The 112,682-nt window shown below is 61.0% G+C and carries 116 protein-coding genes (2 of these 116 only partly in view); 36 read left to right on the forward strand and 80 right to left on the reverse strand.

Annotation, left to right across the window (positions count from 1 at the left end):
• On the reverse strand, positions 1-1,324 hold the 5' portion of the coding sequence (locus tag I6E52_RS03320; RefSeq protein ID WP_197156921.1) for a glucose-6-phosphate dehydrogenase. Its footprint begins 41 nt before the window's first position; the window shows 1,324 of its 1,365 coding nt (coding positions 1-1,324); it begins with the start codon at positions 1,322-1,324; its stop codon lies off the left edge, out of view.
• A 35-nt stretch (positions 1,325-1,359) separates the two neighbouring features.
• Positions 1,360-1,986, reverse strand: coding sequence for a hypothetical protein (locus I6E52_RS03325; RefSeq protein ID WP_197154862.1), 627 nt, complete (start codon positions 1,984-1,986; stop codon positions 1,360-1,362).
• Positions 1,987-2,132: 146 nt separating this feature from the next.
• Here I6E52_RS03325 and I6E52_RS03330 point away from each other — a divergent pair, with 146 nt between their 5' ends.
• The 4 genes from I6E52_RS03330 to I6E52_RS03345 are packed head-to-tail and all read left to right on the forward strand — an operon-like array spanning position 2,133 to position 4,355.
• A complete protein-coding gene (locus I6E52_RS03330; RefSeq protein ID WP_197124131.1) occupies positions 2,133-2,573 on the forward strand; it encodes a hypothetical protein in 441 nt (146 codons plus the stop codon).
• Positions 2,574-2,631: 58 nt separating this feature from the next.
• Positions 2,632-3,132, forward strand: a complete 501-nt coding sequence (locus I6E52_RS03335; RefSeq protein WP_197154863.1) for a thioredoxin family protein — start codon at positions 2,632-2,634, stop codon at positions 3,130-3,132.
• Between the two features lie 6 nt (positions 3,133-3,138).
• Positions 3,139-3,888: a cytochrome c biogenesis CcdA family protein gene (locus I6E52_RS03340; RefSeq protein ID WP_197154865.1), complete on the forward strand. Its 750-nt coding sequence runs from the start codon at positions 3,139-3,141 to the stop codon at positions 3,886-3,888.
• A gap of 47 nt (positions 3,889-3,935) precedes the next feature.
• Positions 3,936-4,355 (forward strand): DUF1761 domain-containing protein, encoded by a 420-nt coding sequence (locus I6E52_RS03345; RefSeq protein WP_197124127.1) that lies wholly within the window; start codon positions 3,936-3,938, stop codon positions 4,353-4,355.
• Positions 4,356-4,420: 65 nt separating this feature from the next.
• Here I6E52_RS03345 and I6E52_RS03350 read toward each other — a convergent pair whose 3' ends face one another.
• The 6 genes from I6E52_RS03350 to I6E52_RS03375 all read right to left on the reverse strand — a co-directional run bounded on the left by I6E52_RS03350 (position 4,421) and on the right by I6E52_RS03375 (position 9,963).
• Positions 4,421-4,717 (reverse strand): DUF1905 domain-containing protein, encoded by a 297-nt coding sequence (locus I6E52_RS03350; RefSeq protein ID WP_197154867.1) that lies wholly within the window; start codon positions 4,715-4,717, stop codon positions 4,421-4,423.
• Positions 4,718-4,837: 120 nt separating this feature from the next.
• On the reverse strand, positions 4,838-5,389 hold the full coding sequence (locus tag I6E52_RS03355) for an OsmC family protein (RefSeq protein WP_197106011.1): 552 nt from the start codon (positions 5,387-5,389) through the stop codon (positions 4,838-4,840).
• A gap of 80 nt (positions 5,390-5,469) precedes the next feature.
• Positions 5,470-6,855 (reverse strand): MFS transporter, encoded by a 1,386-nt coding sequence (locus I6E52_RS03360; protein ID WP_197154869.1) that lies wholly within the window; start codon positions 6,853-6,855, stop codon positions 5,470-5,472.
• Positions 6,856-7,034: 179 nt separating this feature from the next.
• Positions 7,035-7,367, reverse strand: coding sequence for a glutamyl-tRNA amidotransferase (locus I6E52_RS03365; RefSeq protein WP_231599668.1), 333 nt, complete (start codon positions 7,365-7,367; stop codon positions 7,035-7,037).
• A gap of 42 nt (positions 7,368-7,409) precedes the next feature.
• A complete protein-coding gene (gatB, locus tag I6E52_RS03370; RefSeq protein ID WP_197154871.1) occupies positions 7,410-8,927 on the reverse strand; it encodes an Asp-tRNA(Asn)/Glu-tRNA(Gln) amidotransferase subunit GatB in 1,518 nt (505 codons plus the stop codon).
• On the reverse strand, positions 8,920-9,963 hold the full coding sequence (locus tag I6E52_RS03375) for a DMT family transporter (RefSeq protein ID WP_197154873.1): 1,044 nt from the start codon (positions 9,961-9,963) through the stop codon (positions 8,920-8,922). The genes gatB and I6E52_RS03375 overlap by 8 nt, the downstream gene beginning before the upstream one ends.
• A 71-nt stretch (positions 9,964-10,034) precedes the next feature.
• Here I6E52_RS03375 and I6E52_RS03380 point away from each other — a divergent pair, with 71 nt between their 5' ends.
• Positions 10,035-10,589, forward strand: a complete 555-nt coding sequence (locus tag I6E52_RS03380) for a CGNR zinc finger domain-containing protein (RefSeq protein WP_197154875.1) — start codon at positions 10,035-10,037, stop codon at positions 10,587-10,589.
• On the opposite strand, the gene gatA is transcribed toward I6E52_RS03380, so the two are convergent.
• From gatA to I6E52_RS03425, 9 genes are all read right to left on the reverse strand, one after another.
• Positions 10,586-12,091, reverse strand: a complete 1,506-nt coding sequence (gene gatA, locus I6E52_RS03385; protein WP_197156923.1) for an Asp-tRNA(Asn)/Glu-tRNA(Gln) amidotransferase subunit GatA — start codon at positions 12,089-12,091, stop codon at positions 10,586-10,588. The two genes, I6E52_RS03380 and gatA, sit on opposite strands and share 4 nt — an antisense overlap.
• Before the next feature lie 8 nt (positions 12,092-12,099).
• Entirely contained in the window at positions 12,100-12,414 is a 315-nt protein-coding gene (gene gatC, locus I6E52_RS03390; protein WP_197124114.1) for an Asp-tRNA(Asn)/Glu-tRNA(Gln) amidotransferase subunit GatC, read from the reverse strand.
• Between the two features lie 50 nt (positions 12,415-12,464).
• Positions 12,465-13,460, reverse strand: a complete 996-nt coding sequence (locus I6E52_RS03395) for a serine hydrolase (protein WP_197154876.1) — start codon at positions 13,458-13,460, stop codon at positions 12,465-12,467.
• A complete protein-coding gene (locus I6E52_RS03400; RefSeq protein WP_197154877.1) occupies positions 13,460-14,827 on the reverse strand; it encodes an alpha/beta hydrolase in 1,368 nt (455 codons plus the stop codon). The genes I6E52_RS03395 and I6E52_RS03400 overlap by 1 nt, the downstream gene beginning before the upstream one ends.
• Before the next feature lie 128 nt (positions 14,828-14,955).
• Entirely contained in the window at positions 14,956-17,277 is a 2,322-nt protein-coding gene (ligA, locus tag I6E52_RS03405; protein ID WP_197154878.1) for an NAD-dependent DNA ligase LigA, read from the reverse strand.
• Positions 17,278-17,353: 76 nt separating this feature from the next.
• Positions 17,354-18,517, reverse strand: coding sequence for a tRNA 2-thiouridine(34) synthase MnmA (gene mnmA, locus I6E52_RS03410; protein ID WP_197124106.1), 1,164 nt, complete (start codon positions 18,515-18,517; stop codon positions 17,354-17,356).
• A 36-nt stretch (positions 18,518-18,553) separates the two neighbouring features.
• Entirely contained in the window at positions 18,554-18,808 is a 255-nt protein-coding gene (locus I6E52_RS03415; RefSeq protein ID WP_197124104.1) for a hypothetical protein, read from the reverse strand.
• Positions 18,808-19,176: a winged helix-turn-helix domain-containing protein gene (locus I6E52_RS03420; protein WP_307842354.1), complete on the reverse strand. Its 369-nt coding sequence runs from the start codon at positions 19,174-19,176 to the stop codon at positions 18,808-18,810. Before I6E52_RS03420 ends, I6E52_RS03415 begins: the two co-directional genes overlap by 1 nt.
• 93 nt (positions 19,177-19,269) lie before the next feature.
• Positions 19,270-20,448, reverse strand: a complete 1,179-nt coding sequence (locus I6E52_RS03425; protein ID WP_197154879.1) for a cysteine desulfurase family protein — start codon at positions 20,446-20,448, stop codon at positions 19,270-19,272.
• A gap of 116 nt (positions 20,449-20,564) precedes the next feature.
• On the opposite strand from I6E52_RS03425, the gene ybaK reads away from it, so the two are divergent.
• The gene (ybaK, locus tag I6E52_RS03430; protein ID WP_197154886.1) at positions 20,565-21,041 is read left to right on the forward strand and encodes a Cys-tRNA(Pro) deacylase; all 477 of its coding nucleotides are present in this window, start codon (positions 20,565-20,567) and stop codon (positions 21,039-21,041) included.
• Here the strand turns inward: ybaK and I6E52_RS03435 are convergent.
• The gene (locus I6E52_RS03435) at positions 21,038-21,982 is read right to left on the reverse strand and encodes a tetratricopeptide repeat protein (RefSeq protein WP_197154888.1); all 945 of its coding nucleotides are present in this window, start codon (positions 21,980-21,982) and stop codon (positions 21,038-21,040) included. The genes ybaK and I6E52_RS03435 overlap by 4 nt on opposite strands.
• Positions 21,979-23,727 carry a hypothetical protein gene (locus tag I6E52_RS03440; RefSeq protein ID WP_307842356.1) on the reverse strand — a complete coding sequence of 583 codons (1,749 nt, stop codon included), beginning with the start codon at positions 23,725-23,727 and terminating at the stop codon, positions 21,979-21,981. Before I6E52_RS03440 ends, I6E52_RS03435 begins: the two co-directional genes overlap by 4 nt.
• Before the next feature lie 282 nt (positions 23,728-24,009).
• Between I6E52_RS03440 and I6E52_RS03445 the strand changes: the two genes are divergently transcribed.
• On the forward strand, positions 24,010-26,349 hold the full coding sequence (locus I6E52_RS03445; protein ID WP_197154890.1) for a hypothetical protein: 2,340 nt from the start codon (positions 24,010-24,012) through the stop codon (positions 26,347-26,349).
• Positions 26,350-26,420: 71 nt separating this feature from the next.
• The gene (locus I6E52_RS03450) at positions 26,421-27,482 is read left to right on the forward strand and encodes an AI-2E family transporter (RefSeq protein ID WP_197124092.1); all 1,062 of its coding nucleotides are present in this window, start codon (positions 26,421-26,423) and stop codon (positions 27,480-27,482) included.
• A 10-nt stretch (positions 27,483-27,492) separates the two neighbouring features.
• Here the strand turns inward: I6E52_RS03450 and I6E52_RS03455 are convergent, their stop codons facing one another.
• The 9 genes from I6E52_RS03455 to rpsB all read right to left on the reverse strand — a co-directional run bounded on the left by I6E52_RS03455 (position 27,493) and on the right by rpsB (position 34,062).
• The gene (locus tag I6E52_RS03455) at positions 27,493-28,242 is read right to left on the reverse strand and encodes an alpha/beta hydrolase (protein ID WP_197154891.1); all 750 of its coding nucleotides are present in this window, start codon (positions 28,240-28,242) and stop codon (positions 27,493-27,495) included.
• Between the two features lie 11 nt (positions 28,243-28,253).
• Positions 28,254-28,553 carry a hypothetical protein gene (locus I6E52_RS03460; RefSeq protein WP_197154892.1) on the reverse strand — a complete coding sequence of 100 codons (300 nt, stop codon included), beginning with the start codon at positions 28,551-28,553 and terminating at the stop codon, positions 28,254-28,256.
• Between the two features lie 31 nt (positions 28,554-28,584).
• A complete protein-coding gene (locus I6E52_RS03465; protein ID WP_231601755.1) occupies positions 28,585-29,232 on the reverse strand; it encodes a lytic transglycosylase domain-containing protein in 648 nt (215 codons plus the stop codon).
• Positions 29,233-29,275: 43 nt separating this feature from the next.
• Positions 29,276-29,827 carry a DivIVA domain-containing protein gene (locus tag I6E52_RS03470; RefSeq protein ID WP_197124086.1) on the reverse strand — a complete coding sequence of 184 codons (552 nt, stop codon included), beginning with the start codon at positions 29,825-29,827 and terminating at the stop codon, positions 29,276-29,278.
• 14 nt (positions 29,828-29,841) lie between these two features.
• Positions 29,842-30,720, reverse strand: coding sequence for a phosphatidate cytidylyltransferase (locus I6E52_RS03475; RefSeq protein ID WP_197109713.1), 879 nt, complete (start codon positions 30,718-30,720; stop codon positions 29,842-29,844).
• The gene (gene frr / locus I6E52_RS03480) at positions 30,720-31,271 is read right to left on the reverse strand and encodes a ribosome recycling factor (protein WP_197124082.1); all 552 of its coding nucleotides are present in this window, start codon (positions 31,269-31,271) and stop codon (positions 30,720-30,722) included. The genes I6E52_RS03475 and frr overlap by 1 nt, the downstream gene beginning before the upstream one ends.
• Before the next feature lie 108 nt (positions 31,272-31,379).
• Positions 31,380-32,093 (reverse strand): UMP kinase, encoded by a 714-nt coding sequence (gene pyrH / locus I6E52_RS03485; protein WP_197124080.1) that lies wholly within the window; start codon positions 32,091-32,093, stop codon positions 31,380-31,382.
• Positions 32,094-32,260: 167 nt separating this feature from the next.
• The gene (gene tsf / locus I6E52_RS03490; RefSeq protein ID WP_197124078.1) at positions 32,261-33,088 is read right to left on the reverse strand and encodes a translation elongation factor Ts; all 828 of its coding nucleotides are present in this window, start codon (positions 33,086-33,088) and stop codon (positions 32,261-32,263) included.
• An 11-nt stretch (positions 33,089-33,099) separates the two neighbouring features.
• The gene (gene rpsB, locus I6E52_RS03495; protein ID WP_197154893.1) at positions 33,100-34,062 is read right to left on the reverse strand and encodes a 30S ribosomal protein S2; all 963 of its coding nucleotides are present in this window, start codon (positions 34,060-34,062) and stop codon (positions 33,100-33,102) included.
• A gap of 321 nt (positions 34,063-34,383) precedes the next feature.
• On the opposite strand from rpsB, the gene I6E52_RS03500 reads away from it, so the two are divergent.
• Positions 34,384-34,875 (forward strand): M23 family metallopeptidase, encoded by a 492-nt coding sequence (locus I6E52_RS03500; RefSeq protein ID WP_197154895.1) that lies wholly within the window; start codon positions 34,384-34,386, stop codon positions 34,873-34,875.
• Here I6E52_RS03500 and I6E52_RS03505 read toward each other — a convergent pair.
• The 6 genes from I6E52_RS03505 to I6E52_RS03530 form a co-directional block, all read right to left on the reverse strand.
• A complete protein-coding gene (locus I6E52_RS03505; protein WP_197154897.1) occupies positions 34,872-35,633 on the reverse strand; it encodes an IclR family transcriptional regulator in 762 nt (253 codons plus the stop codon). The genes I6E52_RS03500 and I6E52_RS03505 overlap by 4 nt on opposite strands.
• A gap of 105 nt (positions 35,634-35,738) precedes the next feature.
• Positions 35,739-36,899: an alanine--glyoxylate aminotransferase family protein gene (locus tag I6E52_RS03510; RefSeq protein WP_197154898.1), complete on the reverse strand. Its 1,161-nt coding sequence runs from the start codon at positions 36,897-36,899 to the stop codon at positions 35,739-35,741.
• A gap of 30 nt (positions 36,900-36,929) precedes the next feature.
• Entirely contained in the window at positions 36,930-37,865 is a 936-nt protein-coding gene (locus I6E52_RS03515; protein ID WP_197154899.1) for an ABC transporter permease, read from the reverse strand.
• A complete protein-coding gene (locus tag I6E52_RS03520; protein ID WP_197154900.1) occupies positions 37,862-38,980 on the reverse strand; it encodes an ABC transporter permease in 1,119 nt (372 codons plus the stop codon). Before I6E52_RS03520 ends, I6E52_RS03515 begins: the two co-directional genes overlap by 4 nt.
• The gene (locus I6E52_RS03525; protein ID WP_197154901.1) at positions 38,977-40,572 is read right to left on the reverse strand and encodes an ABC transporter ATP-binding protein; all 1,596 of its coding nucleotides are present in this window, start codon (positions 40,570-40,572) and stop codon (positions 38,977-38,979) included. Before I6E52_RS03525 ends, I6E52_RS03520 begins: the two co-directional genes overlap by 4 nt.
• A 103-nt stretch (positions 40,573-40,675) precedes the next feature.
• A complete protein-coding gene (locus I6E52_RS03530; RefSeq protein WP_197154908.1) occupies positions 40,676-41,767 on the reverse strand; it encodes a BMP family protein in 1,092 nt (363 codons plus the stop codon).
• A gap of 213 nt (positions 41,768-41,980) precedes the next feature.
• Between I6E52_RS03530 and I6E52_RS03535 the strand changes: the two genes are divergently transcribed.
• The 4 genes from I6E52_RS03535 (at position 41,981) to I6E52_RS03550 (ending at position 45,658) form a co-directional block, all read left to right on the forward strand.
• Positions 41,981-42,349 carry a hypothetical protein gene (locus I6E52_RS03535; RefSeq protein WP_197154911.1) on the forward strand — a complete coding sequence of 123 codons (369 nt, stop codon included), beginning with the start codon at positions 41,981-41,983 and terminating at the stop codon, positions 42,347-42,349.
• Between the two features lie 211 nt (positions 42,350-42,560).
• Positions 42,561-43,319, forward strand: a complete 759-nt coding sequence (locus tag I6E52_RS03540) for an N-acyl homoserine lactonase family protein (protein ID WP_197154913.1) — start codon at positions 42,561-42,563, stop codon at positions 43,317-43,319.
• A gap of 58 nt (positions 43,320-43,377) precedes the next feature.
• On the forward strand, positions 43,378-44,112 hold the full coding sequence (locus tag I6E52_RS03545) for an SDR family NAD(P)-dependent oxidoreductase (protein WP_197154914.1): 735 nt from the start codon (positions 43,378-43,380) through the stop codon (positions 44,110-44,112).
• Between the two features lie 7 nt (positions 44,113-44,119).
• A complete protein-coding gene (locus I6E52_RS03550) occupies positions 44,120-45,658 on the forward strand; it encodes a GMC family oxidoreductase (protein ID WP_197154915.1) in 1,539 nt (512 codons plus the stop codon).
• Between the two features lie 42 nt (positions 45,659-45,700).
• Here the strand turns inward: I6E52_RS03550 and I6E52_RS03555 are convergent, their stop codons facing one another.
• The 7 genes from I6E52_RS03555 to I6E52_RS03585 form a co-directional block, all read right to left on the reverse strand.
• A complete protein-coding gene (locus tag I6E52_RS03555) occupies positions 45,701-46,420 on the reverse strand; it encodes an amidohydrolase family protein (protein WP_197154916.1) in 720 nt (239 codons plus the stop codon).
• 11 nt (positions 46,421-46,431) lie between these two features.
• A complete protein-coding gene (locus tag I6E52_RS03560) occupies positions 46,432-46,890 on the reverse strand; it encodes a YbhB/YbcL family Raf kinase inhibitor-like protein (protein ID WP_197154917.1) in 459 nt (152 codons plus the stop codon).
• Positions 46,891-46,901: 11 nt separating this feature from the next.
• The gene (locus I6E52_RS03565; protein ID WP_197154918.1) at positions 46,902-47,747 is read right to left on the reverse strand and encodes an alpha/beta fold hydrolase; all 846 of its coding nucleotides are present in this window, start codon (positions 47,745-47,747) and stop codon (positions 46,902-46,904) included.
• The gene (locus I6E52_RS03570; protein ID WP_197154919.1) at positions 47,747-48,682 is read right to left on the reverse strand and encodes a 3-hydroxyacyl-CoA dehydrogenase NAD-binding domain-containing protein; all 936 of its coding nucleotides are present in this window, start codon (positions 48,680-48,682) and stop codon (positions 47,747-47,749) included. Before I6E52_RS03570 ends, I6E52_RS03565 begins: the two co-directional genes overlap by 1 nt.
• A 71-nt stretch (positions 48,683-48,753) precedes the next feature.
• Entirely contained in the window at positions 48,754-49,533 is a 780-nt protein-coding gene (locus I6E52_RS03575) for a class II aldolase/adducin family protein (RefSeq protein ID WP_197154920.1), read from the reverse strand.
• A gap of 29 nt (positions 49,534-49,562) precedes the next feature.
• Positions 49,563-50,144 (reverse strand): amino acid synthesis family protein, encoded by a 582-nt coding sequence (locus I6E52_RS03580; RefSeq protein WP_197154921.1) that lies wholly within the window; start codon positions 50,142-50,144, stop codon positions 49,563-49,565.
• Positions 50,145-50,146: 2 nt separating this feature from the next.
• Positions 50,147-51,286 (reverse strand): NAD(P)/FAD-dependent oxidoreductase, encoded by a 1,140-nt coding sequence (locus tag I6E52_RS03585; protein ID WP_197154923.1) that lies wholly within the window; start codon positions 51,284-51,286, stop codon positions 50,147-50,149.
• 272 nt (positions 51,287-51,558) lie between these two features.
• On the opposite strand from I6E52_RS03585, the gene I6E52_RS03590 reads away from it, so the two are divergent.
• On the forward strand, positions 51,559-51,951 hold the full coding sequence (locus I6E52_RS03590; RefSeq protein WP_197154925.1) for a carboxymuconolactone decarboxylase family protein: 393 nt from the start codon (positions 51,559-51,561) through the stop codon (positions 51,949-51,951).
• 125 nt (positions 51,952-52,076) lie between these two features.
• Here I6E52_RS03590 and I6E52_RS03595 read toward each other — a convergent pair whose 3' ends face one another.
• Entirely contained in the window at positions 52,077-54,248 is a 2,172-nt protein-coding gene (locus tag I6E52_RS03595; RefSeq protein ID WP_231601757.1) for an MMPL family transporter, read from the reverse strand.
• A gap of 77 nt (positions 54,249-54,325) precedes the next feature.
• On the opposite strand from I6E52_RS03595, the gene I6E52_RS03600 reads away from it, so the two are divergent.
• Positions 54,326-54,904 (forward strand): MarR family winged helix-turn-helix transcriptional regulator, encoded by a 579-nt coding sequence (locus I6E52_RS03600; RefSeq protein ID WP_197154926.1) that lies wholly within the window; start codon positions 54,326-54,328, stop codon positions 54,902-54,904.
• A 42-nt stretch (positions 54,905-54,946) separates the two neighbouring features.
• Here the strand turns inward: I6E52_RS03600 and I6E52_RS03605 are convergent, their stop codons facing one another.
• Entirely contained in the window at positions 54,947-55,873 is a 927-nt protein-coding gene (locus tag I6E52_RS03605; protein ID WP_197154927.1) for a tyrosine recombinase XerC, read from the reverse strand.
• A 38-nt stretch (positions 55,874-55,911) separates the two neighbouring features.
• Here I6E52_RS03605 and I6E52_RS03610 point away from each other — a divergent pair, with 38 nt between their 5' ends.
• Positions 55,912-56,730: an SDR family oxidoreductase gene (locus tag I6E52_RS03610; RefSeq protein ID WP_197154928.1), complete on the forward strand. Its 819-nt coding sequence runs from the start codon at positions 55,912-55,914 to the stop codon at positions 56,728-56,730.
• Here I6E52_RS03610 and I6E52_RS03615 read toward each other — a convergent pair.
• From I6E52_RS03615 to I6E52_RS03630, 4 genes are all read right to left on the reverse strand, one after another.
• Complete coding sequence (locus I6E52_RS03615; RefSeq protein WP_197154929.1) at positions 56,717-57,589, reverse strand: NADPH-dependent oxidoreductase; 873 nt, start codon at positions 57,587-57,589, stop codon at positions 56,717-56,719. The genes I6E52_RS03610 and I6E52_RS03615 overlap by 14 nt on opposite strands.
• 75 nt (positions 57,590-57,664) lie before the next feature.
• Entirely contained in the window at positions 57,665-58,594 is a 930-nt protein-coding gene (locus I6E52_RS03620; protein WP_197136101.1) for a phosphodiesterase, read from the reverse strand.
• A 252-nt stretch (positions 58,595-58,846) separates the two neighbouring features.
• A complete protein-coding gene (putP, locus tag I6E52_RS03625; RefSeq protein ID WP_197154930.1) occupies positions 58,847-60,367 on the reverse strand; it encodes a sodium/proline symporter PutP in 1,521 nt (506 codons plus the stop codon).
• Positions 60,368-60,682: 315 nt separating this feature from the next.
• Positions 60,683-62,257, reverse strand: coding sequence for a helix-turn-helix domain-containing protein (locus I6E52_RS03630; protein WP_197154931.1), 1,575 nt, complete (start codon positions 62,255-62,257; stop codon positions 60,683-60,685).
• A gap of 95 nt (positions 62,258-62,352) precedes the next feature.
• Between I6E52_RS03630 and I6E52_RS03635 the strand changes: the two genes are divergently transcribed.
• From I6E52_RS03635 to I6E52_RS03645, 3 genes are all read left to right on the forward strand, one after another.
• Positions 62,353-63,471 (forward strand): alcohol dehydrogenase catalytic domain-containing protein, encoded by a 1,119-nt coding sequence (locus I6E52_RS03635; protein ID WP_197154933.1) that lies wholly within the window; start codon positions 62,353-62,355, stop codon positions 63,469-63,471.
• Between the two features lie 83 nt (positions 63,472-63,554).
• Complete coding sequence (locus I6E52_RS03640) at positions 63,555-64,286, forward strand: alpha/beta fold hydrolase (RefSeq protein ID WP_197154935.1); 732 nt, start codon at positions 63,555-63,557, stop codon at positions 64,284-64,286.
• 14 nt (positions 64,287-64,300) lie between these two features.
• Positions 64,301-65,137, forward strand: a complete 837-nt coding sequence (locus I6E52_RS03645) for an alpha/beta fold hydrolase (RefSeq protein WP_197154937.1) — start codon at positions 64,301-64,303, stop codon at positions 65,135-65,137.
• A 50-nt stretch (positions 65,138-65,187) separates the two neighbouring features.
• Here the strand turns inward: I6E52_RS03645 and dprA are convergent, their stop codons facing one another.
• From dprA to I6E52_RS03665, 4 genes are all read right to left on the reverse strand, one after another.
• On the reverse strand, positions 65,188-66,465 hold the full coding sequence (gene dprA, locus I6E52_RS03650) for a DNA-processing protein DprA (RefSeq protein WP_197156927.1): 1,278 nt from the start codon (positions 66,463-66,465) through the stop codon (positions 65,188-65,190).
• A 2-nt stretch (positions 66,466-66,467) separates the two neighbouring features.
• Positions 66,468-68,000 carry a YifB family Mg chelatase-like AAA ATPase gene (locus I6E52_RS03655; protein ID WP_197154939.1) on the reverse strand — a complete coding sequence of 511 codons (1,533 nt, stop codon included), beginning with the start codon at positions 67,998-68,000 and terminating at the stop codon, positions 66,468-66,470.
• Positions 67,997-68,353, reverse strand: coding sequence for a YraN family protein (locus tag I6E52_RS03660; protein ID WP_197154941.1), 357 nt, complete (start codon positions 68,351-68,353; stop codon positions 67,997-67,999). Before I6E52_RS03660 ends, I6E52_RS03655 begins: the two co-directional genes overlap by 4 nt.
• Positions 68,354-68,447: 94 nt before the next feature.
• A complete protein-coding gene (locus I6E52_RS03665; protein ID WP_197154944.1) occupies positions 68,448-68,954 on the reverse strand; it encodes a hypothetical protein in 507 nt (168 codons plus the stop codon).
• Between the two features lie 102 nt (positions 68,955-69,056).
• Between I6E52_RS03665 and I6E52_RS03670 the strand changes: the two genes are divergently transcribed.
• Positions 69,057-69,605 carry a GNAT family N-acetyltransferase gene (locus I6E52_RS03670; RefSeq protein WP_197154946.1) on the forward strand — a complete coding sequence of 183 codons (549 nt, stop codon included), beginning with the start codon at positions 69,057-69,059 and terminating at the stop codon, positions 69,603-69,605.
• Here I6E52_RS03670 and I6E52_RS03675 read toward each other — a convergent pair.
• A complete protein-coding gene (locus I6E52_RS03675; RefSeq protein WP_197154948.1) occupies positions 69,565-70,179 on the reverse strand; it encodes a LysE/ArgO family amino acid transporter in 615 nt (204 codons plus the stop codon). The two genes, I6E52_RS03670 and I6E52_RS03675, sit on opposite strands and share 41 nt — an antisense overlap.
• Before the next feature lie 28 nt (positions 70,180-70,207).
• On the opposite strand from I6E52_RS03675, the gene I6E52_RS03680 reads away from it, so the two are divergent.
• Positions 70,208-73,126, forward strand: coding sequence for an FAD-binding and (Fe-S)-binding domain-containing protein (locus I6E52_RS03680; protein ID WP_197154950.1), 2,919 nt, complete (start codon positions 70,208-70,210; stop codon positions 73,124-73,126).
• Between the two features lie 63 nt (positions 73,127-73,189).
• Here the strand turns inward: I6E52_RS03680 and I6E52_RS03685 are convergent, their stop codons facing one another.
• The 5 genes from I6E52_RS03685 to I6E52_RS03705 form a co-directional block, all read right to left on the reverse strand.
• A complete protein-coding gene (locus I6E52_RS03685) occupies positions 73,190-73,513 on the reverse strand; it encodes a DUF2469 domain-containing protein (RefSeq protein ID WP_009772690.1) in 324 nt (107 codons plus the stop codon).
• Between the two features lie 22 nt (positions 73,514-73,535).
• Positions 73,536-74,171 (reverse strand): ribonuclease HII, encoded by a 636-nt coding sequence (locus tag I6E52_RS03690; protein WP_197154952.1) that lies wholly within the window; start codon positions 74,169-74,171, stop codon positions 73,536-73,538.
• 3 nt (positions 74,172-74,174) lie between these two features.
• Positions 74,175-74,930, reverse strand: coding sequence for a signal peptidase I (gene lepB, locus I6E52_RS03695; RefSeq protein ID WP_197154955.1), 756 nt, complete (start codon positions 74,928-74,930; stop codon positions 74,175-74,177).
• A 66-nt stretch (positions 74,931-74,996) separates the two neighbouring features.
• Positions 74,997-75,344, reverse strand: coding sequence for a 50S ribosomal protein L19 (gene rplS / locus I6E52_RS03700; RefSeq protein WP_197124008.1), 348 nt, complete (start codon positions 75,342-75,344; stop codon positions 74,997-74,999).
• Between the two features lie 130 nt (positions 75,345-75,474).
• Positions 75,475-75,960, reverse strand: coding sequence for an MFS transporter (locus I6E52_RS03705; protein WP_197124006.1), 486 nt, complete (start codon positions 75,958-75,960; stop codon positions 75,475-75,477).
• A 31-nt stretch (positions 75,961-75,991) separates the two neighbouring features.
• Here I6E52_RS03705 and I6E52_RS03710 point away from each other — a divergent pair, with 31 nt between their 5' ends.
• Positions 75,992-76,657 carry a TetR/AcrR family transcriptional regulator gene (locus I6E52_RS03710; protein ID WP_231601758.1) on the forward strand — a complete coding sequence of 222 codons (666 nt, stop codon included), beginning with the start codon at positions 75,992-75,994 and terminating at the stop codon, positions 76,655-76,657.
• Complete coding sequence (map, locus tag I6E52_RS03715) at positions 76,654-77,421, forward strand: type I methionyl aminopeptidase (RefSeq protein WP_197154957.1); 768 nt, start codon at positions 76,654-76,656, stop codon at positions 77,419-77,421. Before I6E52_RS03710 ends, map begins: the two co-directional genes overlap by 4 nt.
• A gap of 69 nt (positions 77,422-77,490) precedes the next feature.
• Here the strand turns inward: map and I6E52_RS03720 are convergent, their stop codons facing one another.
• The 7 genes from I6E52_RS03720 to ffh form a co-directional block, all read right to left on the reverse strand.
• Positions 77,491-78,102, reverse strand: coding sequence for a hypothetical protein (locus I6E52_RS03720; RefSeq protein ID WP_197154959.1), 612 nt, complete (start codon positions 78,100-78,102; stop codon positions 77,491-77,493).
• Positions 78,103-78,146: 44 nt separating this feature from the next.
• Positions 78,147-78,833: a tRNA (guanosine(37)-N1)-methyltransferase TrmD gene (gene trmD / locus I6E52_RS03725; protein ID WP_197124000.1), complete on the reverse strand. Its 687-nt coding sequence runs from the start codon at positions 78,831-78,833 to the stop codon at positions 78,147-78,149.
• Positions 78,834-78,849: 16 nt separating this feature from the next.
• Complete coding sequence (gene rimM / locus I6E52_RS03730; RefSeq protein WP_197154961.1) at positions 78,850-79,458, reverse strand: ribosome maturation factor RimM; 609 nt, start codon at positions 79,456-79,458, stop codon at positions 78,850-78,852.
• A gap of 48 nt (positions 79,459-79,506) precedes the next feature.
• Positions 79,507-79,743 (reverse strand): RNA-binding protein, encoded by a 237-nt coding sequence (locus I6E52_RS03735; RefSeq protein ID WP_010203243.1) that lies wholly within the window; start codon positions 79,741-79,743, stop codon positions 79,507-79,509.
• Between the two features lie 3 nt (positions 79,744-79,746).
• Positions 79,747-80,196, reverse strand: a complete 450-nt coding sequence (rpsP, locus tag I6E52_RS03740) for a 30S ribosomal protein S16 (protein ID WP_197154964.1) — start codon at positions 80,194-80,196, stop codon at positions 79,747-79,749.
• A 194-nt stretch (positions 80,197-80,390) separates the two neighbouring features.
• Complete coding sequence (locus I6E52_RS03745; protein ID WP_197154966.1) at positions 80,391-81,173, reverse strand: LLM class F420-dependent oxidoreductase; 783 nt, start codon at positions 81,171-81,173, stop codon at positions 80,391-80,393.
• 79 nt (positions 81,174-81,252) lie between these two features.
• The gene (gene ffh / locus I6E52_RS03750; protein ID WP_197154969.1) at positions 81,253-82,821 is read right to left on the reverse strand and encodes a signal recognition particle protein; all 1,569 of its coding nucleotides are present in this window, start codon (positions 82,819-82,821) and stop codon (positions 81,253-81,255) included.
• 286 nt (positions 82,822-83,107) lie between these two features.
• Here ffh and I6E52_RS03755 point away from each other — a divergent pair, with 286 nt between their 5' ends.
• From I6E52_RS03755 to I6E52_RS03765, 3 genes are all read left to right on the forward strand, one after another.
• On the forward strand, positions 83,108-83,914 hold the full coding sequence (locus I6E52_RS03755) for a hypothetical protein (protein WP_197154970.1): 807 nt from the start codon (positions 83,108-83,110) through the stop codon (positions 83,912-83,914).
• A 127-nt stretch (positions 83,915-84,041) separates the two neighbouring features.
• Positions 84,042-84,923 (forward strand): LLM class flavin-dependent oxidoreductase, encoded by an 882-nt coding sequence (locus I6E52_RS03760; protein ID WP_197154971.1) that lies wholly within the window; start codon positions 84,042-84,044, stop codon positions 84,921-84,923.
• Positions 84,924-84,973: 50 nt separating this feature from the next.
• Positions 84,974-85,495: a gamma carbonic anhydrase family protein gene (locus I6E52_RS03765; RefSeq protein ID WP_197154972.1), complete on the forward strand. Its 522-nt coding sequence runs from the start codon at positions 84,974-84,976 to the stop codon at positions 85,493-85,495.
• A gap of 52 nt (positions 85,496-85,547) precedes the next feature.
• On the opposite strand, the gene ftsY is transcribed toward I6E52_RS03765, so the two are convergent.
• Positions 85,548-86,417 (reverse strand): signal recognition particle-docking protein FtsY, encoded by an 870-nt coding sequence (gene ftsY, locus I6E52_RS03770; protein ID WP_197106064.1) that lies wholly within the window; start codon positions 86,415-86,417, stop codon positions 85,548-85,550.
• Between the two features lie 55 nt (positions 86,418-86,472).
• Here ftsY and I6E52_RS03775 point away from each other — a divergent pair, with 55 nt between their 5' ends.
• A complete protein-coding gene (locus I6E52_RS03775) occupies positions 86,473-87,036 on the forward strand; it encodes a histidine phosphatase family protein (RefSeq protein WP_197154973.1) in 564 nt (187 codons plus the stop codon).
• A gap of 41 nt (positions 87,037-87,077) precedes the next feature.
• Here I6E52_RS03775 and smc read toward each other — a convergent pair whose 3' ends face one another.
• Positions 87,078-90,710, reverse strand: a complete 3,633-nt coding sequence (gene smc / locus I6E52_RS03780; protein ID WP_197154974.1) for a chromosome segregation protein SMC — start codon at positions 90,708-90,710, stop codon at positions 87,078-87,080.
• 207 nt (positions 90,711-90,917) lie between these two features.
• Here smc and I6E52_RS03785 point away from each other — a divergent pair, with 207 nt between their 5' ends.
• Complete coding sequence (locus I6E52_RS03785; protein WP_197154975.1) at positions 90,918-91,988, forward strand: GNAT family N-acetyltransferase; 1,071 nt, start codon at positions 90,918-90,920, stop codon at positions 91,986-91,988.
• Here the strand turns inward: I6E52_RS03785 and mutM are convergent.
• From mutM to I6E52_RS03805, 4 genes are read right to left on the reverse strand one after another with little or no spacing between them, the layout of a single operon-like run.
• Positions 91,985-92,884, reverse strand: coding sequence for a bifunctional DNA-formamidopyrimidine glycosylase/DNA-(apurinic or apyrimidinic site) lyase (mutM, locus tag I6E52_RS03790; protein WP_197154978.1), 900 nt, complete (start codon positions 92,882-92,884; stop codon positions 91,985-91,987). The genes I6E52_RS03785 and mutM overlap by 4 nt on opposite strands.
• Before the next feature lie 5 nt (positions 92,885-92,889).
• The gene (gene rnc, locus I6E52_RS03795) at positions 92,890-93,591 is read right to left on the reverse strand and encodes a ribonuclease III (protein ID WP_197154982.1); all 702 of its coding nucleotides are present in this window, start codon (positions 93,589-93,591) and stop codon (positions 92,890-92,892) included.
• Between the two features lie 25 nt (positions 93,592-93,616).
• A complete protein-coding gene (rpmF, locus tag I6E52_RS03800; protein WP_009772721.1) occupies positions 93,617-93,820 on the reverse strand; it encodes a 50S ribosomal protein L32 in 204 nt (67 codons plus the stop codon).
• Positions 93,821-93,822: 2 nt separating this feature from the next.
• Positions 93,823-94,410 (reverse strand): YceD family protein, encoded by a 588-nt coding sequence (locus tag I6E52_RS03805; RefSeq protein ID WP_307783833.1) that lies wholly within the window; start codon positions 94,408-94,410, stop codon positions 93,823-93,825.
• Positions 94,411-94,674: 264 nt separating this feature from the next.
• On the opposite strand from I6E52_RS03805, the gene I6E52_RS03810 reads away from it, so the two are divergent.
• Genes I6E52_RS03810 through I6E52_RS03820 form a run of 3 tightly spaced genes read left to right on the forward strand, consistent with a single transcriptional unit; the run spans position 94,675 to position 97,464 of the window.
• Positions 94,675-95,679, forward strand: coding sequence for a putative F420-0 ABC transporter substrate-binding protein (locus tag I6E52_RS03810; RefSeq protein WP_197154984.1), 1,005 nt, complete (start codon positions 94,675-94,677; stop codon positions 95,677-95,679).
• The gene (locus I6E52_RS03815) at positions 95,672-96,682 is read left to right on the forward strand and encodes a putative F420-0 ABC transporter permease subunit (protein ID WP_197123833.1); all 1,011 of its coding nucleotides are present in this window, start codon (positions 95,672-95,674) and stop codon (positions 96,680-96,682) included. The genes I6E52_RS03810 and I6E52_RS03815 overlap by 8 nt, the downstream gene beginning before the upstream one ends.
• Complete coding sequence (locus I6E52_RS03820; RefSeq protein ID WP_197154987.1) at positions 96,679-97,464, forward strand: ABC transporter ATP-binding protein; 786 nt, start codon at positions 96,679-96,681, stop codon at positions 97,462-97,464. Before I6E52_RS03815 ends, I6E52_RS03820 begins: the two co-directional genes overlap by 4 nt.
• Positions 97,465-97,514: 50 nt before the next feature.
• On the opposite strand, the gene I6E52_RS03825 is transcribed toward I6E52_RS03820, so the two are convergent.
• The 6 genes from I6E52_RS03825 to I6E52_RS03850 are packed head-to-tail and all read right to left on the reverse strand — an operon-like array spanning position 97,515 to position 104,375.
• Positions 97,515-99,746, reverse strand: coding sequence for a DUF3488 and transglutaminase-like domain-containing protein (locus I6E52_RS03825; protein ID WP_197154989.1), 2,232 nt, complete (start codon positions 99,744-99,746; stop codon positions 97,515-97,517).
• Positions 99,733-101,103, reverse strand: coding sequence for a DUF58 domain-containing protein (locus I6E52_RS03830; RefSeq protein WP_197154992.1), 1,371 nt, complete (start codon positions 101,101-101,103; stop codon positions 99,733-99,735). Before I6E52_RS03830 ends, I6E52_RS03825 begins: the two co-directional genes overlap by 14 nt.
• Positions 101,104-101,114: 11 nt before the next feature.
• On the reverse strand, positions 101,115-102,110 hold the full coding sequence (locus I6E52_RS03835) for a MoxR family ATPase (protein ID WP_197154994.1): 996 nt from the start codon (positions 102,108-102,110) through the stop codon (positions 101,115-101,117).
• 26 nt (positions 102,111-102,136) lie between these two features.
• The gene (locus tag I6E52_RS03840) at positions 102,137-102,496 is read right to left on the reverse strand and encodes a PLD nuclease N-terminal domain-containing protein (protein ID WP_197154996.1); all 360 of its coding nucleotides are present in this window, start codon (positions 102,494-102,496) and stop codon (positions 102,137-102,139) included.
• A 38-nt stretch (positions 102,497-102,534) separates the two neighbouring features.
• On the reverse strand, positions 102,535-103,323 hold the full coding sequence (gene cofE / locus I6E52_RS03845; protein WP_197154998.1) for a coenzyme F420-0:L-glutamate ligase: 789 nt from the start codon (positions 103,321-103,323) through the stop codon (positions 102,535-102,537).
• 38 nt (positions 103,324-103,361) lie between these two features.
• Positions 103,362-104,375 (reverse strand): TIGR03557 family F420-dependent LLM class oxidoreductase, encoded by a 1,014-nt coding sequence (locus I6E52_RS03850; RefSeq protein ID WP_197123959.1) that lies wholly within the window; start codon positions 104,373-104,375, stop codon positions 103,362-103,364.
• A gap of 110 nt (positions 104,376-104,485) precedes the next feature.
• On the opposite strand from I6E52_RS03850, the gene I6E52_RS03855 reads away from it, so the two are divergent.
• From I6E52_RS03855 to I6E52_RS03865, 3 genes are all read left to right on the forward strand, one after another.
• The gene (locus tag I6E52_RS03855; protein WP_307842366.1) at positions 104,486-105,274 is read left to right on the forward strand and encodes an alpha/beta hydrolase; all 789 of its coding nucleotides are present in this window, start codon (positions 104,486-104,488) and stop codon (positions 105,272-105,274) included.
• Between the two features lie 388 nt (positions 105,275-105,662).
• Entirely contained in the window at positions 105,663-105,941 is a 279-nt protein-coding gene (locus I6E52_RS03860) for a hypothetical protein (RefSeq protein WP_197155000.1), read from the forward strand.
• Positions 105,942-106,093: 152 nt separating this feature from the next.
• Entirely contained in the window at positions 106,094-106,534 is a 441-nt protein-coding gene (locus I6E52_RS03865) for an Hsp20/alpha crystallin family protein (RefSeq protein ID WP_197123956.1), read from the forward strand.
• Positions 106,535-106,672: 138 nt separating this feature from the next.
• On the opposite strand, the gene fgd is transcribed toward I6E52_RS03865, so the two are convergent.
• The 3 genes from fgd to I6E52_RS03880 form a co-directional block, all read right to left on the reverse strand.
• On the reverse strand, positions 106,673-107,689 hold the full coding sequence (fgd, locus tag I6E52_RS03870) for a glucose-6-phosphate dehydrogenase (coenzyme-F420) (RefSeq protein ID WP_197155002.1): 1,017 nt from the start codon (positions 107,687-107,689) through the stop codon (positions 106,673-106,675).
• Between the two features lie 18 nt (positions 107,690-107,707).
• The gene (coaD, locus tag I6E52_RS03875; protein WP_197123952.1) at positions 107,708-108,196 is read right to left on the reverse strand and encodes a pantetheine-phosphate adenylyltransferase; all 489 of its coding nucleotides are present in this window, start codon (positions 108,194-108,196) and stop codon (positions 107,708-107,710) included.
• 98 nt (positions 108,197-108,294) lie between these two features.
• Positions 108,295-110,409: an ATP-dependent DNA helicase RecG gene (locus tag I6E52_RS03880; RefSeq protein ID WP_231601910.1), complete on the reverse strand. Its 2,115-nt coding sequence runs from the start codon at positions 110,407-110,409 to the stop codon at positions 108,295-108,297.
• A 116-nt stretch (positions 110,410-110,525) separates the two neighbouring features.
• Between I6E52_RS03880 and rsmD the strand changes: the two genes are divergently transcribed.
• Positions 110,526-111,098, forward strand: a complete 573-nt coding sequence (rsmD, locus tag I6E52_RS03885; protein ID WP_197155007.1) for a 16S rRNA (guanine(966)-N(2))-methyltransferase RsmD — start codon at positions 110,526-110,528, stop codon at positions 111,096-111,098.
• 19 nt (positions 111,099-111,117) lie between these two features.
• On the opposite strand, the gene thiL is transcribed toward rsmD, so the two are convergent.
• Positions 111,118-112,107 carry a thiamine-phosphate kinase gene (gene thiL / locus I6E52_RS03890; RefSeq protein ID WP_374059098.1) on the reverse strand — a complete coding sequence of 330 codons (990 nt, stop codon included), beginning with the start codon at positions 112,105-112,107 and terminating at the stop codon, positions 111,118-111,120.
• Between the two features lie 26 nt (positions 112,108-112,133).
• Between thiL and I6E52_RS03895 the strand changes: the two genes are divergently transcribed.
• Positions 112,134-112,682 carry the 5' portion of a DUF3515 family protein gene (locus I6E52_RS03895; protein ID WP_197155011.1) on the forward strand. Its footprint extends 3 nt past the window's final position, so only the first 549 of its 552 coding nucleotides appear in the window; its start codon is at positions 112,134-112,136; the stop codon falls past the right edge of the window.

The following is a 112,682-nucleotide window of genomic DNA, read 5'->3' on the forward strand; positions in this document are numbered from 1 at the left end:
GATACTCCTCAAGCGGAACCTGATTGGTGCGAAAAGCGTCGAGCACGGGAGCGACTATTCGCCAGCACTGTTCGGCAATATCACCGCGCACCGACAGCACCGGATCCCCATCAACGAGAGAGGCAATCACCTCGCCATAGGCGCTCATGGCTGGATCGCCAAGAGTTGTCGTTAGTTGAGTGCGGTCGAGCGAGAAGGGGTCGCCGGCACCATTCACGATGAGGTCGAGTTCGAGGGTCGCTGGCTTGATCGAAATAGTGAGTTTCGCCGGATCTTCGCTGCCCGTGAGGCCATAAGGAAGGTGCGGCACCGGCGCAAACGTGATCACGATGTCTTGGCGAGCTTTGACCAGAGCCTTGCCTGAACGCAACACAAACGGCACACCAGCCCAACGCCAGTTATCGATCTCGAACGTCACTTCAGCCAAAGTCTCTGTGCCGAAATCAGGATTCACACCATCTTCGTCAACGTAGGCCGGAAGCTCGCGGTCACCGATGGTGCCCGCCGTGTAGCGCGCACGCCGAGCGCACGTGCCGTCGAGAGTTTGCACCCGCGTTGCACGAAGCACCTGGGCCATCGACCCCCGCAAATCTTCTGAACTCACACTCGCCGGGGGTTCCATTGCCGTCAGCGCCAAGACCAGCAGCAAATGGCTTTGGATCATGTCGACAACAGCGCCAGCGCGATCGTAATAACCGGCGCGACCTTCGAGAGCGAGGGCCTCATCGAAAATTAGCTCAACCTTCGCCACGTTCGGAGCACCCAACAGTGGCTCAAAAATGCGGTTCGCAAATCGCAAACCGATAAGGTTCAGCACCGTCGACTTGCCCAAGAAATGGTCAACCCGAAAAACCTGTTCCTCGGGCACGATCGCCTGCAACACCCGGTTCAAATCGCGGGCACTAGCCTCATCGCTTCCGAATGGCTTCTCGAGAGCAAGCACGATCCCGGCGGGCAAATCGAATGTCGCCAACACCGAAACAACCTGTTGGGCGATCGCGGGAGGCAACGCAAAATACAACGCGACGCGGCCGGTAGCCGATTCGATCACCTGGCGCACTTGCTGCGCGTTGGTGACGTCGGCCTGCACGTAGTGCGCTGCACCAGCAACGGCATCAGACGTGGGCGAAGCGTGTGCAGCGAAGGAGGCCGAGACGCGCTTCTGCCAGGCTGCGTCATCCATTTCTTGACGATCCACGCCAATAACAGTGAGCTCTTCAGCTTCGTCACTGGCCAGATACGACGCGAGGCCAGGTAGTAGCAGGCGGGAGGTGAGGTCTCCGCCTGCACCCAAGATGATCAGTGTTTCAATCCGTGCCGTCATCATGCACTCTCTGCTCGATACTGCTGAAGGTCGTGCTACTTCGTTTCGCTACTGCCAGTATCACTATCGACGCTCGGCGGTTGCTGAGTCGGAACAGCAGTTGCGGATGCCGTGGCCGTGACGCCAGCGAATGTGGACGCTGATCCGCGACGCGACCATGCCATCCACCACCAGACGATGGCGCCGACGACGGCGGAGCCAAGGATGCCGACGACGGGGCCGAGAAGAACAGTGCCACCGACAGCAGAGTCTGTGACGTTCGCGGCGAACGTGAGGTAGGCCACAAAGAGCGGAACATCAAGCAGAGCGACAATGCCGAGGGATTGGAAGGTGACCTGCCACGGCTTGCGCACAGATCCACGCTTGAGCAAGAACACGCTCGCGAAAGCGGCGAGCGCCACCAGGAGCAACGCGACGATGCCGACGACGATGATCACGGTGCCGATCACGCTGCCTGCGCCGCTCACAAAATCGCGCACGGCCGGAACGTCGCCAAAGAGACCGCTGACACCGGAGGCGGTGCCGCCCACGAGCAAGGTGAGCCCGCCACCGAGGGCGACGAAGCCCAACATGAGCCAGCCGATAGAGAAGAAGGCGTGCGATACCGCTCCCGCAACAAGAGAATGGCCCCGCTGTGCACTGGTTAGCTGCGCTTTTTGCATGGTTCGACGTTAGCGCAGCGGTACGACGTACGTGGAGAATCCGCGTAATCGACGACACAACGTGAGAATCAGTCTTGACACCAAAACGCGGGTGATTTGGGCGCTTTGCACGACAATCGGGGGTGAGAGTCGCTACGGTTTGGAATATGAAATCGTGGAGGGACGCGCTCAACGCCGAGCAGCAGGCTGACGTTGATCGAATTCTCGACTCTGCGCTCAATGTGGCACGAAGCCATTTGGGGCATGCGAGTGAGTTCATGACGTTCGCGCTGATGACGGATGGCAGCGGCCGGGTGCTTGAAATGACCGCTGACGAAGCGCTGAAGAAGAAGCACTTGGATGCCGAAAAACTTATTGCGCAAACCGTGACTCAGTTGCGCCAAATGGCCGCAATTTCTCGCTGCAGTGCCATCGTCTCGAACACGAGAGTGGCGTCGCTCAAGTCCGACGCGATCGAAGTGCGAATCGAGCATAAAGCGGGCGCAGCACTCATGGTTTTGCTCCCATATACGCGAGCCAGATTCACAGGTGCCCTAACTTTCGGCGATCTCAAGCTGTATTCGCACACCGCTGAAGTCTGGGTATAGCCAGAGAAATTTCACCGAGCGCGGAAGTTTTGAGACGCTCCGTGCGTTACTAGATGGCATGAACAAGCGAATTCTCGCGGTCATTGTCGCTCTTGCCGTCGTGGTTATTGCAGCAGTTTCGATCGTCGCAGCCCAGAACCCGAACAGCTCTGACGAGTCGACGGCCACCGACAGCACGTCTCAGAGCGCTGAGAGCTCAAGCGACTCCGGCGCCGAAGCCGAGGACGTTGTTGCTGTCGAGAACGACGGTGGCGGCTCCTACGTCGACTACAGCCCCTCGGCTGTTGCGGATGCCGATGGTCGCGTCATCCTGTTCTTCCACGCCACGTGGTGCCCCCAGTGCGTCTCGGCCGATGGCGACATCAAGGCTTCGGGCGTTCCCTCTGGAATAACGATCGTGAAAGTCGACTACGACACCAACCAGGACCTGCGGGCCGAATACGGTGTTACTCAGCAGACGACGTTCGTTGAGGTCGATTCCAATGGCGAAAAGGTACAAGACAACTTTGTTGCGACCGTCGAACCCACGTTGAACGCGGTTCTCACCGCCCTCGGTTAAGCCCCGATGCTCAGCCTGATTCTGCTCTCGTTTGTGGCGGGAGTTCTGACGGTTGCTGCGCCCTGCGTGCTGCCGCTGTTGCCGGTCATCGTTGGCGGTTCGATCGCGCGCACCAGTAGTGATTCCACGGTGGCTGAACGCCAGTGGTTCCGCCCTGTAGTTATCGCGGTGAGCCTCGCGGGGTCGGTGATCATCTTCACCCTGCTGCTCAAAGCAACGACAGCTCTGCTGGGGATCCCGCAGCTGGTGTGGCAGATCATTGCCGGCGGCATCCTGATCATCTTCGGCCTCACGCTGGTATTCCCCGCGCTCTGGGAGCGCTTTATGCTCGCCACGGGCATCCAAAATCGGGCAAACGCCGTGATGAACCGTTCGTATTCACGCGGCGGCCTTGGCGGCGATGTGATGCTCGGTGCCGCGCTCGGCCCGACCTTCAGCAGCTGCTCCCCCACCTATGCGCTCATCTTGGCCACCGTCTTGCCTGTCTCGTTTGCCGAGGGACTGCTCTACATCGTTGTGTATGCCATCGGTCTCGCCATCGCGCTGCTCATGATCGCGTTTCTCGGTCAGGCATTCGCTCGCAAACTCGGCTGGCTCGCTAACCCCAACGGCGTCTTCAAGCGCGTGATCGGCATCATTTTGTTGGTCGTGGGTCTCGCCGTCATCCTCGGTCTCGATAAGCAGTTCCAGAGCTACGTGCTCGAGCAGGGCTGGTACGACCCGATTCAACGGTTCGAAGAGAGCATTACCGGCTAGTCGCTCTGAGAGTAGGCTTCGGTGACCGTTATCGACCGGAGGTTGTCATGGTTCCCGAAATTAACTACATCGCCGTCATCTTGGCGACGCTATCGAGCATGATCGTCGGCACCATCTGGTATTCCCCGCGCGTATTTGGCAACTACTGGATGAAGGCAGCCAACGTCACCCCCAGCGGCAACACTGCGGATGCCGTTCGACCCATTGTGATCACCGTCATCGTGAGTTTCTTCACGGCCTGGATTCTTGCCGGCGCCGCCTTCATCGCCTCTGACTTTTATGGCGGAAGCTTCTTTCTCAACACCGTCTTGACGAGCATCGTGTTGTGGGGTGGCTTCACCGCCGCCCGCTTCATTACTCACGACCAGTTCGATGGGCGCCCCAACGGCCTCACCGTGTTGAACGTGAGCCACGAGTTCGTGACGATTGTGGTTATGGCGATCATCATCGGGGTGTGGCCGGCGTAACTGCGCTCTGGACCGGCGGCAGCCCCAAGGAGCACTGGAGCAGCCGCCACGCGCGCTGCAGTCCGCTAGATGAGCTGAATCGACACCTGAACCGTGTCACCGAGCTCTAGACCCTCAGCGCGGCGCACAGCGGCCTTCACAGGCAGAAAGAAGCTGTCTTCCACGCTGCTGTTAGGAAAGATCGACGTCGTCCACGTGGTGGAGCCAATCGTGACTTCTACCGCGATGGCACCGAACCCCCGCGGCGGTGACGGGATCTCTTTAACGTCGGCTCCGACATCCGGCGGCACCTGCACAAAATAGACGCTTGGCTTCGACGACCACGGCGTGATCTCAGACGTGAACTCGAACTCGGGTTTCATACGTTGAGCGTAGTCCGGCACTGGCTGCGGCTGCGCCGGCCAAATACTGCGGTTAAAAAACTCGACCGGTAGCCTGAGCTACCGGTCGAGCATGTCAGAGGGCATCATCATGGGGTGCCGTTAGCCTTTGACCACCTGAGTGGTGATTGAGGTGGGGTTCGCGAACAGGTCGAGTACGGGGCAGTGGGCGTCGACTGCGTCGCGAAGTTCGTCGTAGCGTTCCTGCGACTCTGGACCGGTGATGGTCGCGAAGAGGCGGATGGCGCCGAAGCCGTTGCGCACGTTCTCGTCGATTCCGAAGAGGCCGCGAACGTCGAGGTCACCCTCGGCCTTGACCGAGATGTCGTCTACCTGGATGTCGAGCGCCTGAGCGTAGAGACGGAAGACGACTACCTGACAGGCGATCAGCGCGCCAAGAGCAATCTCAACGGGGCTGGCGGCAACATCATCACCGGCGAGTCCTTCGGGCTCGTCGATGTGGAAGACGTGCTTTCCTGCCTTGAGTACGGTGCCGACAGAGCCGACGCCCTTGCCAGTGACGGCGTACGTGAGTTCGGCCGCGGCGGGCTTTGCGGCAATTCGCGAGTTCCAGGCAGCGCCGGCAGCGGTGAGTCGGGCTGCACGGTCGGCAGCGAGATCAATGGTCGTGGTTTCGTTCGTGAGAAGTGTCATGCGGCGACGGTAATCGCATTCCACCGCGGTCGCGAGAGCACCCCGTAACACACCGAAATAGTGCTTAACAAAGAGATTTATTACGTGCGAACTCGCAGCGCGACCGGCACGGACGCGATTGCCACTACCGTCGCCAGACCGAGTGCTGCTACGAAGCCGACCCCATCCGCGAGGCCGCCGACGGCAGCGAAAACAAGACCGCTGAAGGCGATCGCGATGGCGCCACCAGCGGCATCCGAAATCGACAGGGCAGCACTATTGAAACCTTGGTCTCGAGCGCTGGAATGACTGAGCACGAGGGTCGAGAGCCGCGGAAAGGTGATGCCCATGCCGGCGCCAGCGACGAGCCAGCCGATCGCGGCGACCCACAACGAGAGCATGAAATACGCGGTAGCGAGCTGGGTAGCGATTCCCACGCTGAGCAAGAGTGCGCCCGCAACCACCACGCGCCCATGAGAAACAGATTCCGGAAGGCGGCCCTGCAGCGCTGAGCCCACCGCCCACGAGACGGCGCCGACCGTGAGGATGAGACCCGCGGCCCAGGCGGGCAAACCGTAGCGTTCGTTCAGCAAGTACGGCAGATAGACCTCGGTCGAGAAGAAGGCGGCGGCAAAGAAACCGCGCAACACGATCGTGGCGGGCAGCCCGCGTCGGAAGCTCAACGAACCGGTTGGCAGCAACGGCCGCAGCGCAATGATGACGACCACGAACGCTCCCCCTGCGAGCGGCCAGGCCAGCGCACCTTCGCGTTCACCACCGAGGCTGATGCCCATCACTGCCAGCGCGGCAATGATCGCCCAGACCACAGCGCGGCTGCCCGACGACTTCTCGGCAGGCACCACCGGCTGACTCACTAGGATGCGAATAGCAGGCAGGATCGCGAATGCCGCCGCCAGCACCAGAAACACGACGCCGAAGAAAACCCAGTGCCAGCTGATCTGTTCGGCAACGACGCCAGCAAGAGGCGGACCGATCAGCGAGGGCAATACCCACGCCGAGGCGAAGAGCCCAAAGATTTTCGGATGCAACGCCGCCGGATAGAGGCGCGCGACAACCACATACAGCGCGACAATGAGCCCTCCGGAACCAAGCCCCTGCAGAAAGCGGCCCGCGATGAAAATACCCATCGTGCCGGCGAAACCCGCCGCCAGAAGACCGAGCGTGAAGACTGCCATGGCCGCGATCAGCGGCTTGGCCGGCCCGGTGCGGTCTGACCACTGACCGGCAAGAACCATTCCGATCACGCTCGCCGCAAGAGTGCTCGAGAACGCGACCGAATAGAGCGCCTGACCGTCGAGATCACGACTAATCGTCGGCATGATCGTGGTGACTGCGAGCGTCTCAAAAGCGCCCAAAAAGATCAGAGCAAATGCCCCGATCGTTGTCCACAATAGGTGGGCCGAAAAAATGCTCGTCGGAATAGGGATGGGGCCGGTGGTTGCGCCCACGGGGATGTTGCTTGTCATGGTGTTGAGCTCTTCAGTAGTGCGAAGCTACTGCAGACGGAACGGATGGTTCCTCGTCGGTGCGGCGGGTGATCACGCGCTCACACTGGCGGCTGCGGTGCCATTCCAGTGTATGCCGCCCGCTCTCCAAAACAAACAAATTTGACTAAGTTCGGATGCTGGCGCGATTGCGCGTGCGACTACGAAATCTCGACGACTGTGCCCTGCCCCAACTCGTCAGCATCGGCATCCGTGACCACAGCAAAAACGCCGGTTGGGATGCCGGGAAGGTTCGCCACACGATTGGCCACGCCGGTGAGCGTCGACTCGTCGGCACCCGTGATCACGATGACATACGCGTCGTTGAACACGTCGCCTTCTTCGACAACGAAAATCTCGCCGCCCTCTTCGAGCTCGTTCGTGAACTCCACGAGCGATTCGATCCACGGGAACCGCGACTCGCCCTCGGCCGCATTGGCATCGGGGGTAAGCGGTACGTGGATTTCGACAACGAGTTCAGCAGAATCAGACATGACCACAACGGTACTGCCTGCAGCCGACAAGTGCTGCTCGCCCTATTCAGCGGAAGCGCGCTCCAAGACAAGTTCACGCACGCGAGCGGCATCAGCCTGACCCTTCATTGCCTTCATGACCGCACCAATAACCGCACCGGCAGCCTGAACCTTGCCATCGCGAATCTTCGCAAGAACATCAGGCTGAGCAGCAAGCGCCTCATCGATCGCCGCAATGAGCGGGCCGTCATCCGACACCAGCTTGAGTCCACGACTATCGACAACCTCGGCAGGCGAACCCTCGCCAGCAATGACACCCTCGAGAACCTGGCGGGCCAGACTGTCGTTGAGAACACCATCGTTGATGAGCGTGACGAGAGCCGCGACATCCGCGGGGGTAATCAATGAGCTGGGGTCTGCACCCTGGATGTTCGCGAGTCGAGCGATTTCGCCCGTCCACCACTTGCGGGCCTGAGCTGCAGTCGTGCCTGCCTCGATGGTCATCTCGATCTCAGTGAAGAGACCAGCATTGTTGACATCGCGGAACTCAAGATCGGTGAAGCCCCACGCGGCCTGCAGACGCTTGCGACGCTCGGCCGGAGGCTCGGGAAGAGCTGCGCGCAGCTCTTCGATCAGTGCGAGCGACGGCTCAACAGGCAGCAGGTCAGGCTCCGGGAAGTAACGGTAGTCATCAGCGTCGCTCTTGGGGCGACCAGCACTGGTAACACCGGTGTCTTCGTGCCAGTGGCGCGTCTCCTGAGTGATCGTGCCACCCTTCTGAAGAATGGCCGCCTGACGCTGGATTTCGTAACGAACCGCGCGCTCAACGCTGCGCATCGAGTTCACGTTCTTGGTTTCGGTGCGCGTTCCGAGCTTTCCGGAGCCGCGCGGGCTCAACGAAATGTTCGCGTCACAGCGCAGGTTGCCGCGCTCCATGCGAGCCTCGGAGATACCGAGCGAACGAACGATGTCGCGAATAGCCGACACATACGCCTTGCCGACCTCGGGAGCATCCGCTTCGGTGCCCGTGATCATGTGCGTGACGATCTCGACGAGGGGAACGCCCGCGCGGTTGTAATCGACGAGCGAATACTCGGCACCCTGGATGCGACCGGTAGCGCCACCCACATGAGTGAGCTTGCCCGCGTCTTCTTCCATGTGCGCGCGCTCGATCGGAATCGTGATCGTGCGACCGCTCTCGAGCTCAATGTCGACAGAACCCTCGAACGCGATCGGCTCATCGAACTGGCTGATCTGGTAGTTCTTCGCCAGGTCAGGGTAGAAATAATTCTTACGGGCAAAGCGCGAACTCGGCGCAATCTGGCAGCCGAGCGCCAGGCCGAGAGAGATCGAATACTTGATCGCCTCTTCGTTGACGACAGGCAAGCTGCCGGGCAAACCGAGATCTACCGGAGTGATCATGGTGTTCGGTTCGCCGTGCTCAGCACCGGATGCTGCCGGGTTCGGCGCATCCGAGAACATCTTGGTCTGGGTATTCAACTCGACGTGCACCTCGAAACCGAGCGTCGGCTCAAATAGTTCGAGTGCTTTGTCGTAGTCCATCAATTCAGCTTTAGCCACCAGATGATTGTACGTGGCGCAGCGGCACGGTATCGGTACCCGGTTCGAGCGGCGCGGATGCTGGGGCCAAAATTGGTTCATCGTCGTCGCTCGGAATAGCTTCAGCCTCAATCGTGAAGTCGCTGAACTCTTCAGACTTCTCGGAACGAACGAAGGCGATCCCGGCCAAAATCAGGGCTCCCCCGATGAACTGCATGATCGACAGGTTCTCGCCGATCAACAGCCAGGCGTAAATCGCCGCCGTGACGACCTCGAGCAATCCGACGAACGACGCGAGACGAGAACCGAGCATTTCGCTCGCCATGATGCTCGTCGAGTACGCGATGCCGGTCGCGACGATACCCACGATGAGCAGCGGAACCCACCACGGAGCCACGATGCCGAGCACCGTGACATCCACCATCGGCATATCGAACGGCACAATGCCCACGAGACCGACAAGACCGAGAATGAGCCCACCGAGCAGCAGGCCAGCCGATGCAAGCGCGACGGCCGGAAGCCCTTCGCTCGTTCGCGCGGCAACGACGTAATACACGGCGGCACCGATAGCAGCGCAGGCGCCAAACATGATTCCGAGGGGATCGAGAGCGCCCGACCCCTCGGGAGAGACGACCAGGATGAGTCCGCCAAGGGCGACAACGGAGCCGATAAGAACAACAGCCTTGGGCGTGCGCCGTGACGTCACCCACGCGAACGCGACGAGCAACAGCGGCGCCATGTATTCCAAAAGGATCGCGATGCCGACCGGAATGCGCTCGATCGCCGCGAAGTACACCAACTGGGTTCCTGACACGCCAATGATCGCCATGAGAAGGATGCGACTGCGCGCGTACCAGAGTGCGAACCAGCGACCTTTGAGGGCGATAATCGCGAACGGCGCCAGCACCGCACCACCAATAAGCACTCGAAGTGTCACGGCAGCCGCTGGGCTCCAGCCGGCTTCGAGCACGGGCTTCACGAGTGCTCCGGAGAGCCCGAAACTAGCTGCGGCAACTAGCGCAATGAGCATGCCGAGGGTGGTGGATGAACGTTTCATGGGCAACTGCTTCGAACGAGATTGACGAGTATTTCTGCTGACGCTAGTCTCGAAACAAATAAGGAGTCAAATTGCAATTTGCCCCTGACACGGTGGAGAGTCTCGAGTTTGCCGTTTTGCTCGGCAACACGCACAAGCTCGCGAGTAGATCCGGCGACGATGAACTCGAATCGGTCAGCCAAGTTCAGGCCCTCATCACCCAGTTTCGCTTTAGCGGTCGCATCGATCGCGACGACAACGAAGTCGCCGAAGTTCGCACGGTGCGCGACCGCATTCGCGGCGTCTGGAAGCTCACGCGCGACGATGCCGCTACCGAAATCAATGCCATGCTCGCCGAAGCGAAAGCGCTGCCCTTCTTGGCACGACACGGCGACTTCGACTGGCATCTGCACGCCAATGACCCCGAAGCACCGCTCGCCGAACGCATTCAAGCAGAAGTGGGCCTTGCGCTCGTCGACGTCGTGCGCTCCGACGCCATGTGGCGCTTGAGGCGCTGCCAAGCCCCCGATTGCGAAGGCCTGATGGCCGACCTGTCACGCAACGGCTCACGCCGCTTCTGCAGCATCCGTTGCGGAAATCGGATGAATCAAATCGCCTATCGCGAACGGCAAGCAGCAGGCAACTAGCCGAGCGACGGAACCTGACTCGGCAGGGTGTGGCCCCACTGCTGCTCAAGCAAGCGCTCGAGCGTTGCGCCAACCTCGTAGAGACGAGCATCGCCGCGAGCCGGTGCCATGATCTGGAAGCCAGTGGGAAGACCATCCTCGGGAGCGAGCCCCATCGGAAGACCCATGCCGGGGATGCCCGCGAGGTTGGCCGGAATCGTCGTGACGTCGTTGAGGTACATCGCCATCGGGTCTTCGAGCTTTTCACCGAGCTTGAACGCGGTGGTCGGCGCCGAGGGCGAGACGAGAACGTCAGCCTTCTCGAACGCTGCAGCGAAGTCGCGCTGAATGAGCGTGCGCACCTTCTGCGCGCTGCCGTAGTAGGCGTCGTAATAGCCGGCACTGAGCGCATACGTGCCGAGGATGATGCGGCGCTTGACCTCGTCACCGAAACCGGCTTCGCGGGTCGCTGCCATCACGTCCTCGACGGTTCCGCCGCCTTCGGGCGTGACGCGGAGGCCGAAGCGCACCGAGTCGAACTTGGCGAGGTTACTCGACGCCTCGGCGGGGAGGATGAGGTAGTAGGCCTCGACGGCGTACTCAAAGTGCGGAGCATCCACTTCAACGATCTCGGCACCGAAATCGGTGAGCAGCTGCAGTGCTTCGTGGAAGCGTTGCGAGACACCGGCCTGGAAGCCGGGGCTGTCGAGCTGCTTGATGACACCAACGCGAACGCCCTTGAGGCTTTCGGCGGCGGCACCGGCACGAGCGGCAGCAGCAAACGACGGCCACTGCTCGTTGAGCGACGTGGAGTCGCGCGGGTCCCAGCCACCAATGACATCGTGCAGCAACGCCGAGTCGAGAACGGTGCGCGAGACGGGGCCAACCTGGTCGAGCGACGACGCCAACGCGATCGCACCGTAGCGCGATACTCCACCGTAGGTGGGCTTGACACCAACAGAACCCGTGACGGATGCCGGCTGACGGATCGAACCACCGGTGTCAGAACCGAGGGCGAGCGGAGCTTCAAACGCGGACACTGCCGCGGCCGAGCCACCACCGGACCCACCGGGGATTCGGTCGAGATCCCACGGGTTATGAGTCGGACCATACGCCGAGTGCTCGGTTGACGACCCCATGGCGAACTCATCCATGTTGGTCTTGCCGAGCGGAATCAGGCCGGCCGCACGCAGCTTCGCCACGGGAGTGGCGTCGTAGGGCGGAACCCAGCCTTCAAGGATTTTTGACCCAGCAGTGGTGGGCATATCGATCGTGCAGAGCACATCTTTGACGGCAACGGGCACACCGGCGAGCTCGCCGAGCGACTCTCCTGCCGCACGACGCTCGTCGATGCGCTTGGCGTTGGCCAGAGCATCCACTGACACGTGCAAGAACGCGTGAACCTTGTCATCGACGGCAGCGATGCGGTCGAGGTGCGCTTGGGTTGCTTCAACCGACGAGACTTCGCCTGAGCTCAGCTTGGTAGCCAGCTCGGATGCCGACAGGCGGGTGAGGTCGTTCAGATCTGCCATTACTGCTCTTCTCCCAGAATCGCGCTAACCGCAAAACGTGAACCATCGTGCTCGGGTGCTCCTGCCAGCGCCTGCTCAGTAGTGAGCGTGACTCCGGGAACATCGGCACGGAAAACATTGCTCAACGGAATCGGATGACTCGTTGCCGGAACATCGTCGGTAGCGACTTCGCTGACCTTGGCCACAGAATTGACGATTGCGCCGAGCTCGCCAGTGAGCTTCTCGATTTCATCAGTGGTGAGGGCGATACGGGCGAGCGAGGCGAGGTGCGAAACGACCTCGCTGGTGATCGCACCAGGATTGGTGTCAGTCATGGAGCTCCGAAGATGGGAAACAGACAGGGAACCGTATAAGTGTATTCGGCTTAGCGAGCGGCGAGGAGCGACAGGGCGAGAGCATCGACACTCACGGCCGTATTACTCAGTACGACAGCCGCCCGCGAGCGCTCTCGATCGAACCCGACAAAGCTCGCGAAGCCGCCGGTCATTCCGTTGTGCCACGTGATCCCGTCGGGGTTCGTGAGCCAGGCGTAGCCGATTCGTCCCTGCCGCGGCACGGCGATGCGCGGGGTTGTAGCGGCGACGCCAGGCGCACTGCTGTCGAGTTGCGCCTCGACGTAGCGCATCATGTCGGGCAGGGTAGAGCGGATGTTGCCCGCCGGCCCATACGCATTCATCGTCCACGCGTCGCTGGCTCTGCCCCGCGCATCGAAACCCGTTGGCGCTTCGATGGGAAGTTCGGTGGCGGTCGCGAACGAAGCCGTATGTGCGAGCCTCAACGGAGCGGCTATGCGCTCGGTAACGAGCTCGGAATAGATCTGGCCGGCAGCTACGGCAAGAGCCTGCCCCAGCAGAGCGAACCCCAGATTCGAATACGAAAAAACTCCCGGCTTTCCTAGCGGAGTGGCAGCTGTCTGGCTGACGAGCTCAGCGACGGATGCCGTGTATGGGTCACGGCCAGCCTTCACCGCCCGGTTGCCCCGACGGAACTCGGCGAAGCTCACCGGCAGCCGCGGTAGCCCGCTGTGCTGAGTGGCGATGCTTTCTAAGGTGAAAGCGGCTGCGGGGCAGCCTCCCAGCTCCAGCAGTTCGCCCGCGGTCGTTTCGGTGGTTACTTCACCGTTCTCGAGCGCGAGTGCGAACAGCGACGCCGTGATGGTTTTAGTGACGGAGCCGATTTCGAAAGTGCGCTCATCCTCCGCACCGAACTGAGCAGTGCGCCACTGCCCCGCATTCCACAACGCCACGCTCATCACATTGTGACCTCGAGAGCGCACGCGGTGCTGAACGAGTTCGATCAGCTTACGATCGCCAGCTATCGGCTCCGCCAACCGGAGTTGGTGCTTGGGGCGTCGCGCCATCAGCTCTGATTGTGTGTCAATGAGCCGGAGGCCCGCTCGACAACCGGAATACCTTCAGGGATAACAAGGTCGCCGCGACCGATGCACATCAAAGCGAAGTTGCGCATTGCTTCGGTGCCGGGAGTGAAGTATTCGTTGTGACCAATAGAACCGGCGAGTTCTTGCTTCTGAATCACGTCGAAGCTGCCGCTCACTCCGAGCGACTGAGCGCCGAAGGATGCGGTGCCAGGATCTGCACCAAAGTAGGAGCTGTTGGGAATCGGATCCCACGCGGCCTCCCCCACAAACACGTTGCCGTTGCGCACATTCAAATCAGCGACCGACTCTGCGGGACTGCCGGGCGAACCCACCATCGCCAAAGCATCGATCTGGAAGTCGTATTCCGACAACGCCATCATTGCCGCCGTTGTTCCATAGGAATGTGCCACTACCGAAATATAGGGCTGATCGGCACCACGCTGCGCCTGCAGACCGAGAATGGCGTTGGCCAAGGTGTCACGGCCTTGCACGGCGTTATCGATCGCCCCCACGTTAGTGAGATTGGGGGTGTCGTAGCCGATCCACGCGACCGTCGCGACCGTCTCGTTGCTCGTGAAGACCGACTGAGAATCAAAGTATTCAAGCCACGCCTGTTGCTCGGTGTAGAGCGTGTTGGCGGCATCCGCCCAATACGACATCTGACCCTCGATGGTGAAGAACATGCCCGGCACCAAGAAACTCACGTAATCGGCATCGTTCAGATCGCCCAACACGATGGCTGCGCGGCCCTGCCCGGTGACGTCCAAGGTGACCAGAGTGCGCTCAGGGCTCGCACTATCGAAAACGAGAGCCTCCGAAATGGAGGACAACATGCTGAGTTGCTGGCGTGCGCTCTGCTGAACCGCACGACCGGCATCCGAATCTACGACCGAAGAAAGTTCCGCGATCGTCTCATCAAGCACCGTGCGGTTGCTGACGTCGCGAATCGTGTAGGGCACGCCCTCAAGGTTGCCGAGCAGTTGCGGACTCGCCACTTCGAGCGCGGCGCGGCGATCGGTAGCCAAATCGCCCCACCACAATGCCACTTCTTGCGCGGGCGGTTGGGAAAGGAGAATTTGCTCAACAGCGCCAGGGCGAGCCGCGAGGTACTCCGAAATGCCGCTAGTGGGGATGCTCGCGAGCGCTGTCAGAGTGCGACCGCTGAAGGTGGAGGTGCCGACTGCAGAACCGCTCACCGCACCGGTGGTATCGACAACCGGGCCCACGAAGGGGGCTGGCGCATCGCTCGTGACGATCGAACTGAACTGTACTTCGGGCGCGCCAGAGGCCTCGGTGGCGGGTAAGCCGACGACCGAGGTAGCTAAAACGAGTGCAATTTCAATCAGCAACGACGGGTATTCCCCTCAGGAACATTGACCGTGCGCCATCCCCGCACACGAACACGTTCAGCTAATCCTAAGGCAGTAGCGCCCTGTTCGGGGGTAAACCGAAGGCAATACTGTGGTTTTGCATAGTTTTAAATAGCTTCAGGGCCACCTTCGAGCAGACGCGCAAATTGTGCGGCGTCGAGCACCGGGATGCCCAATTGCTCCGCTTTGGTGAGTTTGGAACCGGCACCGGGCCCTGCAGCAACGTAGTCAGTCTTTTTGCTCACGCTGGAGGCTGCTTTAGCACCCGCCGCGATGATCGCCTCTTGTGCCCCTTCGCGAGTGAATCCCTCCAGGCTTCCGGTCGCGACAATGGTCAAACCAGCGAGAATTCCGTCGCTGGATTGAGCCGCACCGGGGCCAGCATGACCGGGAGTTGACCACTGCACGCCCGCATCTGTCCAGCGCTGAACAATCTCCTGGTGCCAATCCACCTCGAACCAGTCAGCGACAGAGTCGGCGATGATTCCGCCAACGCCATCCACGGCAGCGAGCTCTTCTCGCGTCGCCTCCCGAATAGCGGTGAGCGAACCAAAATAGTCCGCAAGAGCGCGCGCAGCGACAGGCCCAACGTGGCGGATGCTCAAACTCACGAGAAGTCGCCAGAGGGGTTTGGTTTTCGCTTCCTGAAGGTTGGCGATGAGCTTAATAGCGTTGCTCGAGGGCACCCAGTCGGGGGTTCCAGCAAACTCGGTCGCGTCGGCATCGAACTCGGGGTCAGCATCTTTGCCCGTGAACTTGCGGGCCCGGCGGAACGGAGTGACGAGTCGCTCGGTGCCATCATCGTTGACGAGCACCTCCCCCGTCTCGGAGTCACGAACCGCAACGACAATCGGGAAAATATCTTTCACCGTGAGATCGAACAGCCCCGCCTCGTTGATCAACGGGGGCACCTCGGGTTCGCGAGGTTGAGTGAGGGCGCGGGCAATTACTTCGCCAAGCACCTCAATATCGAGACCGCCGCGGCTGCCGGCATGTTCGATACGACCGCGCACTTGAGCGGGGCAACTGCGGGCATTCGGACACCGCAGATCGATGTCGCCCTCTTTCATCGCCCGCAGCGGTGTTCCACATTCTGGGCAATTCGTGGGCATCACAAACGCGTACTCGCTGCCGTCGCGCAACTCTTCGACCGGGCCCAGAATTTCGGGAATCACATCGCCCGCCTTGCGCAGCACCACGGTGTCGCCGATGAGTACGCCTTTGCGCTTGACGACATCCTGATTGTGCAGAGTCGCCTGCCGCACAACTGAGCCGGCGACAAGCGCTGGCTCCATGACCGCATAGGGAGTTGCTCGACCGGTGCGCCCGACCCCGACCACGATGTCGAGCAGTTTTGTGTTGACCTGCTCAGGCGGATATTTGTAGGCGATAGCCCATCGCGGAGCCCGAGAAGTGGCACCGAGCTCATCGTGAAGCGCGAGCTCATCGACCTTGATCACGATGCCGTCGATCTCGTGCTCGACGCTGTCACGGTGTTCGCCGTAGTAGCGAATGAAATCTTCGACTTCGCCCGCTGTAGGCACCACCCGGAAGTATTTGCTCGTGGGCAGACCCCAGCTGGCCAGTACGCCGTAGATCTCACTCTGAGTGCGAATGGGCTCGTGCCCCTCGCGCTCACCATTCCATGCGCCGATGCCGTGCACGAGCATGCGCAGCGATGACAATCGCCGACGCATGTGGGCAAGTTTCTCTTCAGATTTGCCCTCAGACTTTTGGCGAAGCGACCCTGCCGCAGCGTTGCGTGGATTCGCAAAAACCTTCTCGCCGATGCGGGCCTGTTCAGCGTTCAGTTCGCGGAACAGCTCAAGCGGAATGAACACCTCTCCACGCACTTCAACGATGGGCGGATGCCCGGTGCCAGCCAGCCGCTGTGGGATACCTTCCACACGCACGATGTTTTCGGTCACGTCTTCGCCGACGCGCCCATCGCCGCGAGTGGCAGCGCTGACGAGCACACCATCGAGGTAGCGCAAGTTGATCGCGAGCCCGTCGATCTTGAGCTCGCACAAGAAATCGACGTGGCGCGCTGAATCGCGCTGCACCTTCGCCGCCCATTCAGCAAACTCTTCGAGAGAGAAGACGTTGTCGAGGCTGAGCATGCGTTCTGCGTGCTCGACGGGATCAAAGAGCGTTGCCGCTTTGCCGCCAACGCTCTGCGTCGGGCTATCTTGGCCCTGGAGCTCTGGATGCAGCGCCTCAAGCTGCTCTAAGCGCTGAATCAGACGGTCGTACTCGGCATCGTCAACCAACACTTCGTCGCGCACGTAGTACGCATCGCGCAGTTCAAGAATTCGCGTGGTGAGGCTTTCGGCCTCATCGCGTGCCTCGGCAAGCGACGGATCGACGGTCTCGGCGACCTGACCATCGGACGAGTGGGAGGAACCTGAGTTCTCGGTGCTAGTAGCCACTCGTCAAGTGTAAACAGCGGCACTGACTTCTGAGTGTGCGAATGCGCCGGCGAAGCGCACGCATCGAGCGAGGCGTTTAGACCCCGACGGGAACCGCAGACACCGTGCGTGCGATCGTGCACTGGCCGAGCACTCGCGTGCCTACGTAAAGAACCGCAGTCTGGCCGGGCGAGACACCAATGAGCGGCTCGTGCGGCCGCACGATGAGCTCGGGGCCCTTCGCATCGCCGACGTTATCGACGCCCTCGGTTGCCGGAGCGATGCGAGCCGTGGCCGGCATCGGGTCAGAGTGGGCGCGCACCTGAACATGACACTCAAAGCTTGCACCGGGCTCGCTGATGAAACCAGAGGCGAGCGGATCAAGCCCAGCCCACGAAAACTTGGTGCCGGCGACTTCGGAGAGAGCAAGAGCTTCGCGCGGTCCGACAACGACCTCGTTGGTCTTGGGACGAATCTCCAACACGAAACGGGGCTTGCCGTCATCCGTGGGATAACCAACGTTGAGGCCCTTGCGCTGGCCGATCGTGAACGCGACAGCACCCTCGTGCTTGCCGAGAACCTCGCCATTGCGGTCAAGAATTTCGCCCTGCTCTGCGCCAACCTTGTCGGCCAACCAGCCGCGAGTGTTGCCATCAGGGATGAAGCAAATGTCGTGAGAGTCAGGCTTGTTCGCTACCGAGAAACCACGCTCTGCGGCCTCAGCACGAATCTCTGCCTTCGACGGCGTAGACCCAAGCGGGAACATGCTGTGCGCAAGTTGCTCCGTCGTGAGCACGCCAAGAACGTAGGACTGGTCTTTCGCCCAAGCCGCAGCACGGTGAAGCTCACGATTGCCATTCTCATCTTCAACGATGTTGGCGTAGTGACCGGTCGCAACAGCATCGAACCCGAGAGCAACCGCCTTCTCAAGGAGAGCCGCAAACTTGATGCGCTCATTACAGCGCATGCAGGGGTTCGGGGTGCGCCCAGCCGAATACTCGGCAATGAAATCATCCACGACATCGAGCTTGAAACGCTCGGAGAAGTCCCAGACGTAGTACGGGATGCCAATCATGTTGGCCGCCCGTTGGGCATCCATAGAATCTTCAATCGTGCAGCAACCGCGAGCACCAGTGCGCAGGGTTCCAGGCTGACGGCTCAGCGCCAAATGCACCCCAACAACCTCATGCCCTGCCTCGACTGCACGCGCGGCAGCAACCGCAGAGTCCACTCCGCCACTCATCGCCGCTAAAACCTTCATCAACCAAGTGTACGAGACGAGTTGCTGGGCAAGTTCTTACTGCGGGATGTCAGTGAGCGTCTTCTCGACGCCAGCGAGCCGAAGTTCAATGGCATCCAGACGCTGAATGAGCATCTGGTTGGCTTCGAGCGTCTGCTCGGCAAGTGCCCGATAATCGCCGCCCGCTTGCGCATCTGCAACGTGCTTTGCCGTTTCGGCCTTCTTGTTGACGGCGTTTGTGATGACGCCGGCGATGATGCCCACTACGGCAACCGTGGCGAGCCAAAACCAGAGGGTATAGAAGATTTCCATTATTTTCCTTCGTGAGAATTGCTGTTGTGGTGTGGAGTTGCGTCGCCGTCGGCGATTTCAGAAGCTGCGGTTGTCGCCGCCGACTTCGCGACCGCTCTCGCCAGGAGAGCGGGGGTCACCGTGACGCGAAAAGGAACTACCTCGAAGAGCTTCAGCGCTTTGCCGTCGTCGCTCAGTTCGTGATGCCCGGCAACAAAGCCCGCCTCTTCAAGCTTGGCGAGGTGCATGTAAAGCAACGGGCGGGACATTCCGACGCGACGAGCGAGCTCGCTCACGTGCTTCTGGCCGGTCGATAGTTCGGCCAAAATGCGCATGCGCTGCGGGTTAGCCACTGCAGCCAACCACGCTCCGAGCTCTTCTGAATTCACGAGAATCCTTTCACCTGTAAGAAAAAACTTACACATAGGTGAGGGCAGCGTCAAGCCCCGCGTTAACCGGCAACACGGGAGAAGAAAAACGTCCTAGTGTCCCAGGACTGTCACGCGATCCGAATAGCCAGCGGCTCGAGCCTGCTCGACCGCACCCGGCAGCGCCGCCACAAACTGAGCAACCTCATCGGCAGTCGTGGACTCTCCGAGCGAGATTCGCAACGCTCCGCGCGCAGTGGGCTCGTCGAGACCCATCGCGAGCAGCACATGACTTGCTTCGGGCACCCCAGCCTGACAAGCAGAACCGGTTGAAACGCTGAAGCCCGCGACATCCAACAAGAACAACAGAGAGTCACCCTCACAACCGGGGAAAGTGAAGTGCGCGTTGCCCGGGAGACGATTTTCGGTGTCACCGCGCAAAACAGCTTCGGGAACCGCCGCCTGCACTCCCGCGATCAACTCATCGCGCAGCACAGTGAGCCGCGCAGCCTCCTCCGCGAGCGCAACCGTGGCTTCGCGTGCCGCCGCCGCAAAAGCGACAGCACCGGGGGCATCCATCGTTCCCGAGCGCGCCCGCTGTTGGCTTCCCCCATGAATAAGCGGAGTCACGGATGCCGAACGCGCGATCACGAGGGCGCCCACTCCGACCGGTCCCCCAATTTTGTGAGCCGAAACGCTGAGCGCGGCCACCCCCGCGGCATGGAAGTCGATAGGCACATAGCCGAGAGCGGATACCGCGTCGACATGCACCGGAACGCCCACAGCCTTCGCGAGCTCAGCGACTTCGGAAACGGGCTGGAGGGTGCCGACTTCATTGTTGGCCCACAGCATCGAGACGAGAGCAACATCATCGGCGAGCGCCTCGCGCACATAGTCCACGTCAATGCGACCAAGAGCGTCGACGGGAATCCAATCCAGCACTGCACCCTCGTGGGTGCGCATCCACTCGACCGCGTCAATAGTGGCGTGATGCTCAGCTTGAGCAACCACGATGCGGCGGCGTTCTACTCCAGACGAATTGCGAGCCCAATACAGTCCCTTGATGCCAAGGTTGATCGCTTCGGTGCCGCCAGAAGTGAAAGTGATCTCGACCGAATCGGCGCCAACACTCGCTGCCACGGCTTCGCGCGCTTCCTCGAGCATTCGCTTAGCTGCTTGCCCCTGAGAGTGGATCGACGAGGGATTACCGACGACCGGCAATGCTTCTGCGAATGCCTGCACCACCGACGGGCGCATGGGCGTTGTTGCCGCATGGTCAAGATAGATCGTCACCGTAACTCCGCTACTCCCCCACAGAATCCAATCGGATGCCTGTGTGTCATTACTCTAGATCGCATGCACTGTTGCTTCGACCCCGCCTTCATTCGCACGAACGCCGGAGCGCGCTGATGGCGCTCGGAACTCCGGCGACAGTGGCGCTTGACGCGCTCGGTATCTCGTTCACCCCGCACCCCTACGCTCACGATGCGGGCACGAGTGAATACGGTCGTGAGGCGGCGACCGTTCTTGGCGTTGATCCCGAACAGGTCTTCAAGACATTGATGACGATGGTGGATGACGAGATGGTCGTTGCCGTGGTGCCTGTCTCCGGAAAACTAGATCTCAAGGCGTTGGCCTCCGCTGTTGGAGGCAAAAAAGCCAGCATGGCTGATCCCGCAATCGCGCAACGGCGCACCGGCTACGTGCTGGGAGGAATCAGTCCGCTCGGGCAGAGAACAGCTCATCGCACCGTAATCGACGAAACTGTCGAGCTCTTCGACACCGTCTTTGTCAGCGGCGGCACGCGCGGCTTCGACATCGAGCTGATGCCCCGTGACCTCATTCGCGCTGCCGAGGCAATCACTGCCGCGATCGCGCGTGATTAGTAGAGCAGCAGTGTCAATCGACGACGAGCATCGGCAACACGAGGATCTTCAGCACCGGCGATTTCGAAGTACTCAAGAAGTCGGGTGCGGATGGCGCTCTTGCCCTCAGCATCGGTCGACGGAAACAGTTCAAGCAAACGATCGAAGGCATCACCGAGGTGACCACCGGACACATCAAGATCGGCGACCGCTAACTGCGCGTCTACGCTGAGAGGTTCTTGGGCCGCTGCGCTGCGCACAGCATCGACTGAGTGACCTTCCAAGCGCGACAGCAACGACACCTGAGCGAGCCCGGCCACCGCCTGCTGGTCGCGCGGGTTCTGGGTGATGGCTGACTGGTACGCGGCAATGGCCGTGGGATAGTCGCCAGCCGAGATAGCGTCGAAAGCTTCTTGATGCAGCGGCGGCAACGGCTCTTCCACGGGCTCTGCGTCGCCCTCGTCAGCGTCTTCCGGCGCCGGCAGGGTGCCCGTTACTTTGTTCTGTGCCGCCAATTGCAAGACCTGCTCAAGCACCTCTTTGAGGTCGTTCTCGGGCATGATGCCGCTGAAGAGCTGCACGGGTCGCCCACCAATAACGGCGGCAACGGTCGGAACCTCTTGCACTTGGAACGCCTGCACCAGCTGCGGATTGCTCGTGGCATCCACCACGACCAGGGCAAAGCGGCCCTTGTACTGCGCGATCGTTGGCTCAAGGGCTGGCTCGATGCCCTGCCCATAAAACTCGACGATAACGGGAACCGTGTTCGACAGCTCAAGCACCTGCGTGAACGACGCATCATCAGCACTGGTGGCAAAACCACTGGGCTTCGGTGCTTCTCCCGGAGGAGTCGCACCGGCACCGTCACCGGCCGCAGGGGCAGGCGTGTTGTGCTGGCGAACGAGGGATGAGAGATCTACTGCGCCACGAAGGCTAGCGGCATTCAGGGGGGCGTTAGTCATTTCAACTCCGATGCTGCGACGAGTCCTTGGGTGTAGCCAAGCAAGACGATTTTCTCATCGCTGCCTGCTGCTGGGACATAAAAGAGTAGCTGATCGCCGTAGGTCGATTTGATGCCCTCTTCAGTAATAGAGATTCCCGAAAGAGCCTTGGTCTGACCACTAAAGGTGACGGCAGAGCCTTCTTCCTTAGGAGCAGCAACCTTGGTCTCATAGAGATGCACGGCAACAATCGCACCCGCATCAATAGTCGCCATTGCGATTGGATCGGCCGAACCAAGGTCGTGACCGTAGGTCAACGTGGCAGTGCTGGAGAGCGCAGCCTTTTCCTTCTTCTTCACGGCAAGACCGACGCTCACGCGAAGGCTGTCGCCCTCAGCCTCAAAGTCAAGGTAGGAATCGCTCTCGACATCCTGTTCAAGGATTTCTGCGTAATTGAGAGCAACCTCGGTTGGCGAGGAACGCAGAAGACCGCTGTCGGCAGGAAGACGTGATGTTCCCACGCTTGCTGCGGCAACATCCGGGAATACCACAGAAGGCTCTAGGTTCATCGCGTAGCTGACCTTGTAGTTATCGCGCGGGGTTGCCTGCTCTAGGAACAGCGCAATCGGAGCGACGGTCGAATCAGTCTCGTCGAGGATGATCGTGAACACCGTGCGCGGCCATGATTCCGTCTGTTGGGGCAGCGTCAGCTGGACCGGGCCGTCGGGAATAGCCGCAGGGGCAGCGATTGAATCGTCTGCATCGCGCATCGTGTAGTTCGCAAGACGGTATTCGAGCGCAGCCTCCGCAAAGCGCGTCTTGATGAGATCGGTGTCGCGCTCCTCATCCGCTTCTTGAGAGACGGCGCTGATCTGCGCAACGATCTTCTCAATCTGACGCACGGCCACCGCGGGAGTTGCAGCAGCACCGGCCGCAGCGGTGGAGGTAGCAGTGGGGCTGGGCACACCGCCATCTGCAGCGGAATTGGGTGAAGTTGAGGTCGTGCATCCGCTCAGAACGAGCACGCTGACCAGCACGGTTGGGACGGCGAACCGAACGGTCGTGCGCAAAGTGGTGCTTTCGCTCGCCTTGGAACCACGCTTAGCAGGCTTGTAGCGAGCCTTCTTGGGAACCTTGGGCATCTTTTGCGGCTTGCGGCGAGGGCCACCAGCGCGTCGCATGTGATGAACAGCCCACATCAAGAAAATGAGCCCGAGCAACAGCACAGCAGCTCCGCCAAGGATGAGCGGACCGGCCCACGGCGTGGTGTTGTCGAGCGGCCACGAAATCGATACCGCGTTAGGAGCGGCGTCGATGCCGTCAGCGGCGACGATGAATGACACATCGCTCGGAATCTTCACGGTGAGGGCGAGTTCGTCCTCAGCTTCATAGCTCTCGAGCCACAGGTCGGAGTTGTAGGGGTCCGGAACCTCTTGTTCTGTGCCACTAATACTCTCAGTGGCGAGGTCGCCCGTTTCAGGATCGAGAGTGACCATGTTGTAACTAGCGTCACCGACCCATGCGAGCACATCTGTCGTGCGACCGTAGGCGGCAACGACACGGCGGTCGCCCTCGATTCGAATGGTTTGGTTGCCCGAGTACGCATTGAACGCTTCACCACTGATCACGGTGAGGGGCGCGGCGCCGCTCGTTTCTGCGGATACCGAGACTTCGTCTGGGGTCGCAAGAATGGTCTGCTGTGCAATGCCGTAGCCGATGAGTCCGGCTGCGAGCATGAAGCTAACTATGGCGAGAACGAATCTCACTATCTCTCCTTTCGTGTTGCCCAGGATTACTCGCCGTGCGAGGGCCCTAGCCACACTGGCTGAACCTCGGTCGGACTAGAGGTAAGGGCCCCATCCACGCGGGTAGGCAACAACAAAGACGTTCAAGAATAGCCGATCGTGTTCTACCGACCTAGTTACTCTTCTGGGAAGTCTCTGGGAGATGAATGAACGCCCCAGATTGGGGATGAGACCAAAATGACAGGAGGCCTCTTCATCCCACTAAACTCAGAGGGTTCATTCCGCTGACATCGAGGAGAAATCTTGGCCGCGAACGATACCGATTTCGGCACAGAGATGCGCGGTTACAAAAAAGACGACGTCGACAAACTGATCGGCGAACTTCGTCGTGAGCTTGTAGCCGCCAAAGCAGACCGCACTGCCTCCACTAAAGAGGTCAAGCGACTCCTCGCCGTAAACGAAGATCTTCAGGCTGAACTCGACGAATCGGGAAGCCCCACCTACAGCGGACTCGGCTCCAAACTCGAAAGCATGCTGCGTGTTGCTGAAGAGCACTCCACCCAGCTCATCAGCCAAGCTGATATCGACGCTGAGAAAATGCGCAAGGCCGTGCAGTCTGAAACCGCCGCGCTGCGCGCCGACACTGCGAGCGAATCAGAACGCATCCTCGCTGAAGCAAACAGTGAAGCCGCTGCGCTCGCCAAATCTTCCCGCAACGAAGCCGACACCCTGATCGCTCGCGCGAAAGACGAAGCATCTCAGCTCGTCGCCGATGCTTCCCGCGAAGCCGCCACCATCCGCGGTGCCGTCGCCACGGAAGCTGCGGATGCGCGCACCTCCGCCAAGCGTGAGTCTGCAGCACTGCGTGCCGAGACTGAACGCGCCATGACTGAACTGCGTGCCAGCACCGCAAGCGAGGTTGCTGAAGCCCGCGAAGCCGCAGAGTCCTTGGCTCGCGATGCCGAGCTCGGCCGCGCGACGTTCGAGGCGGAGAACACGAAGCAGCGCGAGGATTTGCAGCGCGATATCGAACAGGCACGCACCGACCTTGCTCGTGAGATTGAGACGGCACGCGCCGAGCTCGAAGCCGAGACAACGACCGCGCGCGAAACTCTCGCCAACGAGACCAAGGCAGCCCACACCAAGCTCACCAACGAAACGAGGGCAGCCCACACCAAGCTGGCCAACGAAACGAAGGCAGCCCAGGCCAAGCACCAAGCAGAGCTCGACGCCGCCTACGCCGCTCTCGAGGCCGAGGCGGAAGCAACTCGCACCGCGGCCGCCACAGAAGCAGCGAACACTCTCGCGGAACTCGAGAAGACCGTTCTCTCTACGCAGGCGTCTCTTGAGGCCGAACTCTCCGAAGCCCGCGAACTGTGGGAGAACGAAGAGCGCGAAGCCCGTCAGCAGCTTGAGAGCGACGTCACAACCACCCGCGCGGCACTCGAAGATGAAGTGACCACAACGAAGGCTGCGCTTGAACACGAAGTAACCAGCACCAAGGCAGCCCTCGAACAGGAAGTGACCAGCACCAAGACGGCACTTGAGCAAGAGGTGAAGGTTACCCAGGCTTCACTCGAACAAGAGGTTACGACCACTCGTGCGGGACTCGAAAAAGAGGTTGCAACCGCAAAGGCTGCCCTCGAAGACGAAGTCACCACGACCCGAGTTGAGCTCGAGGCTCACGTCAAAGCCACTCGAAACGAGCTCACCGCCGATGTTGCCGCCCAGAAAAAGGCGCTCGATAAAGAAGTCACTTCGACCAAGAAGGCACTTGCCAAGGAAGTCTCGACAACCCGAGCTGCTTTGGAAAGCGATGTAGAGACCACGCAGGCCGGTCTCGAAGCAGAAATCACGGGCGCACGTGCCGCGTTCGAACAGGAGAGCACCACTGCTCGCGCCGAGTTCGAGGCCGAAATGAGCACCCGTCGCAACGAACTCGAAGCCGAAATCAACTCCGCAACGGCCGGCCTCGAAGAAGAAATGGCTCGCCGCCACGCAGAGTTGGATGCCGAAATCGATAGCAAGCGCACCGAACTCGAAAGCTACGTGTCAGATACCCGCTCCACTCTGGCTCACGATGTCGAAAAGCAGACCACCGACCTCGACCGGGATGTTGCACGCCAACGCGCAGAGCTAGCTAACGAGGTCGAGTCAACGCGGGCCACCATCAAGCACCAGCTTGAGGAGACTCGCACCACGATCGAACGCGAGGCCGAACAAGCTCGCATCTCACTTGAGCAAGAGATTGCGGCGCGCCGCGATGACGCGGAGAAGGAATTCTTGGCGCAGCACAAAGAGGCAACAGCTCAAACACAGAACTACCTCGAGGAAGCCCAAGCCCAACTGGCCGAAGCCGTGCGTGAGGCCAACGCCAAACGTAACGAAGCAGAGGAACTCACCAAGAGCTCGCAAGCCGAAGCTAAGGCACTGCTCGCCGATGCCTCTGCCCGCGCCACTGACGAAGTCGCGGATGCCGAAGAGCGCGCCAAGGCACTGCTCGCCGATGCTGAGAAGCGCTCTCACGATCTCATCAGCGAGGCCGAAGACCGCCTCGCTAAGATCAAGGCAGAACGCGAAACCGTTGCCGGATACTTCGAAAACCTTCGCGGAGTTCTGAACCAAGCCGAGGAAGTTAGCTAGCAACAGCCCGCACGGCCCCTAGAATTACGCTCAGCCTGACACAGTTGCGTTAGGCCGAACGGAGCCATGCAATGAAGATCCTCAATCCATTCCGCCTCGGACTACTCGGCGGTCTAGGGGTTCTTGTCGCGGTCGGAATCGGCCAGACAGTCATTTCGCTAGCGACGATCCTCACCTACGTGGGGGCTGCACTCTTTCTAGCGCTCGGCCTCGACCCGGTCGTCACGTGGCTCGAGACTAAGAAGTTTCCACGGTGGACCGCCATCCTTACGGTGCTGGTGGGTGTACTCGGCGTTTTCACGGGTCTCATTTTTGCGATCGTTCCCGTTATTGCCGAGCAGGTCAGAAATGCATCGGAGGCCATTCCGCGACTCGTCACAGCCTTCTTCGACGGAACCGTTCGCGAAAGCGTTGAGACAGCGTTCCCCTGGCTTAACGTGCAAGATCTGCTTGACGGCTTCAACGTTTGGATCGCAGACCTCGACTTCACCACGATCGGTGGCGGAGTGTTTGCCGTCGGAATCGGTATCGCCACGGGGATTACCGGCGCCATCATCGTGCTTATCCTCACGATTTACTTCGTATCGTCGCTCAACAACATCAAGGGCGGCCTGTACCAACTCGTGCCCGCGACAAAGCGCGCGAAGTTCATCGACCTCGCTGAGCAAGTCAGCGCTGCAGTTGGTCGCTATGTCATCGGCCAGGGCTCACTCGCCCTCGTCAACGGCGTGCTCTCGTTCCTGGTCCTGACTCTGATTTTCCCGGCATTCGGGCTTCCCGTGAAGTACTCAGCGTTGCTGGCGTTCATCGCCTTCGTCGGATCACTCATCCCGCTGGTAGGAACACTCAGCGGCTCCATCGTGATCACCTTGCTCGTGCTGCTGTTCAACGGCCCGCCCAGCGTGATCGCCGTCGGAATCTACTACCTGATCTACATGCAGGTTGAGGCCTATCTGCTCAACCCTCGCATCATGAACAAAGCCGTCAAGATTCCCGGTGCCCTCGTGGTGATTGCAGCTCTCGCCGGCGGAACACTTCTCGGTATCTTGGGGGCGCTTATCGCGATCCCCGTGGCCGCCGCAATTCTGCTGATTGTTCAGCAAGTTGTCGTGCCGCGCCAAGCAGACCTCTAGCGACGAGGCGTCACAGCGCCGGTGTGGCCTCAGGCGGCCACGTGCGCGGCAAAGGCAGCACCCCAGGGTTGAGACGCGCCACAACCTCGCTGAGCACGCGATAGGTCTGTGTCTCCCCCACCCACAGGTGCTTGCCACCCTCGACGGCGACGAACTCCAGCTCCGGCACCGAGGCAAAACGCTGCGCGGCCTCTTCGGGCCGCAAGTAGTCATCGAGTTCGGGAATCACCGCGACCAAGCGACGCTCAGTTGCTGCCCACGCGGCGACATCATCCGCCGTCGCACGATGCAGCGGCGGGGAAAGCAGAATGGCGCCCGTAATCGGATGCTGCAACCCATACTTGAGCGTGACTTCGGTGCCAAACGACCATCCGAGCAGCCACACGTTGGGAAGCCCACGCTCGCGCACGAAGTCCATAGCCGCGGCGAGGTCATGCGCTTCGAGTTCGCCCTCGCCGAATGATCCCTCCGAAGTTCCCCGTGGTGAGGTCACGCCGCGAAAGTTGAAGCGCAGCACTGCGATGTCGGCCAGCGCCGGCAACCGAGCGGCAGCCTTGCGGATGATGTGGGAATCCATGAACCCACCGGCCGTCGGCAAGGGGTGAAGCGTGACCAGGGTGGCAGCGATATGGCCGGACTCGGGCAGAGACAGCTCCCCCACCAAAGTGAAACCGTCGTCAGTGTGCAACTCGATGTTCTCACGCACCGCCGGGAGCTCGGTGGCACCTCGAATGGGTTCGCTTGCGGGGGTTGTGTTCACGGAGGTTTGACTCACAATCTGATCTTCCAGCAGTGCTGATGCCAGTGGCGGCGCGCGGCGAGGTCGTCTGCCGATCCCATGATGCCGTCAGCGCGCCACGTGACGGTGTGCGCAGTGCCCGAAGTGATCGTTTGCGAGCATCCTGGGCAGGTGTAGTTCTTGACGGCGTTAGCGGGCGATACAGGCTGAACGTTCCACTCGCCGTCACGCTTCACTTCGGTGCGGCGCGAGCCAAACAGTGTCTGCCTGAGGTCGCCATTGTCGTCATCGTCGGGGCGACGCCGCCCGCGGGGGCGATTAGAACGAGGCATAGCTCAAGCTTATGCGGAGATGCGAGGCGGTCTAGTACCAGCCATTGGACTCTGAATAAGCCCACGCGCCACACGGGGTTCCGTAACGGCCCTCGATGTAACTCAAGCCCCAGGCAATCTGAGTTGCCGGGTTTGTAGCCCAGTCGGCACCGGCAGTAGCCATCTTGCTGCCGGGAAGCGCCTGCGGGATGCCATAGGCACCACTAGAGGCATTCTGCGCGTACACATTCCAGCCGGATTCGCGGTTCCACAGGCTGACGAGGCAGTTGTACTCCCCCGAGCCCAAACCACGGGCTGTCAGCATGGACAAGGCAACAGCCTGCGCGGTACCTGGGTCAGGCGTTCCCACCGCCGGTGCTGCGGGAGCGGCGACCACGACAGGCTCAACGACGAGTTCCTTGATCGTGAGTTTGTCGCGCTCGACTTCATTAACGAAACCTTCGGCAACCGTGATCGACTGCACTTCTGCGCGCTGCACGGTGCTCAGCGGAACCTGCGCCGCCGAGACGGTACTGGCGGGAGTAGGCACAGCCATCATGAGCGTGGCGATGAAGCCCAAGCTCACGGTAGAAGCAAAAATAGGCAGGCTCCAGGAGACACGGGTGTGGCGCCCAGAAAGATCCGCGCCCTGACTCTTGGCCTGAGCGCGGAGGATTGCCGCATGAGATTTAATAAACAAAGTAAACCGATGCTAACGGACAGACCTGAAAAAACAGAGGGAATTATCGAACGGCAAGCATGACGTCGATAACAGAGTCGATCAAGTAGTCGACCTGTGCTTCGCGGTAGCCGCCCTTGGCGCTTCGGAATGCCGCCGTGCGCACGCGATCGATCGTGAGCGGGGCACCGTGCTGGAAGTAGTCCGCAAGCTCTTGGGCGAAGGCATCCACATCTTTGATCGAGTAGCCGATCGTGAACGAACTTGTGCGGGCAAACTTCTTGCCATCCCGTCGGGCAAGACGATTAAGAATCTCTTGGGCCTCAGAGCGAGCCTTGGCGTACCAGGCGGTCTCCCCCAGCTCTGAAATCGCACGGTCACGCTCGCGCGCGGCGAAAGCGTCTTCTAGGCGCTCCAACGCGGAGTCAACGTGTACCGGCGAATATCCACCCTTTTGCATCGCAAAAGCTAGCTTGCGGATGGTGCGAGACGACACGACAGACGAGTCACCGCGATCGGCGGTGTAGGCACGACGCGCCTCCTCGAGGAAGTCCTCGACCTGGTCGACGTTGTACCCGAGCTTTGACTTTCGGCTACGAGGAAATGTGGTGCTCACGGTTCTATTGTGCCTTACGAGAAGATAAGAAAGAGTGCATAGCCCGCCGCGGCGGACAAAAGCGACGAATCTACACGATCCAAGAAGCCGCCGTGGCCCGGAAGCCAGGTACTAATGTCTTTGATCCCGAGGTCACGCTTGATGAGTGACTCCGCAAGATCTCCCATGGTGGCGGTACCCAAGATAACGAGACCAAAGATGAGTCCAACCCACCAAGGCTGATCGATCATGAAGAGGGCAAGCAGGATGCCTGCGGTGATCGCCGCAAGCGCTGCTCCGGCAAACCCTTCCCAGGTTTTTCCGGGGCTGATGGTGGGAGCCATCTTATGTTTGCCAAACGAAAGCCCGCTCGCATACGCCCCGATGTCACTGACAACAACAACGATCAACATTGCAAGCGTCCACCACTGACCGCCGTCTTGAGCAGTGAGCAGCACCGTGAAGCTTGCCAAGAACGCGACGTACAACATCACGAAGACACCGGCGCCAAGGTCGCGCATGATCGACCGCACCGAGCCACGGTGACTCGGCATCACGACTACTTCAACGAGTCGCCACAGCCACACGAACACAATGCCACCGAGCGTGACAAACCACTGGCCTTCAGCCTGCCAATAGAACGACGCCGGAACAACCGCGACTGCCGCGATAACAGCCGCCACTCGCGGAATCTTGAGACCCGCAAAACGAAGCGCACTGGCGAGCTCAAATGCCGTGAAGGCAACCAGCACGCCGGCAAAGAGCATGTACAGCTCTTTGACAAAGATCAGGCTGAACAACAACGCAAGACCAAGACCCAGCCCCACAGTGAGAGCCATCGCCAAAGGACGCCCCGTGCGGGCGTTAATCTTGTCGTTTGTAGCTCTAACGTGAGCTTCGAATTCGGAGACCATTAGACCTCGAGTAGTTCAGCTTCTTTACGCTTGAGGGCGTCGTCGATTGTGTCGACGTGAGCCTTCGTGCTCGCTTCTAGTTCTTTCTCAGCGCGCGCGACCTCATCTTCGCCGACCTCAGTAAGTGCTTCAAGGTCGTCTTTCGCCTTACGGCGCACGTTGCGAAGCGAGACACGAGCCTGCTCAGCCTTGTCGCGCACAACCTTGACGAACTCCTTGCGGCGTTCTTCGGTAAGTTCCGGCAGCGTGGCACGGATGACATTGCCATCGTTGCCGACGCTGGCACCGAGGTGGTGAGCGCCTGCGATTGCCTTCTCAATGTCTTTGAGCGCGGACTTGTCGAACGGGGTGATCAAGAGAGTACGAGCCTCTTGGTTCACCATGGACGCAAGCTGCTGCAACGGTGTGGGGGTTCCGTAGTAGTCCACAAGGACCTTCTGGAACAACGCCGGGTTAGCGCGGCCGGTACGAACCGTGCCGAAGTCATCTTTGGCAGCTTCTACTGCCTTGTTCATCTTTTCGCTAGCCTCGGCTAGAACATCACTGATCACGGGGGCACTCCTCTGGGTCTCACCCGAGTTTAGCGTGCAGAGGCATGAACAACTGCGGTGCGGCACTCGGAAATCGTTTGGGTGGGGCGGGAATTGGTGCGCTGAGCGCTATCCGTGCACGCGAGTGCCGATTTGCTCTCCCACGATGGCGCGCGTGAGGTTTCCTGCTGGCTCCATGCCGAACACGAGCATCGGCATCGCATTGTCCATGCACAGGCTAAACGCGGTCGAATCGACGACCTTGAGGCCCTGCACGAGCGCATCCTGAAAGCTGATTGATTCAAGCTTGCGTGCATCCGGATTGCTGCGGGGGTCAGCGTCGTACACGCCGTCAACACCGTTCTTAGCAACGAGCACTTCTTCGGCGCCGATCTCGAGGGCACGCTGAGCTGCAACGGTGTCGGTGGAGAAGTACGGCAAGCCTGCACCGGCACCGAAGATAACAACTCGCCCCTTCTCGAGATGACGTTCAGCGCGCAACGGAATATAGGGTTCTGCGACCTGCGTCATAGCGATAGCGGACTGCACGCGCGTAGCCGTACCGGCCTGCTCGAGGAAGTCTTGAAGGGCAAGGGCATTCATGACGGTGCCCAACATGCCCATGTAGTCGGCGCGGCCACGATCCATTCCACGCTGGCTGAGCTCAGCACCGCGGAAGAAGTTGCCGCCACCAACGACGATAGCGATCTCCACGTCAGCCGCAGCTGCAGCAATTTCTTTAGCGAGGGCCGAGACAACGTCGGGGTTAACGCCCAACTGCCCACCACCGAATGCTTCTCCCGACAGTTTTAGCAGCACTCGGCGTTTGCGTTGAATTGTCATCGTCTTCTTTCCCTAGCGGTTCTCTATTACAGGGTATTGCGTTGTGGAGAGTTCAGCACGGGCGCACAGCACATTCGCCGCAATGACCGTGCCGGGCCGGCTGATCCGCGGCGGCACACAACAAAGGCCCGAGGCAATAGAGCCTCGGGCCTTCATCGATATGCGTGTTAGGCGCCTACCTTGAAGCGTGCAAAACCAGTGATGGTGATGCCCGCGTCAGCGGCAACCTTGGCGACCGAAACCTTGTTGTCACGAGCGTAGTCCTGGTCAAGCAGGGCAACCTGCTTGAAGAACGCGCCGAGACGGCCTTCAACGATCTTGGGGAGAGCAGCGTCAGGCTTGCCCTCTCCGCGACTGATCTCTTCAACGATACGACGCTCATTCTCGACATCATCTGCCGGAACGTCTTCACGCGAAAGGTAGGTCGGAGCAGCGAACGAGATGTGCTGCGCGATTCCGCGAGCGGTCTCTGCATCGTCACCCGTGTATGCGACAACAACGCCGACCTGCGGAGGCAGGTCCTTGTTGGTGCGGTGCATGTAGACCTCGAACGAGTCACCCTCGACCTTGGTCAGGCGACGCAGTTCGAACTTCTCACCGAGAATCGCAGCCTCATCGTTGATGAGCTGTTCGACAGTCGACGACCCGGCGGGGGCCGCGAGGCCCTCTTCCACGGTCGACGCGCCGGACTCAGCAACTGCGGTAGCAACGGCCTCGCCGAGAGCAACAAACTTGTCACCCTTTGCAACGAAGTCGGTCTCGCAGGCGAGCTCGATGATGGTGGTTGCTCCGCCAGCGGTCTTCGCGGCGATGAGGCCTTCGCTAGTGGAACGGTCAGAACGCTTTGCGTTGCTCTTGGCACCGCGCAGACGCAGGAGCTCGGTGGCCTTTTCGAGGTCACCGCCCGCCTCAACGAGAGCGTTCTTGGTTTCAACCATGCCGGTGCCGAGGCGCTCGCGCAGGGTCTTGAGGTCTTCGAGGCTGAAGTCTGCCATTGTTCGAATCCTTACTTCTTGTCGTCAGCTGCGTCTGCAGCCTTCGCGGGGGTCTTCTTTGCTGCGGGCTTAGCTGCGGCCTTCTCAGCCTTTGCCTCTGCCTTGGCGGGCTCTTCAGCCTTAGCTTCTTCAGCCTTAGCTTCTTCAGCCTTGGGCTCTTCAGCCTTAGCTTCTTCAGCCTTGGGCTCTTCGGTCTTAGCTGCAGCGGCATCCGCGTCAGCCTGGCCGAGAAGCTCAGCTTCCCATGCAGCCATGGGCTCTACTTCTTTGCCCTCTTCTGGCTTCTGGTGACGCTGAATAAGGCCCTCAGCAGCAGCGTCAGCAACGATGCGCGTGAGGAGACCAACCGAGCGGATGGCGTCGTCGTTACCCGGGATCGGGTACGCAACGTCGTCGGGGTCGCAGTTGGTGTCGAGGATGGCGATGACGGGGATACCAAGCTTGTGAGCCTCGTCAATGGCGAGGTGCTCCTTCTTGGTGTCAACGATCCAGATGGCCGAAGGGGTCTTCGTGAGGTTACGGATACCGCCGAGGCTCTTCTGCAGTTTCACAAGCTCGCGCTTCTGAATGAGCAGTTCCTTCTTGGTGAAACCACGTGTGGTGTCATCGAAGTCAACCTCTTCGAGTTCCTTCATGCGTGCAAGACGCTTGGAAACCGTCTGGAAGTTGGTGAGGAGTCCACCGAGCCAGCGCTGGTTGACGTAGGGCTGGCCTACGCGCAGTGCCTGCTCAGCGATCGTTCCCTGCGCCTGCTTCTTGGTACCGACGAAGAGGATGGTTCCGCCGTGGGCGACCGTCTCCTTGACGTAGTCATAGACAGCGTCGATGTAACCAAGCGACTGCTGCAAGTCGATGATGTGGCTGCCCGAGCGCTCGGTCAGAATAAAGCGCTTCATTTTCGGGTTCCAACGACGAGTCTGGTGTCCGAAGTGTACGCCGCTGTCGAGCAGCTGGCGGATGGTTACGACGGCCATGGCCGTTCTCCTTTTCTGGCTCACTGGCGCGCGTGGCGGCAATGGCCTTCTCAGTTAATACTCGCGACCGGTTGGCGCGAATCCTAGTGCCCGGGCATACCTCCGCCCCCAGCGCAATGGTGCACGAGAGGGGACTGAGTGGAGATAGCGGCCGTGTGTTGCGGTAGTTGTACTGCAACGGGGCACGCGTAGTCACCGCGAATACACGCGGTGCTGCCAAAATCATACCATCGCTCCCCCACAACAGCATCACAGGGAACAGGTTTCCCCTGATGTCTATTTCGGCCGCTATAAGGAAGGTCAGACGAGCACGCTGAATGGATGTTTCGAACCCCTGCATCCATGATTCTCGCGCTCCTCGTGGTGGCGGTCACCGGCGCGAGCGCACACGCGACTACGACCACCGAGTGGGATTGGCCAGTAGAGGCACCGCATCCGATCATCCGCCCCTATATCGCACCGGACACGGCGTATTCGGCGGGGCACCGTGGCATCGACATTGGCGCTGGCACCACGACTGAGGTGCGAGCTCCCGCCGCAGGAGCCGTGCACTTCGCCGGTGTCGTGGTGGATCGCCCGGTGTTGTCACTGCGACACCCTGGCGGACTCATCACAAGCTACGAGCCCGTCACCACCACGCTTGCCCGCGGTGACTCCGTGCAGCAAGGAGACGTGATTGGCGAGCTGCAGCCCGGACACTGTTCGGTCGCGTGCATCCACTTTGGCGTGCGGCTCGATGGCGAGTACGTGTCGCCGCTGAATTACCTCGGAGCGATACCGCGGGCGATACTGCTGCCCACACGAAAGCCCTAGGACTGATAGGCGATCGCGTCTTCCAATTCCTTTGCACTGGCCTGGACAGCTTCCGCAATTTCTGTTCGATGCTCGGCGGACAACCTGTAGGCAGGCGCCACCACGCTGATCGCGCCGACTGCTGTTCCTGTGACGTGAACAGTGGCAGCGCTCGCCCACACTCCCTGGTCGACCTCTGCTGAGCTCTCTGCGTAGCCGACTGCTCGGATGCGGTCCAAATCAGAGATGAGCTTCGCCTGAGCCTCAGTCGAGAAAATCGATCCCAATCGCTGAAAGTAGCCGGAAAGCTTCGCGGGTGACAGCTCGCTCAGCAATAGTTTGGGCGCGGCACCGAGATGCAACGGCATCAGGTTTCCAGGCTGGAACGATATCGAAATCGCGTGCGCAGACTCCGCGATGGCAAGGCACACCGCCGAGTCGTTGACCCGCCGAACATACAACGCGGTCTCACCGGTCGACTGCATCAAACGATCCAGAATTGGCTGTGCCATGGTTCGGTAGTCAACAGATGCTTCTGCAGCTCTCGCCAGCCGGAACACCTGCGGCGACAGCACGAAACGCCCCTTTTCCCGCTCTTCGATGAGGTCTAGTTCACGAAGCAACGAGATGTAGCGATACGCACTCGGGACAGAAATATCGTGGTCCTCAAGAAGGTTATCGACTGTCAATTCGGGCGTGCGTTCGCTGAATTGAAGAAGAATTTGGAGAGCACGACGTGCACTATCCACGCCCTTCGTGCGCTGTGGGTCTACGCTCACTTCGCCTCCGTTCTTTTCGAGTCCCGCCCCCGCCGCTGCCTTACTCGACATGGGCGGTGGTCGACGTCGAATTCAATTCTGCACTACAGCGCCGCAGTAGCGACATCATTTGCGCTGCGCGCTAAGAACAGAGAGAGCCGCTTCGATGCCCGCGCCGATGTTGACCGGCATGCCCAGATCGGCGAGCGTGCGACCAAGGGTAGCGAGTCCGATTATCGAATGCATCCCTCCCGCCGTCGGCCCCATGTGTGACAGACGCACGAGGTTGCCCGCACCTTGGCCGTGCGACAACATAACTCCATAGCGCTCACGGGCTAGGTCTCGAACGACAGCGTTGTCGAAATTGTCCGGAAGCCTGATCGATGTGACACACGCCGACAAGATCTCCTCGCGAACAGCCCATAGCTCGAGCCCCATCGCTTGCGCACCGGCTCTTGTCACTTCAGCGGCGAGTTCGTGCCGTGCAACCACAGCATCGATTCCTTCTTCGAGAGCCTGGTCGAGAGCTGCTTCAAGCCCTCCCATGTCGCTCACCGAGGGGGTATACGGAAAACGCCCTTCCCCTAGCCACTTTTCTTTCCAGTCAATGAGAGACAGGTACGAATCACGAGGAGCAGCGGGGTTCGCGTACATCACGTCCCAGGCCTTTTGGCTCACTGAAATCAATGCGACGCCGGGAGGACCTCCGAGGCACTTTTGAGCGCCGGCAACACAGACGTCGAGACCCCACTCATCTGTTTCCCACTGCATTCCGAGAACCCCGGATACCGTGTCAATGTAGGTAAGAATTCCACGATCGCGACACAGCGGACCGATTTTCGCCACATCCGTCACGGTGCCCGATGGAGTCTCGGATGCGACCAAGCACACCATTTGGATCTCGGGGTGCTCATCGAGGTAGGCCTCGACTGCCGCCGGGGAGACTGCATCGTCGTACCCCACTTCGATCTCGTGCAGCACTGCACCAAAACCGGATACCCAGTAGCCGGTTCCCTTACCGAAGACACCTTGCACCAAGTTCAGTACGTGCATTCCGGGGGTGATGAGGGAGCGCAAGGCACCCTCGAGGCCGACGATGGCCTCCCCTTGCATCAGCACGATGTCATTGGTGGTCTTGAATATCTGGGCGACCTTGTCTTGAGTGCGTACGAACGCAGCTTTGAATTCGGGGTCGTAGTGATAGAGCATTGGCTGGCTGAGCCCAGCCAAAGTGCGGGCTGTTACCGAAACAGGCCCGGCAGAGAGAGTGAAATCGGGGAGTGCCATCAGATGGTTCCTTTCAGGTTGACGATTGATCTAGCGAGCGCCACGCGAGTAGGGCGTGCCCAGTGCGGGCGGAACTACGGAGCTGCGGGCGAAAATGATGAGAGTCAGGATCACGACGATGAACGGGATCATTCGGATGACATCGGCGGGCACGTTGTACCCCAACACCTGAAGTGCAGGCCCGATCGCTACGGCAAAGCCATACACGAATGAAGTGATGACCACCACGAGAATCCGTCCGCGAGAGAGCATGGTGATCACGATCGCGATGAAGCCGAGGCCGTTTGTGATGAAGGGAGTGAAAGTTGAAGTGGTGATTGCGGCGAGATATGCCCCGCCCAACCCGACAAAGGCACCACCCAAGATCACAGCGATTGAACGGATCTGGATGACGCTTCCGCCCGCCGCATCGAGCGATGATGGCTTCTGGCCGGCAGACCGAGTCGACAATCCCCAGTTGGTCTTGGCTAGAAAAAGGCCCGCAATAACTACTAAGACAAGCGCAATCCAGAAGATCGCAGATTGCTCGAAAATCGCGGGACCGATTACCGGAATATCGGATAAGAACGGCACCGAGAGCTCTGGAGCAGTGCCAAGGCTCGTCACTGATTTGGCATTATTTTGCAGGTACAGGACACTCGTGATGCCCTCGCCGACGAGCGTGATGGCCAATCCGATGACGATCTGATTGAGCCCTAGCCAGACGTTGAGCACAAGCATCGCGAGGTTGGCAACGATGCCGCCGACCGCCCCGGCGAGCATCCCTAGCCAGAAATTGCCCGTGGTGAGAGTCACGATGAAGCCGGAATATGCTCCGATGAGCATGACGCCTTCAATACCGAGGTTCAAGACTCCGGCTTGCTCGCCGATGGTCTCACCGACAGAGGCTAGGACGAGGGGCATCGCCTGAGCGATGACCGAGGCGATGAAGACGGTGACGAACGCTGCTGACAGTAGATCGCTCATGACGACTTCCTTCCGGTGCCGCCCTGGAACAGGCGCACAACTGTGGTCTTCAACCCCGGCGGTAGATAGCTTTGGCCGAGCTTGCGGCGGTCACCGACATATTCCGTGATTGTCATGAAGATGAGGATGAGCCCCACGATCACGAGAAGGAAGTCGGCGTTGAGGCCCGCTTGTTGGGCTGCGAGCGTTCCGCCGGTAGCAAGAATCGCGTAAAAAACGACCAAGGGAATTGCGGCAAGAGGGCTGAGCCTCGCAAGAAAGACGAAGGGCATCACTGCGTCACCGTAATGAGGATCCCAGTTAGCTCGTTGATAGCTGTACTGGCCGAGCACATCGATAGCCCCAGCCAGAGCAATGAGGGCGCTCGAGACCGCGAACAACAAGATAACCATCCAGGTCGAGTTGATTCCTACGTGGCGGGCGGCCTTGGGGCTTGCGCCAAAAATATCCAGTCTTAGCCCGAACGAAGTTCTACTGAAGATGAACTGCGCCACAATCGCAATCACAATGGCGATGATCAGACCGATATGGATGACCGTGCCCGGAATGTAGGGCAGCAAATAGCTGTCGGCGATTACCTCTGTTTGCGGTTGTGGAGTGTTCGGGTCTTTGAGGGGCCCTTTAATAAGCAGGTTGGCAATTCCTACGCCGATAAACGACATCACGAGCGAGGTAATGATCTCGTTTGTTCCATAGCGGGCTTTCAGAATCGCGGGGACGAGCGACCAGACGGCACCGACCAGCAGTGCGCCGAGGATAATCACGATCGTCGCGAGCCAGGCCGGCATACTGGCGAAGAGATAGGGGCCAGCGCCCGATGCCACAACTGCGCCGAGAAGATACTGCCCGTTGTAGCCAAGGTTCCAGAGTTGACCGCGAAAAGCCACGATGAGACCAACGGCGACGAGGATCAACGGTGCCGAGAGCACGAGGCTGCGTTGCAGGTTAGAGCCCGTCACACCGTAGGTCCAGACACCTGAAAAGAAGTCAATGGGATTGCTACCCATAGCGAGCATGATGAGGCCGGCAACCAGCAGCGCCAGGATTACCGGCAGTATGGATCTGACGAGACCGTCGAGAAGGTTCTTGGCTTTGTCGTTCTCCGCGCTTTTCATTGCGCTCCCTCAATCGCACCGGTCATGAAGTGCCCCACTTTTTCTGCCGTTCCCGGCTTATCGTTCACTACACTGCCGACGATCTTTCCGCCTGACATGATTTCGATTCGATGCGACAGCTCGACAAGTTCGTCGAGGTCACTGGACAGGAGGATCACTGAGCCGCCATTGGCAGCGAACTCAATGAGGATTTCGCGCACCAAGTGCACAGTCTTGAGATCGAGTCCATAGGTTGGCTTGTTCACAACAACAAGGCGCGCTCCGTCGGTCAGTTCTCGCGCCAGAAGGATCTTCTGAATGTTGCCGCCCGATAGTGTGCCCGCTCGCGTTGCAGGCGAAGGAGTCCGAATTCCGTACTCTCCGATAAGACGGAGTGCTTCGGCATCCACGACCTTTCGCTGAATTTGGCCGAAGCGCCAAAACGGACGCTCCCCGATACGTTTGATCACGAGATTAAGAGCGACAGACATCGAGCCAACGGTGCCTTCGTGGAGGCGATCATCCGTGACGTAGCGCACTCCAAGGTGCTGGCGCCCCCGGACTCCCAGCTTGGTCACGTCTTCACCGTCGAAACGCAGACTGCCTGCAGACGCGGGGCGTTGCCCTGCGACAACTTCCGCCAGTGCGCCCTGCCCGTGACCGTCGATACCGGCGATGCCCAGGATTTCTCCTTCGTGCACCTTCACGGAAATTCCGTCGACATCAACATCTCGCCCGAGACCGCGGCTCGATACAGCGTCGAGTTCAAGTCGTACAGGTCGTGAAGACAGGTCAATGGACCGTGTCTCCCTGACAGCTTCAGTAGCACCAGCGAGCTCTGCCGCATCGTCGCCAACGGAATTGATGTCCTCGCCGAACATCGCACGAAGAATCGACTCTTGTGCTTCGTGCTCGTCGAAGGAGGCAAGCTCCTCGACAGAGATATGGCCGACGTTTCGACCGCTGCGCAGAACGGTGACGCAGTCCCCCATCGAGTACGCTTCGCGAAGTTTGTGGGTGATGAAAACTACCGCCAGCCCTTGCGCTTTTACCCTCTCAACGCTTTCGGAGAGGTGTTCAATCGCCTGAGGGGTAAGCATCGATGTTGGCTCATCAAGAATGAGCAGTCGGCTACCTTTCCAGATAGCTTTTGCAATCTCCACCTGCTGTTGCTGTCCGAGCCCCAGATCAGAGGCGAGCGCTTGTGGATCGAGCTCAGCTCCCAGGAGTTCTGAGAGCTCATCCAGACGCTCTTTCGCCCGCTTCTTTTCTTGCATCACGCCGGATTCGCCGAGCATGAGGTTCTCAAGAACAGTGAATGCGGGAACCAGCGTGGAGTGCTGATGCACAACACCAATCCCATAGTCCACTGACGCCCGGGGGGAGGTAATTGCAGCTTCAACGCCATTGATGGAAATCGAACCAGAATCAGGTTGCTGCAGCCCAGCCAAAATGCTGATCAGCGTTGATTTTCCCGCACCGTTCTCGCCTAGGAGGCAGTGAACTTGTCCGCTGACGATGTCCAATGAAATCCGGTCATTTGCCACGACTCCGGGGAATGCTTTCGTAATCTCTCTGAGCGAGATCACTTCCGGATCAGTCAATGTACTCAAGAAAATCTCCTGCGGCGGGTTAGGTGGGTGTCGGTGACTGCAAAGTACAGCCACCGACACCCCGAGCGAGGGTAATCACAGAGGTACTGCGATGGTGCTGCGGTTAGGCGCCCTTGGCCGCGATTACTGCGTTGACGGCGTCAGCTGATTCAGCCGGAGTCGGAACGATCGAGCCATCCGCGAGTCCTGCCTTAGCAGCATCGATAGCGGACTGAATCTCCGCCGTAATGTTGTCTGTCTCTTGCAGCGTCAGTCCGCCATTATCAACGGTCAGTTCATAGCCGGACTCTCCGAAGGTTCCTGCTTCGATGTCCTTAATAGCCTGCACGTACGTGGGGCCGTAGTTCCAGAGCACCGACGTGAGCAGCACGCTCGGGTCGCTCAGGCCTGCTGTGACGTCACCAATATCGGCGATGTACTTCACGCCATCCGCAGCCTCAACGGCTTGAAGGTAACCGTGCGTTGCGCCGTCACCCATTCCGAAGATGACGTCAGCGCCTGAAGCAATGAGCTGCTCAGCCGCAGTCTTTCCACCGGCAGCATCGGCATACGCTGCCGGGCCTACGGAGGTGTAGAGCACCTGAATGGTGGGGTCAACACTGTAAACGCCTTCGGCGAAGCCAGCTGACATCTTGAACCAGTTGAGGTCATCAGCCGAAACCACGATGCCAATTGTGTTGCTCGTAGTAGTCATGGCCGCAGCGATACCGGCAAGGTAGCCGCCCTGTTCGGCTTTGGTCTGGGTGATAGCGATCTCGCCGGGAATGTTATCGCCGGCATCCTGGATCAACACGGGAACACCCGTAGATTTGGCAACGCTCGTCGCTGCGACACCATAACCGGAGGCGTGGGCGACAACGAACTGTGCTCCACCATCGATAACCTGACTGATGATGGTTTCTGCGTTGTCCCATCCGGCGTCGGGCACGAGGGTAGCCTCGATGCCCAACTCATCTGCGGCAACTTCGGCGCCGACGAGACCGGCTTGGTTCCAACCGAAGTCGGATTCGTTCTCGGGAGCAACGAGGGCAAACTGGGTAACGGTAGTGGCCGACGACGATGAATCATCTGAAGCATCGTCGCCACTTCGACCATCCGCGCAAGCGGTAAGGCTGAGCAAAAGAGCACTCGCGGTTGCCAAGACGGCGACCCGAGCAGCGTTGCGTCCATGGTGGACACTGCTGAATGTAAGCATTGCTGAAGTCCTTTCGAGGTGAGTGTTTTGCCCGAACGAAGCGATTTACACCTGAGTAAGTCTTCTCACAATGTGCGGGATTGGCACTACAGTATGAGAAGGAGCCAGCGCCGTCAACGAAAAACTTAGACGTTTACAAGTCCGAAATATGTATCGCCGCCCCTGAGAAGAAAGCGAACGCCCATGAACCGCCAGCTTTTAACTGTGTCCCTAATGGCCGTAATCACCCTTGCCCTTGCGTCATGCTCCGCCTCCCCGCCCCTCTCAAGCGAAGACTCTGCAGCCCTCGCGACGCTCGGAGAAGTTGCTGGCCCTACGTCCAATTTAGACGCTGATCACATCACCTCGACCGAATGTTGGCTTCCTTCGGATCACCTTGTAGACGAGCAGCCTTCGGACACAAGCGCCGCCTGGCGGGTGCTGTGCCGCGTGCATTACACGGACGACAGCGGCGACCGCTACCAGGACACCACCTGCATCGGCGACTTTTCCTTAGACCCGATGCTCGACCACTGCTACCGCTGGACCCACTACGACTACGCCCCGAGCTTCGAGGACTTTCCCGGTATCACCACGAGCTGAACCGTTTCGCCCCTTCGCCGGTGAAACACTTCTCCTCGCAACCGCGCAAGTTCTCAGACGCCGAACGCCGAATGCGCGACCAGCGTGAACCGCTCAGCACCATTGTTGCCGCAATGTAAAGTCCCATCGAAATGCTTGACACCGCGAAGCAAGTTCTCATATTGTGATCCCTAATTCACGATATATAAGAATAGATGAGGCGAGGTCAACGATGTCGGACCCCAAGGTCTACCTGCTCGACGGCGGAACGCTTGTAATTGACGAATCGGATGTGCACTGGCACATCAATGCCGGCAATCCTGTGCGATTCCCGGTCTATAGCGTGCTGATCGACCACCCTGATGGGCTAATCCTGTTCGACACCGGATTTGACCTCGACCACGTGAATAAGGTTTTGCCCTTCGAGCTACCGGAGCAAACGCCGGAGCAAACGATTCCCGCGCAACTCGCTCAGTGCGGATTCTCGCCCGACGACGTCGACATCGTCATCAACTCCCACTTTCATTTCGATCACGTGGGCGGCAACAAATACCTCACGAAAGCGAAAACGCTCGTTCACAAAGAAGAACTGCGTCACGCCAAAGTGCCCGAACCCTTCGAACGCCTCGGCTACTCGGATCTATCGTTCGATCACTCGGACGCGAACTACACGCCGATCTCGGGCGATTACGAAATCGCCGCAGGAGTCTGGCTCTTCGAGACCCCTGGCCACACGATCGGGCACTACTCGATGCTGGTCGAAATGGAAAACGAAAAGAGCATGCTGTTCTGTGGCGATGCAGCTTATACGCGCACCACTCTCGAAAAAGAATGGATCGCCGGTTTCCACCTCGACCCGACCAAGTCAGTCGAATCCATCCGACGCCTCAACTACCTTGCTCGCACTAAAGATGCCGATGTTTACCCATCACATGAGCTTGAGCCTTTTGAGCAGTGGAAGCTAGCGCCCGAATACTACGGCGGTAAGTAACCACAACAATCGTTGCACAACACTTCCCTCGCGAATGACGAAAGAGATGAACCAGCACATGACGAAATCTGAACAGCGCGTAGCCCTTGTCACCGGAGCAGCCCAAGGAATCGGCGCAGCGATCGCGAAAGAACTCGCCGCCGACGGCATGAAAGTCGTCGTTGCCGACATCAACGGAGATGGTGCCCAGACCGTAGCCAGCGAGATCGACGGCGTCGCAAAGACTCTCGACGTGAGCGACCCCGACCAAGTCTCCGCGACAATCGCTGACATCGTGAGCGAATTCGGCCGGATTGACGTGCTCGTCAACAATGCGGCTCTCGTGCCTCTCACGGCGTGGGAAGACATCAGCTTTGAGGAGTGGCGTCGTGTCATGTCCGTGAACCTCGACGGCATCTACCTCGTAACTCACGCGGTCACCAAAGTCATGGGCGAAGCTGGCTACGGCCGGATCGTAAACATCGCGTCGAACACATTCGTTGCTGGCACTCCCAACTGTGCACACTATGTCGCAACAAAGGGAGCATCAATCGGGCTCGTGCGAGGCCTCGCTGGTGAACTGGGCAAGCTCGGCATCACCATCAACGCCGTAGCTCCTGGCATCATCGCGAGCGAAGGCGTCCTCACCGGACCACACGTAGCTGGCTTCGACTTCGTGGTGCCGATGCAGGCCATCAACCGCCGCGGTATGCCCTCCGACGTCGCTCCGGCAGTTGCCTTCTTGGCATCCGAAAAGGCTGAATGGATCACAGGCCAGACGCTAGTGGTCGATGCCGGGCACACCCGCAACTAAGCCCACTATGACCACCGACATCCTGATAATCGGGGCGGGGTCCTCCGGAAGCGTTCTCGCAAACAGGCTGAGCGCGGATCGTTCGCGCCAGGTCACCGTTGTCGAAGCAGGAGCGCGAGTCGCTGACCCGGAAATGCGGATGCCAGAACGGTGGCCCTTCATCCATGGACGCTCGTACGATTGGGCTTATCGAACGACTCCCCAACCGGGGCTCGCTGGTCGAAGGTTGGAATGGGCGCGCGGTAAGGGAATTGGCGGATCCAGCCTCGTCCACGCGATGGCGCACATGCGGGGGTGTCGAGCTGACTTCGCACGATGGGTAGATGCCACGGGAGACTCGCGCTGGTCGTGGGACTCTCTACTTCCCCATTTCATCGCGTCTGAGAGCTTCTCCGGCGGCGCAAGCGCCGTTCACGGAACTGCCGGCCCCCTTCCTGTTCTTCTGCCTGGCCCCGAGCTATCCAGCCCACTAGTGCAGGACTACCTTGCAGCGTGGGCGTCGCTTGGAGTCCCGCGAATTCCGGATCACAACGGCGGCGAGATGCTTGGCGGCACCCCAAATTCGCTGACGATCCAGAACGGCAAGCGAGTGACCGTTTCGGATGTGTATCTCGATCCGGTTCTTGACCGCCCGAACCTTGCGCTGCTCCCCCACACAACGGTGCAGAAACTGGTCATCAAGCGCGGCCGCGTGACGGGTGCGCTGATCATTCGTGATGGCCACGAAGAGCTGATCGAGGCTGGTGAAGTGATTCTCGCCGCCGGCTCGATCGGAGACCCACTACTTCTCATGCGTTCAGGCATCGGCGATCCCGAGGTACTGGCTGAGGCCGGAGTTGCAACTGTGCTTGAGTCCCACGGAGTAGGTCGCAATCTGCACGATCACTTGTTGGGTGCTGGCAACGTGTACCACTCGCGTCGACCGGTTCCACCGACCAAACTTCAATTGTCAGAATCGATGACCTACCTCTCTGCACGCGGCCTCACCGAAACGGCGGGTGCGCCCGATATCGTCGTCGGCTGCGTCGTGGGTCCCAGTGCCTCAGAGTCATTCACGGATGCCGTCTCCGACGTTCCTCCCGGAAGTGGCTACACCCTACTGTTTGGTGTGACCAACCCCACGAGCCGCGGCTCGCTCCGGATCTCGGGGCCAGACATTACTGATGCGCCATTGATCGATCCGAACTACCTCGACACGGATCATGACAGGGATCTGTTGAGGTCGGCCCTCGAACACGCCCTCTTGGTGGGCAGATCAGAGGGACTGGCGGGCTGGCGCGGAAAGCAAGTCCTTCCGGCAACCGGGGTCTCTACTCCAGCAGAACTCGACGACTTTGGTGCTCGCGCCGCGATCACCCACCATCACCCGGTAGGAACCCTCAGCATGGGTAGTTCGGATGCGGCGCCCGTCACCCCCGATTTAGCCTTCCGTGGGCTTAGCGGACTCTCTGTCGTGGACGCTTCCGTGATCCCGTCGATTACAGCCGGCCCCGTGCATGCGGCAGTTCTCGCGATCGCGGAGGCTTTTGCAGCAACGCACGACTAAGCGAGGATGCACGCGAAGCACGCATCCCCGCTTGCCGAGGCCCTAACTGTTGTTGCCGAGGAAGAGGCGTTGCGCCGAGCGCCCCATCACGTCCTCGAGCGCAGATTCATCTAGCCCAGCCAACTGCACTTTGAGCTGTTCCACTTTTGGTTCGTGCCACGGACCGTCTGAACCATAGAGCACTCGGTTCGAGCCGACTTTGTTCACCGCTTCGAGAATTTTTACACTCATGGGCATGCCACTAGTTTCCAGCCACACATTGGGGTGCCGTTCAGCGACTTTGATCGAAGCGTCGATATAGATGACGTTGCCGTGGCCCATGTGCCCGAGAATTATTTTCGCTTCCTCGTAGCGCTCAATAAGTTCCTCGATACTCCAGGGCAACGAGAAAATCGGATGTCCACAGTGAATGAGCGCGGGAAGGTCGTGTTCAATCAACACTTCGATAATCGGCCAGACCATGGGGTCGTCCGGGTGAAAACCGTCCATCAATGGATGCAGCTTGACTCCCCGAAATTTCGGATCGGCAAGGTAGTCACGAAGCTCGGGTACCGGATCGCCCATTTTGGGGTTTGCCCAGTACAGGCCGTATGCCCCAGGAATGTCCTGGATAACTCGCTGCACCATGGCGTTGTCTTGATGAAAAACCATGGCGGTCTCGATATCGTTCTTCGCCATGTACTCGGCTAGCCCGTCTTCATCGAGACTCACCCCGAAGGTGGGAAAGTCGCCGACGTGCATGTGTGCGTCTGTGATTTTCATCCGCGCCCTCGCTATTCCTGCGTGAACAAACCGACTGTGCGCGCTTGCTCGATGATCGAGTCGGCATACTCTGCGAGAAACTCTTCGCGCGAGGGGGTTCCCTCGACAGGCTTGCTCAGCGCGTAGAGAGAGAAGTAGTAGTGGTGCACGCCATGTCCAGCCGGCGGCTGGGGTCCGTACCAGGCGGCTTGACCGGTTCCGTTTGGCGCTCCGCGCACCCCTTCGGCGTCGAGATCGAGCGCTGTAGCGGTGGCGGGAATGCCATAGACCACCCAGTGGGTGAATCCGTGGGGAAGCGGCGCATCCGGGTCGTTGCAGATGAGCGCGAATTCGACGGTGCCCTCGGGCGCTCCTTCAATTTCGATGCGAGGCACGGCGCTGCCGCCGTCAGCAGTGAACTGGGTGGGAATGGTCTCGAGCGCACCGAAGTCGGGGCTTGAAACAGCTAGTTTGTCGATGAAGAGGGGCACGATGGGTCCTTTCAGGGGATGAATCCGAGCGCGTGATCGAGCTCGGCAGTTACAACGTCGGGAAATTCTTCAGGAACGTAATGATCTGCGCCGTCCACGATGACCCAGCGGTCGGCGGGACGATCCGCGATCGCCAGCTGCCACGCTGTGTCGCTCACGATGCGGCTGGCTGGACCGCGCACGTGAGTCATCGGGGCGCCAACGGCACGAAACTCGTCAGCCCACGACGTGCGAAAACCTTCGATGAGTTGCCGCATTGCATGAGGGTCAGCACACGGCAAAAGGGTTCCGTCGTCTTGTGGCCGATAACCCCACAGGGCTCGTCGTTCCACGGCACTGCGCATAATTGCGGGATATCGTTCGCGCAGATAGAGCTCTATCTCGTCACGGGAGGAGAAAGAGCGGTAGCCTCCCGCAACCCTCTCTTGCAGCTCGTCTATGACTGCGGACTCGACATACGGCGTGTAATCGACCACGACGACGCCCGATACACGCTCCGGATACAGCGCAGCAGTGACCCACGCATTGCGGCCGCCTAAAGAATGACCGGCGATGATCGCGCGGTCAATCTTGAGGGCGTCCAGCAGCATGATCACGTCGTCAGCAAAGTCTCGAGCGGAGTATCCGTGTTCCGGCTTGTCGCTTCGTCCGTGTCCGCGTTGATCGAGCGCAATCACGGTCGCATGGTCTGCAAGCGCTTCGGAGATGGGCTCCCACACCGCGTGGGTTGCGGAGGTGCCGTGAAGCAGCACCACCGCAGGCCCAGTCCCCCGCATCCGGAATGCAATATCGACTTCAGCTCCGCGTGTTCGCAGGAGGCCGCCATCGAGCGGTTCGATCTCGACGACGGGAGGCATTACACGTTGGGGATCGACGAAAGTGTCTTGCGTGCAGCGATAAGACCGGTCACGATCTCCTTGCGCTTGGCGTCTACATCGCCCTCGCCGTACTCGTACATTCCACCGTTGGACTTGAAGCCAAGTTTTCCCTCGGCGATTTTGTCCTTGATGAACTGCGGGGTGTCAGTGCTGACGTCGAGCTCCTTGTTGAGGTACCCCGAAACGGCCTGGTAAATGTCGAGTCCGGCCATGTCAAGAAGGCGTGTCGGGCCTACGACGGAAAGCTTGTAGCCGATTCCCCACTTCACACAGGCGTCGAGCCCTTCCGGAGTAACAATTCCCTCTTCGAGCAGAGCCATGCACTCACGGAGGATCGCATAGAGAACGCGGTTCTCCACGAATCCGGGAATCTCCTTTTCGACAACCGGCACATAGTTGAACGCCTTGACGATGCCTACCAGTTTTTCTACGAGTACCTCGTCCGTGGCCTTGCCCGGAATGATTTCAATCATCGGGATGAGGTGCGGTGGGTTCGACCAGTGCATACCGATGAAGCGGCCAGGGACCGTCATCGTCGCGGCCATCGTCGTAATGGGGATTCCCGAGGTGTTGGTTGCGATGATGACACCATCGCCAACGCGAGCCTCGATGTCAGCAAGAACCTTCTGCTTAAGTTCGAGCTTCTCCGGCACCGCTTCAATAACGAGTTCAGTGTCGGCAAGAGCAACGTCTAGATCCGTACCGAAACTGACCGATCCACCGTCGACGAGCGGAGAATCAACGGCTGCGAGGACGTTGGAAACCACCCCGTAGGCCGCTTCGGCGTTCGCGATTGCGGCATCAGAGATGTCGTAAAGGCGCACGGTTGCACCAGCGCGAGCGAGGGTGGCTGCGATGCCAGGGCCCATGGTGCCCGAGCCGATGACGGTGACGATACTGGGAAGACTACTCATTTGCGTGCTCTCTTTCACAAGATTGGACTCGGTGTGTGTAGCTGGTTGATGTGGGTAGTTGGTGCGCGAACTTAGATTGCTGGCGGAAGAGCGATGGGAGAGATGCCAATTCCGAAAGCAGTCTCCACTCGCTCAAGCCGCCGGTTGAAGAAGGTCCAATAGTTGTGCTGGGCCTTCGCGGGATAAATCCGGTCGAACTTCTCTTTCGTTTCTTCAGCATCAGGCTCGATAGGCACAAAGCCTGACGACTTCAGGTCTACTTGGAAACGGGCTGCCTTCTCGAGAAAGATGCCCGTCAGCGTCACTTCGGCCACGGTCCGGCCGACGAAGGCGATGCCGTGGTTTGCCAAAAGCAGCGCCTGAGCGTTGCCCAACTTCGCCGCTGAGGCAACTCCCAATGGCACCGTTGTGATGATGTGGCTTGTGTCCGTAAAGCGCGGCACACCTTCATAGGCGAACCACACTCCGTGGTTGTTATACGGCTTAAGCGTTTCTTCGGATGCCGCAAGAAGCGTGGAGAAATGTGCGTGTGAGTGCCCCACGAAGTTGACCTCAGGGCGCGCTTTCATGATCTCGGCGTGGAGCGGCCACTCCAGGTGGCGCAGGCCTGTGCCCTCCAACACATTTCCATCGAAGTCGATGAGGATGAAATCATCTGCTTCGACTTCACTCAATGCGAGGTTTCCGCGTTTGAGCCAGAGGCCTCGGCCAAAGGGGTCTCGGTACGAAAGATGCCCCATCGACATATCGCCGTGGCCTTCGAGCTCCAAGATGCGGTGGGCACGAGCGACGTCGGCGAGAACGCTCGCAATCGACTGGTCCTCGTAGTACTGCGTGTGCGAGTAGGTCACGGTTGCTCCTCAGGTATTCCGTTACTTCACTAAATACGGGCTAGAACTTCATCGACAGTCATGCCACCAACACGGGCGTTGAGACGCCCACCGGTAGCGACAGCAGCGATGATGACAAGTTCGTCGGGACGCGGCGCATCCGGCAGTGAGATGGTCATCGCATCGTAGTGCGACCGCACATAGACCTCGTCCTTGTACGCCAAGGGGATGTCAATTGACGTACCGGCAGCAGCCGATTTGGTCGCGGACGAGATCCACGCTTTGCCGCCGCCAATAGCATCACGCAACGCATTGCCGAATGTCGTCGTCACACAGGCAACAACATGCTCTTGTTCTCCGTTGAGACCGGCGAGCCCTCCTTTGCCATAGCTTTCGGCTGGACGTCCGCCCAGCAGGGCGAGAGCACGAGCGCCAAGCTCGGTACCGATGCTTGCGCTGGGGTTAGTCAGCGGAGAAAGGTCCTCGACCCATTGGCCGGCAAATGGATTGGCAATGACCACAGCAACCGCTGCCTTGATTAGAGGTAGCTGCGGTGCTGGGCCGCGATCATGGGCAGTCTCCTGCACGAACGAGTGCCAAGCGCGAACGTTGTAGAAGGGATCAATAGTCATGATTATGCTTTCACTTCGTGTCGGTGGGGATCGGTCGGATTGTAGAGCGCTGCTTCAACACTTTCGCCAACAAACTGATTTCCGTTGGCCATCTCGCGTGAGTCCGCGTACCACTGGGACCGGTCTTGAACTCGATCGGTGAACGGCCGTTCAAGGCGCTCCCACTCCGTGAGAGCATCCGCCATCTCCGATTCGCCGGCGGCGGTCGCCGCGACCGCTAGCGTCCACGCATTTTGCATAGCGGAGCCAGCACCTTGGGCGAGAGCAGGGCACATTGCGTGTGCGGCGTCACCGATAAGAGCGACCTTGCCTTCGGTCCAGTGTTCGAGGCGTGTGGTTTGGTACCCGTAGTACTTGCCCGGCGTCTTGGCGGCATCCTCAAGCACTGGCGCAAGCTGCGGGAAAATCGAAACCCAGAGATCAAGATCGATTGGTACTCGGGATCCGTCGGCATCCGCGGATGGTGACATCAACGCGATGTACAGCTCGTCGTCGTTCGCCGGGGTGTACAGAACTCGGAGAACTCGCGGGTCAAGGTTCCAGAAGTCGATGACGTTGTCCCAATTGGTATCAGGTTCCAACGCCTGCAGTTCGGACTTGTGCCGAGGAACGAGGAATCTCGTAATCCCGTCGCGCGAACGCTCCCGCTTAAGAGGAACTCCGAGAGAGTCCCGCACGGCAGAGCTCACACCGTCTGCTCCCACGATGAGATCAGCGTCAGCAGTGGAACCATCGGCCAGGGTGATGCGACCTTCCGGAGTGGCTGAAACCACTTCAGAGCCGACAAGGATCTCGACCCCCGCTTCCCGAGCCGCGACCAGAAGTGTGTCGTAGAGATGCGGTCGAGTCAGTGTGCGCCAGCGGATGCCGTCAAGAGTCTCCTGTGACTGCATCACGTTGTTCATGCGCGTTTCATACGCCGGAGGTGTCATCGACTTCGACATCAAGTCGGGCATTGCCCCGATCTTGTCGAGAACTTGAAGGCTGTTGTTCCACAGCACGATGCCGGCGCCTTCGGTGCGGAATTCTGGAGCACGCTCATGCAAGCGGACACTCCACCCCATGCGTGCGAGCGCCGTCGCCGCGGTCAAACCCGCGAATCCGCCTCCGGATACTTCGGCGTGGCGTCGACTCTCTGACATCAGATTTCCTTCTTCCTGTGGATTCATCCACACGACATAATTCTCACGATTTGAGGATCAGTTCTCGCAATAGTAGAGATTCTGACATCTCAGCACTCGCCTCCGCAAGCGATCGGGCGAATTCCCGCGACCTTTAACCTCCCCGCAACACAAGCGACTTCGTGGGGTCGAGGCACATCCCACCGGAGCGGTTGACCGGGCGAAACGGCCCGGTATCCTCTATCGTCAAGCCAACAGAACGCTCTGGAACCAACAGCGAGGGAACACATTCGATGACTACTGAGGCGCAGAAATACATCAATGACATGGCCAGCAAGCGGGGCTACGTGCTCGATTATCACAAGGTGCTTGCGCAGCACGACTTCCCTGTTATGCAGGCCGCTAACCATGTTGTGGCCGCTGCTTACCTCGATCAGCGGACACTTGACCGCACGACAAAAGAGCTGCTTTTCATTCTGAGCTTGACAGTGATGCGCGCGCCCAAAGCCCACATCCAGAGCCACATCAAGGTGGCCCTCGAACTCGGCCTCTCCGCAACAGAAATACTCGAAGCGATCGAAATTGCTCTGCCTGAAGCCGGCATCGTCGCGTTCCAAGGCGGCGTTGAAGCGTGGAGTGAAGTGGTGGGGGCCGAAGGACTCGAGCCAGACATTACCGAGGACTAGCGGCCATTCGTTGCGCTCAACACGGCCCACCGCCGCACAGCGCGTGAACGACGAAAGCCCTAGCCGAGCCCGAGCGCATAGCGCCTGCGGGCTCGACTAGGGCGAGCATCCGAGTGGTGCGTCGACTAAGCGTCGATGCTGTGTTTCGGGGAGTGCTCATCCTCCGCGTGCTTCGGAGCGTGATCTTCGGCGTGAGCGGGAGCGTGCTCGCGCACGTGCTCGGCAGCGTCACGCTTCGGGGTGCGAACTTCTGCACCAACCGAAATCACGCGACCCGGCCACCAGAACTTCTCGCCAAGCATGAACGCGAGCGACGGCACGATCACGGTGCGAACCAGCAGCGTGTCGAGCAGCACACCGATGCAGACGATGATTCCGATCTGCGTGAGCGTGATGAGCGGCAAAACACCCAGCACCGCAAACACGGCGGCGAGCAAAATACCCGCACTCGTGATGACGCCACCGGTCGAGGAGAGCGCGCGAATCATTCCCTGGCGTGTGCCGTGTTCGACCGCTTCTTCTCGAGCCCGGGTGACCAAGAAGATGTTGTAATCCACACCTAGCGCCACGAGGAAGAGGAAGCTAAACAGCACCACGTTGGTGTCGATAGCCGGGAATCCGAAGACCGACTGGAACAGCAGCCAGCTGGCACCCAAGCTCGCAAAGAACGAGGCAAGCACCGTGAGCAGCAACAGAATCGGAGCAATAAGCGAACGCAAGAGCAGCACCAACACGATGAAGACCAGACCCAAGATAAGTGGGATCACCAGATCTTGGTCATGCTGCTGGGCGCGCTGCACGTCGAGAGCCTGCGCATCCAACCCGCCGACGAGAGCATCAGCACCGTCGATGCTGGAGAGTTCAGCGCGGAGAGCCTCAATAGCGGCGAACGAGCCTTCAGTTTCGGCTGCGTCATCCAACACCACACTGATCTGCGTAATCGTCGACGTGCTTTCGCCGATGCTGACAGCGTCCACACCCTCGACGCCCTCTGCCGCTTGGGCAGCCTCAGCGGCATAGTCTGAGTTCACAATGACGGATGCCGGAGAACCGCTGCCAGCAGGAAAAGCCTCAGCAATAAGTTCCTGACCCTGAACCGCTTCGGGAACCTGCGTAAAGCTCTCGGTCTGCGAGAGACCAATCTTGATTTGCGGAACGCCCAAGGAGAGCGCGCCAAGCACGATCGCGCCCAGAATGGCAACGGCAACGGGCTTCTTGGAGACCAAAACGCCCAGCTTGTGCCAGACACCGCGTTCTGCGCTGCCTTCAGTGCCGAACTTGGGGATGTACGGCCAGAAGAGACCTCGACCGAACAAGACGAGAGCCGCCGGCAAGACGACGAGCGCGAAGATCATGGCGATAACGACACCCGTGGCACACGCGATGCCGAGCGCACGGTTGCCCTGCAGCTCAGCGAATACCAGCGTGAGGAGGGCGAGCACCACTGTGCTGCCACTGGCGATGATGGCGGGGCCAGCTCCGCGCAGTGCTCGTGACATCGCCTCGCGACGATCTTCTTCCAAGCGCAATTCGTCACGGTAACGGGCGATGAGCAGCAGCGCGTAGTTGGTGCCAGCACCGAAGACCAGCACCGACAGAATTCCGGTGACCGAGGCATCCAAGGGGATGCCAGCGAGCGCGGCGACACGAGCCGCGACGATTCCGGCAAGACCGTCGGCGGTACCGACGACAATGAGCGGGACAAGCCACAACCAGGGGCTGCGGTACGTCACGAGCAGGAGCACTGCGACAACAATCACGGTGGTGATGAGAAGGGTGAAGTCAGCACCTTCAAAGACGGCGGCGATGTCGACCGCAAATCCTTCGGGACCACTGAGCAATGCAGTGAGGCCACTCGGAAGGTCAGCGTTGGCTTCCTCGCGAATCGCGTCCGCGCGCTCGGCTTGTTCGCCAGCTTCGGAGAGGGAATCGAGCGGAACCGTGACGATCGCGGTCGTGCCGTCGTCGGAGAACGTCGGTGGTGGAACGAATCCCTCGGCCGAGAGCTCGCTCAGCGTGCCAGTCGCCTCGGTGATGGCAGCGGTGTCGTCGTCGGTGAGTGCATCACCGTCACGCGTGAAGACGAGAAGAGCAACCGTGGAGTCAGCTCCGGGGAGGTCTTCTGCTGCAGCGGCAGCCTGTGCTGATTCGGCTGACTCCGGAAGACCGACGCCGGGAAGGGCGCCCTCTTCATTGCCCGAACCTGCCGCGAATATTGCGCCAGCCGCGAGAAAGGCGGCGACCAATACGATCCACGAAGTGCGCCGGGCGGTGATGAATGTCCTGAGGCGAGACATCGCTCTCCTTCTGAAGAAAAGTACTTCGATTAACTAGATATTAGACAAGTTAGAAACATAGCGGTAAAGTGAGCGGCATGCAACACACCGAATCCCCTCCGGAGCGTCCCGACGCGCGACGCCCCACCCAGCTGTTGCGCGACATCCTCGATATCAGTGAAGAGTTCGAGGAACATGTCGGCCGAACCCTCTCGGTCAACCCGACCGACCTCGAAGCGATGAACCACCTGATCATGAGCGGGCCACTGCCACCGACCGAGCTGTCTCGTCGCCTCAATATCTCGACGCCAGCCGTGACCGCCTCCATCGACCGACTCATCAACGTCGGCCATGTGACGCGAGAACAACATCCCACCGACCGCAGAAGCGTCGTTGTCGTGCCCAACCCAAGTTCGGTCGCGACCGCCATGGCCACACTGATGCCCATGATTATGGGAATTGACCGCGTGCTCGATAACTTCGACGACAACGAGAAAGACATCATCGAGCGCTACCTCGATCAGGTCGTCTCTATCTATCGCGCGCAGCTCCCGGAGCCCACTGACGTTCCCTCCCCCAAACCAGCAGTCGCGCCACCCAAGATTGACCCGCCAGGCCCGCGCCGCACGTCATGGAAACCAGAAACCCACGTGGGCGACAGACCGCTCCTGGGCTAAGAGACACCAGAAGCCTGGCCGCTGACCGTCGAGGCCGAATGCTTAGGCGCGGGGATGCGCGGTGCGGTAGCTTTCGCGCAAACGCTCCGTTGAGACATGGGTATACAGCTGGGTAGTGCCCAGACTGGCATGCCCCAAAAGCTCCTGCACCGCCCGTAGATCGGCGCCGCCATCCAAGAGGTGAGTTGCAGCGGTATGTCTCAACGTGTGCGGCCCGGATCCGCCCGAACCAGGAACGTCGGCGAGCAAATGGGCGATCACTTCGTACACCGTGCGCGCACTGACACGTTTGCCACGGGCACCCACAAATAGCGGTGCCGCTCCCCCGATTTCGGCGGTGAGCTGAGGTCGGCCACGCTCGAGATAATCGGCGATCGCGCGTTGAGCCGGAATACCAAACGGAACCACCCGCTCCTTCGATCCCTTACCCATCACGCGCACCGTGAGCCGGGAATCATCCACGTCATTCGCACTGAGCCCCACAAGCTCGCTCACCCGCAACGCCGAGGCATAGAGGAGCTCGACAATGGCTCTGTCCCGCAGCGCTACCGGATCCGCCGTGGACGCCCGCGACTCAACACTCTGCAACATCTCGGCCATCTGATCGCGATTGAGAACCCGGGGCAAGTGCCGGTCGGCCTTCGGCGCCTTAAGACGAGCCGCGGCATCCAACTCGGTGTACTTATTCTGGGCCAACCACGCGCTGAACGCCCGCGAGGCCGCCGCCCGACGCGCCAACGTAGCTTTTGCGAGCCCCTCCTGGGAGGACTGCCACAACCACTCGCGCAAAAGTTCGAGATCGAGATCAGCGGGCTCTGTTGCCAACCGCTCTCCCGCGAAAGCGACGAGGTTAGTGAGATCAGAACGGTAGGAACGAATCGTGTGCACGCTGAAGCCACGGTCTGCCGAGAGGTACTCGACGAACGCATCCACAAGGCGGGGCAGGTTCACCCCTCTATCGTGCGGCATGCTGACGACAATGGGGCTCGACGCGATAGCGTTTCGGGATGACCATTCAGCCTCCACGCCCCTCGGCCAGCACGGCCCGCGGCACCGCACTCGTCACAGGAGCAACTTCCGGCCTCGGGGCGGAGTTCGCCCATCAACTCGCTTCTGATGGCTACAACATTGTTCTGGTAGCGCGAGATCTGGCCAGACTTGAGGCTGTCGCATCCGACCTGCGCTCACGCTACGGCGTCACCGCCGAAGTGCTGAAGGCCGACCTCACCAACGTCGACGAACGGGCGATTGTCGAGCAGCGTTTGCACTCGGCGGATGCCCCCATCAGCTATCTGGTGAACAACGCCGGCTACGGATTAGCGCAAGAGTTTGAATCGAACTCCATCGACGACGAAGAGCGAATGCTGGAGATCCTCGCCACCGTGCCCCTCCGCCTCAGCCACGCAGTGCTCGGCGGCATGCTCAGCCGAGAATCCGGCACCGTACTTACTGTCGCCAGCATCGCTGCGGGCGCCCCGCTCGGGCTCTATAGCGCGGCAAAAGCATGGCCGCTCAGTTTCAGCCGTTGGGCCAACGCCCACTACCGCCACCGCGGCGTGACCTTCAGCGCCGTCGCGCCCGGGTTTGTCCGCACTGAGTTCCACGCTCGACTCGGCATTGAGCGCGCCGACATGGCCCCGAAGTGGATGTGGCTCGATGCGAGCTTCGTGGTTCGCTCCGCCCTGCGTTCAGCGGCACGCGGTCGCGCCGTCTCTGTGCCCAGCGTGCGCTACAAACTCATCTGGGCTCTGATGAAAGTCACGCAACCACTAATCATGGTCTTCGTCGCGCGCGCAAGTCGTGCCGCTAGCGCTAACGGATCCTGAAACCGCGCGCTTCGACCTCGTCTTTGAGGTGGTCGCGCATCGCAACCGACGGCCCCGTTACGCCCTCTGGCTTGCTGGTGCGGCGGGCGGTGTGCTCGGCCCAACCATATTCCGAATCAGGAATTTGCACGCCTGCGCTGGTGACCTGACGGCCGGAGTAGAGACCGTTAGCAATCATGACGTCGTCGTAGTCGCTGACGTGCTTCTCGATGTCGTCACCTGAATACTGTTCCCGGTGCACAACGGCCTCGCTCGACAAACGCGGCTTTGTTCCCCGACGCACTCCCTCCCGCGGATGACCGAGAGTGAGACCAGCGACGGCAAAGACTCCCTGGGGCAGGCCCAACTCGGCGGCAATCGCCGAAGGCTGATTGCGCACCGAACCAATAGGAACAGCGCCAAGCCCGAGCGACTCGGCGGCGACTAGCGCGTTCTCAAGCGCGAGAGCGGCATCTACGGATGCCATAAGGAACATTTCGAGGTTGTCAGCGTCGAATGTGTGCCCCTGTCGCTCGGCGAGGTAGTGAAAACGGGACACATCGGCGCAGAAGATCAGCATGACAGGGGCTTCAGCGACGTAGCGCTGGTCGCCAACTAGGTGAGCCAGGCGAGCACGGCGCTCTGCATCCTCAACGACGATGATGCTGAACGCCTGCAAGTTAGATGATGTCGGGGCGCTGCGGGCAGACACCAAGATTGCTTCCAGCGCTTCCGCCGCAATCGGCGTCGGCTCAAAGCTGCGAATCGACTCGTGGCTCGTGAGCACCCGAATCGTGTCCGTGATGAACTCGGGGGAAATCTCCCGCTGCTCTTGTTCGATTCGAGATGTTCGTGCGGTGTTTATTGAGCCCAAAGTCATAGTTCAATGATTTCACGGCGCACTGGATGCTTCGTGCACACGCGACGCGAGCAAGAATCGTGCAGCAAGCTCGAGCTAGTCGGAGGCCGCCACTTCTGCCGCATTGAACGTGGAGTTTTTGGCTGAGAACGTCTCGAGGCGCTGCTCGGGCGTCATCGCTTCGACTTGCGCCCACGCTTCAGCAGAGTGGCCCGTGATCTCCGTGGTGTCGCCGACCGGAATGATCGAGTGCACGGTCTGCTTCTCGTAGACGTGCACAACGTTGACCGACTGCCCGTAGTCAACTCCGGAAAGCAGTCGTTCATGGGCACTGAGGTCGAGGGTGTAACACGTCGCTGACGCGACGGAAACAGGGATGCCAGCGAAAGTCGAATGTGTCGAATAGTGCAAATGGCCGCCTAAAATCGCGCGAACGTCGCTGCCCTGCAGCACCTCCGCGAGCCGGTCTTGCCCCTGCAGCTCAAGCATCCCCATCGCCTCCAACATCGGAGTAGGGATGGGCGGATGATGCACCGCCAGCAGCGTGCCGTGCGGTGCCGGGGTGGCCAGTTCGTTGCGCAGCCACTCCAACTGTTCGTCACCGATCTCGCCGTGGTGGTAGCCCGGCACCGTGGTGTCGAAAGAGATGATGCGCAATCCGTCGATCATGTAGACCCGGTCTTGCGGGGCATCCGATTCTTCGTCGAACAGCAGCGATGAGTACTGGGCGCGCTCGTCGTGATTACCCATCACCCAAATGATCTCCGCGTTCATGCGTTTCGCTGCAGGCTCAACGATTGCACGCAAACGCACGTAAGCGTCGGGCTCGCCCAGATCGGCGAGGTCTCCCGTGAACACGATGGCTTGAGGGTTCGCGGTCGAGCGCTCAAGTTGAGCAAGTGCCTGCTCGAGGTGAGCGATCGTATTGACCGCGCCATACAGCGGTCGACCGCCGGCGAGCAGATGAGTGTCGCTGACATGCGCGATGACGTGGCTGGGGGCAGGATATTGGCCGAGTTGAATCACAAGCCAAGCCTAGGGCGCGCCCCTGTCATCCGCCGTGAATTCTGAGAACTTTGCGGGACGCGCTCCTGCAGGCCGAGCACTGAGCCTGACCAAGCTCCGACAGCGGGGATCTGATCTCGTCGCACGCGATCCGCTCGGACCCGGACTGAGCGTCACTCCGGCAGCGTTAACGAAAAATGCCCGCTCCCACAATTGTGGGAGCGGACATTTCATGTTGTCGACCTAGCTAGCGTGCGCCGCTAGGCCAGCGCATTAGTCCTTCTTCTCGAAGACGGGCAACGTGACCGTTCCAGTGCGAACACCCTCGACTGCAGAGTCGAACTCGGTAACGATGTTGTCGCTGTGGGTGAACGTGAACAGGCTCACGACAACAGCTACGACGACGTTGAGGAAGAAGCCAGGAACGATCTCGTACATGACGCCAGAGAGCGCATCGATGTTGCCCCAGATCACAACCGTCACCGCACCAGCGATCATTCCCGCGATCGCACCAGGAGTGGTGAGCTTGCGCCAGAACAGCGACAGCAGCACGATCGGACCGAACGCTGCACCGAAGCCGGCCCACGCGTACGAAACGAGTTCAAGCACAGACGAGTCGGGGTTCAGCGCGAGCAGGATGGCGATGATCGAAACGACCAGCACGCCCATACGACCGAGAACGACCTGAGCCTTGGGCGTTGCTTCCTTCTTGGCGATGATCTTGAAGAGGTCTTCGACGAGAGCCGAGGACGACACGATCAGCTGCGAAGAGATCGTGCTCATCACAGCGGCAAGCACTGCGGCAAGAACGAACCCAGCGATCAGCGGGTGGAAGAAGATCTGCGAGAGCTCGAGGAAGACCTTTTCGGGGTCATTCAGCGAGAGTTCGGGGTTCTGCTGGAAGTACGCAACACCGATGAGGGCCGATGCCATGGCACCGAGAACCGAAATGATCATCCAGCTGATGCCGATGCGGCGACCGGCTACGGCATCCCCGGGGGAACGCAGCGCCATGAAGCGAACCAGAATGTGCGGCTGGCCGAAGTAACCAAGGCCCCACGCTGCTGCAGAGATAGCTGCAATTGCAGAACCGCCGAAGAGGTTGAGCATGTCGACTTCTTCAGAGCTAACGGCGCGAATCGATTCGATGGCGCCTTCGACTCCACCGACCTGCGAGATGCCGATGACCGGCACAGCGATAAGCGCGAGGAAGATCATGATGCCCTGCACGACGTCGGTGTATGTCGCACCAATGAAGCCACCGAAGAGGGTGTAAAGAACGGTAACGCCACCCACGAGCAGCATGCCGAGGAGGTATTCAGAGTTGAAAGCGCTCTCAAAGAACTTTCCGCCAGCCACCATGCCGGAGGAGACGTAGAACGTGAAGAAGACGAGGATGATGATGCCGGCGGTGATGCGCAGAATGTGCGTCTTATCGCGCAGGCGGTTCTCAAAGAAGCTCGGCACCGTGATCGAGTTCTTCGATACTTCGGTATAGGAACGCAGTCGCGGGGCTACGAACTTCCAGTTGAGCCAGGCGCCAACCGTGAGGCCAATGGCGATCCAGCCTTCGACGAGGCCGCCGACGTAGAACGCTCCCGGGAGTCCGAGGAGTAGCCAGCCGGACATATCGGATGCGCCGGCGCTGAGGGCTGCGACGCCGGGGCTGAGCTTGCGGCCAGCGAGCATGTAGTCGTCAAGGTCAGTGGTTCGCTTGTACGCCCACCATCCAATGCCAAGCATCGCGGCCATATAAATGACCATCGCAATAATTTGGAAGGTTAGATCGTTCACAGTGTTGCCTTTCTCATGCATGTGCGTGGGTTAAGCCTGTCTACCCTCGCAGAGATAAGGATTAGTAACAATCCAAAATGTCACACATAAAGCGTAATGAAATCTAATGATTACTGATCAGAACGCAGTGATGCCGCACAATTCTCACGTTTGCACAGGAGTCTTGCGTGACGTGCGCGACATTCACAGCTTTCGCCCCTTGCGGTGCTTCGCCGAATACCGTTCTTATTCTTTCTGACCGGCAGCATGTTCGGGGCGGCTGGGGCGTGTGATGGGGATGCTCGGGCCCCCGATACCCGCTTCGCGGACAGCGCCTTATTCGGCATCCAACACTGCGTGTGTCCGCAACGCGATGTGCACATCCAGACTTCGAGACCCTTCACGCCACCCGGGGAGCAACTGATCGAGCCTCTCCAGCCTTTGGCGCACGGTGTTCTCGTGAATAGAAAGACTCGAAGCGACGCCGGATACGGAACCCTGAGTGTCGAGATAGCGCAAGGCAGTTTCCAACAAGCGCCGATCTCGAGACGTGCCACCCATTAGCGGCCCCAACTGATCAGCGACGTAGAGTTCCGCAGATTCTCCTGAGCCTCCTACTGCAAACGCGACCACACCAAGGGATGCTTTTGCCGCCAGTTCTCGTGGCCGATGCAAGGCGCGCATTGATCTGGCCAGGCGCGCGGCCTCGGCGTACGCGGTAGGAATCTCAGCTTCGGATACCGCCGCCGCGATTCCCCCGAAATAGATGAACGAACCGATGCATTCGGACAGGCGTTCCGCGATCGAGGGAAAACTGCGAACGATGACGATGATCGACCCCCGCCGCTCGGCCGCGATCGCATCCCTTCCCATACCTTTGCGCAGCGATGCCAACGCCGCGCGACGCGCATTCGGGTCTTCGATCTCGACGACCGTGACCTCCACACTCCCTGTTCCCGGCAGCCCCAAACGCACAGAAGGCCCAGAACCGTCACGAGTTGGTTCGATCACACGCTCGACCACTTCGGATTCCCTGAAGTGCCGCGCATCCTCGATCGCTCGTTCGTACAGCAGTGAGATCGAGATAAACGTCGCAATGGTCGGTGCGAGCGCCTGAACAAGACGCGGGTCAGCATCGGAGACCTGGATTGCGCCTCCCGCATCAAGGGGGATCGAATTAGCACTATCAGCCAGGCTGGAACCTTCGTCGCTGTCGCCAGTTGTGACACGACCTCTCACCGCCATTGACGCGATCTCGAGCAGCTCAACCGTGCCCTGGCCAGCAGCGAGCGCCGCCGAGAACTGATCGGATGCCCGAAGTTGGATGGTCTCGACTTCAGAGCTCGACAGGAGATTGTCGATCTCGCGCTTCGATGCTTCGGCCTGGGTCTCCAGCCGCCTCCGAAGGTTGTACACGTCGACCGCGATCGAGCCGATCAGTGCGGCCTCGACAAGGGTCTCTTTCTGACGTTGCGTGAAGGCTCCAGCGGTACGATTCGCGACCGTGAGCGCACCAACCACATCACCACCGGCACGCAGCGGCGTACTCAAGATTGCCCGCACACCTTCGGACGTCACGGCCTCATCCACCGACTCGATGTGCAGCCTCGAAACATCGCGCAAGTAATCGGCAGACTCGGTCATGAACCCGGCCGCCGCCATCCCGAGCACTCCCGTGCCGATGGGCATGCGGATCGCAGCGTATTCAGGCGTCAGGATGCCGTCGGAGAACTGAATCTCAGTAGTGCGGGTCGAGCTCTCGTTCAAGCTGAGATACGCGAGTTCGCAGCCAACCGCAGAACGCACCCGTCGAACGAGTCCCGTGAGGATCAAGTCAGGGTCATGAAGCGCAGAAATGTCTTCTGCTACTTCTCGCAGTATGGGAGCTTCCGAACCAATGTGTGGAGCCATTTACATATTGTTTCATCAACTTGTGTTCCGAGTACATAGAAAGCCACCGGCGACGGGCAGCACAATTGCTACATGTTCAAGGGAGAACCCGGTAAATGAGAATCCTCGGTGCAGTGTTGAGAACATCCGATGCTCTTCGCCCCTACTCAACGTCGAGCCCGCTCACGATCGAGCAGCTCGAATTGGATCCGCCTGGCCCCCACGAAGTTCTGGTCCGGATAGAAGCGGCAGGGATCTGTCACTCTGACCTTTCCGTCGTCAACGGCTCCCGCCTTCGGCCATTGCCTATGCTGCTGGGGCACGAAGCCGCAGGGATCGTCGAAGAAATCGGTTCCGATGTCGCCGGCCTCTCCATCGGGCAACGTGTTGTTGCCGCATTCCTCCCCCGCTGCGGCACGTGCGCGGCGTGTCAGACCGGCGGTCGCCTTCCCTGCACGCCGGGGTCACACGCGAACGGCGAAGGAACCCTTCTTGACGGAGGCAGGCGCTTGCACGCCGGCGATGAGTCCGTCGCTCATCACCTTGGCGTGTCAGCATTCGCCACTTATGCGGTGATGGATGCTCGATCACTCGTCGCTGTCGGAGCGGATGTGCCTCCGGATATTGCGGCTGTCTTGGGCTGCGCCGTGCTTACGGGAGGCGGCGCTGTGCTCAATGCTGGTCGGCCGACTGCCGGACAGACCGTCGCTGTCGTCGGGCTTGGCGGCGTCGGCATGGCTGCGCTGCTGGTGGCCGCATCCGTTCCTGGGGTGACGGTCGTTGGCATCGATGCGAATGTGGGCAAACTCGGCTTGGGCCTGGAACTCGGTGCTTCCGCAACGTTCACCCCCGAGCAAGCTGTCGATGCTGGTTTCACCGCAGACGTCGTCATTGAGTGCGCGGGCGTCGCGCGAGCGTTCGAAACCGCTGTTGCACTTACCGCACCCGGTGGGCGCACGGTGAGCGTCGGCCTGCCCGGGCCCGAAGCAGAAGTGCGCATCTCACCACTGCAACTCGTAGCGGAAGCTCGCGAGATCGTCGGCAGCTACCTTGGTTCAGCGGTGCCGTCACGCGACATTCCCTACTACGAAAATCTGTGGCGTCAGGGACTGCTTCCTATTGAGAACCTCATCACCGCTCGCATCGAATTGAAAGATATTAATGAAGGATTCGAGACTCTCGCGAACGGCGATGCTGTGCGGCAGATAATCGAGTTTCCCGAAGTGAGCGTGTGACCGTGAGCTTACTCAGGCGTTCGGTACAGACCGCCGATGATGTGAAACTTCACCTCGAAGGAACCGGGACACCGAGAATTCTCATGATCCACGGGCTCGGGTACGCGAGTTGGGAAGCCCAGCGATTGCGGGCCGCGTTGGGCCAGGACTTCGGGCTCTGGAGTCTCGACAATCGCGGCACGGGCCTCTCTGAGGACACTGATGCGTCGACGTCAATCGCGGACCTCGCAGCCGATGCTGCTCTGGCAGTGGAGTCTCTGGGCGGACCGCTCATCATTGTCGGCCATTCCATGGGCGGCTATATCGCCCAGACTCTTGCACGGTCTCGCCCGGATCTCGTCCGCGGTCTGGTTCTCGTTAGTACCAGTTGCGGAGGCCCTGGCGCTGATCCGGTTCCTCAATCGACGATGGATGCGTGGGCTGACGCCCGCGGACTCACGCCCGCCGAGTACGCCAGGCGCACCATGCCGCTGTCGTTCAGCGAAGACTGGCCCCACCAGCATCCTGACGAATTCGAGAGAATACTGAGCGAGCGAGCCGTGTACCCAACCAGTGCGTCGGTGTGGCAGAGGCAGTTCGATGCTGCGCAACAGTTCATGGCGACCGGATCTCCGTGTGACTTCGTTTCTCCCACGGTGATTATTCACGGCGCTGCCGACCGGATTGTGCCGGTTGCCAACGGGCGCCACCTGGCCCGTCAGCTGCCTCAAGCCGAGTATCACGAAATCTCGGAGGCGGGGCATTTACTCCAGCTGGAGCAGCCACAGCTCATCGCCGATCTGATCACCACTTTCATCACCAATCAGCTGCACTAAGAAAGGAAATAATCATGCCCGACATCGAGGTTGAGCCCGGAATCACCATGCATTACGAAGACCGTGGAACCGGTGAAGCAATCGTTTTCGTTCACGGCTGGGGAGGTAGTGGGGATGCGTGGGATCTGCAGGTCTTAGACCTCGCGCCGTCGTACCGTTGCATCACTGTAGATCTTCGTGGACACGGCAGCTCAGATAAGCCGTGGGGAGACTACAACTACGATCTCTTCGTTCGCGATCTCAATGTCCTCGTTTCTGAACTAGGCCTCGAACGCGTAACCCTCGTCGGATGGTCGATGGGCGGTCATATTGCGCTCAAATTTGCTCACGAACACCCGGAGAAGCTCGCTCGCGTGGTTATCACGGGAAGTGGCCCACGATTCTCTGGCACTGAGGATGCGCCTTATGGCACTCCCGAGGGAGAGGTTCAGGGGCTTGTCGAGGCGATCAAGATTGCGCCCATCGAGACCATCGCTGGACTGTATGGAAACAATTTCCACCGCACTGATCTCACGGCGACCCGCGATTGGTTCGTTCAGACTGGCTGGAAGGTTCCGGCGTTTGTTGGCGTCTCGAGTTTCCAGGCTTTGCTCGACACCGATCTGAGCAGCGCTCTACCGTCGGTACAGACTCCGGTGCACATTTTCTCGGGGCGGCACGACGCCATCTGGGACCCGCGTTGGAGCGAAGAAACTCACCGTTTGCTCCCCAACTCGACTTTGACCTTCTTCGAGAACAGCGGACACGTTGCATTCATCGAGAACCGCAGCGAATGGAACGCAACGCTCGTCGACATCCTCGAGGGCCGTGCGCCCGCCGAATCGACCGGAGCCGTCGCACCGGCAGAGTAAGACAGCTGGCTCGGTGCTGGGCTGCGCGGTTACCGCGTAGCCCAGCTCCGCTAGCCGCGGTTCTTCGCTGCGAGTTTCCACCCGCGCTCCGTTTCGGCGACGCGACCGTCGAGTTCGAGCAACCCGAGCTGCGCGCGGACCGTGGAGATCGCGAGGCCGCTGCGCGCAGCAATGTCATCGGTGGTGCGGGCGCTGCGAGCGCTGAGGGCGTCGAGAAGGCGTGTGGTCTCGGTGTTGGCTGGGCTGCCAGTATCCGGATGCTCACTCTGCGTTCTTGTAGTGCCCCCGGAGTCTGTCGCCTCGTCGACCGGCAGGAGCGCTTGCTCGAGGGGTGCGAGCTCGGCCATCTGGTCGGGGTTGGTGACGCACACGGCATCGTAGTCACGGATGAGACGATGACAGCCCGCGGAGGCAGCGCTCGTGACCGGGCCGGGCACCGCTCCCAGCGGTCGGCCCAAGGTGGCCGCGTGGCCAGCGGTATTGAGAGAACCGGATCGCCAGCCCGCCTCGAGAACGACCGTCGCCATGCTCGCTGCAGCTATCAATCTATTTCTTTGAAGAAATCTCCATTTTGTTGGTGGTGAGCCGCACGGGAGTTCGGAAATCACCACACCGTTTTCGACGATGCGACCGAGGAGCGCGTCGTGACCGCTCGGGTAGAAGCGGTCTACTCCCCCGGCGAGAAAGGCGACAGTGAGTCCTTGGCTGGCGAGAGCAGCGCGGTGGGCCATACCGTCGATTCCGTAGGCGGCACCGGACACGATCGTGTAACCACGATCGACGAGACCGGCGGAAGCTTCCATCGTGATGTGTTCGCCATAGCCGGTCGCCGCGCGCGCACCGACGAGGGCGATGCCGCGATCGATTCCGGCGAGAGCTTCGTCGGTTCCGCGAACCCACAGCGCCGAGGGCGCGTGCCAATCAAGATCGTTGAGCCGCGACGGCCACAGGGTGTCGCTGGGCGTGAGCAGTCGCGCGCCGAAACGGGCGGCTTGACGCAGAGCGATGAGCGCGGTGTTCGACTTGAGCCGTGGCATCCACCGGTCGATGGCTTGGGCCATATCGTCGTCAGCCACCGTGTCGCCACCCGTTGACAGAGCAGCAGTAAAGCGTTCTGGGTCCCACCGTTCGACAACGCCGGCGAGCGCTCGCACAGCACCGAGTTGCTGAATGGCGCGACCCGCAAGACGATCGCCGGGTTCCGCAAGGCCACTCCACGTCGCACGGGCGAACCGTTCTTCGATCGCATCGCGGTCGAAGTGCTCACCGCCGTCGACGCTGACCGCTTTCACGAGGGTCGCAACTTCTGATTCTTTGAGTCCAAACATGCTCACTGTGCCATGGCCTTTCTGAGGTAAAGCGCTTGCCCGACGTGGGTGTCGTCGGGTCGGGAATCGTCGGCGAGGTCAGCGAGTGACCAGGCGACGCGCAGAACGCGGTCGTACCCGCGCATCGTGATGCCTCCGCGCTCGAGCGCGCGGTCGAGCCCCGCCGTGACCTTGGGGGCGAGCCGCAGTTCGCGCCCACGCAGGTACGAACCCGGCACGTGCGAGTTGAGCCGCCACGGCGTGGTCTCGAGGCGAGCGGCTGCACGCTGGCGGGCCGCTGTGACGCGAGCGCGGGCATCCGCCGTCGAGAGAGACGGCCGCTCTCCCGCTAGCCGCAGCTGAGCACTGGTGATTCGCTCAACCCGGAACTGAATGTCGATGCGATCGAGAAGCGGACCCGACAGGCGGGCAAGGTATCGGCGACGACTGTTCGGCGGGCACGTGCATTCGCTGTCGCGCGCACCCCACTGCCCGCAGGGGCAGGGGTTGGCCGCCATCACGAGCTGGAAGCGGCCAGGGAAATGGGCAATGGCATTGGCCCGATGGATGCTGATGACCCCCGATTCGAGCGGTTGCCGAAGTGCGTCCAGCGCTGCCGGCGCAAACTCGGGTGCTTCGTCGAGAAAGAGCACTCCGTCGGAGGCTCGGGCGGCAGCACCCGGACGAATCTGGGAACTGCCGCCGCCCACGAGCGCCGCGGCCGTCGCCGTGTGATGGGGCGCTTCGAGGGGTGGTCGGGTGGTGAGGCTGCTGCCCACCGGCAACCCGGCCAACGAGCGAATGGAGGAGACTTCGAGAGCTGCTTGGGGGTCGAGGTCGGGCAAGAGCCCGGGCAGTCGCGCGGCAAGCATGGTTTTGCCAGCCCCGGGAGGGCCGAGCAGGAACACGTGGTGGCCACCGGCTGCGGCGACGAGCATTGCGTCGATCGCATCGCTACTGCCGATCATGTCGGCAAGGTCGCCACCGGTGTCCGGGGCCGCCTCGGGGGTCGGTCGCGTAATCACCTCAACGGGCTCAGGCTCGAATTCTCCGCCATGCCAAATGGCGGCATCCCGCAGTGACGGCATTGCGATCACATGCATGTCTGGCACGAGCGACGCTTCATCGGCATTACCGCTCGGCACCATCACTGTTGTGAATCCGGCCCGCGATGCGGCGAGCACTGCGGGCAGCACACCGTTCACCGGACGCAAGCGCCCGTCAAGACCGAGCTCTCCGATATGGAGCACCCGGTCGATCGATTCTGCAGAAATAGTTCCGGAGGCGGCGAGCGCCGCGACGGCTATTCCCAGGTCGAAACCGGAGCCGTGTTTGGGCAACGCAGCCGGCGACAGGTTGACGGTAATTTTGCGGTTGGGTAGACCGCAGCCGGAGTTCGTCGCTGCGGCCCGCACGCGGTCTTTCGCTTCGCCAAGCGCAGTATCGGGCAAGCCGATGAGCACGAATCCGGGAAGGTTGTTGGAGAGGTCTGCTTCTATCTCGACGATCGCACCCTCGAGGCCGAGTAGGGAGACGGCGTAGGTTCTGCCGATCACGAGATGCGCTTCAAGTGTTCGATCTCCACGACTCCGCGCGAGGGCACAATCACCGCAACGGCATCGATGCGCACGGAAGCACCAGATCCCGGATGATCGTCACACCAGGCCGCAGCGAGTCGTCGCAGACGTGCGAGTTTCGTGGCAGTGATCGACTCGAACGGATGCCCGAACAGCACACTCGAACGAGTCTTGACCTCGACGAACACGAGCTCGTTGCGCTCGCGCGCCACAATGTCGAGTTCGCCCTGGGAGCACCGCCAATTGCGATCGAGGATCTCGAGCCCTGCACTGATGAGGTAGTCGGCGGCGAGGATTTCGCCGTGCGCACCTAGTTCGTCTTTTGCTGCCATGGCTCAAGAGTCGCGCCTGAGCATGCCCAAGAACGTGGCCCAGCACGAATGGGAGAAGACTTCCCCGCGTGACGCACTGGGGAGGACTAGTGACCTAGTCGGCAGCACTCGCCGCTTCGAACACCGAGACGCTGAACCGAGCACCGTCGTCAACGGTGACCCTTAGCGTCAACGTCGACAGGTCACCCTCGAGCGACGAAGTGAGATAGGTCGATGCTGGTGTGCCCCGCTCACTGGCGCAGTTACTCGCCCACGTGCTATCCACGACCGTTTCACCAGAAACCAACGCCACTTCATACGGGGAGCTCCTGTCGCAGCCAATCGCGAGAAAGAGTTGGTCGACGGAGTCACCGAGAGGAGGCAGTGAGTATTCGTGTGAGCCGGAATCCACTTGCTCGAAGAGCACCGAGTACGGAGAGTCATCGTTCAGAAAGTTAGAGTCAGCGCTGAGCAGTGGCATTTCCCACTTGCTCCCCTCTGTCACGACGCCAGACTCGCCCGCCGGCCCCGCTGATTCGGCTGCGTGTGGCTCAGTCGACACGCACCCGGCAAGCCCGAGCACCACCGCGATACCGATAAGAGCGACTCCATGACTACGCATAGTTGATTTCTAGCACGCCGTGACCCCACTGCCTAGAGAAGGTAATAAATTTTCATTAACGCTTCGTGGATGATGACACCGCACTCGGGGTATCGTGCCGGTATGACGAGCGATTCGGAGCGCAACGTATGGCTTGAGCGGTGGCAGGTCGACGATCTTCCCGTGCTCGAACGCAGCAACACGCCCGAGATGACGGTCTATCTCGGCGGGCCCGAAAGCGATCAACAGATCGTCACCAGACATGCCAAGTTTTTGCATCTGTGGGAGACGGGCGACGCGCGCATGTTCCGCATCCGGTCCTCCTCGGTGGCAGAGCCGGTGGGTTCGGTGGGGTACTGGAAGAAGCGGTGGCGCGACCGCGATGTCTACGAAACCGGGTGGAGCGTGCACTCCGCCCATCAGGCCCACGGCATAGCCTCCACCGCCCTCTCCGAATGCCTGCAGCACGCGGCAGACAATGGCGAACGCGATCAGGTTTTTGCGTTTCCTCGCACCGACAACGCGGCATCCAATGCTCTGTGTGCCCGCACTGGTTTCACGCTCGTGGGCGAAGCTGACTTCGAGTATCCGAAGGGGCATCCCATTCGAGTTAATGAGTGGATGTTCGACCTCACAGCCCGGCGAGCAAACTCGCTGCCAGCACAACCATGATGATGGCGATCAGGATGTCGAGCACGCGCCACGCCATCGGCTTGGCAAATAGTGGCCGCAAGTACCGGCTGCCATAACCAATCGCCGCAAACCATACGACACTGCCGAGACACGCTCCGAGGGCAAACCACCACCGGTTGTCGCCATAGGTGCCGCCGATGGAGCCGAGCAGCAGCACGGTATCGATATACACGTGCGGGTTGAGCCAGGTGAGCGCGAACGCCGTCGAGAGGGCGGCGGCGAGCGTCATCCCCGCCCCGGATGCTGTTGCGGTGAGTGCTTGCGGTCGGGCCGCCCTACGCAGCGACAGAAACGCGTAGACGAGGAGGAAGAGCGCACCACCGACGCGGGCGATCACGAGCAGCCAGCCCGCTTGCTCGATGAGGGCGCCGAGTCCTGCGACACCGGCGATGATCAGCACAATGTCAGAAAGCGTGCACACCAGCACCACTGCGGTGACGTGTTCGCGGCGCAATCCTTGCCGCAGAACGAAGGCGTTCTGCGCACCAATGGCGATGATCAGCGAGAGCCCGAAGCCGAATCCGGCAAGCACGATGGTGGCAATCAGGGGCATGAATTGACTCTAGAGGCACAATAGGAAGATGCCGGACACTTCTCTGCACGATCGCAGCGAAGTCGTTCATGCGCTCCGATCCGCCGTCGGTGGCGAAGTCGATGACTCCACGCGCCGCCGTGCCGAATACTCGAGCGATGCCTCGAACTATCGCGTTGTGCCGCACGTGGTCGTGTTTCCGCGTGACACGGACGACGTGCTCGCAGCGCTGTCCATTTCTCGCGACAGCGGCACTCCGCTTACCTCGCGCGGTGGCGGCACCTCAGTCGCGGGCAATGCCATCGGCACCGGCATCGTGCTCGATTTCTCCCGCCATCTGAACCACGTTCTTGAAATCGATGCGGATGCTCGCACCGCCCGCGTGCAGCCCGGCACCGTCTTGGCGGCTCTCCAATCCGCCGCGCAGCCTCATGGTCTGCGCTTCGGCCCCGATCCCTCTACGTGGTCGCGCTGCACCGTCGGAGGCATGATCGGCAACAACGCCTGCGGAGCTCATTCCCTGCAGTTCGGTAAAACCGCCGACAATGTGAAAAACCTCGACGTGGTCGATGGCCTCGGGCGGCGATTCACCGCCGCTAACAACCCGAGCATCGTTGACGGTCTCCCCGCCCTCGTCAGTGGCAACCTCGCGACGATCCGCACCGAGCTCGGGCGTTTCGGCCGTCAGGTGTCGGGCTACAGTCTCGAACACCTCCTGCCCGAACACGGCAACAACCTGGCCCGCAGCCTCGTGGGCACCGAAGGCAGTCTCGTGACCGTGCTCGAGGCGACCGTCGATCTCGTGGCTCAGCCCCAGCATCCGCTGCTCGTCGCCCTTGGCTACCCCGACATGGCGACTGCCGCCGACGCTGTTCCCGCGCTACTCGCTCACCACCCGACCGCCATCGAGGGCCTCGACGCCCGAATCGTGGATGCCGTCAGCCGCACCCGTGGAGCCCGCGCCGTCGCCGCCTTGCCCGCAGGCGCCGGGTGGTTGCTCGTGGAAGTGACGGGCGACGACCCCGCCGAGACTCTCCAGCGCGCGAACCGACTGGCCGCCGATTCTGCCGCCATCGAGTCCCGCGTCATCACCGATGCGGTGGCCGCGAAGCAACTGTGGCGCATCCGCGAAGATGGGGCGGGTCTCGCCGGGCGCACGGCATCCGGAACGCAAGCCTGGCCCGGCTTCGAAGACGCCGCGGTGCCGCCGGAACGCCTCGGCGCGTACCTGCGAGACTTCGACGCTCTGTTGGCCGACTACAACATCGAAGGGATGCCGTACGGCCATTTCGGCGACGGTTGCGTTCATGTTCGGCTCGATATTCCCCTCGCGACGGATGGCGCAGTTCTGCGAGCTTTCGTGGATGACGCCGCCACCCTCGTCGCATCCCATGGCGGCTCGCTGTCGGGCGAACACGGCGACGGTCGGGCACGTAGCGAACTGCTGCCGCGCATGTATTCGCCCGCCGCAATCGAGCTGTTTGGGCAGTTCAAGCGACTCTTCGACCCGAACAATCTGATGAACCCGGGCATCGTTGTCGACCCGGCGCCGGTCGATGCCGCGTTGCGCCGCCCGGCCGCGCTGCCGCTCATCAAAGTCAACGGTTTCGCGTTCAGCGACGACGATGGCGATCTCACGACGGCGAGCCACCGGTGTGTCGGAGTCGGCAAGTGCCGCGCCGACAACTCGGCCAGCCACGGCGTTATGTGCCCCTCGTTCTTAGCGACCGGCGACGAGAAGGATTCCACCCGCGGTCGCGCCCGCGTGCTACAAGAAATGGCGAACGGCACCCTCGTCTCGGGCGGAGTGAACTCGCCCGAGGTACACGACGCCCTCGACCTCTGCCTCTCCTGCAAAGCCTGCGCGAGCGACTGCCCCGCCGGCGTCGACATGGCCACGCTCAAAGCCGAAGTGCTGCACCGTCGCTACGAGGGCAAGCTCCGCCCACGCAGCCACTACCTGCTCGGGCAACTGCCGCGCTGGGCACGCCTGATCTCGCCGATCGCCCCGCTCGCGAACGCCCTACTGCGCGTACCGCTTGTGCGACGCCTCGCCCTGTGGGCCGGTGGAATGGATGCTCGGCGCACGTTCCCCGCCTTCGCCCGTCACCCCTTCCGTTCGAGCTCCGAGGCTCGCGCCCTGCGCGCGGCGCCCCCGGCCGAGGCAGCCCCCGCAGGACGGGCAACCCCCGCCACCTCAGCCGCCGCCGCCAGCCTTGCCGACCGCGACTCAGCCCCGCGCCCCCAGATCCTCCTCTGGGCCGATTCCTTCACCGACAACTTTTCGCCCGACATCGCGCGCGCCACGATTCGTGTGCTGGATGCGGCGGGCTACGAGATCCTGCTTCCGGAACGCGATGTGTGTTGCGGTCTCACCTGGATCACCACCGGGCAGTTGGCGGGCGCGCGCCAGAAGCTCACCGATCTGGTGAGCGAGTTCTCTCAGTACACCGACCGCGGCATCCCGATTGTGGGCATTGAGCCGTCGTGCACGGCGGTGCTGCGCTCAGACCTAACCGAGCTCCTGCCCGACAGCCCCGCAGCGGCGGCCGTCGCGCGTTCGACCTTCACGCTCTCCGAGCTACTCACCGCCCCGGCACCGCTGGGCCCGCCACGCTGGACCCCGCCCGCCCTCAACGAGCACACCTTCGTCGTTCAACCGCACTGCCACCAGCACGCTGTCATGGGTTTCGACGCCGATCGTGCCCTGCTTGCCAGCACGGGAGCCACCGTCACCGAGATCAGCGGATGCTGCGGGCTGGCCGGAAACTTCGGCATGGAGAAAGGGCACTACGACGTGTCGGTCGCGGTCGCGGAGAACGGCATCCTGCCTGCTCTGCGTGAAGCGGCATCCGACAGCACACTCGTCGCCGACGGCTTCTCGTGTCGCACTCAGGCATCACAGCTCGCGAACACCGAGGGCAAGCATCTCGCGGAGGTTCTCGCCGCCGCGCTGCCCGAGCGGTAGAGGCTCAGCGAAAGCCAGCCAGCCACCCGACCCACGTGTCAGCAGACCAACCAGCGACACGCGCTATTCGTCGAGCGCGAGTTCCTTCGGCAGTTCGAGGTCTTTGGCGCTGAGTTCTTCGATGTTGACGTCTTTGAACGTGAGCACACGAACGCTCTTCACGAAGCGGTCGGAACGGTACACATCCCACACCCACACATCGGTCATCGAGAGCTCAAAGTAGAAGTCGTGCTCCGTATCGCGGCGCACCAAATCGACCTCATTGGCGAGGTAAAACCGCCGTTCCGTTTCAATGACAAAACGGAACTGGCTCACTACATCGCGGTATTCGCGATACAGCGCAAGCTCGACCTCGCGGTCGTAGTCTTCAAACTCGTCTTCATCCATGCTGCCTTTATTGTAGGCCGCACTACCGCAACCATGTGTGCCGATGAAGTTCGGTGGCACCAAGACTTCGCACGGCCTCGAAATGCGCAGCCGAACCGTAGCCTTTGTTACTCGGCCAGCCATAGCCGGGGTACTCCGCGTCGGCCTCAATCATGAGTTTGTCGCGTTGCACTTTAGCCACCACGGATGCCGCAGCCACCGATACGCAGTCACGGTCGGCCTTGACGCGGGTGTGCACTCGCGGCGCAACGGTGAGGGCGCCGCTGAGCCAGTCGGTGCTGCCGTCCAACAGCACTATGGACGCCATGATGTCGAGCCCCGCTTCGTGGAGCTGGATGAGCGCGCGCTTGCCCGCGAGCCCGAGGGCAGCGGTGATGCCGATGGCATCGATCTCGGTGGCATCCGCATAGCCCACGGCGGAGAGCGGCGCCCACTCGAGCGTGAGCGGCTCAAGGAGTTCGCGACGTTTCTGGCTGAGCATCTTGGAATCGCGCAATCCCACAGGCCAGACGCCGTGTGCGGGCGTCATGGCGGTCATCCCGACGCCGACGGGGCCCGCAATCGCGCCGCGCCCTACCTCGTCGCAGCCAATAACTGCCAGCGCGCCCGCCCGAAAGAGTTCGAGCTCAACGTCGCTATTCGGGTCTGCTACCGCCACCGTCTACTCGGCGTTCTGCGTGACCCGTTGGAACGTCGTGGAGTAGTTATCGAGGACGCTCCACCGTTCGGTCGGCCAGCTGATGAGCATGGCGCGTCCGACGACAGAATCGATCTTCACGAAACCGCCAGTGGGATCGTCTTTGTGAAAGGCGGAGTCAGCAGAGTTATAGCGATTGTCACCCATCACCCAAATGGAGTCATCGGGAACGGTGACAGAGAAATCTTCTTGAGTGGCCTTAGTAACCGCATCGGGAAGCTTGATGTACGGCTCTTCCAGCGGGATGCCGTTGACAACAATTTGCCCGAATTCGTTGCAGCATTCCACGGTGTCGCCCGGGAGCCCGATGACGCGCTTGATGAGGTGATTGCTGCTGTCGGGAGCGCTCAGGCCTACAAAGGCGAGAACGCCATCCACTGCGCCGACAAACCAGTTCTGCGGTTCGGTGGAGATAGCGGGGAGCCAGCCGCCGGGATCAGTGAAGACAACAACGTCTCCGTGCTCAATCGCGAAGAGGTCAGGCTCAAGCTGATTAACCAGAATTCGGTCATCGATCTGAAGGGTGTTCTCCATCGACGACGACGGAATATAGAACGACCGCACCAAATACGTCTTGATCACAAAGGAGATCAGAATCGCCGCGACGAAGATGATGACGAGGTCGCGAAGGAAGAGCTTCCACCCGCCGGTCTTCTTGGCTGCATGGCGAGTACCGCCACGGCTGCCCGGCAGCGTGTTTTCAACAGTTTCGTTTGTCATTTAACCCCAAAGCTCCCAGCAAGCATATGCCGCTGGGAGCCGTTGGTTTGTGAATTGCGAGTCGTGTTAGTTGTCGCGCTTCTCTTTGATCTTTGCCTTCTTGCCGCGAAGATCGCGCAAGTAGTACAGCTTGGCGCGACGGACGAGTCCGCGCGATACAACCTCAATGTGGTCGATGACAGGCGAGTGAACCGGGAAGGTACGCTCTACGCCGACCTGGAAGCTGATCTTGCGGACCGTGAAGGTCTCGCGAACGCCGTGGCCCGAACGACCGATAACTACGCCCTGGAACACCTGAATACGCGAGCGCGTACCTTCGATGATGTTTACGTGAACCTTGACGTTATCGCCGGCACGGAAGTCAGGAATGTTGTCTTTGAGAGACGCCTTGTCGACGTCATCGAGAATATGCATTAGTGATCGCTCTCTGCGCCCGCCATGAGTCGAACGCACTTAGTTAGATAAGAAAGTTTGTGCTTCAAGCGGTTACGACGCCCTCATGGCAGAGTCGTGCGCGAGCACAATCGATAATTCTGCCACAGATTTAGTCGAAATTACCATTCTCATCCGGTTCGAGGATGATCACGCGACCATTGTCGAGCTTCTCCCCCGGGTAGGTCGGCCGTTGAGCATCGCGCTCGAAGCCCTCAACAAGGCTCGTGAAGCGGTTGCGCGTCTCGGTAACCAGCTGCCAGAGGGCGATCCAGAACGCTGCAATAGCGACGATCACAATGAGGGCGGCCGGGAACGAGGCATCCACAAAGCCATAGATGATGATGGCCGCATGCCAGACCGTGAGCAGCCCGGCATCAATCCACGAGACGCTCTTCGAGTCGCGAACACTCTTGCGGGCGACCGTCAAACCGGCGATGGCGAGCAGCGCGAAAGCCAATATCGGGCACAGGATGAGAAACAGAACGAAGTCCCAGCCCACACTCGACCCGTAGATTCCGCGCGCAATCAGCACCCACACGGGCAACACCAGTACTGCGATGAACTGCCAGTAATAAAACGCACGCCTGATCATCATGCTTCTCAGGGTATCTTCGATGTGATCAGGAATGCTGAGAAGCATCGAACCGAAAGACTTGGTGTCCCCCGTGCCCAACACCGCGATCGTTCGCACCGAACCAGTGCAGCAGCGAAGCGCAGAACGAATCGACGTCCTCCTCGATGCGGCCGCTGTACTGCTCGACGAAATAGGCATTGATGCCCTCACCACGAGTGAAGTCGCAAAGCGGTCACGCTCCTCGGTTGGCGTGATCTATCGCTACTTTCCCAACATCCAGTCGCTTCTTCGTGGCCTCGCGTCGCGAAACTTCGATAAGTATCGCGCCGGGCTTTCGGCAGCCCTCGCGAAGCGTGCCACCACGGGCCTCGAAGCCCTCAACACCGCCATCGATCTCTACGTCGATTTTTGCCGCACCGAACCAGGTTTTCGAGTGCTGTCATTCGGCAACATCATCGACCGCCGTTTCAACGTTGATCGCAAGAGCAACAACACTGCGTTGGCAGAGATTTTGACCGATCTCCTTGTCACTACCTACAAAGTTCCCGCCTCGGATGCGCTCGCGTTCGATATCGAAGTGACGGTAGAAATCGCCGATTCACTGTTAGAGCGTGCATTCTTGTATGACCCGCGCGGTGAAGAACCGTTTATCGACAAGCTCCGAGAGTTCATTGCGCAACTCTTGGCACCGCACACGAAAGAGGCAGCTACCGCATGATCGAGTTGAGAACCCCCGCCGAAATCAATGAGATGAAGGCCGCAGGTGAATTTGTGGCCAGCGTGCTGACCGCTACCGAAGCAGCATCCAAGGTGGGCACCAACCTGCTCGAGATCGATGCCCTCGCGCACAGCATGATCCGCGAGCGTGGCGCGGAGAGCTGCTACATCAACTACCACCCCTCCTTTGGCGCTTCGCCGTTCGGCAAGGTCATCTGCACCTCCGTTAACGACGCGGCCCTGCACGGACTCCCCCACGACTACACGTTGAAAGATGGCGACCTTGTCAGCCTCGACTTCGCTGTTGCGGTCGATGGTTGGGTTGCCGACTCTGCGATCACCTTCGCCGTGGGCACTCCCCGTGACGAAGACCTCAAGCTCATGGATGCCACCTCTCGCGCCCTTGATGCCGGCATCGCCGCGGCTGTCGTTGGCAATCGCATCGGCGGCATCTCGGCAGCCATCGGAGACGTCGCCTACGGTGCCGGCTACGAAGTGAACTTGGACTTCGGCGGGCACGGCGTTGGCCGCGAAATGCACGGCGACCCGCACATCCCCAACGATGGAAAAGCCCGTCGTGGAATGCCGCTCAAGCCAGGTCTCGTCCTTGCCATCGAGCCGTGGCTCATGATCGGCACCGACGACATTTACACGGATGACGATGGCTGGACCCTGCGCAGTGCTGACGGCTCGCGCGCGGCCCACTTCGAGCACACCGTCGCCGTGACTGCAGACGGCCCGCTCGTCCTTACCGCTCGCAAGTAGGAGCAGTCCGCGCACGCTCAACCTCACCGCGTCGAGACCGCACCCCAGCGTTCTCGCTAGCTGGCAGCCCTAACTTTGGGTGCCGACGCGACGCTCGAGCTGAATCGGTGCAACCGTGCTGGTGTAATCCCAGCTGCCCTCGCTATTGGTTCCTGCCTTCGGGATAGCAAACAGCACGTCGTAGGTGGTCGGAGCCGAGCATCCGACCGCTGACGGGTTGGTTTCGTGGCCGACGCGCAGACTATCGGGCTGTGGGAGCACCCAGACGGCGATGAGTTCGCACGACGCCACCTCAGCGGTGATGACGATGTCTGCTCCGCCGAGCGTCGCCGCCAACTCGCCCCGAGCCTGCACGACTTCGGCGTCAGTGGCGTCGACAAGCACGTCAACGGACGGCCACGCATCCACCGACACCGCAGACTGCGCGTAACCATCCGGGAGCGGGCTCGCGGTGAGGTCGGCGATCGTGACGTCGTCGACGGTCATCCGTCGGGTGGTGAGTGTCGAGTCGCTCGATTCACCGGCGCCGCCTTCGGAGCTCGCCGTTGATGCTGGTGCTGGCGACGCGGCATCCGCCGACGACGAGTCTGAAGAATCAGCGTCAGTCGCGGTGCAGCCAGCCAGCAAAGCAACTGCGGCAATCGCTGCGAAAAAAGAGCCGGGCATCAGTCTGAGCGTCATGGCTCCATGCTTACACAAGGGCCTGAGACGCGAAGAAAGTTGTACTACTCCGCGTCGGGCAAGAGATCGGGGCGAACGCGCTTGGTGCGCTCAACCTGCTGCGCATGACGCCAATCGGCAATTGCCTTGTGGTTACCACTGAGCAACACCGGAGGTACAGCTCGCTCACGCCACGTCGATGGCTTGGTGTAACTGGGGTACTCGAGGAGGCCCTGTTCGTGGCTCTCCTCCGTCAGGCTTTCGGGGTTACCGATCACGCCTGGCACGAGACGGCCAATCGCCTCGATCATCGCCATCGTGGCAACTTCTCCGCCATTGAGCACGTAATCGCCGAGACTGATCTCACGAACACGCACAGTGGATGCCGCGTAGTCGATCACTCGCTGATCGATGCCCTCATAGCGACCGCACGTGAAGACGAGATGCTTCTCGAGCGCCAGCTCGCGGGCCGCAGCCTGCGTGAACGGAACTCCGGCAGGCGTGGGAACGATCACTACCGTTTCGGGCGTGAGAACGGCATCCAGCGCTTCTCCCCACGGTTCGGGGCGCATGACCATGCCAGCGCCACCACCGTAGGGAGTGTCATCGACAGTGCGATGACGATCGTGGGTGTAGTCGCGCAAATCGTGCACGCCCAACTCGATGATTCCCCGCTCGCGAGCCTTGCCCAGGAGAGAGATATCGAGCACCCCGAAGAAATCGGGGAAGATCGTCACGATGTCGATGCGCACGCGGTGGCCTTCGCTACTAGTCGCACTCGGGCGCGTCAGCCTCGTCAGAAGCTGCGCTGGGCGTCTCTTTTTCGACCGCTTCTGCGACGGCTTCTGCTGGCTCTTCGGATGCGTCTTCCGCAATCTCTTCGAAGAGTCCGGGAGGTGGAGTAACCACCATCTCGCCCGCGTCGATGTCGACGCTGGCCACGATGGACTTCACGAAGGGAACCAAAACGTCACCGTTGTCGGTAGTGACCGTCAACAGGTCTTGCCCGGGGAAATGATCTACCTGAGCGAGAGTGCCGACCTTTTTGCCGTCGCGGATAACAGTGAGGCCGATCAGCTGGTGGTTGAACCACGCGTCTTCTTCTGGCGCCTCGTTGGGATCGTGATCGATCCACAGAATTGCTTTGACGAGCTTCTCAGCGGCACTGCGGTCAGGAACGCCCTTAAAGAACGCGACCGGTTGTGCGTTGAACCACTTGAGCTCGATGAGTTCCAGTGTCTTGCCATGCCAGGCCGAGCTTGTCGGCACTTGCAGAGAAAACACGGCGCCCGGAACGAAACGACGTTCCGGGGCATCCGTGTACATCTCTACTTTGACGGCTCCCTTAAGCCCGTGAGCCTTCGTCAGACGCCCCACTCGCAGCTGTGTGCGACCTTCTCGGGGAATCTTTACTTCGCCCACTGCTTAGAAGTCAGTGTCGACGACGTCGACACGAACCTTGCGACCATCGGCAAGTGCCGTGATCAGCGTTCGCAGTGCTTTCGCGGTGCGACCAGAGCGACCGATTACACGGCCAAGATCTTCTGGGTGCACGCGAACCTCGAGGAGTTCGCCGCGTTGCGTGTTCTTTGCAACGACCTGAACGTCTTCGGGGTGATCGACGATGCCTTTAACGAGGTGTTCGAGCGCGGGAGCGAGCAATTGCTAAGCCTTGTCTGCGTCAGCGGCAGGTGCTTCAGCAGGAGCCTCGTCAGCGACGGGAGCTTCTGCAGCAGGTGCCTCTTCAGCCTTAGGCTCAGCCTTCTCAGCCTTGGGCTTGAGAACAGGCTTCTTCTTCTCGTCAGCCTGGAACTCTGCCTTGGCTTCCTTGACCTTGACGGTGCTTACAGCGTTCTTGTCACCCTTGAACTGGCCCCAGTCGCCGGTCAGCTTGAGGATTGCCTCAACCTGCGGGCTAGGCTGCGCGCCAACGCTCAACCAGTACTGTGCACGCTCGGACTCGACCTCGATGAACGAGGGCTCCTCGGTGGGGTGGTACTTTCCGATTTCTTCGATGACACGACCATCGCGCTTCTTGCGCGAGTCGGCAACGACGATGCGGTAGTAGGGTGCACGGATCTTGCCCATGCGCTTCAAACGAATCTTTACAGCCACAATTCTCCTGATTTAAATGTTATTGGTGGCGAACCGCTAGCCGTGAGCGTGGGGGCACACTCGGCAGAAAAGCTCTAGTGGATTCCATCCGGGCCTGATTAGAGGGTCGGGCTACGGAGGACTCAACCGCCTATTCTGCCAGAGTTTTGACGGCTTGGGGAACCGATCGCCAATAAAGCCCCAAAGAGGTGCCGCTAGCCGTTCTGGGAGTCACGCCACGCGAGCCACTGCTTGGTGGTTGTGAGGTCGTAATCAGGACCGGTAATACCCAGGGTGAAGAGCGTGATGCCCTGCTCCCGCATGCTGTCAGCATCTTCAACGCTCTTCTCGCGCAACTCATTCGAGAGCTCAATCTCGTTGATGTCGCGGCCGACGGTCTCACAGTGACCAGCTAGCACCTCGAGCTTGTGCACCAGCTCATCACCGGTGGCAAAGCTGTGCCAGATGTCGGCGTGCTTGGCGACAAGCTTGAGAGTCTTCTTCACTCCCCCACCACCGATGAGTACGGGGATCTTGCGCGTGGGCGGCGGGTTGAGCTTCTGCCAGCGCGACTCGATGCGCGGCAAAGCCTCGGCGAGTGCATCCAATCGCGAGCCGGCCGTGCCGAAGTCGTAGCCGTACTCCTGGTAGTCACGCTCGAACCAGCCAGAGCCGGTGCCGAAGATGAAGCGACCACCACTGATGTGGTCGAGGGTGCGAGCCATGTCGGCCTGCAGATCGGGATTGCGGTAGCTGTTGCAGTTCACGAGCGTTCCGAACTCAACGCGGCTCGTCATCTCAGCCCACGATGCCAGTTCGGTCCACGCCTCAAAGTGCAGCCCGTCTGGCTCGCCATACAGCGGGAAGAAGTGATCCCAGTTGAAGAGAACGTCAACTCCCAGCTGTTCAAGCTCTTTTACGCGGTCACGAATGACCGAATATTCGGCGTGCTGAGGTTGAAGCTGAACGGCAATACGAACGGGGCGGCTCTGTGTCATAGCTCCACAGTAACCCCTCACGCAGACACCCAGAAGAGTGGTTCGCCACTGACGTCGGAGGCCTCAAAGCTATCGCGGACTAGCGCCCGAGAAACTTCTGCAGGCTCTCCAGCTCTTCAGGCGAGGGCCCACCAGCAGCAGGCTTTGATCCACCAAGGCCGAACCCGGAACCGGACGGTGCTGACGGTTCGACAGCGCCCTGAGCGCGTGCCGCATCCTCAGCAGCACGCTTGGCGGGGTTGCCAGACTTGGAACCCTTTTTCTTCTGGTTCTTTCGCGCATTGGCCGACTTGCCGCCATGTCCGCCGGGGATCGGACCCATGCCGGGAATCTGAGGCGTGCCACCCTTAGCGACCGTCTTCATCATCTTCGCGGCCTGCTCGAAGCGGTTCACAAGCGCGTTCACCTCGGTGACAGTCGTTCCTGAACCACGCGCAATACGCACGCGGCGCGAACCGTTGAGGAGCTTCGGCGTGGTGCGCTCTTGCTTAGTCATCGACTGGATGATGGCCTCGGTGCGCGTGATCTCCGACTCATCGAAGTTGTCGAGCTGCTCTCGCATGCCCTTCGCACCGGGAAGCATGCCGAGCATGCTCTTGATCGAGCCCATGTTCTTGAGCTGCTGCATCTGCTGCAGGAAGTCATCGAGCGTGAAGGTGTCAGTCGCGAACTTCTCGGCGACCTTACGCGATTCTTCTTCGTCGAAGGTTTTCTGCGCCGTCTCGATGAGGGTGAGGATGTCACCGAGGTCGAGGATGCGGCTGGCCATACGGTCGGGGTGGAACGGCTCGAAGTCGCCAAGACCTTCACCCGTCGACGCGAACATAATCGGACGACCGGTGATGGAAGCAACCGACAGCGCTGCACCACCGCGAGCGTCACCATCGAGCTTGGTGAGCACAACACCCGTGAAGTCCACGGCCTCTTGGAAGGCGCGAGCGGTCTTGACGGCATCCTGACCGATCATCGCGTCAATAACGAAGAGCACTTCGTCAGGGTCGACAGCCTTGCGGATGTTGGCTGCCTGCTTCATCAGCTCGGCATCCACACCCAAACGACCAGCGGTGTCAATGATCACAACATCGTGCTGCTTGTCTTTGGCAAACTTCATAGCCTGTTTGGAGACCTTGACCGGGTCGCCCTTGCCATTGCCCGGCTCGGGGGCGAAGACGGCAACACCAGCCTGCTCGGCAACAACCTGCAGCTGGGTGACAGCGTTGGGGCGCTGAAGGTCAGCGGCGACCAGCAGCGGAGTGTGGCCATCGGCAGCAAGCCACTTCGCGAGCTTTCCGGCGAGGGTCGTCTTACCGGCACCCTGCAGACCCGCGAGCATGATGACCGTCGGCGGGTTCTTCGCGAACTCAATGCGACGGGCTTCGCCACCCAGGATCGTGACGAGTTCGTCGTTGACGATCTGCACCACCTGTTGGGCCGGGTTCAGCGCACCAGAAACTTCGTGGCCAAGCGCACGTTCGCGAACGCGACCCGTGAACTCCTTGACAACCTCGAGCGCAACGTCAGCATCGAGGAGGGCACGGCGAATCTCGCGAACGGTGCCATCGACATCCGCTTCGCTGAGCTTGCCCTTGCCGCGCAGGTTCTTGAAGGTATCCGCGAGGCGGTCGGTGAGATTTCCAAAAGTGGCCATGATGCCACCAGTTTATCCGGCAGTGACCAAACTCTGAACCCACTCCAATCGCCCACTTAACCGACCTGACCGGAGTGACTTTCAGTAAAGAGAAAGCTAATTGGCAGATAAATCACAGTTCAGGGTATTGACAACAACCCGAATTGGGGGCGTTTCCGAGTTGCAGTGCTTCTAATTTTGGAGCCATACTCAACAATGTCGTCGGCAATTGGTGCGAATACCGTGCACGACATCAATCCACAATCGTGGACAACCAATCACAGCAAACACCCGGAGGCTGCCCAGTATGACTACGCCCGAACCCACTCCTGAAGCAACACCAGAACCGACCCCCGAAACTGCGGCTGCACCAGCAGCACCCGCGGCCAAGAAAGCTCGCAACACTCTCGGAATGGTTGCGCTCGGTCTCGCGGTATTCGGCGCGCTTCTCGCGATCATCCCGGCAACCAACGGTTTCTCGTGGGTGATTCTTCTCGGCGCCTTCGTTGTGTCGATCGTCGCATTGACCCGCAAGGGCCAGGGCAAGACAATGGCGCTTATCGCATTGATCGTCAGCTTCCTGTTCTGGATCATCTCGATCTTCGTCGGAATCGCGGTTGTTGCTACCGCCGTGAGCGAGAGCCTCGACGACGCTCCTTCGATCTCCGCGCCTGACACCTCGGACGCAGAAGACGCAGAAGACGGCGCTACGGAGCCAGCAGCAGCAGGCATCGGCGACACCATCACGACCGACGATGGCGTTGAAATCACTCTCCTGAGCATCACGCCCGACGCCACCTCACCCGATGACTACTTCGCTTCAGAAGTTCGCGGAACGCTCGTCGCCGTAAGCATGTCGATGGTCAACGGCACCAACGAGGCTGTCACCATCTCCGGCGGATCCGTCAAGGGTTTCATCGGCGAAGCTGAATACGAAGCATCGCGGATCTATGGCACCGAGAGCGGCGACTGGTACGCCCTTGAAGACATCAACCCCGGCCTCACCGCAGCATTCACTGCCTACATCGATGTCCCCGCTGACACCGACCTCGACACTGTGTCGTACACAACGGAACTGTTCTTCGGCGAAGGCGTAGTATTCCTCGCTAAGTAGCAGGTCAGATTCACTTCGAAGCGCGGGACTTGCCACTGCTGTGGCAAGTCCCGCGCTTCACGTGTTTCCGCTCTCTTCTTGATACACGACCCACAACGCCGACAGGGGCTCCGAGTAGGGTGAGAACGTGAGACACGGAATCGTCATACTGCCCCAACAGCCCTGGGCTGAAGCCAAGCATCGCTGGATTCAGGCTGAGGAACTCGGCTTCGATCACGCGTGGATTTACGACCACCTCTCGTGGCGCTCGCTCGCCGACGAGCAGTGGTACGCCACCATTCCGACTCTCACGGCAGCCGCGAGTGTGACCAGCCACATCGGGCTCGGCACCTTTGTCGCTTCGCCCAACTACCGGCATCCGGTTCCCTTCGCCAAAGAATTGGCGACACTCGACGACGTCAGCGACGGCCGCTTTCTACTCGGCGTTGGCTCGGGCGGCACCGGTTTTGACGCAATGGTGCTCGGCCAAGAGGAACTCACTCCGCGCGAACGTCATGCCCGGTTCGAAGAGTTTGTGCGCGGCCTCGACGAGTTGCTGCGCTTCGAAGACCCCGGCAGCGGCGGCATTAGCTTCAACGGTGACTGGTTCACTGCCGTCAATGCGCGGATGGTCGGGGCCCCTGCCCAGCGACCTCGCATGCCCTTCGTGGTTGCCGCTGAGGGCCCTCGTGGCCTCCGCTTGACCGCCGAGCTCGCCGACGGCTGGCTCACCCTCGGCCGCACCGCTGACACCCTCGACGAGTGGTGGCAGATTGTCGCCGACACATCTGCACGCATGGATGACGCCCTCGAAAAGGCCGGCCGAGCATCCGGCAGCATTGATCGCTACCTCAATCTAGATGGCGCACCCCAGTTCAGTCTGGAAAGCGTCGACACGTGGGAAGACGCTGTCGGTCGCGCCGACGCCCTCGGCTTCACCGATGTGATTGGGCACTGGCCCCGCGCCGACGGCATCTATGCCGGCGAAGAAAGCGTGCTGATCGAGATCGCCTCCCGCTTCTCCCGCTGAGCATCCACGGTGACGCGAAGCCCGCACGCAGCACGCGATAGCTTAGAGACATGACAGCTCTCATCGTGACCCTCGCCGGACAAACCCCCTCCGTCGCCGACAGCGCCTTCGTCGCGCCCAACGCCACCCTCATCGGCAACGTCACCCTGGCCGAGCGCGTCGGCATCTTCTACGGCGCCGTTCTGCGCGGCGACACCGATGCCATCACGATCGGCGAAGGCTCGAACCTGCAAGACAACGTCACCGTGCACTGCGATGAAGGCATCCCCACCACCGTCGGTTCCGGAGTGAGCGTCGGCCACGGTGCCGTACTCCACGGCTGCACCGTCGAAGACGACTGCCTCATCGGCATGAGCGCCACGGTGCTCAACGGAGCCGTCATCGGAACCGGATCACTCGTCGCCGCCGGTGCTGTTGTGCTCGAAGGCACCGTGATCCCACCCGGATCGCTCGTGGCTGGAGTGCCCGCCAAGGTTCGCCGCGAACTCAGCGACGAAGAGAAGGCCGGCGTTCGCGAAAATGCCGCTCACTACCTCGAGCTCTCTGCGGCGCACAAAGCGGCCAGCAACTAGCGCGAAGCGCCTACCCGTCGAGCCTGGGCGGCCGGCAACGAGCAACCAGCAGCTAGCCGACGAGGCCCTGCACGAAGACGTGCGGGGTGAAACCGGTGAGGTCGTTGATGCCCTCACCCTGGCCAACAAGCTTGATCGGGATGCCCGTGCGCTCCTGAACGGCGAGAACGAAACCGCCCTTTGCTGAGCCGTCAAGTTTCGTAATGACGAGGCCGGTCACACCAGCATGCTGAATGAACGCTTCCGCTTGAGCGACACCGTTCTGACCGGTTGTCGCGTCAAGCACGAGCAATACTTCAGCGATCTCCGTCTGCTTCTCAACAACGCGGCGGATCTTGCCAAGCTCATCCATCAGACCGCTCTTGGTCTGCAAACGACCAGCGGTGTCGATGATCGCGATGTCGATGCCCTCGCGCTGAGCGCGCTCCACTGTCTGAAAGGCGACGGATGCCGGATCTTGACCTTGCTGCTGGGGGCGCACGATTTCGGCTCCCCCGCGCTCCGCCCACGTCGCCAACTGCTCAACGGCAGCAGCACGGAACGTGTCGGCCGCCCCCACGACCACCGTGCGGCCATGGCCCACGAGGAACTTGGTGAACTTGCCAATCGTGGTGGTCTTTCCGACGCCATTGACGCCCACAACGAGCACGACCGCGGGGCGGGCGCTGAGAGTGAGAGTCGGGTCGAGGCGGGCGAGACGTTCCTCGAGGGTTTCGCGCAGCATCCGCTTCAGATCTGCAGGGTCGTCAGTTTTGAAACGCGCGACACTTGCCCGCAGCTCGTCGATAACGGATTCAGTGATGTCGGGGCCGAAGTCGGCCGAGATCATTGCGTCTTCGAGGTCACTCCAAGTCTCCGCGTCGATCGTGTCGCGCGCGAACATTGATTTGAGTGCGCCCGAGAGCGACCAAGATGCTGCCATGACTACAGGTTAAGGCAGGTTCATGCTGCTTCCCTAACCGCGCTAGGGTTTTTAGATGCTCTCATTGATTCGCCACGGCCAAACCGACTGGAACGCTGCCGGACGCATGCAAGGTTCCAGCGACATTCCCCTCAACGACACCGGTCGCGAGCAGGCGCGGGAGGCCGTAGAGGTATTGCGGGGCTCCGAGTGGGACGTCATCGTCAGCTCTCCCCTGCAGCGTGCTCGCGAAACTGCCCAGATCATCGCCGACGGTTTGGGTCTCGAGCTCGGTCGCAGCTACGACCTGCTCATCGAGCGCAACTATGGTGAGGGCGAAGGTCTCACCAAAGCCGAAATCGATGAGCGCTGGCCCAACAATCCTGTTTACCCCGGCCTAGAATCTTTGCACTCCGTCGTTGAACGCGGTATCGCTGCTCTCCACGAGGTTTCGGCGGACTACCCCGGCAAGAAAGTGATTGTTGTCTGCCACGGCACGATCATCCGCTACACGCTCTCGGAGCTTGCGGGGCGCGACTTCGATCAGATCGTGAACGGCTCCGTCTCGACCATCGAAAAACTGCACACCGGTTGGTGCGTGCACACCGTCAACGGTGCTCCGTTAAGTCGCATCGACTAACTCGCCGTGATTTGTGCAGGCGGGTGTCGCCTAGCTTGCGTCTAGCTCGCGTCGACTGACGCCGTCTCTTTTGCGACGCGCTGGCCCACGACGGCGCTGATGCCATCGGCACGCATGCTGACGCCGTAGAGGGCATCCGCGATTTCCATCGTGCGCTTTTGGTGGGTAATGACGATGAGCTGGCTGGTCTGGCGCAGGTCTTCGAAGATCGCCAGCAGGCGGCCAAGGTTGGCGTCGTCGAGCGCCGCTTCAACCTCATCCATGATGTAGAACGGGCTGGGGCGCGCCTTGAAGATGGCGATGAGAAGCGCGACGGCGGCGAGCGACCGCTCACCACCGCTCAGCAGTGAGAGGCGCTCGATCTTCTTGCCGGCCGGCTTCACCGTGACTTCGATTCCTGTGGTCAACAGGTCGTCGGGGTTGGTCAGGAAGATGCTTCCGGTGCCACCGGGGAACAGCACCGGGAAGACATCGTTGAACGCGTTCTTGGTGTCTTCGAATGCGCTCGCGAAGATGACCTGCATCTTTTCATCGAGCTCGTCGATGATTGTCAGCAGGTCTTTGCGCGTGTTCGTGAGGTCGGTGAGTTGCTCGGTCAAGAACTTGTGACGCTGTTCGAGAGCATCGAATTCTTCGAGAGCGAGCGGGTTGACGCGGCCCAGGCGCGCCAGTTTGCGTTCGGCCTTCTGCAGGCGAACCTCTTGCTCGGCACGCACAAACGGTCGACCGGATGCTACAGGCTCAGCGTTCTCGTCTGGCTCAGGTACTGCGGGGCTCGCGTCAGATTCCGTGGCAGCGGAGTTCTCGTCGGGCTCCGCAATGGCGGCGCTCTCGGCCGCTTCGTCGTTTACACGGTCGTCGGGAACGGGCACCTCAGGGCCGTATTCCGCAACAAGCACGTCTTCGACGAGTCCGAGTTCTTCCCCCGAACGTTCGAGGAGACTGGAGAGATGCAGCTTCTTTTCGTAGATCTGCATTTCGAGGCCGTGGACGCTTTCGCTGACCGCCGAGAGTCGTTCACGCAGTGCCGATTCTTCGCGGCGCAGGGTGGAGAGTTCTTCGTTCTGGGCCGAGCGCGCCGCTTCCTTCGAGGCAAGAACAACGCGCGCCTCAGAAAGCGAACGATCAACCGAGTCGAGCACCGCGGGAAGCATCTCGACGACCTTGGTCGCCGAGGCGATCTGACGTTGACGAATAACGGCAAGTCGCGCCTGCTCTTGGGCTGCTTCGCGCTCGCGCACGAGCTGGGCGGCGAGCTGTTCGGCGCGGGCACGCTCGGCGCGCACTCGCTCGCGGATGGTCTCCATTTGAATGCGCAACTCGACTTCGTGGGCCCGGGCGGAATCCACTTCGGCCAGCATCGGTTCGCGTTCGGAGACGTCGAGCATCGGGCGCGGAGCAGCCTGGTACTTGTCGGCGGCAGTCTGGGCGCGCGTTACTTCGGTGGTGGCGTCGGCCACGGCTTCTTCGGCAACATCGACGGCTCGGGCAAGGCGGTCGCACTCGGCTTGGGCGGCTTCGGCCTGAATGCGGTGGCGGCCGAGCAACTCGGACTGCGCGGCAAGCTGAGCGTCGTATTCGCGCAGGGTCACGAGGGCTTGTTCGGCATCCGTCTTGGCGGAGGTGAGCTCGCGGCGCTTCTCGTCGAGTTCGAAGCTTGTGCGCTCGATCTGGGTCGTGACAACGCCGAGTTTGTCGGCGGCGGCATCCCGCTCAGCAACAAGTTCGAGGCGAGAGCGCTTCGCCCCAGAACCGCCGCGCAGCACGAACTGCGTGAGCACGTCTCCGTCGCGAGTCACGAAAGTGAGATCGGCGGCGTTCGAGAGCGAGCCATAGGCGGCGCGGGCGACCTCAAGGTCGTCGGCGATGAGAACGTGGGTGAGGAGACCGTGCACTCCGTCGGGGGCGGTCACGACGTCGGTGGCGGGAACCGTTCCGGGCGCCGTTCCGAGCGAGACCGACTGCTTGGCGGCGTTGGCGACAACCACTTCGACGCGACCGAAATCGCGCGAGGCAGACTCGGCCAGCGCATCGATGGCCGAATCGCGGTCATCGGCAAGCACGGCATCCGCAAGCGTGCCGAGAGCGGCAGCGATGGCCGCTTCGTAGCCCGGCGTGATCTTGACGTGCTCGGCGACGAGACCGCGGATGCCCGAAAGCTTGGCAGCGACGAGAGCGCTTGAGCCGTCTTTCTGATCAACCGCGAGGGATAGCGCCGAGTTGCGGGCGGCCAAGGCATCGCGCTCGCGCTCGGAGGCGTGGAGGGCTTCGCGCAGGGCTTCAATCTCGGCCTGAATGCTCGAAACTTTGGCTTCGGCAGCCTCGTAGGCGGTGTCGAGCGAGCCATCACTTTCGACGGTCGAGTTGCTGGCTTGGGTTTCGAGAGCCTCAAATTCGGCCTGGGCTGCTTCGCGACGCGACTGGGCTTCGGCGAGCGCCTGTTGCTGACGCACGAGTTCACCCTGCGCTGCGGTCAGAGTGGAGGTGGCGACTTCAACGCGAGCGGTGAGACCGGCGCTCTCCAGTTCATGACGCGACACGAGCGCGCTTTGTGCGGCGATTTCTTCGTCGAGGGAGTCGAGCGCGGCCTTCGCTGTCGCGGTTGCGGCAGCGGCTGCGGCGACGGCCTTCTCGGCATCCGCAACGCCGGTCGCGAGTTCATCGGCGCCGGCTTTCACTTCGTCGACGAGGGTCTGGCTGACGCTGTTGCTCGAGACAGGCGCATCGCTCTGCTGGCCGAGCAGCGACAATCGCTGGTTCGCGAGCGTGTAGAGACTGCGCAAGCGTTCTTGCACCGACTCGAGGCCGAAAGCCACGCGGCGGGCTTCGTCTACCTCGCCACCGACTTGGGCTTGCTCGAGGCGGGCTTCGCGCAGTTTGTTCTGGTCGAGCTGCTCTTGCAACACGATGCGCTGTGTTTTACGTTCACTCTCGCTGCGGCTGAAGTCGTTGATGCTCGAGCGCAGTTCAACTACTTCGTCGGCGAGGAGCCTGGCGCGGGCATCCCGCACGATCGAAGCAATCGAGGCCGCTTCTTTGGCGATCTCGGCCTGCTGACCGAGCGGCTTCAGCTGACGACGGATCTCCCCCGCCAAGTCGGAGAGGCGCGTGAGGTTCGCCTGCATCGCGTCGAGCTTGCGCAGCGTCTTCTCTTTGCGGCGACGGTGCTTGAGAATGCCGGCTGCTTCTTCGATGAAACCGCGACGGTCTTCGGGGCTGGCGTGCAACACCGCATCCAGCTGGCCTTGACCAACGATGACGTGCATTTCGCGGCCGAGACCGGAGTCGCTGAGGAGCTCTTGAACGTCGAGCAGGCGGCACGAGGTGCCGTTGATCGCGTATTCGCTTCCGCCGTTGCGGAACAGGGTGCGGCTGATGGTGACTTCGCTGTACTCAATCGGCAGCGCGCCATCAGCGTTATCGATCGTAAGAATGACCTCGGCGCGACCCAGCGGTCCCTTGGTGGCGGTTCCGGCAAAGATGACGTCTTCCATCTTGCCGCCGCGCAGAGTTTTGGCACCCTGCTCGCCCATGACCCAGGCGAGAGCATCCACCACATTCGACTTGCCCGAACCATTGGGGCCGACGACACACGTCACACCCTGTTCGAACGCAAAAGTGGTCGGTTGAGCGAACGACTTGAACCCTTTGAGGGTCAAACTCTTGAGGTACACGTCACCGCCCGGTCGTTGCTGGTCTCAGCGTTGGTCGAATCTCTGACCAAGTTGCTGGTCAGAACCTTGCTATACGGTACCGGATGCGCGGGGCCCGGCCGTTCTGCCGCGCAGAGTGAGCCGCCGCAACCTCTAGCGCGCGGCGAACCCACGGCGTATTCTGGTCGGCTACCTCCGTAGCGCTTACCCCCGCAGATTGGTGCGCTCATGTCAGAGATCGAGATCACGACTCTCGAGATTCCCCTCACGCTCTCTGCCGATGGATCGGACGACTTCACTGCGGCAACCGCGTTGCGCAATGAGACCGACGAGATAGTGCAGCACTACCCCGAGCTGGCGCACGACCCGCTGGTCTCCCTCGCAACTTGGCAGCCCAGTGCCTTCGAAGACCGGCGGATGCTCGTCGCCCGCGATCAGGACCGCATCGTGGGCCGCGGCGACTACAGCACCAACGTCGGCGAGGATGCGGATACAGCGTGGATCGAAACGTACGTGCATCCCGCTTATCGACGTCGCGGTGTCGGCAGCCGACTGCTGACCGAACTTGAAAAGATTGCGGCGGATGCGGGCAAGCGCAAAGTTCACGTCTATGTCTCAAGCGTGCCCACTGATGGCGCGCTACTGGACTCCCCCACAGGCTTTGGCGCCGTTCCTCGTGACGGTGCCGGCACTCAGTTTCTGCAGTCGCAGCAGTACAGCTTCGAGCAGGTTGAGCGCGTGAGCCGGCTCCCCCTCCCGGTTCCTGGCCTGCACTCCCTCGTCGACGACGCCATCACGCGGTGTAGCCGCGACTATGCCGTGCACGAGTGGGTGGGGTTGTGCCCAGAACAGTGGCGCGACGACCTCGCGCTGCTCTACACACGCATGAGTACCGACGAACCCAGTGCAGGACTTGAGCCTCCCGAAGATATCTGGACCGCAGAACGAGTGGTCGATCATGACGAACGCGAGCTCGCTAGCGGGGTGACGACCGTCTACGCCGCGATTGAGCACGTAGCCTCGGGTGAGTTGATCGCATACACCGCGCTCACCGTGCCCGAACAGCCTGAGCTCGCGGTACTGCAAGACAACACGATCGTGCTCGGGGAACACCGCGGTCACCGCCTCGGCAACCTGCTCAAGGTGCTGAATCTGGCGCATCTCCAACGAGTCGCGCCCGGCCATCCCTCGGTCATCACCTACAACGCCGAAGAGAATCGACACATGCTCTCGGTGAACGAAGCCGTCGGGTTCGTTCCCATCGGGTACGAAGGCGCGTGGAAGAAAGAGTTGCGCTAGCTCGCGGACTGACTCACGCGAATGCGCTGGCAGAACCTACAGAAGTGCGAACCCCGGTTCATAAAGCTCTCACGCACGACCTCGCGACCGCAGCGCGGGCACGCCCGGCCTTGCTGGCCGTAGACGTTGAGCGAGTGCGCGAAGTAGCCCGACTCACCGTTCACGTTGAGGTACTGGGTGTCGAAGCTCGTGCCGCCCTCGGCAAGAGCCTTGGAGAACACCGCCCGCACTTCAGCGAGCAACTGCACCGCTTTCGCGCGGCTGAGGGTCTCGGTGGGCTGGTTGTAGTGCACGCGCGCGGCCCAGAGCGCTTCGTCGGCGTAGATATTGCCGACCCCGCTGATCAGGGTCTGATCGAGCAGCGCCCGCTTCACCGTGGTGCGCTTGGCCTTGAGCGATCGCAAGAACTTGGCATCGTCGAAGAAGGGGTCGAGCGGATCACGCGCGATGTGCGCCACTTGGCTCGGCACCGCGAACGCGGGCTGGTCAACGGTGGGCAGCATGCTGTCGATCGCCATCGAGCCGAAGATACGTTGGTCAACAAAGTTGAGGCGCAGTGCGCCGTGGTCAGGATGATCAAGGTCGATCCGGATGCGCGTGAGCCGGTCATCCGTGCTCCGATCGCGTAGAAGCACCTGCCCGCTCATGCCGAGATGCGTGACGAGCGCTTCTCCGTGGGCCTCGGCGCTATCCGCGAGCGGAAGCCACATGAACTTGCCGCGGCGCTGGGGGGTCAGGAACGTGCGACCGGTCAGACGGTCGATGAAGTCTTCACTCGGCCCCTCATGACGGCGCAGTGAGCGCTCGTCAAAGACGCTGACGGATGCCGCAGTCGCGCCGGTCACCGCCGGTTCGAGCCCCGCGCGCACAACTTCGACTTCGGGAAGTTCGGGCACGCCGGTTACTTCGCTGCGGCTTGGAGGCTTGTCCAGGCTTCGAGCGCTGCGGCCATTTCGGCCTGCTTCTTGCTGGAGCCGATACCCGTGGCAATTACTTCATCGTCGAGAGCGACGCTCGCGTGAAAACGCTTGGAGTGATCGGGGCCGCTATCTTCGATGCGATAGTCGGGAGCCCCACGCCCTAGTTGGGCGGCGAGTTCTTGAAGGCTCGTCTTGGGATCCATCGCTGCACCGAACCGTGCGGGGTCAGCAAGCAGCGGAGCGACGAGGCGAAGGACGAGCGCGGTGGCTTCGTCCTCGCCGAGGTCGAGGTAGGCGGCACCGATAATCGCTTCAACAGTGTCGGCCAAAATGGACGGCTTTTCGCGGCCGCCCGTCTGCTCTTCTCCCTTGCCGAGGCGAATGAACGCTCCAAGGCCGATCAGGCGCGCAATTTCAGCGAGCGCTACAGAAGAAACGAGACTAGCCCGACGCTTGGCAAGGTCTCCCTCGTCAAGCTCCGGGTTATCGCGATACAGCTTGACCGTTACTGCTTGGCCAAGAATTGAGTCACCAAGAAATTCAAGTCGCTCGTTGTGCGCGATTCCGCCGTTTTCGTACGCGAAAGAGCGGTGTGTCAACGCAAGCGTGAGCAACTCGGGGTCAATAGCGACCCCGAGCACAGCAGAGAGCTCAACCGGTGAGGCAGAGCCCGTCATCGCCATTTCGACTCGAGAATGTGAAGACTAGTTAAACGTCAGCGACCTTGCGACCCTTGTACTCCATGTACAGGGGCGTGCCAGCGGAGTCTTCGACTACCTTGGCGCGGTGCGGCAGGCTGTAAACAGTCTTGCCGTTTTCAACGGTCTTGACGAGGGTGGGAGGGGTTGCCTTCCACTGGGCGCGGCGCATGCGGGTGCTGGCCCGCGACATCTTGCGCTTCGGTACTGCCATGGCTAACTCTTTTCTTCTTGGGTCTCAGGTGAATCGTTCGCGTCGTGCGAGTTCTGGTCATGCGAGTCTTGCGTGAAATCTTGGAGGCCGGCCAACGCTGCCCAGCGAGCATCGATGGGCGCTTCGTGTTCGTGTCCTGGATTATCGAGCAACCGAACCCCACACTCGGGGCACAGGCCAAGGCAATCCTTCTGACAGACCGGCTGGAACGGCAGTGACAACACTACCGAATCCCGCACTACAGGTTCTAGATCGATGTATTCGTCGATAACCGTGTAGTCGAAAGCTTCGTCCTCAGAATACGCGAAAAGTTCTTGAAACTCGACTCGGACAGGCAGGGTGACGTCAATGAGGCAACGAACACACTCAGCTTGCGCTTTGCCCGACACCACAGCATCCACAAGAATGCCGTCGTGGAGTGACTCAAAACGGCCCTTGACGGACAGTTTCGAACCCTTTTCTACCCCAACAACGGCGGTACCAAAGGTTTCGGGTACGACGACCTGAATGGAGTGCTCTCTCATCTCGCCTGGGCGGTGAATGAGATCGCGCACCAACACGGCATACGGACTCTCGTTGATTCTAGACACGATCGTCGATTCTACCCCCGCAACGGCTCCCCTGTCGCCCCCGGTCAGCAATCGCTCAGTCAGCTAGCCCACGGATGAGCACGCCAGACCGTGTGGGTCGGTGTAGGCAGGAGGGTTTGTACCTCTCTAGACTGGTGCGACAGACCCGTGCGCTTGGTATGGCGTGGTTGGTTTGCCCAGGATTGGGCTGCCGGTCTTCTCGAAACACTTTTCGTTCTTTGTGGCGCATTCTCGCGCCCATCCACCCGTTTCTTGGAAGGCTCCATGTCTGCACTGTCTCGTTCCGTTTTGTCCCGTTCCGCGTTCTCTCGCACCGCGCTGCTGGCAGGTGTCTCTGTTCTTGCCTTGAGCGGATGCACTGCTGCCGCTGACGAGACCGACGCCACATCGCCCGATGCTGCGACGCAATCGGTTGAGCTCAGCAATTGTGGCTTCGATGTGACCTTCGACTCCGCTCCCGAGCGCGTCATCACGATCAAGTCGTCAACAACCGAGATGCTTCTGGCGCTCGGCCTCGGCGATCGCATCATTGGAACTGCGTTTCAGGACGGCCCTGTGCCCGAACAATGGGCATCCGATGCTGCGGGCTTGACCTCGATCGCGGAGCGCGTTCCGAGCGAAGAAGCCGTTCTCGATCTCGAGCCCGACCTTGTCTTTGCCGGGTGGGAATCAACGTTCAGCGCTGACGGCGCCGGCGAGCGCGCCGACCTCACTTCTCTGGGCATCAACACCTTCGTGGCTCCCTCGGCCTGCCAAAGCGCAGAACAGCCTGAACAGCTCAGCTTCGACAACGTCTTCAGCGATATCGAGACGGTTGCCTCGATCTTCCGCGTGGATGCCACCGAGATCGTCGATGAACAGCGGGCCCAACTGGCCGCGATCGATGCCAATGGCGACTCCCGTACCGCTCTCTGGTTCTCCTCGGGATCCGACACTCCTTACGTCGGCGCCGGCATCGGAGCACCGCAACTGCTGCTCGACACTGTTGGCCTCACCAACATCGCTGGAGACCTCGACTCGACGTGGGCTCCCTTCAACTGGGAAGCCGTCGTTGACGCCGACCCCGACTTCATTGTGCTCGTGGATGCCGCCTGGAACACCGCAGACAGCAAGATCGACGTGCTTGAGGCCAACCCCGCCACCGCGAACCTCAGCGCTGTGAAGGCTGGCCGTTACCTCGTGGTGCCGTTCGCGGCGAGCGAGGCCGGCGTGCGCAGTGTTGAAGCCGCCGAAAGCCTGTCGGCTCAAATTGCGGAGCTCGATGGCTAAAGTTTCTCCGCTCGCCTTCGGCACCGCGCTGGGGATCGCACTTCTTGTGTCGATCACCATCGCGGTGACGATTGGCCCTGCCGACATCCGCTTCGATGAGGTCTGGCGCTCGATTGGCAGCCACCTCGGTATCGGAGTGAGCCCGCTCACAGAATTGCGGGATGGCATTGTGTGGCAGTTGCGTTTGCCTCGCGTGCTCACCGCTGCGGCGGTGGGTGCGGGGCTCGCGCTGAGCGGTGCGGTGATGCAGGCAATTACGCGCAACCCACTCGCCGACCCGTATCTGCTCGGGCTGTCATCGGGCGCGGCTCTGGGCGCGGTGTCAGTGATTGTGCTTGGCGCCGCCGTGTTACTTCCGTTTGCCGCCTTTGCAGGCGCGTTGCTCGCGCTCACCCTCACGTTGCTGTTGGCAGGATCCCTCGGTGCAATCACCCCGTCGCGCACGGTGCTCGCCGGCATCGCCGTCTCGGCGCTTGCCTCGGCAGTCACAAGCTTTGTCATCTTCTGGAGCGTCGACGGCGACTCCTACCGTGAAGTGTTGTCGTGGCTGCTCGGCTCCCTTAGCGGAGCCCGCTGGCCTGCGGTCGGCATCACCATGGTTGCCATCATCGTGATCGGAGTCCCCGTGATGCTTACGGGACGGCTGCTCGACTCCTTTGCCTTCGGCGACGTGCAGGCAGCGTCGCTCGGAGTGAACGTCAGCGCGACCCGCTGGGGACTGCTGGCTGCATCCGCCCTCGTCACCGGCGCCATGGTCTCGGTGAGCGGATCGATCGGCTTCGTGGGGCTCATCCTGCCGCATGCCGTTCGACTGCTCGTAGGGCCAGGGAACCGCGCCCTGCTCCCCCTGAGCGCCCTCCTCGGCGCCGTCTTTCTCGTCTGGGCCGACACCCTTGCGCGCACACTCTTCGACCCGCGCGAGATTCCCGTCGGCATCGTCACCGCCATGATCGGTGCCCCCATCTTCGCGTTCCTCCTCACCCGGCGAAAGAGCTCAACATGAGTGACGACACCGGCCTTGTCGCCGAACGAATCCGCGTCACTATCGACGGCACCCTGCTCATCGACGACGTCGACTGCACGGTAGCGCGAGGCTCCCTCAGCGCTCTCGTCGGGCCAAACGGTGCCGGAAAATCCACACTGCTGCGGGCCCTGACCGCCGTGCAGGCTCCGGCATCCGGAACCGTCACGTTCGGCAACGCCGACCTGCTCGGGATGCCGCGTCGCCAACGCGCGCGCCTTGCCGCGTTCGTGGAACAAGACGCCACCACCGACTCCTCCCTCACCGTCGACATGGTCGTGAAGCTCGGGCGTCTGCCCCACCAGTCACTGTGGGAGGCTGACTCCCCCGAATCCGCTGCCGTCGTGACGGCAAGCCTCGAGACCGTGGAAATGACCGCATTCCGCGAACGCGAATTCCAGAGCCTCTCTGGTGGCGAAAAGCAACGCGTCATGCTTGCCCGCGCCCTCGCCCAAGAACCACAGCTGCTGACCCTCGACGAACCGACCAACCACCTCGACATCGCGGCCCAACTCGCCGTGCTCGAACTGCTGTCGAGCCTGCGCACCACGGGCGTGACTGTGCTGGCCGCGCTGCACGACCTCTCCCTCGCGGCGAGCTACTGCGACCACATCATTGTGTTGTCCCAGGGCCGCGTCGTGGCGGCAGGCGCGACCGATACGGTGCTGACCGAACAGCTGATCGCTGACGTGTATGGCGTCACGGCATCCATCCTGCGCAATCCGGTCACGGGCAAGCCTGTCATCGGGTTCAGCCCGGCGTAGCCCCAACCCAACCGAGATCTAACCCACCCGAGATCTAGCCCGCTTGTGATCTAACCACGACGGTCTCGGGGACTAAACGCCGTGCGCGGAGCCAGTGCAGCCCGAAGTTGCCCACGCCAGCCAACGGATGCTCGCAGCGCGGCGAGCACATTCGTCACGGCTCCCGCACGCACGGTTTCGGGTCGCGGGCTGAAAGCGCTCGCCTCAACCTGCCCAAGCAAGGAGCTGAGCGCGGATGTCCCGGAGTCGCCGAGGTGCTCGGCGAGGTGCTCGGCGAGGTGCTCGAACTGTTGCCGCGGGGTTGCTGTCGCGCTCAACGGATAGCCGAGATCGATTGCGGTGTCGCGCACTTCACGCCAGGCTGTGCCGGTCTCTCCTCGCCTCACGGCGGCCAATCGTAGAGCCCGACGGGTGACCCGCACGAGGGCTGGAATGAGCAGAAGCACAGGCAAGGCGAGCACGAGCCACCACCACGGTGAGATCTCGACGCCGTTGGGCGTTGCCGCGGAGGAGTCTTCATCGAGGGGCAGATCGGGGCGGGCACCAGGCGTCGCTGGGGAGGTCGACGTTGGGGTTGCTACGGGCTCAGGTTGCGATTCATCGACATCCGGCGTGTTGGGGTCATCTTCAACACTTTGGGCGAAACGTGGAGCGCTTCCCACCGAGACGGTCGGTTCGAAACGGATCCACCCGATGGTCGGGAAATAGAGCTCAGGCCACGCATGCAGATTGTCGGTGGACACGAGGAAGCGTCGTTCGTCCGAGTCATCCGCGATTCGTTCGCCGGGCGTGAACCCGACCACCACTCGCGATGGGATCTCTAGGCTGCGGGCCATCGCGGCCATCGCAGAAGCGAAGTGAACGCAGTAACCGCTCTTCGCCGTGAGAAACTCGCCAAGAACACCGGCGCCGGAACCGTCATATTCCTCGGCGACGGGAGCATCTTCTGAATACGTGAAGTCACCGTCGGCAAAGAATGACTGCAGCGCCAACGCCTGATCGAAGCGAGTCGTTTCGCCGCGCGTCACAGCGTCGGCTGTCTCAGTCACGATGCTCGGAAGGGTCTCCGGCAGCTCAAGATAGCGCTCAAACCCATCGGGTAGCGTCGTCGGGGCGGCCTCCAGTTGCTCGACCGAGGGCGCGGGCGAAACGAACGCGACTTCGTAGTTTTGGCCACGAGAGTTCGAGTCGTCGGTCGATACCGTGAGCCCGTCTGGCTCCCACGACCAGTCGCCCTCAAGCCCACTAATGTTGGCCGTCGCATACGGCACCGGCAAGAGCTTTCCCCGGATGCGGTCAATCTCGACCTGCAGCACCTTCTCCTCCCGCGGCACTTCGTCGCTCAGACCGGGTGCTATCGGAAATTCGGTGACGCTGCCAGCGGCTGTTGGCTCGTTTTCCGACGGCTCCCAAGTGTCCTCCGAAAACACGTCAAGCGCGGCCACGCGAAGGTACTCCCCGCCGCCCTCAGAGGCATAGGTCAATGCTCGCAAGGGAATGCCTCGGCGGAGGTCAGTGCTGAGGTTGATGATCGGGTTCACCCCGGTGGAGATGAGACCCTGCCCGCTCCCCAATTGCTCCGCTGGTTCAGCGCTCGGCAGCACCACCGGCACGATGAGAGACAGCACTAGGGCGGCCGAAATCAGCGGCCACGCCGAACGAGTGTTCTTCTGCGAGGATGCCACCAAGAGCACCGCAACATAGGCGATCGCGGTTGCGGCGAAGACAAACGCATCGTGCAATTCGGTGCGCACAAAGCTCGGCACCAGAAGAAGAATAGTGAGCGGGATGGCGGTCAACGCTGGTTTCTGCAGCACGAACGCCGCGACATCCATGGCCACGGCCACGGCCAACGCACCGAGACAGATCAGGAAGACGATCCCCACAAACGCATCAGCCGGAAAACGCTGTACCGCGATGGAGGCTTGCCCCTGCGTCACCAGTTCACCAAACCGCGAGGCCGTATCTCCCGTCGGGATGATGCCGAGGGTGGCCGTCTGAGGCGCGAACATCAGCACGAGCGAGACCAGCCCACCGGCGGCCGCGACCACCGAGCCAAGCCACGCTCGCGAGTTCACACTGCGGAAGGCGGCGCCCGACGCCAGAACCGCCACCACCACGGCCATAAAGGGGAACCACCAGGCACCCTCGGCTAGCACTGCCCCGAGACTGCTCGCCGCAACGCCCGTCGCCAAGGCTAGAACACCCGCAATCGACCACAGTCGCACTCGGCGATAGTGCTTCGCTACGCTCGCGACCCTCGCCGCCTCAGTCGTGCTCACGGAGCACCTTAGATTCCGAAACCAACAGGTTCCAGGCGTCGGCGACATCGTCGTAGGAACGAACCGAAATGACCTTCCACCCTGCGGTGCGCAACTGATCAGCAACCGGCGCACGTTTCTCGGTGCCCCCACGCTCACGGTCACCGAAACTGGACGACGATTCCACTACGAACGCAACGGCAAGCCCGGCGCCGGTTGTCTGAGCTGCGAGAAAGTCAACGGTCTCAGCATCAGGATTCGCGACCAACGCGATCGTGGGCACCGACGTGGCAGCGCGCGCTGCAGAATCTGTCCACCACGCGGCGGGCGAATCGATGGGCGCTATCGCCGCGAGCCGAGTAAGCAGCTCCTGCTCCGCCGCCGACCTGCGGTGCAGGACAGCCGCATCCGTCAATTGAGACTGCCCCGTTTCAACAATGCTCACGAGAAAACCCTCGCGCCGTAGCTGCACGGCAGCCGACGCGAGCATGCTCACTACCCACTCGAATCGAGGACTGTGCGCCGACGCAACAGCAGAACCGGAAGGCGTGCGAATCACGGCGGCGCGGCTGGCATCGGGGTAGCCGACCAGCCGAGTATCGACAATGATGCGGGCCTGCGGATAGCTGTGCTGCTCTTCTTGACGCACCATGAGACTGCCGTGGCGAGCGGACGCTTTCCAGTGCACGCGACGCATGGCATCGCCCCGACGATACTCGCGCGTCATCGCGTCATCGTCGTCACCGGCGGCACGACGTTGCACGACCCGTGCTTCGCCATCTCCGGACTGCGCCAACAGCGCTGTCGGCGCGAACTGCACCACTTGCGGCGTCACGATGAGCAGTGTTGCAGCGCCCACGCTCCAGGCACCCCACGCCAGTTGAAGAGGATCAGAGGCTTCGACCACGAGCGGCCCGACATCGAAGACTCCGCGGGTGGTCGGGGTGAGGGTGTAACTCAATTGCGCGGCGCTGCGATCATTGCCCGCCCCCGTCTTCACCGACAACCGCGGAAGCCAACCGCTCTCGGTCACCCACGGGTGCCACGGAAGACCATCGCGCCACCGCATCGCGGCCGTCGCACGCCGCAATTGATTATCGACGCGCAGCGTCACAGCCGTCGTGCTTGCCGCTTCGACCACCGGGAACGAAAAACGACGAGTAACCGTCATCGCCGCCGCGTGCCTCCGCACGAAAAATGCCGCCACCGTCGGCAAGGCCAGGGCAAAAGACCCGACATATAACAAAATCGGCATACCGGCACCAAAACCCACACCCAGTGCAACGCCGCCCGCCACCAAGAAGGTCGCGCCGCGATTCGTCAGTCGGGCACCACCCATCACAATGCGAATGGATCGCAGCAGCACGTCGCGGGCCATGACAGCTGTCTCTAGGATGCGGCCGCGTGCACCGGCACCGGAGTCTCGGCCACGATGCGCTCGATGACATCCGCGATTGAGTGCCCAGAGAGCAGTGCCGAAGTGTCACCGGTGTGACGAGCAGGAATCATCCGATGGGCCAGCACCGTCACAGCGAGCGCATCAATGTCATCCGGAAGAACAAAGTCGCGGCCGTCAATCGCGGCTCGCGCCTTTGCCGCGCGCACCAAATGCAGCGTCGCGCGGGGACTCGCACCCACCCGCACTTCACGGTCGCGGCGGGTTGCTTGAGCGATCGCCACGGCATATTCCTCCACGGCAGTGCTCACGAAGACGCGGCGTACGGTCGCGATGAGCTCGCGCAACTGCGACACCGAGACCACCGGGGTAAGAGCATCCAGCGGACTTGTCAGCTCCCGTGACCGCAACATGGCCAGCTCGGCTGCGGCATCCGGATATCCCATTGAAATTCGGGCCATAAACCTGTCGCGCTGAGCCTCGGGCAACGGATAGGTGCCCTCCATCTCGATGGGGTTCTGCGTCGCCACCACGATGAACGGGCTCTCAAGTTCGTAGGTCGTGCCATCGACGGTGACACTCGACTCGGCCATGCACTCGAGTAGTGCCGACTGCGTCTTGGGGCTTGCACGGTTGATCTCGTCGCCAATCACAATGTTGGCGAAAACAGGACCCTTCTTGAATTCAAATTCGCGGGTGTTTTGGTTATAGACCGAGACACCAGTGATGTCTGCCGGCAGCAAGTCTGGGGTGAACTGCACGCGAGAAACGGTGCTGTCGACCGTGCGCGCCAGGGCTCTCGCCAGCATGGTCTTACCGACCCCGGGCACATCCTCGATGAGAAGATGACCCTCCGCCAGCAACACCGTGAGCGCCAATCGCACGGCCTCCGTCTTGCCATCAATCACGGTCGAAATACTGCGCACAATGGCGGCACAGTGATCGTGGAACACGTCGTCGGGTAGTGACCCGGAGGTAGGGGCATCCATGGGTCGAGTCTTACACCGGTCTTCCACTACGGCAATTGCTTACGCTTGCGCAGTTCATCTTCAAGGGCACGGATCTTTTCTTGGCGCTGAAAGTATTCGATCTCCGCATCGAGCTTCGCAATCTCTTCTTCGGTCGAGCTTGGCCGCATCGACGACTGGTGTTCGCGACGCTCGGGGGCACCAAAGGGCAAATATCTGGGGGCGGTGGACTGGTGCTCGCGGCCGATAGCAAACCAGAGAATGCTGCCAATGAAGGGCATGAAGATCACGAGAAAGATCCAGGTGACCTTGCCGAGATGCTTGATGCGCGATTCATCGATCAGGATGATGTCGATCAGGACCGCGATGAGCAACGCGAAGTACGCGAGCGAAATGAGACTCCCCATCTGCTCATCGTAGAGGTAATCTCACGTACAGTCGAGTATTAGTCTTCTTTAGTTTCGACGGTGTTGTACGCCTCATCGAAGCCCGCCATCCACGCCTCTTTCGTGCCCAAACTGAACATGTCTTCGGGGCCGGACCGAACGAGCGAACGTGCGCCGGGAGCGTCGAGATCAGCGACGTGCTGGCCAAGGCCGCGAAGGACCGCAACGGGCAATCCCCCGGCCTTGCCTTTGACCAAATCTGTCGCGGCAGCAACTTCATCGGCGAGCGCTGTGACACTGACCGCAAGCGGGCGACCCGAAGCATCCGCGGTTCCACGCAAATCATCCAAGACATGGATGCCCGCCGCGCCAATCGCAATGTCGGCCTGCCCTTTGCGCCAAGGCCTGCCCACGGTGTCAGTGATGACGATGCCGACCGTCACCCCGAATCGCTCGCGGAGCCCGGCGCAGAGGTCACGAGCCGTGGCATCGGGATCGAGAGGGAGCAGCAAAACGATGCCATCGGGGGTATTGCTGGAATCGACGCCTGCCGCCGCCATCACGAGCCCGAGACGGTTCTCCACAATGCGAGTGACGCCGTTGGGGTGCTCGCGGGATGCCACCACGCGCACCGTTTCGTCGGTGATGGCTTGCTCGCGATCAGCGGCTTCCACCGAACGCCCCTCGGCCTTGCTCACGATCTTGGAGGTCACAGTGAGGATGTCGCCGTCGACAAGCCCGCCAGAGTTCACGTCGTCAGAGTCGGCGACGAGAGCCGCCGCAATCGCCTCAAGAAGGCTGTCGCCGGACTGAATTTCGGGGATGCCGGGCACAGCCCATGCGCTCATTCTCACGCGTCTAGTCTGCGGCATTTCGGGAGCAGTCACTACTTGCGCAGCGCCGGCAGCACGTCGCGCCCGAAGACGTCGAGGAACTCGCGCTGATTGCGTCCAACGTTGTGGAGGTAGATACGGTCGAATCCGAGATCGAGGTAGCTCTGGATGTAGGCACGGTGCACGTCCGGATCGGCACTCACGGGCATCCGGCCTTCGAAGTCTTCTGGTCGCACCATGCGGGCGAGCTGTTCGAGCTCAAACGGTGAGCGGATGTCGTTCTTCGCAAACCGCAAACCGCCGTTCGGCCATTCCGTGAGCGCGTTGCGCATGGCCTGCTCATCTGTTTCGGCCCAGCTCAAGTGCAACCGCAGTACGCGGCTCTGAGTTTCGGGCTTGCGGCCCGCTTCGCGCGCTCCTTCGGCGAATCGCTTGAGCAGCATGTCGACTTTCTCGAGGGGTGCTGCTTCGGTGATGAGACCGTCGACGGTTTTGCCCGCACGCTTGGCGGCGACGGGGCCTGCTGTCGCAACGAGGATCTCGGGCGCGACTTCGGGCATGGTCCAGAGGCGTGTCGATTCGAGCCGATAGAACTGGCCTTCGTGGCGCACATCTTTGTTGCCGAGACCCGAAGCAAAAAGTTTCTTGATGATCTCGACGGCTTCGAACATGCGGTTAATGCGTTCGGGGGCTTCTGGCCAGTACTGGCCGACGATGTGTTCGTTAATGGCTTCGCCGCTGCCGAGCCCGAGCCAGTGCCGTCCCGGATTCATCGCGGCTAGCGTCGCCGAGGCTTGAGCGACCATTGCCGGATGCCACCGAAAGGTGGGTGCGGTAACTCCCGTGCCGAGATCGCCGGTCGTTGTCTCGCCCAGAGCACTCAGCACGTTCCACACGAACGAAGCCTGTCCCTGCTGGGGAACCCACGGCTGGTAGTGGTCGGCGGCCATTACGCCGCGAAATCCCTGCGCTTCGGCATGCTGCGCGAACGCCATCACATCGCGCGGATGAAACCGTTCAAGCATGGCGGCGTAGCCGATGTGGGGTGCAGCAACTGTCACGGGCATCCGTCTATTGTGGCGTGCATTGCGCTTGTCATGCTGCACCAGAGTCACAGAGCATTGAATTGCCGTCGCGAGGAGCGGATAATGGGCGACCTACTCACTGAGGAGTCGGCATGAATCTGGGCGCGTTTTCCACCAGCACCGCTAGTCCGCTCATGCACGTCATCCTCATTCCAGGGTTCTGGCTCGACGAAGCATCGTGGGGCCCCATTACTCAGTCGCTGCGCGCTGCTGGCTACACGGTTCACCCGTTGACACTTCCCGGTCTTCACCGCAACGACACCGACCGAGCAACCATCACTCTGGCCGACCACGTTGCCGCGGTGGTTGACGTAGTCGATAGCCTCACTCGCGACTATGACTGCGAGGATGACGCAGCGCACGGCCAAACAGCGCCTCACATTGTGCTCGTGGCCCACAGCGGTGGCGGCCCCATCGCCCACGCTGTTGCGGATGCTCGTCCCACTTGCCTTGCGCGCATCGTTCACGTCGACACGGTGCCGCTCCCCCACGGGATGCCGATCAACGCCGACCTTCCGACAATTGATGGTGAGATTCCGCTGCCCGATTGGGCGGTATTCGACGACGAAGACCTTGTTGATCTCACCGCTGAGCTGCGGGCCACATTCCGGGAGATGGCGATTCCGCAGCCCGCTCGCGTGGCTAGCGACCCGCAAAATCTGTCGACTCCGGCACGGTTTAGCGTTCCCGCCACAGTGATTTGTTGTGAGTTCACGAGCGAACAAGTGCGGTCATGGATGCACGACTCTGAGCCATTCGCCGCAGAGCTTGCACGCCTCGACGACCTCGAGCTCGTTGACCTGCCCACCGGGCACTGGCCGCAGTTCACGAAGCCAGCTGAACTTGCCGAAGCAATCGTCACGGCTGTGCATCGCAGCTAAATAGGGTCTTGTCCTCTGCGAGCGCCCGTCCTACACTGAGCAAACGCCAACTATTGAAAGGAGCCTGACGTGTTTATGTTCGTTACGACCAAGAACCCCACTACCGCCGGCTCCGTCGGCACCCTCACCGCCTAACCGGTTAGCGTTCTCTGCTCACCGATTCTGACGGTGGCGGCGCTCACGGAGCACACGACCCAACTCGATCATCACGAGACCGCGTTCGACTGACGAGTCGGCACACCCTCACTAGGGTTGCGCAGCACTCACCGTGATGATCACCCCTTCTCTGGCGACTCGCGATCGCTGAAGGTTGCCGTTGGGTCGCCACCTGAAACAGCGCGCTTTGGCGCGCCATCCGCAACCTCTCTCTGTCACGAAAGTTTCCATCATGAACGAACTACTGGCGGCCTCGAAAGACCGCCACGCCCATCCGCCCGAACCTGACCCCGTCGAGAGACCGCGCCCAGCGGCAGCACGTCGCGTGGGAGTCATCGACCGGCTTGCGCTGCATCTCGGCGTCGCACTCATCACGTGGAGCCGCCGGCCCCACCGTGCGCGACTGATCGCGTCGGCCGAGCTACTGGCCGCACACCAGCTCCGTCGTGAGCGCCTGGCTCACGCCAGAGCTCGCGCCGAGCAGAACTATCCGCGGTTCATCATCCGCTGAATTCGCCGCACTCGACCGCCGCTGGATCGCTCCGGCGGCGGTCGTTTCGTTCTCAGCGAATATGAAGCGAAATTTCTTGGCACTCTCAGGTCGAGAATGCTAATTTTTGATTGTTGAGTCACGGTGACTCAACTTTGAGAAAGGGGTTCCCCATGACACTGTCATTTGATCCTTTTGCCGAACTCGACCGGCTCACTGCAGCGGCCCAGTCCCGCGTCGGCGCCCAGCCGATGCCGGTTGATCTGTACCGTCAGGCCGACGAGTACGTCCTCACCGCCGACCTCCCGGGCATCGACCCGGGCTCCGTTGACGTCGACGTTGATGGCCAGTTGCTCACCATTCGCGCCGAACGCACCGCTGGCGAACGCGAGGGAGCCAAGTGGCTCTCTCAGGAACGTCGCTACGGTTCTTACTTGCGCCAGTTCAGCATTGGCGCTGGCATCGACCGCGACAACATCAGCGCCAGCTACGACAATGGCGTCTTGAGCGTCATTATTCCGGTCTCCGAGAAGGCAAAACCTCGAAAGATTGAGGTCAGCACCAACTCGGCGAACCAGGCTCGTTCAAGCGAAAAAGTCGCCGTCACGAGCTAGCCGACACCGGAACGTCGCCGCGTTCGACGGTGGCGCACAACAACGATGGGCGGATGCTTCACGCATCCGCCCATCGTTCGTTAAGCCTGTCGCACTAGAGCCGTGCTCTCGCGCGAGCCGCTGCGGTCAGAACGCGAGTTACAGCGCCCGCAATCGCGGTGCAATGTCGCGCTCGAAGAGCTCAAGGAAACGGCGCTGGTCGTTGCCGGGCGCGTGGAAGACGAGGTGGTTGAGGCCGGCATCCACGTAGGGACGAATCTCTTCCACAATCTTGTCGGGATCGTTGCCGACGATCCACCGCGAAGCGATCTGTTCAATGGGCAGAGCATCGGCGGCACGTTCCATCTCGATGGGGTCAGTGATGTCGTGCTTCTGCTCCTTCGAGAGAGCAAGTGGCGCCCAGAAACGCGTGTTCTCGAGAGCAACGTCGGCATCGGTGTCGTACGAGAGCTTGATTTCGATCATCCGGTCGATATCTTCGAACTTGCGGTCAGCCTTGGCCGCGCCCTCTTTGACGCCCGGGATCAGTGCGTCGTTGTAGAGCTCCATGCCCTTGCCCGAGGTGCAGATAAAGCCATCTCCGGCACGACCCGCATAGCGGGCAACCATCGGCCCACCGGCAGCGATATAGATCGGGATGGGCTGGTCAGGGCGGTCATAAATGCTCGCGTCGTGGGTGGAGTAGTACTCGCCATCGAAGGAGACGCGATCTTCGGTCCAGAGCGCTCGCATGAGACGGACTGATTCGCGCAAGCGAGCAAAGCGCTCTTTGAACTCGGGCCACTCTTGCTCACCGGCGCCACGGAATCCGGTGGCAATTTCATTCAGAGCCTCACCAGAACCAACACCCAACATGATGCGCCCCGGGTAGAGGCAACCCATCGTCGCGAACGCTTGAGCAAGCACAGCCGGGTTGTAACGGAACGTCGGCGTCATCACGCTCGTGCCGATCCGGATCGTGCTGGTGCGCTCCCCCACCGCGGCCATCCAGGTCAGCGAGAACGGAGCATGTCCGCCTTCGTGACGCCACGGCTGGAAGTGGTCGCTAACCGCAACACTCTCCATGCCGTGTGCTTCTGCGGCCACTGCGATCTCAACGAGTTCACGCGGGGCAAATTGTTCTGCTGACGCTTTGTATCCGAGGGTGAGTGTCATAAACCCATTGTGCCGGTGTTAGTCGCGCGGCGCTTGCAAAAACTCAGAAACCGAACGCGGAACATAGGGCGCGACGTCTCCGCCAAGCGCGGCAACCTGGCGCACCAGCGAACTAGACACGTGCGCATGAGCGGGGTTCGGCAGCATGAAAATCGTCTCTACCCCGGCGAGATCGCGGTTGACGATAGCCATAGGAGTTTCGTACGCGACATCCACTTGAGAACGGATGCCCTTGATGATGACACTCGCCCCGACATCGGTGCAGTAGTCGACAAGAAGGCCCATACTCCAGCTAGTTACAAGGATGTTGCCCTCGAGGTGGGCGTCGGCAACGGCCTGCTCGATGAGCGAGACGCGCTGCGCAATCGGCAAAAGCGCGGTCTTGCCCGGGTTGTGCACGACGAGAACGTGCACTTCGTCAAAGGTTTTCGCTGCCCGCTCAATCACATCGAGGTGGCCAAGGGTGACAGGGTCAAACGACCCAGGAACAACAGCGATCCGACTCATGCTCCCACGATAGTCGCTCGGTGCTCATTGGCGCGTGGGAGTTCGCTGTGCGGGGAAATCTGGCGCAACACTCTGGAGCGCGCCTGCGAGCGGAAGCGCTAGTTCTTGCCGAGGAACGCTTCGGCACTTTCGTCTAGACGACGCTTGAGTGCTTCGGCGAGCGCCGGATGCTCTGCCAAGGTCGGGTCGGCGACCAACAGCGCTTGAGCCGCCTCGCGCGCTTCAGTGATGAGTTGACCGTCGTTGGCAACTCGCAGCAGCTTGAGGCTCGAGCGGCCACCCGACTGCACTCCACCAAGCACATCGCCTTCGCGGCGTAGTTCAAGGTCTTTGTTGGCAAGTTCGAAACCATCGAGAGTGGATGCCACAGCCTCAACGCGTTCGCGCGCCAACGACTCCACCTCGGCCGCCGTGACGAACAGGCACAGCCCCGGAACGCCACCACGACCAACTCGGCCGCGCAGCTGGTGCAACTGGGAGACCCCGAAACGATCAGCGTCGAGCACCACCATCACCGAGGCGTTGGGCACGTCGACACCGACTTCGATGACCGTCGTCGCGACGAGCACATCAATGTCGCCCGCGGCGAAGGCGCGCATGAGCTCGTCTTTCTCCTCGCTCGAGAGCTTGCCGTGGAGCGCCTCGATCCGCTTGCCCGCGAGAACCTCGTTGCTGCGGAGCGACGCCAGCACCTCGGTCACGTTTGCGATCGGGCGGGGCGGCCCGGCATCCGGATCATCGGAGACAGCGGGTGCCGGCTCGCTGCCGGGCTCTTCAGTTTTGGCATCAATGGCGGGGCACACAACGAAGCCTTGACGACCGATGGCGAGTTCTTCTGCCAGCCGCTGCCAGACGCGCGACACCCAGCCGGGTTTTTCGGCGAGCGGCACGACGTGACTGCTGATGGGCTGACGGCCAGCGGGCAACTCAGCAATCGAGGAGATATCGAGGTCGCCGAACACGGTCATCGCAACCGTGCGCGGGATGGGCGTTGCCGTGAGCACGAGAACGTGGGGAGGCTTCGCGCCCTTGAGCCGCAGCGCTTCGCGCTGGTCGACGCCGAAACGGTGTTGCTCATCAACGACGACGAGACCGAGATCGACAAACGTAACCGCGTCGCCCAGGAGGGCGTGCGTGCCGATCACGATGCGAGAAGCCCCCGACACGGTCGCCAGCAGCGCCTTCTTGCGCTCTGCTGTCGGCAGCTGGCCTGTGATGAGGGTCGGGCGCAGTTCGGCCGCGAGATCGGGGCCCAGCGTGCGGATGATCGAACGGAAATGTTGATGCGCCAAAACCTCAGTGGGAGCCAGCAACGCTGATTGCCCACCCGATTGCGCGACCGCGAGCATCGCCCGCAGCGCGACCAGAGTCTTACCGGAACCCACCTCACCCTGCACGAGCCGATTCATCGGAACCGGCTGCGCCATGTCGTGGAAGATTTCCTCCCCTACGGTTTGCTGATCACCCGTGAGAGTGAACGGCAACGCTGCGTCGAAGCCTTCGAGCAGTGGGCCGGCCGTGCGTGCGATGGCTTCCGATTCGCGCTGCTTCTGACGCTGTTGCAGAAGCGCCGACTGCAGAACAAATGCTTCCTGAAAACGCAGGGTGTCGCGAGCTGCCCGCCAGTCCGAGTCAACCTTCGGGCGGTGCACCTGCTCAAGCGCCTTCGCAAACGGAAGCAACTCGCGTTCGCGACGAACGGCATCCGGCACCGGGGCATCAAGCGGGCCAAGAGTATCGAGCACGACCTCGACGGCTTTCTGAATTTGCCAACTCGCGACCGTGGAGGTCGCCGGATAAATGGGGATCGGCTGCTCGGCCCACGACTTGGCCTGCTCGGGCTTCTTGAGCTCGAGAGCATCCCGGTCAAAGAGTTCGTAGTCGGGGTGAGCGAGCTGGCGCGTGCCGCGATATTGGCCAACCTTGCCCGCGAAGATTCCGCGCACCCCCGGCGTCAACTCATTGGCACGCCACGCCTGATTGAAGAACGTGAGGGTCAGGATGCCCGTGCCGTCGCTGATCGACACCTCAAGAATCGAGCCGCGCTTGTTGCGCATCGGACGATTGCGCACCTCTCGCACTTCGGCGACGATGGTGACTGCCTCATCCAACGGCAATTGAGCCAGCGCAGTGAGTTCGCCCCGTCGCGCGTACCGCCGCGGAAAGTGTGTCATCAGATCGCCGACCGTGAGCAGGCCAAGACCGCGCTGCATCGAAGTAGCGGTGCGCCCGCCCAAGACGGCGCTGAGCTTCTGATCAAGGGGCGAGGTCACCCTAGAAGAGTACCGGGGACCACTGGCGTTCTTCAGACGGCTAGGCTCGGAATGCTATGACACGCATCATTGCCGGATACGCCGGCTCCCTCACCATTGCCGTACCGAGCGCGGGCACACGGCCCACCAGCGACCGCCTGCGCGAAGCGATCTTCTCGGCGCTCGAAGCCCGCGACGCCATCGAGGGCGCCCGCGTGCTCGACCTCTACGCCGGCACCGGAGCGCTCGGGCTCGAATCCGCCTCGCGCGGCGCACCCCACGTCACCCTCGTCGAGAACAACGCTCGCGCCGCCGCCACCTGCCGCAAGAACGCGACCCTCATCGCGGCAAAGGCTCCGCGCGGCTCAAAGCCGATCATTCTCACCGCCGCTCGCGCTGTGCACACGTTCTTAGAGACATCCGGTGATCAGTGGGATCTCGTCTTCATCGACCCGCCCTACGAACTCGGCAACGGTGAACTGCTCGTGGCGCTCGAACTGCTCGCCACGCAGCTCAGTCCCGACGCACTCGTCGTCGTGGAGCGTAGCTCGCGCGACCCCGAACCGGAGTGGCCCGCTGGGCTCGAACTCGACCGTCGCAAAGACTACGGCGACACCACGCTCTACTGGGTACAGCCGACCGAGGCATAGCCTGCCAGCACTTCGGCGATCAGCCGACGGCACCGTCCCAGCCCGCATAGGGATCCCAACCGCCGCGCTCGGTGTAGGCAACGCCATCAACAAGCACGCCCACGCCCTCGACCACGCGACCGATAGCGCGGAACCCTGCTGGCAGCGGAGCCTCCTCGGGAAAAGTGGCGAGTAACGAATGGTCTTCGCCACCGTCGAGCTGCGCCCGACCACCCACCGCTTCGGATGACAAATCAAGCCCGACGCCACTAGCGGTGGCAACGCGGCGAGCATCGATCGCGAGCCCGTCGCTCAGGTCGAGCATGGCCGTGGCTCCTCCGATAGCGGCGGCTTTGCCGTCCGCGATCGGGGGCGCTGGCCTGAGTTGGGCGGCGATGGCATCGGGATGCGTTGTCGCGAGGGCTGCGGCGGCTGCGGCATCCGGTTCGCCATCAACGACGCCCTCAGTGAACAACAACCGCAAGCCCTCAGCCGCGAGGCCGAGCGTGCCCGAGACCGCAATAACGTCCCCGACCTGGGCACCAGAACGCAACACGGGCGCACGCCCCTCAAGGTCTCCAAAAGCGGTGATGACAATAGTGAGCACCGTTGAGACCGAGAGGTCGCCGCCGATTACACCGCTGCCGGGGGCGAGCGTCTCGCAGCCCTCGCGCAGCCCGTCGGCGATTGCTTCAAGTGCCGAGACGGGGGTGTCGTTGGGTGTAGCAATCGCTACAACGAGGCCGGTCGGAACCGCGCCCATTGCTGCGACATCCGACAGGTTCGTGGCAGCAGCTTTCCAGCCCAGATCGTAAGGCGAAGACCACGCGAGCCGAAAGTCAGGGCCATGGATCATCATGTCTGTCGTGATCACAACACGCTTGTCTGGCGTTGCCAACACGGCAGAGTCATCGCCCGGCCCAAGAAGCTCTGCCGCAGCGGAAGGCAAACGCGGAAAGATGCGCTTCAGCGCGGCAAGCTCGCCCACGCCGCCGAGAGTGTCAAGGGTCTCGCTCGCGCGGTCAATCATCATGAACTCACGGTAGCCTGAAGGCGATGAGAACGACGACCCGCACCCCCATAATCGCGATGCTCGCGATAGTTCCTCTGCTGGCAACGCTGGGCGGATGCGCGGCAATCGTTCCGCTCGAACCGGCGGATGACGCGGCCAACCCATCCTGCGCCGACGTCATCGTGCGCCTCCCCGACACTGTCGCGGGCCTCGACAAGCGCGAAACCAACGCTCAGGGCACAGGAGCGTGGGGCGAACCGGCCATGATCTTGTTGCGCTGTGGCGTAGCAGTGCCCGATCCCACCGCCGAACTCGCCTGCGTTACTGCCCCTGAAGATGGCATCGACTGGCTGCGCGATGATAGCGACGCCCCCAACTATGTCTTCACCTCCTACGGCCGCGATCCCGCCGTACAGGTAATCGTCGATAGCGATGGTGACCCCGACGTCGATGGCGACGAGGTCTCGGGCTTTGATGCTCTCAGCCAGCTTGCTGGCGCCGTCAGTCAGGTGCCAGCCGACCGCTTCTGCGTCGGATTCTCCGACACTATTGCGCCGAGCGAGACCGCTGAACCCAGCGACGACGAATCCGAA

It is taken from the genome of Salinibacterium sp. NG253 (assembly GCF_015864945.1).
GTDB lineage: Bacteria > Actinomycetota > Actinomycetes > Actinomycetales > Microbacteriaceae > Rhodoglobus.

Excerpts from the sequence above, each read along its gene's own strand:
- dprA (WP_197156927.1), bottom strand. The coding sequence starts at position 66,465 with ATGTTTGGACTCAAAGAATCAGAAGTTGCGACCCTCGTGAAAGCGGTC.
- I6E52_RS03880 (WP_231601910.1), bottom strand. The coding sequence starts at position 110,409 with ATGCAGCGCGGTCTTGGCCTGCTCACGGTCGGCGATCTGATGACACAC.
- I6E52_RS03355 (WP_197106011.1), bottom strand. The coding sequence starts at position 5,389 with ATGACACTTCTCACGAACGAAACCACGACCATTGATCTCGCTGCCGAC.
- I6E52_RS03755 (WP_197154970.1), top strand. The coding sequence starts at position 83,108 with ATGACTACGCCCGAACCCACTCCTGAAGCAACACCAGAACCGACCCCC.
- I6E52_RS03565 (WP_197154918.1), bottom strand. The coding sequence starts at position 47,747 with ATGCCTCCCGTCGTCGAGATCGAACCGCTCGATGGCGGCCTCCTGCGA.
- I6E52_RS03720 (WP_197154959.1), bottom strand. The coding sequence starts at position 78,102 with ATGACGCTCAGACTGATGCCCGGCTCTTTTTTCGCAGCGATTGCCGCA.
- I6E52_RS03810 (WP_197154984.1), top strand. The coding sequence starts at position 94,675 with ATGTCTGCACTGTCTCGTTCCGTTTTGTCCCGTTCCGCGTTCTCTCGC.
- I6E52_RS03605 (WP_197154927.1), bottom strand. The coding sequence starts at position 55,873 with ATGCCGCACGATAGAGGGGTGAACCTGCCCCGCCTTGTGGATGCGTTC.
- rnc (WP_197154982.1), bottom strand. The coding sequence starts at position 93,591 with ATGGCGATGACGGGCTCTGCCTCACCGGTTGAGCTCTCTGCTGTGCTC.
- I6E52_RS03765 (WP_197154972.1), top strand. The coding sequence starts at position 84,974 with ATGACAGCTCTCATCGTGACCCTCGCCGGACAAACCCCCTCCGTCGCC.
- I6E52_RS03640 (WP_197154935.1), top strand. The coding sequence starts at position 63,555 with ATGATCCACGGGCTCGGGTACGCGAGTTGGGAAGCCCAGCGATTGCGG.
- ftsY (WP_197106064.1), bottom strand. The coding sequence starts at position 86,417 with ATGGCAGCATCTTGGTCGCTCTCGGGCGCACTCAAATCAATGTTCGCG.
- I6E52_RS03550 (WP_197154915.1), top strand. The coding sequence starts at position 44,120 with ATGACCACCGACATCCTGATAATCGGGGCGGGGTCCTCCGGAAGCGTT.
- I6E52_RS03590 (WP_197154925.1), top strand. The coding sequence starts at position 51,559 with ATGACTACTGAGGCGCAGAAATACATCAATGACATGGCCAGCAAGCGG.
- lepB (WP_197154955.1), bottom strand. The coding sequence starts at position 74,930 with ATGACAAACGAAACTGTTGAAAACACGCTGCCGGGCAGCCGTGGCGGT.
- rplS (WP_197124008.1), bottom strand. The coding sequence starts at position 75,344 with ATGCATATTCTCGATGACGTCGACAAGGCGTCTCTCAAAGACAACATT.
- thiL (WP_374059098.1), bottom strand. The coding sequence starts at position 112,107 with ATGATTGACCGCGCGAGCGAGACCCTTGACACTCTCGGCGGCGTGGGC.
- I6E52_RS03660 (WP_197154941.1), bottom strand. The coding sequence starts at position 68,353 with ATGGCAGCAAAAGACGAACTAGGTGCGCACGGCGAAATCCTCGCCGCC.
- rsmD (WP_197155007.1), top strand. The coding sequence starts at position 110,526 with ATGACACGCATCATTGCCGGATACGCCGGCTCCCTCACCATTGCCGTA.
- I6E52_RS03630 (WP_197154931.1), bottom strand. The coding sequence starts at position 62,257 with ATGGCTCCACACATTGGTTCGGAAGCTCCCATACTGCGAGAAGTAGCA.
- I6E52_RS03360 (WP_197154869.1), bottom strand. The coding sequence starts at position 6,855 with ATGACAAGCAACATCCCCGTGGGCGCAACCACCGGCCCCATCCCTATT.
- mnmA (WP_197124106.1), bottom strand. The coding sequence starts at position 18,517 with ATGAAGGTTTTAGCGGCGATGAGTGGCGGAGTGGACTCTGCGGTTGCT.
- rpmF (WP_009772721.1), bottom strand. The coding sequence starts at position 93,820 with ATGGCAGTACCGAAGCGCAAGATGTCGCGGGCCAGCACCCGCATGCGC.
- I6E52_RS03570 (WP_197154919.1), bottom strand. The coding sequence starts at position 48,682 with ATGAGTAGTCTTCCCAGTATCGTCACCGTCATCGGCTCGGGCACCATG.
- ffh (WP_197154969.1), bottom strand. The coding sequence starts at position 82,821 with ATGGCCACTTTTGGAAATCTCACCGACCGCCTCGCGGATACCTTCAAG.
- I6E52_RS03345 (WP_197124127.1), top strand. The coding sequence starts at position 3,936 with ATGGTTCCCGAAATTAACTACATCGCCGTCATCTTGGCGACGCTATCG.
- I6E52_RS03855 (WP_307842366.1), top strand. The coding sequence starts at position 104,486 with ATGAATCTGGGCGCGTTTTCCACCAGCACCGCTAGTCCGCTCATGCAC.
- gatC (WP_197124114.1), bottom strand. The coding sequence starts at position 12,414 with ATGACTGACACCAATCCTGGTGCGATCACCAGCGAGGTCGTTTCGCAC.
- I6E52_RS03555 (WP_197154916.1), bottom strand. The coding sequence starts at position 46,420 with ATGAAAATCACAGACGCACACATGCACGTCGGCGACTTTCCCACCTTC.
- I6E52_RS03610 (WP_197154928.1), top strand. The coding sequence starts at position 55,912 with ATGACCATTCAGCCTCCACGCCCCTCGGCCAGCACGGCCCGCGGCACC.
- ybaK (WP_197154886.1), top strand. The coding sequence starts at position 20,565 with ATGGCGCTCGGAACTCCGGCGACAGTGGCGCTTGACGCGCTCGGTATC.
- I6E52_RS03615 (WP_197154929.1), bottom strand. The coding sequence starts at position 57,589 with ATGACTTTGGGCTCAATAAACACCGCACGAACATCTCGAATCGAACAA.
- I6E52_RS03675 (WP_197154948.1), bottom strand. The coding sequence starts at position 70,179 with ATGCCCCTGATTGCCACCATCGTGCTTGCCGGATTCGGCTTCGGGCTC.
- I6E52_RS03665 (WP_197154944.1), bottom strand. The coding sequence starts at position 68,954 with ATGCGTAGTCATGGAGTCGCTCTTATCGGTATCGCGGTGGTGCTCGGG.
- I6E52_RS03645 (WP_197154937.1), top strand. The coding sequence starts at position 64,301 with ATGCCCGACATCGAGGTTGAGCCCGGAATCACCATGCATTACGAAGAC.
- I6E52_RS03545 (WP_197154914.1), top strand. The coding sequence starts at position 43,378 with ATGACGAAATCTGAACAGCGCGTAGCCCTTGTCACCGGAGCAGCCCAA.
- I6E52_RS03600 (WP_197154926.1), top strand. The coding sequence starts at position 54,326 with ATGCAACACACCGAATCCCCTCCGGAGCGTCCCGACGCGCGACGCCCC.
- I6E52_RS03835 (WP_197154994.1), bottom strand. The coding sequence starts at position 102,110 with ATGGATGCCCCTACCTCCGGGTCACTACCCGACGACGTGTTCCACGAT.
- I6E52_RS03375 (WP_197154873.1), bottom strand. The coding sequence starts at position 9,963 with ATGAAACGTTCATCCACCACCCTCGGCATGCTCATTGCGCTAGTTGCC.
- I6E52_RS03840 (WP_197154996.1), bottom strand. The coding sequence starts at position 102,496 with ATGGGGAGTCTCATTTCGCTCGCGTACTTCGCGTTGCTCATCGCGGTC.
- I6E52_RS03435 (WP_197154888.1), bottom strand. The coding sequence starts at position 21,982 with ATGACTAACGCCCCCCTGAATGCCGCTAGCCTTCGTGGCGCAGTAGAT.
- I6E52_RS03325 (WP_197154862.1), bottom strand. The coding sequence starts at position 1,986 with ATGCAAAAAGCGCAGCTAACCAGTGCACAGCGGGGCCATTCTCTTGTT.
- pyrH (WP_197124080.1), bottom strand. The coding sequence starts at position 32,093 with ATGACAATTCAACGCAAACGCCGAGTGCTGCTAAAACTGTCGGGAGAA.
- I6E52_RS03865 (WP_197123956.1), top strand. The coding sequence starts at position 106,094 with ATGACACTGTCATTTGATCCTTTTGCCGAACTCGACCGGCTCACTGCA.
- I6E52_RS03595 (WP_231601757.1), bottom strand. The coding sequence starts at position 54,248 with ATGTCTCGCCTCAGGACATTCATCACCGCCCGGCGCACTTCGTGGATC.
- I6E52_RS03710 (WP_231601758.1), top strand. The coding sequence starts at position 75,992 with ATGCTGAGAAGCATCGAACCGAAAGACTTGGTGTCCCCCGTGCCCAAC.
- I6E52_RS03850 (WP_197123959.1), bottom strand. The coding sequence starts at position 104,375 with ATGCCCGTGACAGTTGCTGCACCCCACATCGGCTACGCCGCCATGCTT.
- I6E52_RS03535 (WP_197154911.1), top strand. The coding sequence starts at position 41,981 with ATGGCCGTAATCACCCTTGCCCTTGCGTCATGCTCCGCCTCCCCGCCC.
- I6E52_RS03820 (WP_197154987.1), top strand. The coding sequence starts at position 96,679 with ATGAGTGACGACACCGGCCTTGTCGCCGAACGAATCCGCGTCACTATC.
- I6E52_RS03350 (WP_197154867.1), bottom strand. The coding sequence starts at position 4,717 with ATGAAACCCGAGTTCGAGTTCACGTCTGAGATCACGCCGTGGTCGTCG.
- I6E52_RS03680 (WP_197154950.1), top strand. The coding sequence starts at position 70,208 with ATGCCGGACACTTCTCTGCACGATCGCAGCGAAGTCGTTCATGCGCTC.
- I6E52_RS03540 (WP_197154913.1), top strand. The coding sequence starts at position 42,561 with ATGTCGGACCCCAAGGTCTACCTGCTCGACGGCGGAACGCTTGTAATT.
- I6E52_RS03415 (WP_197124104.1), bottom strand. The coding sequence starts at position 18,808 with ATGGAAATCTTCTATACCCTCTGGTTTTGGCTCGCCACGGTTGCCGTA.
- I6E52_RS03685 (WP_009772690.1), bottom strand. The coding sequence starts at position 73,513 with ATGGATGAAGACGAGTTTGAAGACTACGACCGCGAGGTCGAGCTTGCG.
- rpsB (WP_197154893.1), bottom strand. The coding sequence starts at position 34,062 with ATGGCCGTCGTAACCATCCGCCAGCTGCTCGACAGCGGCGTACACTTC.
- map (WP_197154957.1), top strand. The coding sequence starts at position 76,654 with ATGATCGAGTTGAGAACCCCCGCCGAAATCAATGAGATGAAGGCCGCA.
- I6E52_RS03530 (WP_197154908.1), bottom strand. The coding sequence starts at position 41,767 with ATGCTTACATTCAGCAGTGTCCACCATGGACGCAACGCTGCTCGGGTC.
- fgd (WP_197155002.1), bottom strand. The coding sequence starts at position 107,689 with ATGACACTCACCCTCGGATACAAAGCGTCAGCAGAACAATTTGCCCCG.
- tsf (WP_197124078.1), bottom strand. The coding sequence starts at position 33,088 with ATGGCAGACTTCAGCCTCGAAGACCTCAAGACCCTGCGCGAGCGCCTC.
- I6E52_RS03670 (WP_197154946.1), top strand. The coding sequence starts at position 69,057 with ATGACGAGCGATTCGGAGCGCAACGTATGGCTTGAGCGGTGGCAGGTC.
- I6E52_RS03335 (WP_197154863.1), top strand. The coding sequence starts at position 2,632 with ATGAACAAGCGAATTCTCGCGGTCATTGTCGCTCTTGCCGTCGTGGTT.
- coaD (WP_197123952.1), bottom strand. The coding sequence starts at position 108,196 with ATGAGTCGGATCGCTGTTGTTCCTGGGTCGTTTGACCCTGTCACCCTT.
- I6E52_RS03635 (WP_197154933.1), top strand. The coding sequence starts at position 62,353 with ATGAGAATCCTCGGTGCAGTGTTGAGAACATCCGATGCTCTTCGCCCC.
- I6E52_RS03510 (WP_197154898.1), bottom strand. The coding sequence starts at position 36,899 with ATGGCACTCCCCGATTTCACTCTCTCTGCCGGGCCTGTTTCGGTAACA.
- I6E52_RS03860 (WP_197155000.1), top strand. The coding sequence starts at position 105,663 with ATGAACGAACTACTGGCGGCCTCGAAAGACCGCCACGCCCATCCGCCC.
- cofE (WP_197154998.1), bottom strand. The coding sequence starts at position 103,323 with ATGAGCGCATGGGCTGTGCCCGGCATCCCCGAAATTCAGTCCGGCGAC.
- I6E52_RS03460 (WP_197154892.1), bottom strand. The coding sequence starts at position 28,553 with ATGCCTCGTTCTAATCGCCCCCGCGGGCGGCGTCGCCCCGACGATGAC.
- I6E52_RS03520 (WP_197154900.1), bottom strand. The coding sequence starts at position 38,980 with ATGAAAAGCGCGGAGAACGACAAAGCCAAGAACCTTCTCGACGGTCTC.
- I6E52_RS03475 (WP_197109713.1), bottom strand. The coding sequence starts at position 30,720 with ATGGTCTCCGAATTCGAAGCTCACGTTAGAGCTACAAACGACAAGATT.
- I6E52_RS03585 (WP_197154923.1), bottom strand. The coding sequence starts at position 51,286 with ATGTCAGAGAGTCGACGCCACGCCGAAGTATCCGGAGGCGGATTCGCG.
- I6E52_RS03580 (WP_197154921.1), bottom strand. The coding sequence starts at position 50,144 with ATGACTATTGATCCCTTCTACAACGTTCGCGCTTGGCACTCGTTCGTG.
- I6E52_RS03395 (WP_197154876.1), bottom strand. The coding sequence starts at position 13,460 with ATGGCGCGACGCCCCAAGCACCAACTCCGGTTGGCGGAGCCGATAGCT.
- I6E52_RS03830 (WP_197154992.1), bottom strand. The coding sequence starts at position 101,103 with ATGGCCCGCGACGTGCTGCTGCGATCCATTCGCATTGTGATGGGTGGT.
- I6E52_RS03365 (WP_231599668.1), bottom strand. The coding sequence starts at position 7,367 with ATGTCTGATTCTGCTGAACTCGTTGTCGAAATCCACGTACCGCTTACC.
- I6E52_RS03775 (WP_197154973.1), top strand. The coding sequence starts at position 86,473 with ATGCTCTCATTGATTCGCCACGGCCAAACCGACTGGAACGCTGCCGGA.
- I6E52_RS03745 (WP_197154966.1), bottom strand. The coding sequence starts at position 81,173 with ATGACACAGAGCCGCCCCGTTCGTATTGCCGTTCAGCTTCAACCTCAG.
- I6E52_RS03815 (WP_197123833.1), top strand. The coding sequence starts at position 95,672 with ATGGCTAAAGTTTCTCCGCTCGCCTTCGGCACCGCGCTGGGGATCGCA.
- I6E52_RS03340 (WP_197154865.1), top strand. The coding sequence starts at position 3,139 with ATGCTCAGCCTGATTCTGCTCTCGTTTGTGGCGGGAGTTCTGACGGTT.
- I6E52_RS03330 (WP_197124131.1), top strand. The coding sequence starts at position 2,133 with ATGAAATCGTGGAGGGACGCGCTCAACGCCGAGCAGCAGGCTGACGTT.
- I6E52_RS03450 (WP_197124092.1), top strand. The coding sequence starts at position 26,421 with ATGAAGATCCTCAATCCATTCCGCCTCGGACTACTCGGCGGTCTAGGG.
- I6E52_RS03500 (WP_197154895.1), top strand. The coding sequence starts at position 34,384 with ATGTTTCGAACCCCTGCATCCATGATTCTCGCGCTCCTCGTGGTGGCG.
- I6E52_RS03705 (WP_197124006.1), bottom strand. The coding sequence starts at position 75,960 with ATGATGATCAGGCGTGCGTTTTATTACTGGCAGTTCATCGCAGTACTG.
- I6E52_RS03785 (WP_197154975.1), top strand. The coding sequence starts at position 90,918 with ATGTCAGAGATCGAGATCACGACTCTCGAGATTCCCCTCACGCTCTCT.
- I6E52_RS03515 (WP_197154899.1), bottom strand. The coding sequence starts at position 37,865 with ATGAGCGATCTACTGTCAGCAGCGTTCGTCACCGTCTTCATCGCCTCG.